The sequence below is a fragment of the Streptomyces sp. NPDC031121 genome (assembly GCF_055570615.1).
The window spans coordinates 57,040-169,920 of the sequence record NZ_JBVIGV010000009.1 but is presented as its reverse complement, the minus strand read 5'-3'; the positions used below and the strand labels follow the sequence as shown (position 1 = coordinate 169,920).

Here is a 112,881-nt window from a genome sequence, read left to right as displayed (position 1 = left end):
CTCCATGCGCCCAGCGTGCCCTACCTGCCCCGGCCCGATCCATGCGCCATCACGCGTAAGGGTGGCCCCGCTGCCGGCGCCCCGGCGCATCCGGGCGCGCGCCCGCGCCCGCCCGCGCCCTGCGGGCCGGTCCGGAACCTGGTGCCGCAACCGCAGTCGGCAGCAGGAGGCCGCACCCCGGTCGGTCCGCCGGTCCCGGCTACCCCGCGCGCCCCTGGCTGGCCAGTCGCAGGACGTGTTCCAGGGGCCCGCGGCGCAACGGGCTGTCGGCCCATGCGTGCTGCCAGCCCCAGGCCGCGGCCGTCGACACGGCGGCGAACACGCCGAGCGCGGTCCAGGACGCGGCGCCGTGCGCGGGTCCGGCCAGGACCAGGGCGTGGCCGACGTACGCGCTGAGCGCCATCGCCCCGAGCGCGGCGAGCGGCGCCAGCAGCCGCACGCCCGCCCGGTGCTGCGCGGCGAGTACGAACAGGCCGATGAGGGCGCAGCCCACGCCCGCGTTGCCGAGGGTCTCCAGCGGGGTCTGGCTGTACGGGTCGGCGACGAGCAGCCAGTCCCAGGAGGTGCTCGGTATGGCCCCGAACTGCGCGTCCAGCACGGCGCGTACGGGGTCCGCGGCGTCCGCGGCCTCCGGGTGGCGGGCGGCTATCACCGCGAGGAGCCGGTCGCGGCCGCCGAGCAGGTGCGCGTTGAGCCAGGCGCCGCCGTACCCGGCGGCGGCCGCGGCCGCGCCCCATCCGGCCAGACGGACCGCGCTGCGGCGTTCCCGCAGGTCGCACAGGCGGCCCGCGGCGAGTCCGACCAGCACGTACGGGAAGTAGGTGGCCACCGGGTAGGCGCCGGTCAGCAGCAGCTCGCACAGGGTGCGGCCCAGGCCCTCCCAGCTGGTCAGCCCGGCCGGCTCGGGGACCGCGCCGCGTCCGGACTGCCCGTACCCGAACAGGGGGCCGAGGGTGAACGACAGGACGGGCCCGGCGACCATGGACGCACCCGCGACGGCGGTGAGCACCGGGGTGGACAGCCGGGTGAACGGCTCCGCGGCGAGGAAGTACACGGCGAAGAAGGTCAGGATGACCAGGAACCCGGGCCACAGCGCGGCCAGGAACAGCCCGAGGGCGGCCAGGACGGCGCAGCGGATCAGCAGCGGCCGGTGGCGCCGGAGCGGTCCGCCTGCCGGTGCGGGCGACGGCCGGCTGCCGCGCCGGGCGAGGGCCAGCGAGAACCCGGCGAGGAGCGTGAACAGGGCGGGGGCCCGCCCGTCCGCGGCGACGACCAGGTAGCCGGCTCCCTCGGGCTGCGCGCCGGGGCCGACGTGTACGGCGAACATGCCGAGTACGGCGAGTCCGCGCACGGCGTCGACCCCGGTGAGGCGGCCCGCGCCTGCGCCGCCCGCGCCCGTGCGGGGACGGGTAGCGCCTCGCATGCCTGTGCCTCTCCTCGGTCCGGCCGGTCCGGTCGGGGCCGGTTCCACGTGGTCGGACCGGCGGTTTCGATGCCGCCAGTCCGCGCGGCAGAACGTAGCAGGGGGGATGTAACCAAGTCATAAGGAGGCATGTCCCCGCTGTGCGGTCCGGCCGGCGTCCGTCGCGGGGCACCGGTCGGCGGGCCAATCCGGCCGCCGCGGACGGCCGTCCGCCAGCATGGGGGCATGACCGACAGCGCGATCACGTACACCGTCTACATCCGGACCGACCCCGCCGTCGTCTGGCAGGCCCTCACCGATCCGGGGTACACCCGCCGGTACTGGGGCCTGGTCTTCGAGACGGACTGGGCCGTGGGCTCGCCGATGGCGTGGGTGGAGCGCGGGGTGCGGACGAAGGACGCCGAGCAGGTCGTCCTGGAGTGCGTCCCGGACCGCAGGCTCGCGTACACCTGGCACACCTTCACCCCGGAGTGGGCGGCCTCGGCCGGGGTCGGCGAGGAGCTGCGGGCCGAGCTGGCCGCCCAGCCGCGGACGCGGGTGGCGTACGAGATCGAGCCCGTGGGGGACGCCCTGGCGCGGCTGACGATCCGCCACGACGGCTTCGTCCCCGAAGGCTCCCTGATCGGGATGTGCCGCGAGGCCTGGCCGATGCTGGCGTCGAGCCTGAAGACGCTGCTGGAGACGGGCGCCCCGCTGCCCGAGCCGGGCGGTCAGGCGCCGACCGCCGCCTGACCGGGCCGCCCCGCCCCCTCCGCGGCCACCCTGGGCGCCGCCCGTCCGCGGCCGTCGTGTGGAATGGGGCCCATGGGGAGCACCGATGAGCCGATACCCGCGCAGGCGCCGGAAGGGACGGAACCGCCCGAGCACTGGCGTTACGCCCGCCACCTCGACGCCCTGGCCGGGGCGGCCGCGGCGGGCACCCCCGCGGCAGGGGGCGGGGGCCGCGCGGAGGCGGAGGCCGGCGCCGTCGCGGCGGTGCTGCGCGACCCCGACCCCGTGATGGCCGAGAGCGCGGTGGTGACGCACCTGGACCGGCGGGCCGTCCGCCTGCTGCACTCCGACGGCTTCGCCGACTGGGCGGCGGCCATGTCCGCCGCCGTCGCCGGGTGCGCGTTCGCGGCGGGCCGGCTGCGGGAGTGGGTCCTGCTGAGGGCCGTCGTACGCGGCGAGCCGGGGTCGGCCGAGGAGCTGGCGGGGGCGTCGGACTGGTGCCAGCGCACCGCCGTCCGCTCGCCCGTCCCCGAGGAGGCCCTCGTCCTGCTCGCAGGGTCCGCGCGTACGCGCCTGGTCCGCAACGGCGCCGCGCAGCGCCTGCGCCGCGGGAGGGCGACCGCCTGAGCAGGGCCGCCCGGCGCGGCCCGCCGAGGCGTCCCTGGTGCGGACCGGGCGAAGAGGGCATTACGGGAGCGCCCGCGGACCGGGATTCCACCAGTGTGCACAAGGACTCGTCTTCCGGCCGTCCGCAGGCTTATGGTCTGCCTACCCCCGGCCGGGTATCAGCGTCGATCCAAGCCGTTCCACTGGAGGCTGCACTCCGTGTCGCACGTTTCGCATGCTCCCGTCACCACCCCCGACGGAGAGCCGGCCATCCCCGCTCCGACCGCGTACGAGCAGGTCGAGGGGTGGTTCTCGGACTACGACCAGGCCATCTTCGACTGGTTCCTGTCCCACCAGGAGGAGAGCGGGGCCGAGCCGGGAGACCTGCTCGAACTGGGTGCCTTCATGGGCAAGAGCGCGATCTTCCTCGGGAGGTACCTGCGGGACGGCGAGGAGTTCACCGTCTGCGACCTCTTCGACTCGCCCGCCCCCGACGAGTCGAACCTGGCGGAGACGAGGGGCTCCTATCCCACCCTGACGCGCCGCGGCTTCGAGGTGAACTACCTGGCGTTCCACGAGCGGCTGCCGACCGTCATCCAGGCGCCGACGTTCGTGGTGGCCGACCGGGTCCGGCCTGCGAGCTGCCGGTTCATCCACATCGACGCCTCCCACCTGTACGAGCACGTGGTCCAGGACATCGCGTCCTCCAAGGCCGTCGCCGCGCCGGGCGCGGTGATCGCCTTCGACGACTACCGCTCCGAGCACTGCCCCGGCGTCGCCGCCGCCGTGTGGGCGGCGGTCGCCACCGAGGGGCTGCGGCTGATCTGCGTGTCGGGGGCGAAGCTGTACGCCACCTGGGACGACCCCGAGCCCTACCGGAAGGGCCTCCTCGCATGGCTGCGCGGCCGCGAGGACCTGTGGCACGGCATCGACGACGTGGCCGGGCAGCAGCTGGTGCGGATCGGCGACCACGGCGCCGTCCCGCCCGAGCCGCCGAAGCCGCTGCACCCGGCTCCGGAGCCCGCCCCGGAGCCTGTCGCGCCCCCGGCGCCGGCGCCCAAGCCGCGGCCGGGAGCCGCCTGGCGGAAGCTGGCCAAGGACCTGCTGCCGCCGGTCGTCACCCGCGCGATCGTCACCGCGCGCCGCCGTCGCCGCGAACGCCGCTGACCGCGGACCGCCGAGGGCCCGGTAGGCCGGGGCCGGTACGCAGGCCTCCCGCCGGGCCCCGTACGCAGGCCCCGGCCGCCCGGCACGCCCGCCGCGGCGCGGCTCCGGGCCCCGCGCCCCGGCTCAGTGCCCGCGGCGGACGCGGGCCGCGCGGCGGGCCTCGGCGAGCGCCTTGGCCTCGGCCGTCTTGCGGGACTCCTTGCCGCGCCCGGCCCGGCCCGGCCGGGTGCCCATTCCGCGGAAGCCGAGTTCCGAGCCGGCCGGCCGGCCCTTGGCGTCGGTCGGCGAGGCGCCCGACAGCGGCACGCCCGAGGGGGCCTTGGCCCCGGTGATCCGGCTGAGCGCTGCCTCGCCGGAGCGGACCTGGGTGGTCGTGGCCCGGATCCGGGCCTCGGCCATGAGCCGGACCATGTCGCGGCGCTGGTTCGGGGTGACGAGGGTGACAACCTTGCCGGAGCCGCCCGCGCGGGCGGTGCGGCCGCCGCGGTGCAGGTAGTCCTTGTGGTCGGCCGGCGGGTCCACGTTGACGACGAGGTCGAGGTCGTCGATGTGGATGCCGCGCGCGGCGACGTTCGTGGCGACGAGGACCGTCACCGTGCCCTCCTTGAACTGCGCGAGCGTCCGGGTCCGCTGCGGCTGCGACTTGCCGCTGTGCAGGCCCTCCGCGCGCACGCCCATGGCCCGGAGGTGCTTCACGAACTGGTCCACGCCGTGCTTGGTGTCCAGGAACATCAGCACGCGGCCCTCGCGGGCGGCGATCTCGGTCGCCGCGGAGTACTTGTCGGCGGCCTGGATGTGCAGGACGTGGTGGTCCATGGTCGTCACGGTCGCCGCGGACGGGTCGACGGAGAGCGGGACCGGGTCGTTCAGGTAGGCGCGGACCAGCTGGTCGACGTTGCGGTCGAGGGTCGCCGAGAAGAGCATGCGCTGCCCGTCCGGGCGGACCTGGTCGAGGAGTTCCGTGACCTGCGGCAGGAAGCCCATGTCGCACATCTGGTCGGCCTCGTCGAGGACCGTGGTCCGCACCCGCTCCAGGGAGGCGTCGCGCCGGCCCACCAGGTCGCTCAGGCGGCCGGGGGTGGCGACGACGACCTCGGCGCCGCGGCGCAGCTCGCTGACCTGCCGACCGATCGACAGGCCGCCGACGACGGCGGTCATGCGCAGGCCGAGTGCCGCGGCGTGCGGAGCGAGCGCCTCGGTGACCTGCTGCGCCAGCTCGCGCGTCGGGACGAGGACCAGCGCGAGCGGCCGCTTCGGCTCGGCCTTGCGGCCCGCGGTCCGGGCCAGCACGGCCAGGCCGAAGGCGAGCGTCTTGCCGGAGCCGGTGCGGGCGCGGCCGAGCACGTCGCGGCCGGCGAGCGCGTTGGGGAGCGCGGCGGCCTGGATGGGGAACGGCTCGGCCACGCCGGCCTCGGCCAGCGTCGTGAGCAGTTCGCGCGGCAGGTCCAGCTCCTCGAACGACGCCACCGGCGGCAGTGCGGGCACGGCCGGCTCGGGCATGGCGAACTCGCCCGCGGGCGCGACGCTCCGGGGTGCCTTGCCGCCCTTGCCGGCGGCGCTCCTCGGGGCCGCGTCGGCGGCGGGCCTGACGCCGAAACGCCCGTAGGGTGACGGGTTCTTCATGCAGAGCCTTCCTCGGGGCGCCAAAAGGGAGATTTTACCATCGGGGCCTGCGCGCCCCCGGGGGGGCGTCCGCCGCTGAGGGCGCCCCGAGGGCCGCAGAGCCGCCGGACCGCAGGTGGTCCGGGGTCCGCGACCGTGGCCGGGAGCCTACTCGGCAGGACACAGAAGCGCGCACGGGCACGTGGGCCCGGGGCACGGCGCGGCCGGCTGGACCGGAGCCTGACCGCCGGTGCCGCACCTTCCGGCGGGGCGCTCTGGTGTTCGAGCCGTCCCCGGTTGGCCGCACCCCGCGTGTGACGGGCGGGACACAAGGGCAGGATCGTGACGACTGCACCGTTTGTGCGGTCCGCGTGGCACGTTGAGAAGGATCAGCTCCCATGGCAACAGGCATCGTGAAGTGGTTCAACGCGGAGAAGGGGTTCGGCTTCATCACACAGGACGCGGGCGGCCCCGACGTATTCGTGCACTTCTCCGCGATCCAGTCCTCCGGGTACCGGTCGCTGGAGGAGAACCAGAAGGTCGAATACGACGTCGTCCAGGGCCCCAAGGGCCCCCAGGCGGAGAACGTCGTCCCCCAGCCCTGACACCACTCCACGCATGAGCGGGACGTACGGCAGCGGGCCCCGCGAGCTTGGCGGGGCCCGCGGCCGTCCGGCCCCCGGGACGGGCCGCCCGGCCGGCTCAGCCGCCCGTCCGCACGGAGATCGCCGAGACGGGGCAGGCGCGGACTGCCTCCAGCAGCAGGGCGCTGCCGCGGCCGTGCTCCCGCCCCGGCAGCACCTGCCCGAGGCCGTCGTCGTCCTGCGTGAACACCTCCGGCGCGGTCAGGGCGCACTGGCCGGCACCGATGCAGGCGCCGCGGTCGACGACGACGCCGGTGCGCTGCTCGCGCGGCGCGCCGCTCACCACGCCACCGGCAGTTCGACCATGCCCTGGATGGTGTCGCCCGGCTTGAACGGGATGCGGTCCGGCTCGGCCGCCAGCCGGAGGCCGGGCAGCCGCGAGAACAGGGTGCCCAGCGCGATCTCCATCTCCGCGCGTGCCAGGTTCTGCCCCAGGCACTGGTGCACGCCGAAGCCGAAGCCGAGGTGGTGGCGGGCCGGGCGGTGCCAGTCGAGGACGTCCGGCCGCTCGAAGACGGCCTCGTCCCGGTTGATGACGGAGGTGGAGAAGACGACCCCGTCGTCCGCGCGGACCGTCACCCCGCCCACCTCGATGTCCTCGGTGGCCACCCGCAGCATGCCGTCCGCGATCGACAGGAACCGCATCAGCTCCTCCACGGCGGCCGGGAGCAGCGAGGCGTCCTCCCGCAGCTCCGCCAGCTGCTCCGGGTGCCGCAGCAGGGTGAACGTCCCCAGCGAGATCATGTTCGCGGTGGTCTCGTGGCCCGCGATCAGCAGGATCGCCGCCAGCGACACCAGCTCGTCGACGTCGGTCTCACCCTCCTTCAGGTGCCGGCCGACCAGCTCGCCCAGGAGGCCCTCGCCCGGATCGGAGCGCTTCCGCACGATCAGCTCCGCCAGGTAGGCGTTGATGCGGGCGCGGGCCTCCGCGACGTCGGCCGTCTCCGGGCCGCGCAGCAGCCGGCGCGACTGCTCCTCGAAGAACTCGTGGTCCTGGTACGGGACCCCGAGCACGTCGCAGATCACCATCGACGGCACCGGCAGGGCGAACGCGCCGACCAGCTCCGCCCGCGGGCCGCGCGCCACCATGGTGTCGATCAGCCGGTCCACCGTCTCCTGGATCCGGGGGCGCAGGGCGGCCGTCCGCTTCAGGGTGAAGCTGGGGATCAGCATCCGGCGCTGCGCGTTGTGCTCCGGGTCGTCCACGCCGAGCAGGGCGGTGCGCCGGTCGCGCAGGCCCGCGAAACGGGGGGTGGGCGCGGGGAAGGCCGCGTTCTGCCGGTCGGCGGACAGCCGGCCGTCGGCGAGCAGGGCGCGCGCCTCGGCGTGCCCGGTGACGATCCACACGGAGCGGCCGTCGAAGAGGCTCACCCGGGAGAGGGGACGTCCCGCGCGCAGCGGTTCGTAGGCGGTCGGCGGGTGGTAGGGGCAGGTCCGGTTCTGCGGGAAGACAACGGTCTCTGGCATGCAGCACCTCATCGGCGTGGTCCGTGGCTCCGTCGTGCCTGGACCCATTACATGCCTCGGGCATCTATCCCACCCATACCCGTTTCGGCCAGATGGCCGCCGCGGCGGAGCGACGCCGGCCCGCCGTGCCGGGGGCCGCGGCCTCAGGGCGTGCCGAGGTGCTCCCGCAGGAACGCCCGGAACTCCTCCGGCGCCGCCGGACCCTCGTACCGCGCCTCCTCCCGCCCGTCGCGCAGGATGAGCGCGGTCGGCGCGGACGTGATGCCGAACCGCCTGGTGGGGCCGGGGCAGCGCGCCATGTCGGCGCGCACCGCCGTCAGGCGCGGCCCGTACGCGGCGGCCGCCGCGGCCGCGAGCTCGTCCATCTCCCGGCTCGCCGCAAGGGCCTTGGGCCAGCTCCCGACGAAACAGGCCAGAACCGGCCCCTCGGCCATCCGCAGGACGAAGGCGAACTCCTCGTCCTCGAGCGGCCGGTGTACGCGATGTGCCATGGCGGTGCTCCTGCTCCGATGTCAGTGGCGTCTGTGAAGCTGGCGGGTATGGACGACAGGATGCTCCGGCGCCGGGTCTACGGCGCCGACCACGAAGACCCCGACCCCGGCCCGCGGCCCGGCCGCCAGTACGGCGAGCTGGTCGGCGGGCCCCTCGACGGGCTCCTGCTCGACGTCACGGGATGGAGCGCGCGCCGCCTCGCCGAAGAGGCGGCGCTCCCCACGGAGATAGGCCGCTACGGCCCTGGCGGCCGCGCCCACTACCGCCGGCGCGCCGGCGACGACGCCCGCTGGGACTGGTCGGGCGACAGCCGCTGAACATCCCGGGCACCGGGTCCGGCGGCCGCCGGACCGGGGGCGCCTCAGCGGGAGGCCGCCCCGCGGCTGACGCTGCGCGCCCACACCACGAGCGGCACCTGGAGCGGCAGCCGGCCGAACGCCACGGCCCGGTGGGCGGGCGAGCGGCGGCGCGCGTCCGCGGCCATCTGCACGTTCGCGGGGAAGACCCCGACGAAGAGCGCCGCCGCGGCGAGCCCGGCGACCCGGCGGGTCCGCGGATGGGCGATCCCCGCGGCCACCGCCAGCTCCGCCGCGCCGCTCGCGTACGTCCACAGCCGCGGACTGCCGGGCAGGGCGCGCGGGACGATCGCGTCGAACGGCTTCGGGACGACGGCGTGCGCCACCCCCATCGCGGCCAGGAAGCCGGCGAGGAGCGCGGGGGAGGAGGGGGTGCGCGGCACGGGGCGGTCCTTTCGGCGGGATCAGGGGCCCCCGCATCCTACTGGCGGGTAGGGCTGCGTGGTGGCGTGGCGGACGGCGGCGAAGCCGGCGCCGAGCCCCCGGGGGTGTGCGGGAGCTCCTCGGCCGCCGCGCGCGAAGCCGCCCGTCACGGTCTCCCGCGGGCCGCTTCCCGGAACGGCCGCGCCGCGGTCGCGTCCCCGGCGGCCCGTGCGCCCCTGCCTGCGCGCCTCAGCCGCGGGCGGCGTACCCGCTGACCCCGAGTGCCGCCCCGACCGGCCCCCGCGGTGCCGCCAGCCGGATCGGGCGGCCGAAGGAGCCGTGGCGTGCGATCTCCGCGACCGTCCGCCGCAGCGCCTCCTGGAACGCGGCCATGGTGTGGCGCGCGGCCGGGGTGTCCACGTAGATCGAGTTCATGTGGAGGCCGTCCGCGTCGCGCTGGAACCAGGAGCACGCGCCGTTCGCGCGCGCCGACCAGACGTGCGACGCGGGCCGCCAGTCGGCGTGCCGCTCGGCGCCGGGGCACTTGCGCATGTCGATGTACGAGAAGAAGTTCACCGGGTACGGCCACGACCGGGCCGCGAACTCCGCCGGCGCCAGCAGCTCCCAGGCCCGGACGAACGGCACGTCGATGTGGTCCACCATCGCGCCGAACCCCGCCCGCACCCCCGCCATCACCTCCGCGAAGCCCCGCCCCGGCGAGGCGTCGAACTCGATCGGCATGGTGTTCACGAACCAGCCCACCGACTGCGACCAGCCCGACCTCCCGCGCTCGCTCACCGGCATGAACCCGCGGTAGACGCCCGGCCCTCCGGCCTCCCGCAGGCACACGGCCACCGCCGCCAGCACCCCCATGAAGGCCTTCCCGCCGGCCTCCCGGCACGCCTTGTCGAAGACCTCCGTCTCGGCGGCGTCCAGCAGCGGCGACGCCTCGTTCACGATGGGGTACATCCGGCCGGGCTCCACGCCCAGTTCGAGCGGGAAGCGGGGGAAGAACTCGCCCCCGCCGCGGGCGATGAACTCCTTCCAGTAGCCGAGCCGCCCGTCGCCGGCCTCGAAGGACATGTAGCGGCGGCGCTGCTCCTCGGCGAAGTCCAGGTAGCTGGGGGCGGGCTGCTCGTCGGGTTCCCCGCCGCGGCGCAGCGCCTCGTACGCCTCCTGCACCTCCCGCACCACGATCGGCATCGACAGGCCGTCGCACACGATGTGGTCGAAGGCGAGGTAGACGGTCGCCGAACCGGGGCGCAGGACCGCGCCCATCGTGAACAGCGGCCAGACCAGCGTGTCGATGCTCCGCTTGAACCGCTCGGACAGGAAGCCGACCAGCTCCGGGGTCGAGTCGAAGGACGCGACGGGGTGGAGGGCGAGGGCGAGGTCGGCCGGCGGGATCGGCTCGCACGCCACCTCGCCGGCGAGCCGCCGGAACTCGCACCGCAGCACCTCGTGCCGCCGGACGAACGCCAGGAGGGCCCGTGTCATCGCCTCCTCGTCGAGGTCCTCGGCGACCTCGAAGGTGACCGCCAGCCAGGAGGCGACGGGGTCGTCGGCGCCGCGGCTCTCCTCCGCGACGGTGAAGTGCTTGTCCTGGTTGAAGGACGCCCTCCTGTCCTCTGACTCCGCGGCCGGCTCCGGCCCTGCCGTGGACCGCAACCGCCATTCGACGACCCGGCCCGGTGCCATGCCGTGCCTCTCCAGAGGAAACTGCCGCATTCCGTCATCCCTTCGCCCCCCAGAGTCAACCCCCTGGCGCTAACGAAACCCCGGCCGCGGAAGTGACGGGGCGGCGGCTGCAGTGCTCGCGGCACCCGCTCCGGCCGGCTCTCAGCCCGGCGCCCGCCGGTCCGACCCGGCCCGCTCGGCCTCCGCGACCAGGCGCTCCACCAGCGCCACCGGAAGCGCCGGATGGGCGGCCGCCGCCGACGCCACCTCCGCGTCCGGATGCTCCAGCAGCCCCGCCACCACGGCCGCGGGCAGCGCGGGATGGGCGGCGGCGTCCGTCCGGGCCCGGGCGTCCTCCAGGCACACCAGCAGCGCCGGGACCGTCGCGCTCGGGTGGACGGCGATCGCGCGGAGCGCCCGCCGCACCGGCGGAACGTGCCGGGCCAGCTCCTCCAGCAGGTCCGCGGGGGCGCCGGGGTTCGCGGCGACCCGCGCGCACACCTGCACCCCGTGCCGCGCCACCATCGCGCGCAACTGCTCCCCGGACAGGCCCGGGTGCGGGGCCGCCGCCCTGGCGACCGCGGCGGGGCGGGCAGGTCGTGCCGCTCGGCGATCAGCATGCGCACCGCCGCCGGCGCCGACGCGGCCGCACGGGCGAGGCCGTCCGGCGCCGCGGCGGCGACCGACGGCAGCAGGACCGGGCCGATGCGCACCGCCGAGGCCACCTCGGCCAGCACGTCCAGCGGCAGCCGGGGGTGGCGCGCCAGGGCGCGCAGCATGTCGGGGTCGTCGCGGCGCGCGGCCAGGGCGCGGATCAGGGGCTCCCGGATCGCCGGGTTCCCGGCGACCGCGCGGCGGACCGCGGGGGCCGGGTCCGCGCCCAGGCGCGCGTACACCTCCTGCGGCAGGTCGGCCCGTTCGGCGAGCGACCACCGGACCAGGACAGAAGGGTGGCCGACCAGCCCCGCCGCGACCGCCGCCGGTGTCGCCGGATTGCGCGCGGCGCGCTCCAGGGTGGCGTGTACGGCGGACTCGTGCGCGCCGGAGCAGTGGGCGCGGGAGGGCAGATCGTACGGGGCGGGTGCCTCCCGGCGGCCGCACGCCCGGCAGGACCGGGCCGGCGGGAGCCCCTCGCCGGTGACGAGCGCGGTGAGCACCCCGGGCGGGACGGTCTGGTTCAGCGCGGCGGCCGACCGGACCTCCGCGTCCGGGTGTGCGGCGAGCCGGGCGGCTACCGCCGGGTCCGCCGTCCACAGCGCGAGTCCGGCGGTGACGCCGGGGTCCGGGTCGGCGGCCAGTGCCTCCACCACGTCCGGCGGCAGCCCGGGGCAGGACGCCAGCCGCCACCGGACCTCCCGGTCGGGGGAAGCCGCCAGGAGCCGGGCCCACTCGGGCCGGCCGGAGCCCTCTTCCAGCAGGCCCAGCGCCGCGTGCGGCCGCGCGGCCGGATCCACGTCGGCGGGGGAGAGCTGCCCGGAACGGGCGAGGACCACCGCGGTGTCCGCGTCCGCCGCGGCAAGGGCGCGCACCCGTTCCGGGCCGAGGTCGCGGCGGTCGCAGAGCGCCCGGGCCAGCTCCCGCACGGCATCGCGGTCGCCGCCCGGACCCGCCCCGGCGACGGCGATCGCCACCAGCCGGTCGACGAGGCCGGAGGGGAGGTCCGTACGGGTCGCGACGCCGGGGAGCAGGCGGCGGCTCACTCCGGGGCCCCCACGGCCGGGGTGGCGCCCGTGCGGCCCGTGGCACCCGCCGCCCCGGCGGGCCCCCCGGCCCCGGCGGCCGGGTTGCCCGCGGCCGGCCCCGCCGCCGCGCGCAGGGCGTGCGCGAGCGCCTGCGCGTACGGCTGCGCCCGGCGGCGGACCGGCCCGAGGAGGCCGATGTGCCGGGGCGGGCAGGGTGGTTCGATCCGTACGGCGGTGCATCCGGCGGGCGGTGCCAGGCACACCTGCGGCACCAGGGCGACGCCGACCCCGGCGCCGACCAGCGTCTGGGCGAAGAAGTAGTCCGTGGTGGAGGCGGCCACGCGCAGCTCGAAGCCGGCCTGTTCCGCGTACCGGCGCAGGAAGGCCTCCGTCCGCATGCAGCCCAGCACCCAGCGGGCGCCGCCCAGTTCGGCGGGGCCGAGGGCCTCCCGCCCGGCCAGCGGATGGCCGGGCGGCAGCACCAGCCACAGCGGGTCCTCCAGCAGCGGCGTCCAGGCGACGCCCGGCGGCAGGGCCAGCGGGCCGTCGAAGGCGTACGCCACCGCAAGGTCGGCCCCGCCGCCGCGGACCATCGCGAGCGCGGCCTCCGGTTCGGCCTCCAGCACCGTCAGCTCGACCTCCGGGTGCGCGGCCACGAACCGGGGGAGCGCCTCCGGCAGGAGGTGCCGGCCGCCGCTGGTGAACGTGGCGAGCGTCAGCCGCTGCCGTGCCGCGGCCAGCCGGTCGATGGCGTGCCGGACCTGGTCGAGTTCGGCGGAGATCGCCTCGGCCGCCTCCACGAGCAGCCGCCCCGCCTCGGTCAGCGTCACACCGCGGGGGCTGCGCACCGCCACGGGGTGGCCGACGCTCCGCTCCAGGGCGGCGACGTGCTGGGAGACGGCCGACGGGGTCAGCAGCAGGGCCGCGGCGGCCCGGTTGAAGCTGCCGTGCTCGGCCACCGCCCGCAGGACGCGCAGCCGGTGCACATCGAGCATGCAGTTTTCCTTACGGGATGATCAGCGGATCGTCGGTTCTCCGGCGGACCCTATCCCGGCAGAGTCGGGGCCATGAAGCGCATTCTCGTCATCGGCGGCAGCCGGTACTTCGGAAAGCACCTGGTCGGCGATCTGCTGGAGGCCGGCCACCGGGTCTCCGTCCTCAACCGCGGCTCCACCGCCCCGCCGCCCGGGGCCCTCCACCTCGTCGCCGACCGCGACGACGCGCACGCCCTGGCCGCGGCACTCGGCACGCGCACGTTCGACGCCGTCATCGACCAGGTCTGCTACACGCCCCGCCAGGCGGCCGTCGCCCGCCGCGTGTTCGCCGGCCGGACCGCCCGCTACGTGATGACCTCCACGATGGAGGTGTACGACCCCGCGCCCCCCACCCCGGAGGCCCGCGCCTACGCCGACGGCAAGCGGCGGGCCGAGGCCGTCCTCGCCCGCCCCGAGACCGGGGGGAGGCCGGCCCCCTTCGCCTTCGCCGCGGTCCGCACGGCGCACGTCCTCGGCGGCGGCCGCGAGGAGTTCACCGGGCGGCTCGCCCACTACGTCGCGCGGATCGGCGCGGGCGAACCCGTCGCCGTGCACGGTGCGCCGTACGCCACCTCGTTCGTCCACCACCGCGAGATCGCCCGCTTCCTGCACTGGGCGGCGGAGGGGGAGTTCACCGGAACGGTGGACGCCGCCTCCCACGGCTCCCTCGATGTCCTCGCCCTGTGCGAGGCGGTCGCCGCACAGCTGGGGCGCGCGCCCCGCCTGCGGGTGGTGGCGCCCGGGGAGCCGGCCTCGCCGTTCTCCTACGACCGCGCCTACGCCCTCGACAACAGCCGCGCGGCCGGCCTCGGCTTCGCGTTCGAGCGGGTCGCGGACTGGCTCCCGCAGGCCGTCGCCGAGGCTCAGGCGGCCATGCCGAGCAGCTCCAGCACGCCGTCCGCGTAGGCCGCCGACACCGAGCCGGGCCGGTCCGCCGCCTCCCTCCGCAGCGTGTCCGCGGCCCGCCGCACGAACGCGGCGCACTGCCCGTACAGGCCCGCCTCGTACGCGGACCCGTCGTCCTCCGCGCCCAGCAGCGCCAGCAGCGTCCACAGCAGCGCCTCGCGGGTCGCCTGCCGGGGCGGGCCCGCCGACCACACCGCCATCAGCACCCCGCACACCGCGGGGGCGGGCGGCCGCAGCACCCCCGCCAGGAAGGCGTGCCCTTCGAGCGCGCGGAACGCGGAGGGGTGCCCCTCGGCGGCGTTCCACAGGGTGTCCACCAGGTGCCCGGCGCCGCGCCCGCACCCGCAGTCGACGGAATCCCAGTCATGCCGGGAGATTTCGGCCGCGACGGCGTCGGGTACCAGCGGGCTGCTGCGCGGGTTGTCCGTCCCTCTCATGGCAGCAGTATGGGGATGCCGTCGGACAGCCGGACAGGGGACCCCCCGCAGACCGGAACCCGCGCCACCGGCGCCGACGCCCGCCGGGGCGCGGCCGGTGGCCGGAACCGGAGCACCGGGCCCGTCGTCTGAGGCATCGTGTGGATGAAACGACGAATACCGGCCCTGCTCCTGGCCCTGCTCGCGACCCAGGCGGCCTCGCTGGTCAGCCCGGCGTACGCGTGCGGCTGCGGGGCGATGATCCCGGGCGGCGGCTCCCGCCTCGGCGTCGAGCGCGAGACGTCCGTGGTCCGCTGGGACGGCCGCACCGAGCAGATCGTGATGCGGTTCACCGTCGGCGGTGACGCGCGCCGCGCCGCCTGGATCATGCCGGTGCCGACGCGGGCGACGGTCGACCTCGCGGACGCCGCGGTCTTCACGGAGCTCTCCCGGCTGACCGCGCCCGAGCGCCGGACCCGGCACTACTTCCTGCCGCGCAGCGGGGACTGGCCGTTCGACGCCGTGGACGGCGCCACCGCCGGCGCCCTGCCGGGCGCCGGCGCGCCGGCGGTGGGCGTCGTCGGCCGCGAACGGCTCGGCGCCTTCGACGTCGCCCGGCTGACCGCCACCGACCCCGCCGCCCTGCGCGGCTGGCTGGAGGCCAACGGCTTCTCGCTGCCCGAGACGCTGACCGCCGAGGTGAAGCCGTACGTCGACCAGGGCTGGGAGTACGTCGCCGTACGGCTCGCCCCGCAGGACGAGGGCAAGCCGCTGCGCGGAAACCTCGACCCGCTGCGGATCCGCTTCGACAGCGACCGCCTCGTCTACCCGATGCGGCTGTCGCGGATGGCGAGGACGCCGCAGTCGCTCGGCCTGTACGTCCTGGCGGACCACCGGATGGAACCGGCGTCGCCGATCGGCGGCGCCGAACCGGAGGTCACCTTCGCCGGGCGGATCACCCCGAAGGAGCCGCTCGCATCCCTCACGGACGGCAGGGAGGCCTTCCTCACGGCGATCGAGCAGCGGTTCCCCGAGCCCGCCCGCATCGACGGCGACCACGAACTGCGCGCCACCGCCGCCGACACCCCGTACCGCCGGGTCGTGTACCGCAACAGGCTGCTGGAGATCGGCGGCGTACCGGCCTGGCTGCTGACCGCCGGAGCAGCCTTGGCGGGCGCCGCGGCAGCCGTGTCCGCCCGGCTCCGGCGCCGGAACGCACGGACCGCGCCGCCCGCCTGATGCTCAGCGGGGCTGCGGCGGGACCGAGTACGTGCCGCCCGGCTCGAAGGGCGGCGGGCTCGGGGACGGGGTGGGCGGCGGGGACGGCCGGTCCGGTTGCGGCGGGGTGGCCGGCTCGGCCGGTGCGGGCGGTGCCGACGGGCTCGCGGGCGGGGTGGGCGGCTCCGTGGACGGGGGTGTCGGGACCGGCTCCGCGGCAGGCGCCGCCGGCGGCGTCGCGGGTTCGGCCGGTTCCCCGGTGCCGGCAGAGCAGGCGGCGGTCAGGAGGACGGCCGCCAGGACGCCGGCCGCGGCTCTTGCCGCCGCCGTGATGCGGGAGTTCGGCTCCACCAGCCACCCCTGAGGTCTGTTCGAATGGATCGCGTCGCGATCGTAGCCCACTCGACGCCGCGGGCATCAGGCCGCCGGCGGAGCGCCTTCCGCCGTTCCGGCGCGGGCCAGGGCGACGACGCCCGCGCAGACCAGGGCGACGCCAGCCAGCTGCGGCAGGACCCACCAGCCCGTCCGCAGGTGCTCGTCGTACAGGACGACGCCCAGCGCGATGCTGACCGTCGCGTCGCCCAGCGTCAGCGCCGGCTGCGAGGCCACCAGCGGGCCGCCCTGCATGGCGTGTTCGAGCAGCAGCAGGGCGCAGACGCCGCTGAGGGCGAAGCCGTACGTCTGCCAGGCCGTCAGGAAGGCCGCCGCCCCGCCCTCGGCGAGCAGCGGCACCGAGTCCTTCATCAGGGCGGCCGTCAGGGCGTAGCAGACGGCGGTGGCGGCTCCCAGGCAGCCGGCCCGGGCCCGCCCCGGCGGCCTGCGCAGCCCGGCGAGCGCCAGCAGCAGCGCGGCCGCGGCGCAGCCGGCGAAGGCGGGCAGCCACCGGTCGAGCGGGACATGCGTACGGTTCCCCGACGGCGCGGCCGAGGCCAGCGCGAGGCCCAGCCCCGCGACGACCGCGGCGACGGCACCCCACAGCGCCGCGGGCAGCCGCTGCCGCACCACCAGCGAGGCGATCAGCAGCGCGAGCGGCAGCTCCAGCACGAACAGCGGCTGTACGAGCACCAGCGCGCCCGTGGCCAGCGCCGCGGCCTGGCCGGCCCCGGCCAGGACCACCGCGAGGATCCCCGCGACCCACACGGGCCGCCGCAGCAGGTCCAGGACCAGCCCCGGCCGGAACCCCCGGCTCTGCGGCACGGTCAGGGCGGCCCGCCGCTGGAGCACGGTGGCCAGCGCGTTGCTGAGCGCCGCGAACAGCGCGAAGAGGACCGGCAGCAGGACGCCCATCCGCCGATCCTCACGCCGCCCCCGGCGGGGCCCGCCCGCCGACACGCGCCCGGCCGCGCAATCCCCCCGTCGGGTCTCAGGCGAGGCGCCGTCCGGCGCGGGCCCGGGCGAGGGCGAGGTCCGCCAGGGCCTGCGGCGCGCCGTCCTGGCCGCGGATGCCGGGGAAGGCGTTGACGTCCACGATGAGCGGGGTGCCGCCGCCGGTGTCGACGACGTCGACCCCGTACACGTCCAGCGAGAACACCTCGCCGACCCGCAGCACGAGGTCCGCCCAGCCGCCGGGCAGGCCGGCCGGGTCCAGCGGCCGGGCCGGGCCGCGGCCCCCCGGGGCCAGTTCGGAGCGGCGCAGCGCGGCGAAGACCCGGCCGCCGACCGCCCACAGCTTGTGGTCCCAGCCGTTGTTGGGTGCGAAGTCCTGGACGACGACCGGTTCCTGCGGCCACTGGGCGGCGAGCTCCCGCAGCCGCGGGCGGTCGTCGACGCGGGCGACGAGGTCGTGGCGGCGGCTGCGGCGGCTCTTGACCACCACCGGCTGGCCCGGCAGCCGGCCGTCGTGCGGCGCCGCGTCCTGCGCCGCCCAGGCCGCCAGCGAGGGGTGCGTGCGGGTCTCGGCGAACGGCAGCCCCGCCGCGAGGGCCAGTGCGGCCATCTCCGTCCGGTCCTGGCAGAGTCCGGTGGCCGCGGCGGAGTTCACGACGACGGCGCCGCGCCCCTCCAACTCCCCGGCCAGTGCCAGGGCCCGCGGGGTCCGCGCCTTCAGCAGGTACACGTCCGCCGGAGCACCCCCGGGGTGCTCCGCGGCCGGGTCGAGGGACTCGACGCGGTGTCCGGCGGCGCGCAGCAGGCCGGTCGCGGCGGCGAGCAGCGGGTGTCCGGGCTCGGGGGTGATCAGGCAGACCCTCACAGCGCGGCCTCGCCCGTCCGGGGGGCCGGCAGGGCCGGCGCCGGCGCGCCGGCGCCGGCCACCGCGCCTGCGGCCGCCCGTGCCGGAGCCCCCGCGAGCGCCGGCAGCGGCGGCCCGGCGGGGCCCGTGCCGCCGCGGCGGGCGAGACCGAGGACGGCGCGGGCGACGCGCGCGGCCGCGTCGGGGACCTGTCGGAAGCTGGGGAAGTCGTTGACGTCGACCACCGCCGGGCCGTCCGGCCCGAGCAGCACGTCCACCCCGTACAGGTCGAGTCCGTACACCGCCCCCACCCGCGCGGCGATCGCCGCGACCTCCGCGGAGAGCGGCACGGGGCGCTCCCGCACCGACGGGTCCGGGTGGAGCGGCGAGCAGCGCTCCGTGGCGAACAGCTCGCCGCCGACGGCGTACACCTTGATGTCGCTGCCCGAGTTCGGCACGTACGGCTGGGCGATCAGCATGCCGCCCTCGGCGGCGAGTACGGGGAGCAGCGACTCCAGCCGCTCGGGGGACGACACGAGGCGTACGCCGCGGCCGGAGCTGCCGTCGGCCGGCTTGACGACGAGGGGGTACTCGGCTGCGGGCACCTCCCGCAGCAGTTCCGGCCGGGCGGCCGCGTACGTGGCCGGCACGGGGAGCCCGCCGGCCCGCCCGAGGGCGGCGGCGAGGGCCTTGTCCCGGACGCCGCGGATGGAGCGGGCGTCGTTGACGGTGGGCATCCCGGCGGCGGCGGCCGCCTCCAGCAGGACGAGCCCGGGGCCGCCCGACACCGTCTTGAGGACCCATGCGTCGTGCGCGCCGGAGCCGATGCCGCCGGTCATGTCCAGCAGCGAGCCGCCGGGGCGCAGCACGTCGACGCGGTGTCCCCACGCGGTGAGCTGCCCGATCACCTCGTTGGGCATCCCGTCGTGGCGGTAGTGCTCCTCCACCAGGAAGCACAGCCTCATGGACCTGGACATTCCCCACCCCATCATCGCCGGATGTCCGCCGACTACGCCCGGCGAATTGTGATGTCACAGGATGTCATGAACCGCAATGTGATGATCAGTCCGGTCCGCGGGACGTGTACGCATCGGTCGCCGCCCGGGCCTCCGCCGCGGGTGCGCACGGCGGCCGGGGCGCCACGGGCTCAGACGACGGATCCCGCCCGCCCGGTTCCCCGGCCCCTGGAACGCCGTGCGGGGGCCTGGCCGCCGGGGAGCCGGCGGCCAGGCCCCCGGGGGCCGGCGGGCGCGGTCAGACGGCCGCGGGGACCGGCACCGAGACGAACGTCCTCCCGGACTCGTTCTCCACGAGGACCTCGCCGACGTCCGCCGGGTCCACCCAGGCCGAGCCGTCCAGGGCGGCGCCCTTCGCCTCGCCGCCGCCCTGGCCGCCGACGACCCAGCTGCCCGCGGTGCTGCGCCTGCCGTCGCGCGAGACCACGACCAGCCGGCACCGCTCGCCCGCGGGGACGCCCGTCACGGCCGCGTGCACCCGCACCCACTTGGCGGCCGGGGTGACCTTCACGGTCATCCGCGCGCCGGTGCCCGGGTCGGTCGCGGACGCCACCCTGGTCCCGGCCGGCGGCGGCGACGGAGCCGCCGTCACCGCCGGGGACGGGTCCGGCGGCGCCGCGACGGGCGCGCCCTCGCCGCCCACCCGGGCGCCGGCCCAGAACACCGCCGCCAGCGAGGCCGCGGCCGCCAGGCCCGCCAGCCCCCACCGCCTGCGCCGGGCCGCGGCGGCCTCGCCGCGCACCCGCCGCAGTGTGCGCTGGAGCAGCAGGTCGCCGCCGGCCGGCGGCCCGTCGAGGAACGCCTCCGCGGGCACCTCGCCCAGCGCCGCTTCCATCTCGCGCAACGCCGCCACCTCCTCGCGGCACCGCAGGCAGCCGCCGACGTGTTCCTCGACCCGGCGGACGTCCTCCGCGTCCAGGACACCCAGAACGTACGGGCCGAGGAGTTCCTCCTCGTGCTCCTGCCGCTGCCGGTTCATGCCACCACCTCCCGCAGTCCGGCGGGCTGCTGGGGCGGCCTGCCCGTTCGATGTCGACGGCCCTCCCCGGCGCCGTTCTGCCGGAACACCTCGCGCAGGGCCTTGAGCGCGTAGTGCGAGCGCGACTTGACCGTACCGGCCGGGATGCCGAGGCTGTCGGCCGCCTCCGCCACGCTCAGCTGCCGGTAGTACAACTCCTTCAGCACGTCCCGGTGTTCCGGCGACAGCTGGTCGAGCGCCCCCATGACGGTCATCGTGTCGACGACCGAGTCGGCGTGGTCGGCCTCCACCGGGGGAGCGGCCGCCGCCCCGGAGACCTCCTGCGGCCGGGCGGCCTTGGCCCGGTACCGGTCGGTGATGATGTTCCGGGCCACGGTGAGCAGCCAGCCGCGCACCGAGCCCTTCCCGTTCACCAGCACCTCGGCGTGCCGCCAGGCGCGGATCAGCGTCTCCTGGACGACGTCCTCGGCGGTGGCCCGGTCCCCGGTGAGCCGGGTGGCGTACGCGAGCAGGGCGTGTCCGTGCTCCTCGTAGACCGACCTGATCAGCGCCTCGTCGGTCGCGCCCCGCCGGGTACGGGGCCACAGTGGTCCGGCCATATCGCCCTCTCGTCCTCACTCGCCCTGCCGTGCGGTCAGAACACGCGGTGGGCGGAGCCACCGGTTCATGTGACCTGCGTCACGCCGGGTGGGGCGGGCTGCGGACGGCGGGTCAGAAGCGGCAGTGCGCGCCCCTGTTGAGGCAGTCGACGACCGCCGCCATCTGCTCCTCCGTCATGGCGTTGACGAACATGGCGTGGTCGGTCCGCGGATCGTGCCGCTGCTCAGGGAAGGAGTCGACGGCGATCGGCACCCCCGGACCCACCTCGTACTCGAGCCCGATCCGCAGCTGCGGCACGGGGAAGGAGTCCGCCGGGCAGACGCCGTTCGCGGCGGGGAACGACAGGTGGGCGCGGTGGTCGGGGCTGTCGGTGTCCAGGCCGTTCCAGCAGCTGGGGAAGACGAGCGTGCGGGTGACGCGCTCCCCGGCCGGGCAGCGCGGATACCGGGTGGTGGACCGGTCCGGCGTACCGGAGCAGCCCCAGCGGGCCCGTACGGCGCCGCCGTCGCGGGCGGTGCCCGCCACGGCGTCGCCGGTGACGGCCCGCAGGAAGCGCGGCATCGGCACGACCCGGCTCACCGGACTGCCGCGGTACTCCACCGTGACGGCGGCCTCGGGCAGGATCCGGCCCGTGTTGCCGTGTCCGGCGGCGCGCTCGAACGGGCGGGTCCCCGGCCGGTCGGTGCGGCGCAGGACGGGCCAGTAGTACGCGGAGCGGTCGCCGCCGGGGCACGTGGTCGCGGCGGCGGCCAGCGAGGCGTCCGTCGAGGCCGCGTCCGTCGACAGGTTCCCCGCGTACGCGTGGGTGTGGTGGGCGCCGGCGCGCAGCCCGGGGGAGACCACCACGTTGTCCTCGTTGTAGTGGCCCTCCCCGCCGCGCCCGCAGTCCACGGCCGCCGAGCCGGACGAGGCCTGCGGCCCGGCAGGCGGCGGATCCGCCGGTACGGGCGCCTCCGCCCGGGGCTCCGCCGTGGCCGGGCCGGGCGCCGGCACTCCGGCGGCCGGCGGACCGCCGCGCCCTGCGCCGCCGTGTGCCGCGCGGTCCGGCCGGGCACCGTCCGGCAGGGCCGCGGCGAGCCCCGCCCCCAGCGCCAGGCACAGCACCGGCGCGAGCAGCGCGAGCGGTCGGCGTCCGCGGCGCCTGCGGCGCCCGCTTCCCCTCACCATGCGGATCACCGTCGCCGCTGCCCGGCCCGGCGTCAACCCGCAGTCCGCATACCGGCCACCGGCCCGCCGCGTCCGGCTCGCGGGCGCCTTGCCCGGCCGCGCAGGGCCGAGGAAAGTACCCGGCATGACAACCGCACCCGGCACCGACCCCGCCGAACTCCTGCGGGCCTTCGCCCGCGCCCGCGCCTCCCTCGACGGGGCCGAAACGGTCTTCTGGTGGTCCGGCGACGTCCACTCCTGGGCGCCGGACGAGCCCTACCGCCGCCTGTTCGGCTTCGAAGGCGTCAACACCGCCCGCCTCGTGGCTGACGAGGAGAGCGGCGGCTACCGGCTCCTGGCCCGCGAGGCCGCCTTCTACCTGGACCCGCGGACCCGCGACATCCTCGACACCTGGGAGGGCAGGCGGGTCGTCCACGTCTGGAACGACCCCGCGAACCTGGCCCTGCGCCCCTTCCCCGTGCCGCTGACCCGCCTGGGCGACCAGGTCTGCTTCAGCCTGGAGATCCCGCTCTCCTACCCCTCGCCGCTGCCCGTCGCCGACCACCCCCTGCACTCCGCCGGGGACACCTACCGGGCCCTGGAGCTCTTCCAGTTCTTCGCCCCCGCATCGGTGCTCGACACCGGGGAGCCCGGGGTGCCGTGCACCATGTCCTGGACGCGCATGTCGCCCTGGCTGCCGTGGATGGAGCAGGGGCAGCGGCCCGGCGGGCTCACCTTCCACTGCCGCGGCCGCAAGCTGGGCTCGTACGCGGAGGTCCCGGAGCGGACCCGGAGGTACATCGCCGACCGGCACCCGGAGTTCGCCCACGCCCCGGAGAAGTGGTCCGAGCCCAACGAGACGAGCTGGACCTACTTCCGCCGCCTGGGCACCGCGGGCTGAGGCCCGCCGGGCGAAACCGCAGCTCAGCCCAGGCTCGGGCAGGCGGCAGGGGGACCCGGGAGGGCCCCCCGGGGGTCGGCAGGGGGCGGACAAGGGTTTTCCCCGTATCCAGTTCACCCGCCCGTTGCCTACTGTCTGGCCACCGGCGATCTTCCCCCCCGCCCGCGGCCCCCGTCCCAACCCCACATGGTGCGAAGCCGCGAGCCGGGTCGATCGCCCAGCACCGACGTCGTCCCAGCCCCGCCGAAGCGGCCGGGACGGCGCGGCGATCCCGCGGTGGCCGGGCCGGAAACTGACCAGTCCGCCCGGCCCCGTAAGATCGTCAACCACCTCCCACACCGCCCCAACCGGGGTCGCTCCGGCCTGCCCGGGACCGGCCCGCGAAAGGGAAGACCGTGCACGCAACGCGACGCAGGCTGATATCCGTGGCGGCGATGTCCGCCACCCTGCTGGCCGGCTCCGCCACCGCCTCCGTGGCCCTGTCCGGGGCCGAGCCCGCTCCGGCCGCCCGGGCCGCCGCCTCGACCATCCCGGCCCCCGGCGCCCCCGCCGCCCCGGCCGCCGCCCCGGTCGAGAACCTGATCGTCGGCTACAAGTCGAACGCCGCCGAGGCCGGTTCCGACAGCGCCGCCGCGAACGACGCCGCCGCGAAGGGCAAGAAGGCCGGCAAGAAGGCCGCCTTCGACCGCCGCCTCGGCACCGGCGCCGCCCTCGTCAGCCTCGGCGGAGCGACCGCCCCCAAGGACGCGGCCGACCTGATGGCCCAGTTCCGCTCCGACCCGGACGTCGCCTACGTCGAGCCGGACACCCGCGCCTACGCGATGGCCGCCCCGAACGACACCGAGTACGCCAAGCAGTGGGACCTCTTCGAGCCCACCGCCGGCATGAACGTTCCGGCAGCCTGGGACAAGGCCACCGGCACCGGCGTCACCGTCGCCGTCCTCGACACCGGCTACGTCGCCCACTCCGACCTCGCCGCGAACATCGTCCCCGGCTACGACTTCATCAGCAGCTCCACCGCCGCCCGCGACGGCAACGGCCGCGACAGCAACCCGGCCGACCAGGGCGACTGGAGCGCGGCCGGCGAGTGCGGCACCGGCTCCAAGGCGAGCGACTCCTCCTGGCACGGCACCCACGTCGCCGGCACCATCGGCGCGGCTGCCAACAACGCCAAGGGCATCGCGGGCATCGCGTACAACGCGAAGATCCAGCCCGTCCGCGTCCTCGGCAAGTGCGGCGGCGCCACCTCCGACATCGTCGACGCCATCACCTGGGCCTCCGGCGGCACCGTCGCCGGCATCCCCGCCAACGCCACCCCCGCCAAGGTCATCAACATGAGCCTCGGCGGCTCCGGCACCTGCTCCACCACCTACCAGAACGCCATCAACGCGGCCGTCGCCCGCGGCACCACCGTCGTCGTGGCCGCCGGCAACAGCAACGCCGACGCCTCCGGCTTCTCCCCGGCCAGCTGCAGCAACGTCATCACCGTCGCCGCCAGCAACCGCGCCGGCGACCGCTCGTACTACTCCAACTACGGCGCCAGCATCGACGTCGCCGCCCCGGGCGGTGAGACCCGCCGCGCCACCGACACGCCCGGCACCGTCACCACCCCCGAGAACGCCATCCTCTCCACGCTGAACACCGGCCTCACCACCCCCGGCTCGGAGAACTACAAGCCGTACCAGGGCACCAGCATGGCCGCCCCGCACGTCGCCGGCCTCGCCGCGCTCATGGTCGCCGCCAAGCCCGGGCTGACCCCGGCCCAGATCGAGGCGGCCATCAAGACCAACACCCGCCCGCTCGCCGGCACCTGCACCGGCGGCTGCGGCACCGGCCTCGCCGACGCGGCCGCCACGCTCAACGCGGTGACCTCGACCACCCCCGCCCCGGGCTTCGAGAACACCATGAACGTGAACATCTTCGACAACTCGACCGCCGAGAGCCCGATCACCGTCACCGGTGTCGCGGGCAACGCCCCGGCCACCCTCAAGGTGGGCGTCGACATCAAGCACACCTACATCGGCGACCTCAAGGTCGACCTGGTGGCCCCGGACGGCTCGGTCTACACCCTGCACAACCGCGCCGGCGGCAGCGCCGACAACATCAACCAGACGTACACCGTGAACGCCTCCTCCGAGGTCGCCAACGGCACCTGGAAGCTCCGGATCAACGACAACGCCGGCGGCGACACCGGCTACCTCGACACCTGGAACCTCGCCTTCTGAGGCACCCCCGCCCGGCCGCCCCGGCAGCCGGCGCACGCACCACCCGATGACACCCGCGGGCCTGCCGACACCCTCGTACCGGCAGGCCCGCGAGGCTTTCCCGGCCGTGACTGAATTGTGCGTCACACTTCGCCTCCACCCGGCCCGCGACCTCGTATTCTCGCTCCTCACAGGAAAGGCACAGAGTGGGGACCGAAAGGCTGGTGGCTGTGCGTGGCAGCGGGGCGCGCCAACGCGACCGTAGGACACGGTGAACTGATCAAGGCGGTCGAGCAGGCGCTCGCCGAGCACGGGCGCGCCCTGCTCACCGCACCCGCCGGCGCGGGCAAGACCGAGCTCGCCGGCGCCATCGCGGCAGCGGCCGAGGCCAGGCAGGACACCGTGCTCCGCCTCGCCCCCGAAGCCGCCGACCGGTGGATCCCCGAGGCGTCGGCCGCCGCGCTGCTCGCCTCGGTCCCCTGCGCCGCGCTCGAAACCCTCTCCGGGCCGCAGCGCACCGCCATCGCCCACCTGCGCCGTGAGACCGACACCCCGCGCGCCGGCCGCGACCACGTCGCCCTGCGCCTCGCCGTCGTCGAGGTGCTGCGCTCCCTGGCCGCTCGCAGCCCCGTCCTGCTCGTCGTCGACAACGCCCAATGGCTGGATCCGGAAAGCACCGATCTGCTCCGATTCGCCCTGCGGCTGACCCCGCCCCGGGTGCGCGTCCTGGTGGCCGAATGCGTCCAGGGCGGCGTGCCCGTGGCCGGACCCCTGTGCGGCCCCGGCACCCCTGCGATACGCATCCCGCCGCTCGGCGCCGACGAGGTGGCCGAACTCCTCGTCCGGCACGGCCTGCCCGCCCGCCTCGCCGGCCGGGTCCACCAGGCCAGCGGCGGCAACCCGCGCCTCGCGCTCGCCCTCGGCCACTCCCTCGCCGAAGCCGCCGGCTCCCGCGACGGCGTCGCCCACCACGCCGACACCCTGCCCCTGTCCGGCCAGGCCCGCGAGGTCGCCCGGCGCCTCCTCGCCGAGGCCCCGGCCCGCACCCGGCGCACCCTGCTCCTCGCCGCCCTCGCGGCCCGGCCCACCACCGCGCTGCTGCGCCGCGCCGGCCGCCCCGACGCCGAAGCCGAACTCGCCGAAGCCGAACGGGCCGCACTCGTCACCGTCGGCGAGGACGGCACCGTCTCCTTCACCGCCGGCGCCCTCCCCATGGCCCTCGCCGCCGACGCCGGCTGGCCGGAGCGCGCCGCCGGGCACGCCGCGCTCGCCGCCGCCGTCGACGACCCCGTCCAGGCCGTACGCCACCGGGCCCTCGCCGTGGACACCCCCGACGAATGGCTCGCCGCCGAGATCACCCGGGCCGCCGCCGACTGCCGCCGCCGCGGACAGCGCGCGCTGGCCGCCGAACTCGGACTGCTCGCCGCCGAACGGACCCCGGGCGACCGGCCCGGCGAGGAACTGGCCCGGCTCGTCGCCGCCGCCGAGGACGCGGGCTGGGCCGGCCGGGCCGACCTCGCCCGCCGCGCCACCCGGGCCGTCCTCGCCCGCGACGCCTCGCGCTCCGACCGGGTCCGGGCCCGCCTCGCCGTCATCGACGCCGCCGGACAGGCCCTCGGCACCCTCGACGAGACCTTCGCGTACGCCATGGACGACGCCGAGGGCGACCCCGCCCTCCAGGCCGCCGTCCGCCTGCGCGTCGCCTGGAAGCACAACCTGAGCGACGGCGACCCCGTACGCGCCCGGGACGAGGCCGCCGCGGCCGGACGGCTCGCCGCCCGCGGCGGGGACCAGGTCGCCGAGGCCATGGCGCTCACCGTCCGGGCCCGCATGGGCCGCATCCTCGGCGACCCGGACGCCGAGGACATCCTCGCCGAGGCGCTCGCCCTGCCCGCCCCCGAGGTCCCCCTCGGCATGCGCAACGCCCCCCGGTATCTGGCGGTCCGGCACGCCCTGTTCGACGACCGGCTCGCCGACGCACGCCGCGACCTGCTCGCGCTGCTGCCCGCGGTCCGCCGCACCGGCTCCGCCGAGGACGTCTTCGAGGTGCTGCGCAGCCTGACCGAGGTGGAGCTGCGGCGCGGCCGCTGCGCGACCGCCTCCGACCACGCCCGGCGGGCCCTGGAGCTGACCATCGAGGCGGGCCTCTCACCCGGGCCCGCCTGGTACGTGGCCGCGATGGCGGAGGTGGCGGGCGGAAGCTTCGCGCGCGCCGCCGGGTACGCGCGCCGCGGCATCCAGGCCTCGGAGGAGGAGCGGGACCAGGTCTTCCTGTCGCGGAGCCTGTACGCGCTCGGCCTCGTCGAACTGGCCACGGGCGAGGCGGCGAAGGCGGTGGCGACGCTGCGCCGGGTCGCCGGCCTGGAGGCTGCCCAGCAGGTGGTGGACCCCTCGATCCTGCGCTGGCACGGGGAGCTGGCGGAGGCGCTCGTCGCCGCTGACGCGCCCGAGGAGGCGGTGGAGCTGATCGACGAGGTCGGCGAGGTCGCGCGGTCGCTGGGGCGGTCGACGGTCGTCGCGGCGCTGGACCGGGCGCGCGGTTCGGCCCTGTCCGTGCTGGGCGAGGGCGATGCGGCCGTGGAGCTGCTGACGCGGACGGCCGCCGGCTTCCAGGCGTTCCACCTCCCGGTGGAGCGAGGCCGGACGCTGCTCGCGCTGGCCCGGGCGGAGCGGCGGCGGCGCCGGCGGGCCCCGGCCCGGGCCGCGCTGCAGGCGGCCGCGGCGGTGTTCGAGCAGGCGGGGGCGCGGCCGTGGGCGCAGCTGGCGGCCGAGGGGCCGGAGCCGGTGCCGGCCGAGGCGGGTCCGGCCGTGGCGCTGGCCGCGCTGACGGAGGCGGAGGCCCGGCTTGCGCTGCTGGTGGCGCAGGGGGCGAGCAACCAGGAGGCGGCGGCCCGGCTGTTCGTCAGCGTCAAGACGGTCGAGGCGCGGCTGACCAGGATCTACCAGAAGCTGGAGGTGCGTTCGCGGGCGCAGCTGGCGATGGCGCTGAGGGCCCCCTGAGCGCGGGTAGCGCCGCGGGGGCCCCTGACGGGCGGGGCGGGCCGGCCGGGCGCGGGCCCGTCAGCAGGTGAGGTTGGGACCCGGGGTGGTGCCCAGCATCGCGGTGAAGTTCCGGTAGGCGTCTATGCGGCTCTGGACCTGGGCGGGGTTGCCGCCGTTGCACTCCAGGGCGCCGTTGATGGAGCGGATCGTCTCGCCGAAGCCGGAGCCGTTGGTCATCGCGGCGTGCGCGGTCATGGTGCCGGGGCCGTTCTGGGTGTTCCAGTACCACAGGGCGGTCTTCATGGCGACGGCCGGGTCCCGCTCGACCAGGTACGGGTCGCCCAGCAGGTTGAGGCCGAGGGCGTCGCCGGCGGCCTTGTAGTTGAAGTTCCAGCTGAGCTGGATGGGCCCGCGGCCGTAGTAGGCGGCCTGGCCGGCGGGGCAGCCGTAGGGCCGGGTGGCGTCGCAGTAGTGCGGGTAGTTGGCGGTGTTCTGCTCGACGATGTGGACGAGCCCGCCGGTCTCGTGCGAGACGTTGGCGAGGAAGGCGGCGGCCTCCCGGCGCTTGGTGGTGTCGTCCCCCGTGTTGGCGAACCCGGGGTAGGCCGCCAGGGCTGCCACGAGGCCGCGGTAGGTGTAGAAGGGGTTCCGGTTCGGGAACATGCGGTGGAACTGGTCCTCGGTGACGACGAACCCGGACGGGTCGGTGCCCGGGTCCGGGTCGGGGTCCGTTCCGCCGCCGGTGCCGCAGGACCCCTGGTCGGACCAGACGCCCCACTGGCCGGTGGTGCCGGGCGTCTCGCCCTGGGTCCACCACTTGGCCTGCCAGTTGCGGCCGTTGTGCGAGGCGGTCGTGTCTCCGGTGTAGACGGCGGAGGAGGTCCAGGCAGCGGCGCAGGGGGGCGCGGCGGCGGCCGGGGCGGCGGGCAGGGCCGCGGCGAGTCCGAGGGCGGCGGCCGCGGCGGCGGCGAGGGCGAGGGCGCGGCGGCGCAGCGGACGTATCACGCAACTTCTCCTTGGATGGGGGGAATTGCCGGTGGGGCGGCACTGCCCCCAGCCAAGCGAACTGGTATGGACCTGTCAAGGTCTAGACCAAGCGGGCGGGGTGGTGGGGCCGCGTCGGAGCCCCCTCGTACGGCAACGGGCAGGGCCCGTACGCGGGATGCGCGTACGGGCCCTGGCTGCCGCGCCGGCGGCTCAGCTGCCGACGGAGGCGTTGCCGGACAGGACCGGGATGTCGTCCAGGATGTGGGAGAGGGACTCGTCGCCCTTGGCCTGGGTGGAGTTCTCGGCGCACTGCTGGTTCATCGGGTTGGACAGGAGGTTGACGTCCTGGAGGCCGATGACGGAGGCGCCGGCCAGCGTCTGGGTGTTGACCTTGGCGGGCAGGCCGACGCACAGCTTGTTCAGCGAGCCCTGGACCACGCCCATCTGCGGGCTCATCTCGCCCTTGGTCTCCTGGTTGCCGTAGATCTGCGCCGAGTCGTTGCCGTTGACGGTGTTGACGCCGTTGTCGTTGCCGATCGCCATCGCCGGGGAGGCGACCGCGGCGCCGGCGCCCAGCACGGCTGCGGTGGCGGCGGTCGTGGCCATGAGCTTCTTGAGCATGTGGAGGATCCTTCTGTCGCGCTGTCGCATGGATGGTGGTCCCCGGCGGGACGAACTGGTCAACTGCCTTTCCCGCCGGGGGTTATCGCCTGTCACCCATGTGGCCCAGCGCGCGACCGGGCGGGGCGGTCAGCCCGCCTTGCGGCGGGTCCGCTTCTGCCCGCCGCCGGCCCCGGAGCTGGTGCCCTGGATCTTCGTCCGACTCTGGTGGGCCTGCTGGGCCCGCGCGGTGCGCGCGTTGCGCTCCAGGGCCTCGCGGAACCTGCGCTTGGCCTCCTCGGCGGGCGACTCGTCCTGCGGCGCGTCCGACTCCTGTGCCATGTGTCCTCCTCCGGTGTACGAAGCCGCCAGTCTGTCAGCCCCGCCCGGCCCGGACCAGCGACTTCCTACCGCGGCGGGTGGTCCGGCGCGCCGGCGCCGGGCGGCCAACGCAAAGTCCCGGACCCCTTCGGGGCCCGGGACGTCACGGGTGCACTTCGCTTGACCGCCGTGTCCAACGACGGGCGGCCCCGGAAGTCACTGCCGCACGGGCGGATCAGACGGTGAACGGCTTCTGGCCGAGGAAATCCGGAGACGGGCTGCCCGTGGTGTGCAGGTTGGGCACCTGGGTGCGCGGCAGCCGCTCCCGGATGGCCCGGTGGAAGTCCTGGTAGCCGCCGGAGAAGGCGCCCGCGTCCCACACGCGCAGCAGCGCCTCGGTGAACGCGCCGTTCACCCGGCCGTCAAGGGCGAACTGGTCGTCCTGGCAGGCCGAGATCAGCAGCGTGCCGGGCCCGCCGCCCGCCCCGTTCTTGCGCAGTTCGCGCTGGAGTTCCTGGTAGAAGTCCCGGTCCCGCTCGAAGAGCTGCTGCTGGCGCACGACCGGCATGACGCGGACCGCCGCGTCCCCGTCCGCCCCGGGCTGCGACGCGGCCTCGGTGGCCGTCCCGCTGTGGCAGCAGTCCAGCAGGCAGAAGATGCGCACGCCGGGGGAGAAGCGGCGGAACTCCCGGCGCAGCTCGTCGTCGAGGAACTGGCGGTCGAAGAACACGAGGGTCTCGTCGAGGGCGTCCGGCTCGTCCCCCTCCTCGTCCGGGACCTGGCCGCCGTGGCCGGAGTAGGTGAACAGCAGGATGTCGCCGTCCTCCAGCCGCCCTGCGGCCTCGCGCAGCTCGGCCGTGACGCGGTCCACGGTGCCCTCGGGGGTGAGCAGCACCGTCGGCTCGAAGCCGGCGGCGCGAGCCACCGCCGCCATGTCGCGGGCGTCGTTCTCGCACGCCAGCAGCCGGCCGTCCCACCCGCCGTACGCGGCGGGGTCGACGCTGTTGAGTCCTACGTGGACGGAGAGTCCTACGGGCACGGGGTCCTCCTCGGGGAGCGGGGCGGTTCGGTACACCTCGGGGATGGCTTCCTCGGCCCGGCGCCTCGCGAACCCGGCGGCGGCCGGTGCCGCCCGATAGGGCACGGCGGCCGCCCGGGGAGGGGCGGGCGGCCGAACGAAGGACCGGCCGAGGCCGCCACCGCAGCCGATGTCCCGACCGGACGCGGCCGTGTGAGTCCGGCCGGCGGGCGTGCGGAAGGAGCAACGGCTGCGACCAACCGGCCCCCTGCCGCCCCTCGGGCCGCTTCAGGGCGACTTCTCCGGTCCGGAACCGGCCCGGTTGCGGGCCGCTTCCGCTCCCCGGCCTTGCACCCGGTTGAAGCGGGTGAAAACATGACAGATATCACCAGTGATTCGTCGGCCGCCCCCGCGGGCGGACGGGCAGGTGCGCAATGCCGCTCACCGACACGGAATGGGGCGTGGTCACCGCCTGGGTGCGGGACTACCTCCTGGACACCCCCGACCCCCACGACCGCCTCCGGCAGGCCGGCTACCCGAACGCGTTCATCGGATCGCTCAGCCTCACCGCCAAGGCCGGGGAGAACGCCGCCGGCCTCGTCCGGGCCGTACGGCACAGCATCACCGCCCAGCTCTACCTCCTCGACGTCCTGCTCGGCCTCGACGAACTCACCAGCCGGTTCGAGCCCCAGGTCCGCGACCTCCGCACCCGGCTCGCGGACGACGAACGCGTGCACGTCTCCGACCAGGACCACTTCCACGCGTGCGTGCTGCGCAACGGCGCCGAGGTGTTCATCGACCGCGCGCAGCTGCGCGAGCGGCTGCGGGAATTCCTCGCCGACCCCGAGAAGACCGTCCTCGTCGTCGACGGCGAGCCCGACAGCGGCCGCTCCTACAGCTACAGCCTCATCCGCTACCTCGGCCAGCACTGCGGCTTCCGCCCCGTCCGCGTGACGCTCACCCGCACGACCACCGCCGCCCAGATGATCCGGCAGATCGCCGCCAGGGTCGACCCGGAGGCCGACCCGCCGCAGTTGAACCCCGCACCGTTGAACGATCCACTGTCCGCGCACGAATGGGCCGTCCAGCGGATCGCCGCCCGCGCCACCGCCGCCCCCGAGGCCTTCTGGATCGTCCTCGACGAGTGCGACCGGCTCGACCCGACCTCCGACGCCTTCGACGCCATCGGCCAGCTCGCCCAGGCCCTGTACGATCACGGGCCCGCCCCCGAGGGGGCCGCGCCCCGGCTGGTCCTGCTCGGCTACACGCCGACCATGCCGCAGCTGCCGTACGACACCCGCAAGAACGTGTGCCGGGACACGGCCCGCGTCCTCGGCCGCGACGACGTGGACGACTTCTTCCGCACGTTCTTCACCCAGGCCCCCGTACCCCCGGCGGAAGCCGTCCGCCTGGCCGCGGCCTCCGCGGCGGCGGTGTGGGAGGCGGCGCAGGCGCCCGCCTCGGGCGACAGCCCCATGCGCCGGCTGTGCACGGCCGCCGAGACCGCCGTCGGCACCTGGCGGTCCCTGGCACCCGGCGCCGACTACGCCGGCCTCCTGCACCGCGAGCTCGGCGCCCCGGCCGCCCTGGAGCCGGCGGCCCCCTCCGAAGACCGCCGCGCCTACCGGCGGGCCGCCTGCCTGCTCGTCCGCTTCGAGCCGGACACCCTGCGCCTGCCCGGCGAACGCGAACCCTCCGGCCGCGCCCAGCGGGAACTCGTCGACGACTGCGCGACGCTCGCCACGAGCCCGCCCGTGTGGACCCTGCGCGACGAGGTCCGGGAGGCGGCCCTCGCCGACCTTTCCGGGCCGGCCGCCGCCCGGCGCTGCCTGGAGGCCAACCTCGCCCAGGTGCAGGCCGGCCCGACACCCGAGCGCATCGCCCTCGCCTACCTCAGCGGGCGGCCCCCGGACGCCCGGCGGCTCGACGCGGACGCCCTCGCCGCCGCCCACCAGGCCGTGCTGTGGCTGTCCCGCGTCCCGGGCGCCGCCGGAATCCCCGACCCGGCGCAGCTCCAGAGCCTGCTGGAGCGGGTGCGCCTCCTCCAGCCGCTGCGCCGCCTGTTGGAGGAGTGATGGAGCAGCAGGCCTTCTGCGGCCGCACCGCCGAGCTGTCCCGGCTGCACGCGTACGTCCTCGACGACGGCGCGGGCCCGGTCGAACGGCCCCCGCTGCTGATCCACGGGCTCGGCGGCATGGGCAAGAGCACCCTCCTGGCGAAGTTCCTCCTCGACTGCCTGCCCGACGACATCACCGCCCCCTTCCCCTTCCCCTTCGCCTACGTGGACTTCGCGCGGCCCACCCTGTCCGTCCACGAACCGGCCACGCTCATCGGCGAGATGGCCCGACAGCTCGGCGTCCAGTACCCCGGCCACCGCTCCGCCTTCGACGCCCTCGCAGGGGCTTGCGAGGAGACCGCCCGCACCCAGCGCGAGGAGCAGGGCGCCATCGACGAGCTGTACGGGCTCTCCTCGACCCGGTCGAGCCTGGGGCGCACCGCAGCGGGGCGGTTCCACACCACCGCCCGCACCCGCGAGACGGAGCTCGTCCGGCAGGTCGCCGAACTCGTCGCCCTGGCCGTCGGCGCCGCGCCCCCCGGCGCGCAGGACCCGGCGGCCGCCGCGGCCCCGCCGCTGGTCGTCGCCGTCGACTCCTTCGAAGCGGCCCAGTACCGGGCCAACCCCGCGCTCGGCCGGCTGTGGGCCATGTGGTCGGTGCTGCAGGAGGTCTACCCGCGGCTGCGGATGATCGTCGCCGGCCGCGCCCCCGTGGGCCACCCCGCCCGCGTGGTCGACCCCCTCGCCATCGAACTCGGCGAACTCGCCCCGGACGCGGCCGTCGCCCTCCTGCGCAGCCGCGGCATCGAGGACGAGGCCGTTGCCCGCGCCCTCGCCGAGCGCGTCGGCGGCCACCCGCTCAGCCTGAAGCTCGCCGCCCGTGCGGCGATGATCGTCGGGGACGGGGCGGGCGCGCTGGGCGAGCTGGTGGAGAGCCTGCCCCGGCGCCGCCAGGTCCTGCGCAAGGTGGACCAGATGCTCGTCCAGGGCGTCCTCTACGACCGGATCCTGCGCCATATCGCCAACCCCTCCGTACGGGCCCTTGCCCAGGGCGGACTGGCCCTGCGCAAGATCACCCCGGAGCTGGTCGGGGACGTCCTCGCCGAGCCGTGCGGACTGCGCGTCGACACGGCCGAGGAGGCCCGGACCCTGTTCGGCCTGCTGGCCCGGCTCGACCTCATGGAGCCCGCCGGGCCCGGCCGGATCCGCCACCGGTCCGACCTGCGCGCCATCATGCTGCGCCTGTCCGACACCGCCGGCACCGCCCTCATGCGCGGCGTCGCCCGGCGGGCCGTGGACTTCTACGCCGCCCTGCCGGGCGTGGAGGACCGCGCCGAGGAGATCTACCACCGGCTGCGCCTGAACGAGAGCCCCCGCACGGTGGAGGAGCGCTGGGAGCCCGGTGTCGAACGCCACCTCGGCGGCGCCGCCGAGGACATGGCGCCCCGGTCGGCGGCCTTCCTCGACGGCCGCCTCGGCGGGCACACCGCCGGGCTGCCGCTGCACGACGCCGACCAGGAGGACTGGGAGCGGATCACCGCCCGCGAGGTCGAGGACCTGCTCGCGCAGGGCTACCTCCGCGAGGCCGAGGCACGGCTCGCGGAACGCCGGCCGTGGACGCCCGGAAGCGCGCTCGACCCGCTGCTCGTCGAGACGCTGGCCCGGCTCGGCCGGCGTGCGGAGGCCAGGGCCGAGGCGGACAGGGCGGTCGACCGGGCCGAGGAGGCGGGCGACGCCGACGCGGAGCTGGACCTGCTGCTGCTCGAGGCCCGGCTCGCGGAGGAGGACGGCGACCCGGCGGCCGCCGAGCGGGCGCTCGCGGAGGCCGAGGACATCGCGACCGGCCTGGGCCGCGACTTCGACGCCATGGGAGCGCTGCTGGCCCGCTCCCGGCTCGCCGCCGCGACCGACGCCGGGCCGGAGGCCGGGATCAGGCTCGCCGAGCGGCTGCGGCGGCTGCCCGACGAGGCGATGGCGCAGCAGCCCTCCCTCGTACGGGCCGTCGCCGCGGAAGTCTCCGGGCGGGACCCGGCCGCGCTGGACCACACCCTCAAGGTGCTGGGCCTGCCCGAGGCCGACGACGCGGCCCTGGAGCAGCTCGCGGAGTCGATCCGCCAGGCCGTCGCCAAGCAGCCCCGGCTCGGGGAGGCCCTGGCCCGGGTCCTCGCCGACGCCGCCGGCACGGCACCGGAGCCGCCGCCGGATAACGGGGCGCCCGGTGGGCCCGTGGAACCCGGCGGGCCGGCCGGGGCCGTGCGGGCCGAGCCGCAGGAGCAGGAGCCCCCAGGGCCCGGGGTCCCTCCGCCGGAAGCGGCCACCCCCGCCCCCGCCCGCACCGGTACGGCCGGGATGCTGCGGGAGGCCCGCCGCCGCGGCACCCTCGACGAACTCGCCCGCCGCCTGCTCGTCCTGCGGGACGACCACGGCGACCTCGTCTCCGGTGTGGCGGCCGCCATGGGCGCGGCCGCCCCCGGACCCGCCCGGCCGGAGGCCCCCGCGGACCCGGCCGAGACCGGAAAGGAACGGCCCCGACCGGGCCTGGAGCGTATGAACGACACCTACCTGGCGCGTGAGGACGTCCTCCGCCTCAAGGACACCGCACTGGAGACCGGGCTGGCCGACCCGTCGATGCGGCCCCTCCTGCTCGCCGGCATCATGCCCCGGTACCGGGGCGTCCTGCCCGTCCTGGCCGCCCCCGGCGCGCAGGTCCAGTCCGACCTGGAGGCGATGAACCGGGTGGAGCGCCTCGTGGACGGCTCGGTCCCGCTGGAGATCTGGCTGCGCAACGCCGTCGCCCAGACGGCGGAGGCCGGACCGCTCGCGGTGTTCCAGAGCGCCCTGGACCGGGTGGCGCGCGACGCCGCGGGCGAGCCAGACGTGCCCGCCCCGCCCGCCGGCGAGACCAAGGAGGAGATCGTCTTCCGCGACGACACGGTCCCCTTCGAGTTCCTCCTCGCCGGCGAGGCCGCCGGCCGCGCGGTGGCCAGGCTCAAGGTGACCCCGTACCAGGCGGGCGCCCCGCTCGGGCAGGGCGGCTACCCGCACGCCGGCACCGGCTGGCTCATCGCGCCGGGGCTGCTCGTCACCAACCACCACGTCGTCAACGCGCGCACCCGGACCGCCGCCGACCGGGCGCCCGTCGACCCCGCCGACCTCCGCCTCCAGGCGCGGAACACCCGCTGCCGCTTCGACTACGGCGCCGACGCCGCCGCGGGCGCGACGCCGGCCGGCGAGGCGGCCGTGGAGGAGCTGCTCGCCTGGGACGAGGACCTCGACTACGCGGTCCTCCGCCTGGCGGACGGGCCGCCGCGCGACCCCCTGCGGATCGCGGCCGCCCCGCTGGCGGTGACCCCGCAGGAGCCCGTCCCCGTCAACATCATCCAGCACCCCGGCGGCGAGCCGAAGCGCGTCGCCCTGCGCAACAACCTGGTCTACGAGGCGGACGCGAAGGACGTCCGCTACTTCACCGACACCCGCGGCGGGTCCTCGGGATCGCCCGTCCTGACCGACGACTGGACGGTCGTCGCCCTGCACCGCGGCACCCGGCGCGTCGAGGACGTCGTCTACCAGGGCAAGACGACCGCGTTCGTGAACGTCGGCACCCAGATGAGCACGATCATGCAGCACCTCGCCGAGCACAGCCCCGCCGTCCACCGGGAGATCGCGGACGCCCAGGCGCTGCTCGGCGGACGGCACCCCGCGGAGGTGGTCTGAGATGACGGCCCGATCACCGGTGGCCACCGGGCCCGAGCAGGTCTTCGGGGACCTGCGGGAAGTCGCCGCGCGCGTACGCCGGGGCCTGGAGGCGGAGGTACCCGAGTCCGCGCCGCTCCCTGCCGGGGCGGAGGGGCTCGCGCAGGCCGGGGCCGCCGCCCGGGAGATCGCCGCCTGCGCCGTGCAGGAGCGGGCGCGTGTGCTGGCGGCGGGCGCCCGCGGGCTGGAGAAGCTCGCCGAGGGGCGCGCGGACGAGGTCGACGAGGACGAGTACTTCGGCGTGGAGGCCATCGTCCTGCTGGAGGGCCGGCCCGCGATCCTGGTGCAGGGCCGGGACTTCCCCTCCCAGCAGGGGGACTGGGCGGTCCTTGACGGGCACCGGGCCGCGATCCGCGAGTCGATCGCCCGGGTGGGCCGCGTCGACGTCGAGGGCCATCCTCGGCTGGCCTGGGTCGGCACGGCGTTCCTCGTCGCTCCCGGCGTGGTGATGACCAACCGCCACGTGGCCGTCGAGTTCAGCGCCGGCCGTGACGGCGACGGCGACGGCGGCGTCTGGACGTTCCGGCCGGGGATGTCAGCCCGGCTGGACCTGGCCGAGGAACTGGACACCGCGCCCGGGGACCCGTCGCTGGAGTTCGCCGTCACGGAGGTGGTCGGCGTCCACCCGGAGGTCGACCTGGCCCTGCTGCGCGTGGACACCGCCGCGGACGGCCGGGCCCCGGCGACGCCGCTCGCGGTGGCCGCCGACCCGCCCGGCGACGTTCCCGGCCGGCCCGTGTACGTGGTCGGCTACCCGGCGGAGGACGGCCGCCGCAACGAGCCCGAGGCGATGCGCCGCATCTTCATGGACGTCTACAACGTCAAACGGCTCCAGCCGGGGACGACGACGGGCCTGGCACCGGACCGGCTCACCGTCCGGCACGACTGCTCCACCCTCGGCGGCAACAGCGGCTCCCCGGTCTTCGACCTCGCCGACCACCGCGTCCTCGGCCTGCACTACGGAGGCCGCTACGGCTTCGGGAACTACGCGGTCCCGCTGTGGGAGCTGGTCGACGACCCGCTGCTCGCCCGGGCCGGGATCAACTGGGTGTGACGCGCAGGGCGTCGCCGACGAGTCGGACGGCCCGCGACAGCCGGCCGAGCTGCTGGAGTTCGACGGCGTACATGCGGATCGAGTTCTCGATGACGGCCTCGCCGACGCCGAGCGCCGGCAGCTCGGCCCGGCTGGTCTCCAGGGCGACGCGGACGGTCCGCATCTCGTGCTGGAGCTGGAGCTGGGCGTGCCGGGCGAGGAGGACGGCGCTGCGGGTCAGCGTGGAGTAGCTGCCGTAGCGGGCCGGGAGCAGGTCCCGGAGCCAGCGCATGGCCGTGCGTTCCCAGTCCTGGGTGCCCGGAGCCTTGACCTGGCAGGGCCAGTCGGGGCTGAGGGCGGGGGAGAGCGTCTGGCGCATTCTCGTCGCTTCCGAAGGGTGTCGAACTGTGATCGAGACGTCGGTGGGCGGCGGCCCCGGCCCAGGGGTTGACCGGGGGCCGCCACAAGCGCTCTGGATGGACCCGCTGCCGGGACCGGCACCCGGGCAGGACGTGAGGAGGAGTCGTCCGGCCCGGGTATCCGTTCCGGGAGGGCGTTAGGGGTCGCCCTCCTTGGCGCGTCTGACGGATCCGGCGCGCTGCTCAGTAAACATATATACCGTCGAGTAAACAAGAGAATGAAAAATTACATGCGCCTCGACGGCATGAAAATCCGCAGGCCACTCCAGGTCAAACCGGTCTCTAGAGGAAGAATCCGTGCTGGTCGGCGACCTGCTCGTACCCTTCGAGCCGCGCCTGCGTCCGCTCCGGATCCGCATCGGCCATCGCCTGGAGCAGCGCCGCCGACAGCATGCCCGGCGCCGCGTACGAGTCGAACACCAGCCGCGCCCCGGTCCCCGCGGTCAGCGCCACGTCCGCCTCGTCCACCAGCGGGCCCAGCGTGTGGTCGGTGATCAGCGCGATCTTCAGCCCCGCGTGCCGGGCCGCCCGCAGCGCCGACAGCGTCTCCTTGGCGTGCCGCGGCATGGCGAACGCCAGCGCCCACGTCCCGCCCGCCTCCCGCGACTGGAGCAGCGCGTCGTACGCGACGCTGCCGCCCCGGGTCACCAGCCGCACGTCGGGGTGGATGCGCCGCGCCGCGTACGCGAAGTACTCGGCCAGCGACACCGAGATCCGCAGGCCCAGTACCGTCAGCGGCACCGAGCGGGCCAGCTCCCGCCCGATGTCCAGCACCTGGTTGGTGTCCGCGAGCAGCCGCCGCACGTTCTCCAGGTTCTCGATCTCCGCGTCCACAGCCGCCTGGAGCTCGTTGCGCCGGTACTGCTCCCGCGCCTCCGGGGAGCCCGCCACCGCGCTCAGCGCCATCGGCTGCAGGACGTCCCGCAGCGCCGGATAGCCGCTGAACCCGAGCGCCGTCGCGAAGCGCGTCACCGACGGCTGGCTGACCCCCACCCGCTCCGCGAGCTCGGTGATCGACAGGAACGCCGCCTCGGTGAGGTGGTCGATGAGGTACTGCGCGATACGCCGCTGGCCGGGCGAGAGGCGGCGGCCGTCGAACAGGGCGCGGACCCGGTCACCCGGGGCCCTCTCCTGGTCGGGCGCCTGCCCGCTCGGCGTGATCGCAGCCGCCTGGGCGCGTGCCTGCTGCCCGGATGACACCGGTGTGCCTCCCTCTCATGTCACTCGTCTTCCAACATAGCTCACGCCCTGTGGTCGCCCCCGGGCGCTCCGCCCCCGCTCCGGCCTGCGAGACGGCCGTCGGGGAACCGTACGGCACCGGACCTGTCGCGGCCCGCGCAGACCTGCAAATATGATGGGCACGGTCTGGGGCGCAGCACGCCGCGAGAACCGAGAGCAGGGACGAGCGACGTATGGATGCAGCCGGGAGCAGTCCGTGATCCCGCGCCGCGGCCCCCGGTCGCAGAGCGCGGACGACCTGCTGAGCACCCTCGGACGGCTCACCGCCCGCGCCCGCGCCGGCGCAGAGAACCAGCAGGCCCGCGTCGAGCTCGCCGAGGCCCTCCAGCGCGAGATGCTCCCGGGCTCCCTGCCGTCCGTCCCCGGCCTGCGCACCGCCGCCCGCTACTCGCCCGCCCGGCACGGCCTCGACATCGGAGGCGACTGGTACGACGGATTCCGGCTGCCCGACGGCGCCCTCGCGTTCTCCATCGGCGACGTCCAGGGCCACGACGTGGAGGCCGCCGCCTTCATGGGGCAGGTCCGCATAGGCCTGCGCGCCGTCGCCTCCGTCGTCGACGACCCGGGCGAGGTCCTCGGCAGGACCAACGACGTGCTGCTCTCGACGGGGCCCGAGCTCTTCGCCACCTGCACCCTGCTCCGCTTCGACCCGCAGACCTGGGAGCTGGAGACGGCCCGCGCCGGCCACGTACCCGCGATATGGGCCACCGTCGACGGCCGCCACGGCATGGCCGAGGACGAGGGCGGCGTCCCCCTCGGCATGCTGCCCGGCGCCGGATACGCCGTCACCCGCCGCCGGCTGGACCGGGCCGGCTCCATCGTCCTGCTGACCGACGGCGTCGTCGAAGGACCCGCCTTCCCCATCGACGTCGGCCTCGAACGCGTCCTCCGCGTCGTCCGCGAGGCGGCGGGCGCCGACCCCGCCGAACTGGCCGCCGAGGTCATGCAGGTCGCCGACTCCACCGGCCACGCCGACGACGCCGCCGTCCTCGTCATCAGCCACGACGGAGGCGGACGGGGCGCCGAGTAGCGCGTGTCACGCCCGGCCCCGGGGCGCCGCCTGTTGTCTGATGCTGTGGTGCGTACCGTGGAATGGCGAGCCCTCGCCGCCGACGTCCTCCGGATCCTCGCGGTCGCGGTCGCCTACTACGCAACCGGACAGGCCGGGCTCCTGCTGAGCATCGTCGTCGACGGCGCCATGGTCACCCCGCTGTGGCCGCCCACCGGCATCGCCCTCGCCGCCCTGCTGTGGTTCGGCCTGCGCGCCTGGCCGGGGATCACGCTCGGCGCATACCTGAACATCGAGCACCTCGCCTCCTTCGAACCCGGGGACGCGGGGCTCCTCCTCGGCAACACCCTCGCGCCCGTGTGCGCGTACCTTCTGCTGCGCCGGGCCGGGTTCCGCACACAGATGGACCGCCTGCGGGACGCCCTGGCCCTCGTTTTCCTGGCGGGCCTGCCGGCCATGCTGATCAGCGCGACCATCGGCTGCGCGATGCTCGTCGCCACCGGCGACCTGCCGCCGTCGGAGTTCTGGCCGGTGTGGGCCGCCTGGTGGGCCGGCGACGCGATGGGCGTCCTCCTGGTCGCACCGGTGCTGCTGGTCCTCCCGCACGTCACCCTGCCGGCGGACGCCTACCGCGCGGCCGAGGCGCTGGCCCTGGTCGTCACCTGCGGCCTCGTCACCACCGTGGCCTGCCGCAGCTCCCTGTCGGTGCTCTTCCTCGTCTTCCCGCTGCTGATCTGGGCCGGCGTCCGCTTCCAGCACGTCGGCGGCGCGCCGTGCGCCCTGCTGGTCTCCGTCATCGCGATCTCCGCGGCGATCGACCAGGCGGGCCCCTTCGCCGACCACACCCTGTTCGAGATCATGGTCAACCTCCAGGCGCTCAACGGCTCCGCGGCCCTGACCGTGCTGCTGCTGTCCGCCCTGGTGACCGAGCAGAACAACATCCGCCTGCGGATCGAGCAGGTGTGCGAGGATCTCTCCGAGGTCGTGGAACGCCTGGCCCCGCGGCGGAACGGGACCGACGACTGACGGCGGCCGACGGCGACCGGCTGGGCCCGTCCCGCGGCCCCGGGACGCGGACCGGGGGCCCGCCGGCATTCGGCAGGCCCCCGTCGCCCTGCGGCTGCTAGCCGCGGCCCTGCGTGTCCTGGGCGACGATGAAGTACTGGCCGCAGTCGCCGCCGAACCTCCACTTCCCACGGCCCACCCACTTGCCGTAGACGGTCTTGCCGTTGCTGCACTCGGTGACGGACCGGGCCTGTCCGCTCCTGACGGTGCAGACGGCGCTCCAGGTGTTGACCTTCTGCTTCCAGCCGGTGCAGCCGTAGTTGCCGGCGGCGGAGGCCGGGGCGGCCGTGGCCACCGCGCCGAGCAGGAGGCCGGCCGTCGCGGTTGCCAACGCCGCGCGGCGCAGCGCGTCGTGCTTCACAGTGCTTCTCCCCGTAAGTGCCCGATCGGGCAGTCGACATGGATCGCGAACCGCTCCGGATGGAGCGTTCTTGATCAGCATACGGCGCTGGACCGGCCGGTGCGGAATCGGCCGCCGCGGGGCATACCGCATCAACGAACCAGTGTGCGGCGCTGGTTGCCCACCGTGAACCAGGGATCCGGAACTGCGGTCGCAGGAGCCCGCGGCGCGTGGCGGTGCCCCGGCAGGCGCCGCCACCCGCCGAGGGGGCGCACCACAGGGCCCGCACCCCGCGGCCTGCCGTCGACCGCTGCGCGGGTGCCCGGGCTGCACCCTCGTGTGCGATCGCGACGACCGCCCGCCGGGACTCCGCCGCCCCGCGGCCGGGCACGGCACCTGTCCGCTCCGGCAGGTGACGGCCCGTCGGGCTGTCAGTGCGCGCACCTACGTTGACGCCCATGAGCCGATCCATGCAGGCACTCGCCTACGCACGCCCGTCGTCCCTGGCCTCCGACCCGCAGGGGCACCTCCTGGGCCTGGAGACCGCCGGCGGCCTCACACCCGCGGGCCCCGAGGAGCACCCCCGGTTCTTCGCCGGGTTCCTGCGCTCCCCGCAGGCCGCGGCCCGGGGGCTGCTCGCCGTCGCCGACGTCGCCGCGGCGCGCTACCACCAGCGCACGCTGCGCGCGTCCCTCGACCCGGTCGTCACCGCCAACGGGGACCGGCTCCGGTTCGAGTCGTTCTCCGGGTGCTGCGGCGTCTACGCCCGGCTCGACGTGCTCCCCGAAGGACTGGACGGCGCCGACACCGGCCACGGCACCACCAACGTCGACGTCAACAACCCGCTCCGGGAGGCGCTGTCGCGGCTCGCCGGCGACGACCCGATGCACCTGCGCGTCGGTCCCGAGGAACTCGCCGTCACCACCCTGGAGGGGCCCCTCGTCGAGAAGAAGGTGCCGCTGCCCGACCGCTGGCTGCGCGGCTTCGCCGAATTCCAGGTGGTCTCCGCCGGGTTCGACCTGCGCGCCGAGCTCTCCGCCGCCGAAGCCGTACGCTTCCTGCGCACCCTCCCGCGCACCGCGCCCGGCGGCAGCGGCGCCACAGGGCGGGCGGCGCCGCTGTGGGTCGTCCCCGCCGGGGCCTCCCTGCGCCCCACCACCCGGCCCGTGCCCGGCGCCGTCTGCCTCCCCGGGCCCGAGCGGCTCGCCGCGCTCCAGCGGGTCCTGCGGCACGCCACCGGTCTGCGCGTCTACGGCCCCGCGGCACACGGCGGCGCGCCCACCGCCTCCGCCTGGGAGGTCGCCGCCCCCGGCATGCGGCTCACCCTCACCCTCTCCCCGGAGCCTTACCGCGGCTTCTCCGGTGAGGGCGGCGTCCTCGAAGCGCTCGCCACCGACGACGCTGCCGCCGACGCCGACCTCGTCTCCGTCCTCCTCGCCTGGGAGCCGCGGATCGACACCGCCGACCTCGCCGAGCAGTCCGGGCTGACGGTTCAGCGGGTCCGCGCCGCCCTCGTCCGCCTCGGCACCGCCGGCCGCGTCGGCTACGACGCCGCCGAAGCCGCCTACTTCCACCGCGAACTCCCCTACGACGCCGCCCGCACCGAACGCCACAACCCCCGGCTCGGCGCCGCCCGCGCCCTCCTCGCCGACGGCAGCGTGGCCCTGCGCGCCGACGCCACCGCGACCGTCGCCTCCGGCGAGCGCCGCTACCAGGTCCGCGAGTCCGCCGGCGGGGTGCTGAGCTGCACCTGCCAGTGGTGGGCCGACCACCGCGGCCGCCGCGGCCCCTGCAAGCACGCCCTCGCCGTACGCATGGCCCGGCGCGCCGAGGCCACCGCCGCCGCAGCCCGCACCACCGCCACCCGCACTCCCGGAGGAACCCGATGAGCAGCGCCGCCGTCCTCGAAGCCGTACGCCGGAGCGCCGGCGACACCCTCCCCGCCCTGCTCCAGGCCCTCACCCGGGCCGAGCGCCGCGCCCTGGTGCCCGAACTGACCGCCCTGCGCCGCGAGGTCCGCGGCTGGGACTGGTCCCGCTGGCAGGAGCGGGAGCGCATACGCCGCGGCCTGCTGCTCGCCGGGGCCGCCTGCCACACCGGAGCCGCGGCCGCCGCCTCCTGGATCGCCGCCCGGGACCTCCGTACGGACAACCCCGCACGGCGCAGCGCACTCCTCCTCCGCGTCCTCGCCGACCGCGACCCGGCCTGGCTCGGCGATGTCGCGCACCGCCTCGCCGCCCGCGCCGCCACCGCCGAGGAGGACTACCCGCTCATCCGCGAACTCGTCCGCCGGGCCGGCTGCACCCTGCCCACCGGCGACGCCTTCGTCCACGGCTGGGTCCGCGAGATGAGCACCGGCGGCCCCGGACGCTCCGCCGGCCGCGGCCGGCCGCTGCGCGAGGTGCTCCGGGAGGAGCCGCACCTGCGGGCGTTCGTCCCCCTGCTGTTCGAGACGGCCGAGCCCGCCGAACCGCTCTCCTGGCACGTCCGCTCCACCGACGGCTGCGGCTGGCCCGCCGAACTGGCCGGGCTCGCCGCTGAGGGCGTCCTCGACCGGAGCGCCCTCGCCGACGGCTGCACCGCCCGCCTGCTGCGCGGCGGCCGCCCCGCCCACCTGTCCTTCTTCCTGGAGCTGCTCCGCACCCTCGACCTCACGCAGGACGAGCAGCAGGCACGCGCCGGCGACTGGATCGCCATCGCCGGCGAGGCGCCCTCGCCGCTCGCCGGGCACGCCCAGGGGATCCTCGCCGGCCTGGCCGAGGCGGGCCGGCTGACCGCCGAACAGCTGGCCGAGATGTCCGCCGCCGTCCTCTTCCGACCCGAGAAGAAGCTCGTACGCGCCCAGCTCGTCCTCCTCGGCAAGGCCCTGCGGCGCCGCCCCGGCGACCGGGCCGTCCTGCTGCCCGCGGCCGCGGCGGCGTTCGGCCACGCGGACACCGCGCTCCAGGAGCGCGCCCTGCGGCTCGCCGCCGCACACCTGCGGCCCGGGGACGACGACCTGCGCGCCGAACTCGCCGCCCACGCCGAACTCCTGGGTCCGGTGCACCGGCGCGCCGCGGCCGACCTCCTCGGCGCCGTCGCCGCAGGCGCCGAGGCAGGGCCCTGCGAGGACCTGCTGCCGCCGGCGCCGGAGCGCCGCCGGCCGGCGCCGGCCGCCGACCTGTCGCTCGCCGCGACGGTGGAACTGGTCGCGGCCCTCGCCCACGCCCGGCAGCCGGCCCCCGCGGAGTTCGAGACCGCCCTCGACGCGCTCGTCCGCCACGCCCACCGCGACCGCGCCGCCCTCGCCGCGGCCCTGCACCCGGCCCTCGCCGACCGCCGCTGGCTCCAGACCGAGGGCTGGACGGACCCCGAGTGGTTCGACGGCGTGGAACTCGTCGCCGCGGCGGTGCTCGGCTGCGTCCGGGCGGTCGACCTGCGGATCGCGGGGAGCCGCCGGGGCGTGGGCTACCCGCACGACTGCCTCCACGCCGCGCTCGGCGCGGTCACCACGGCCCGCACCAGGGAGGCTGCGGCCCGCATCCTGACCGACCCGCTGCCGTTCCTGCTGGCCATCCCCTCCTGGGACACGGGCACGCTGGAGCCCCTCGAACTCGTCGCGCGCCTCGCGGAGTACCGGCGCCTCGGCGCCGAACCCGCCCCGGCCGACTTCGCCCAGGCCCTGCTGCGCGTCCGGCGCGACCCGGAGGCCGCCGCGGCGGCCACCGCGCTGGGCACCGCCGAGGGCGGGCGCCTCGCCGCCTGGCTCGCCTCCGCCGGGGAGCCGCCGCGGACGGTGCGCCGGGTGCGGGAAGCCGCCCCCGCGGTGAGCGGCCTCGGGTGGGACAGGACCCGCGAGCGGATGCCGCGCATCGTCGTCGAACTGTCCGAGCGCCCCGAACTGCAGAGCGAGTCCTTCCCCGCGGAGTTCCGGCGGCTCGGCCGCCCGTACGCCGACACCGGCCGTCGCTGCTACCACTGGAACGGGTACGAGCTCGCCCAGCACCCCGTCATGCCCGAGGACCGCGAAACGCAGGCCGTCTGGCTGCTGCCCGCGCTGACCGCCTGCGCGACGGGCGGCGAGCGCGGGGCCGGGGAGCTGCTCTCCCGGCTGGCCGAACTGGGCGGCCCGGCCGGCCCCGTCCTGCACCTGGCCGTCGCCACCGGCCTCGGCGCCCGGCACGCCGAGGACCGGCTGGCCGCGGTGGACGCCCTGCTGGTCCTCGCCGCGCGCGGGGAGCTGGACGCCGCGCTGCTCGGGCGGGACGTCGCCGAACTGCTCGCCCTCGGCACGGTCAAGCCCAACCGGCTCGCCGACGCGGCCCGCACGGCCGCCGCCACCGGCGCGTACGCCCTCACCTGGACGCTGCTCGCACGGGCCCTGCCGGCGCTGCTGGCCGGCGGCTCCGGGGCGCGGGGTGCGGGGGAGGTGCTGGCCGCGGCCGCGGACTGCGCCGAGCGGTGCGGGGCCGCCGGGCCGGTGCCCGAGGGGCTGGCGGCGGCGGCGGAGCGGGCGGGCTCTTCCCAGCTGGCCGTGCAGGCGCGGCGGTTGCGGGCGGCGCTCGCCGAAGCGGCCGCGCGGGCGGGAGGTGCGGCGCGGCCGGTGCCGGGCGCGGAGGCCGCGGCCTGAGGCGGGGCGGCCGGGCGGTTCCGCCGGGGCGGGCCCGGGAACGCGTACGCCCGGCAGCGCGGGGGAGCGCTGCCGGGCGGGGGAGGTCCGAGGAGCGGTCAGACCTTGGGGACGCGGACGACGACGGTGCTGCACACCTTGTCGGCGAACGTCTGCTTCTTGTCGTCCCACAGCGGCCACAGCCAGCCGATGTAGCAGGGCAGGCCATCGAGGATGTGGGCCAGCTTGCGGACGAACGCCATGCCGAAGCCGAGGGTGTTGCCGTCGGCCTCGCGGCGCAGGCTGATGCCGACGATCTTCTTGCCGATCGACTGGCCGGTGGCGCCTTCCTTGTACAGCTGGAAGATGCCCATGCCGAACGCGTAGAGCGCGCCGATGGCGAAGAAGATGCCGGGCTCGGCGGTGGCCGAGTTCGAGGCGGTGGCCAGGTCGATGAAGCCGAGGGCGTACATCGGGCCGACGATGATCAGCAGGTCGAGCAGGTAGCCGCCGAAGCGGAGGCCCCAGTGGGCGAGTTCGGGCATGCCGGCGCCGGGCATGCCGGGGGCCGGGTAGCCGCCGTACGGAGCGCCGGCCGGCTGCTGCGGGTAGCCGTACTGCGGGGCCGCGCCCGGCGCGGGCTGCTGCGGGTAGCCGTACTGCGGCGGCACGCCCTGCGGGGCCTGCTGCGGGTGGCCGGGCTGGCCCTGCGGGGGCTGGCCGTACGGATTGTTCGGGTCGCCGAAGCTCATGGCGAAATCTCTCCGGTGTCGGAATTGGGGACGATGCGGACCGAGCGGAGGAACGACACCATATGACCGGTTTGCTCCCCTGAGCTGCCGCGATGTTGCGCGCATCATCGTGGTCGTTCACGCGTGCGGTTGTCCAATCCGAATCGCTCCGGAGGGGCTGCGGAGCGGGCGTTCGGGCCCTCTCGGACGAGCCCTCCGGGGCGGCGGGGCGGCGATCGGGCGGGCGGATCGGGCAGGTGGGGCACCGAGTGGACGGGGTGGCCGAAACGGACTCATCGGATTCCCCGGCCATCTGACCGAGTGGTAACTTCCGCGAGTTGATCTTGCCGGGCCCCCTCTGCGGCGACGGCGATCCCTCCTGCAAGGAAGTCACATTGCACCGCAATACCCTTTTCCGCCCTTCGGCCTTCGCCACCCGCGCCGCGGTCGGGGCGGTCCTGCTGGCCCTGAGTGCCGCCGGCCCCGCGACTGCCGCCCCGGGCAGCGGCCCCGCCCCGGCCCCCGGCGCGGCCCCGCACCTCGACTCCGTCGAGCAGATGCTCCGCCAGGTCTCGCCCGGCCTCGAGGGCACGGTGTGGGAGCGGACCTCCGGCAACGTCCTCGACGCCTCCGCCGCGGGCGGCGGCGACTGGCTGCTCCAGACGCCCGGCTGCTGGGGCGACGACAGCTGCGCCTCCCGCCCCGGCGCCGAGCGGCTCCTCGCGAAGACGACGGAGAACATCGCCCAGGCCACGCGGACGGTGGACATATCGACCCTCGCCCCGTTCCCGAACGGCGGCTTCCAGGACGCGATCGTCGCCGGCCTCAAGACCGCCGCGGCGCGCGGGAACAAGCTCAAGGTGCGCATCCTGGTCGGCGCCGCGCCCGTCTACCACGCGAACGTGGTGCCGTCGAAGTACCGCGACGAGCTCGTCGCCAAGCTCGGCCCCGACGCCGCCTCCCGGATCGACCTGAACGTCGCCTCGATGACGACGTCGAAGACGGCGTTCTCCTGGAACCACTCCAAGCTCCTCGTGGTCGACGGCGGCTCCGTCATCACCGGCGGCATCAACAGCTGGAAGGACGACTACCTGGAGACCGCGCACCCCGTCGCGGACGTCTCCCTGGCGCTGCGCGGACCGGCGGCCGGCACGGCGGGCCGCTACCTCGACGAGCTGTGGTCCTGGACGTGCCGGAACAAGAGCAACTTCGCGAGCGTCTGGTTCGCCTCCTCGAACGGCGCCGCCTGCATGCCCGCCCTGGCCGGCGAGAACCCCGCCGCCGCGCCCGGTGCGGGCGCCGGCGGCGGCCAGGCCGGCGCCGGCGGTGTCCCGGCGATCGCCGTCGGAGGCCTTGGCGTCGGCATCAAGCGCAACGACCCCGCGTCCGCCTTCCGGCCGACCCTGCCCACCGCCCCCGACACCAAGTGCGTCGTCGGCGTCCACGACAACACCAATGCCGACCGCGACTACGACACCGTCAACCCGGAGGAGAGCGCCCTGCGCACGCTCATCTCCAGCGCCGAGCGGCACATCGAGATCTCCCAGCAGGACATGAACGCGACCTGCCCGCCCCTGCCGCGCTACGACATCCGCGTCTACGATGCGCTCGCCGCGAAGATGGCCGCCGGCGTCAAGGTCCGCATCGTGGTCAGCGACCCGGAGAACCGGGGTGCCGTGGGCAGCGGCGGCTACTCCCAGATCAGGTCGCTCTCCGAGATCAGCGACGTCCTGCGCGCCCGGCTGACACTGCTGACGGGCGACCAGGCCAAGGCCAGGGCCGCGATGTGCTCCACCCTCCAGCTGGCCCCGTTCCGCAGCTCGAAGAGCCCGAAGTGGGCAGACGGCCGCCCGTACGCCCAGCACCACAAGCTGGTGGCGGTGGACGGATCGGCGTTCTACATCGGCTCGAAGAACCTCTACCCGGCGTGGCTCCAGGACTTCGGCTACATCGTGGAGAGCCCCGCGGCGGCCGGGCAGCTGAACGACGGGCTGCTCGCCCCGCAGTGGCGGTTCTCCCGTGACGCCGCCACCTTCGACCACGAGCGCGGCGTCTGCCAGGCCTGACCCGGCAGGTGCGCCGGGGCCGCCCGCCCGAGCCCGCGGGACCGGGGCGGGGCGGGCGGTCCCGCCGCTCAGCGGAAGAGCATGGAGGCGCCGCCGGCGGCCGTGGTCACCGAGCCCGGGCACAGGAAGCTGCCCGAGACCTTCGTCGCCGTAAACGCCTGGTTGACGTACTTCCGGGTGTCGCCCTCCCTGTTCCAGGTGATGCCGGCGGCCTTGTAGCGGCAGGAGATGAAGCTCTGCTTGCCGGTGATGTCGATGACGTCCGTCCGGGCCGTGCCGGCGGCGTCGTCGAAGGTGAACTGCGGGTCGTTGTTGAGGGTCGCCGTGATCCCGCCGGCGCAGCTCAGGTTGCCGCCGGGGGCGTTGATGCTGGTGCGGTCGACGGCGAGGGTGCTCGGGGGGTTGGCACTGGTGCGCGCGCCGGTCCACGTACAGGTGTTGCCGGCCACCGCGATGGACCCGTCGAGCCGCTGCTCGGCCGAGGGGCCGAGGGCGGCGGCGGGTACCGCGGTGCCGACGAGCAGTCCGGCGGCCAGGACGGTCAGGCCGGGCCAAGTCGCCATCTTCATCTGTCGCTCCTCTTCGCCACGTCCTCGTGGGGTGTGACGCGCGGCCGCGGGAGGGCCGCGCGGGCGTGCGCCCGGACGGGCGGAGGCGGTGTCCGCCGGCCGGGGGAGAGAGCCGTGCGACGTGCGAGGGGAAGGTCCCACGAAGACCTTGAAATGTCAGGTGCACGTCACGCGTGGCCCTTCTTTTGTCCGAATCCCGCCCCTCACCGCCCACCCCGGCCGCCCGCCCTCCGGATGCGGTCCGGCCTGTCCCGGCGGAGGCTGGCCCCATGCACCACGCCCCGATCCTCGTGCACCGGATCGCACCCGCCGGCGGCCGCCGCGTCTCCCTGCGCGCCGAGGGCCGGGACACCGTCCTCGGCCTCGCCCGCAGCGACGCCGACGTCATCGAGTTCCTGCGCCGGGCCGGCGTGCCCGACCCCGACGAGATGGTCCTCGGCGACTCGCCGCTCGTCGAATGGATGGTCGACGACCCGCACGCCTACGAGGCGGAACCCTCGGACACCGACATCCCCTGAGCAGCGCCCCTCCGGCCCCGCGGCCCGGCACCATGGGGAACGGCCGGCCGCCCGGGGCCCTCCCGCCGCGGCCGCGATCCGCCGACCGCGACCGCCCGCGGCGGTCCGCACTCCGAAAGGCAACGGGGCCCATGCTGAAGGACTTCGCCGACCTGTCCACCCCCCTCCTCGCCGACGCGTGCGTTCGCACCGGCGCGCCCCTGCGCGTCGCACCGCCCGGCGTCACCGCCGTCGTGCCCGGCCACCGCATCGCCGGCCCCGCCCTGCCGGTCCGCCACTACGGCAGCGTCGACGCGTTCCTGGAGGCGTACGGCAGGGCCCGCCCCGGCGACGTCCTGGTCATCGACAACGGCGGCCGCGACGACGAGGCCTGCATCGGCGACCTCGCCGTCCTGGAGGCCGGGCATGCGGGTGTCGCCGGCATCGCCGTGTGGGGGCTGCACCGCGACACCCCCGAGCTGGCCGAGATCGGCCTGCCCGTCTTCAGCTACGGCACCCACCCCGCCGGCCCGGTCCGGCTCGACGACCCCGACCCGGACGCCGCCGCAGGCGCCCGCTTCGGGCCGCACCTGGTGACCGACCGGGACGTCGTCTTCGGCGACGCCGACGGCGTCCTCTTCGCCGAGGCGCCCCGCGTCGAGGAGCTCCTGGACACCGCCCGGCGCATCATGCACACCGAACGCGAGCAGGCCCGCCTCATCCGGGCGGGCCGCAGCCTGCGCAGCCAGACCGCCTTCGAGGACTACCTGGTCCTCCGCGAGGCCGACCCCTCGTACACCTTCCGCCGCCACCTCCGAAGCCTCGGCGGTGCCATCGAGGAGTGACCTCACGGCCGCAGCGCTGGGATGCACCGCCACCGATCGAGGAGGAACGTGTGTCCGCTGCGTCGAGCTATGCGTCCGGTGCCTGCGAAGTGCCCCTGCTGGGCGACACCATCGGGGAGAAGCTGGACCGGACCGTACGCCGCTTCCCCGACCGCGACGCCCTCGTCGAGACGGCCACCGGGCGGCGCTGGACGTACGCACGCCTCGCGGCCGACGCCGACGCCCTGGCCCTCGGCCTCCTCGGCCTCGGCATCGCCAAGGGCGACCGCGTCGGCATCTGGTCCCCCAACCGCGCCGAGTGGACGCTGATCCAGTACGCCACCGCCAAGATCGGCGCGATCCTCGTCACCGTCAACCGGGCCTACCGCGCCCATGAGTTGGAGTACGTGGTCCGGCAGTCCGGGATGCGGCTGCTCGTCGCCGCCGAGCGCCTCAAAGACCTCCGACTACGCGGCGATGATCGCCGAAGTCCGGCCGAACTGCCCCGCGCTGGAGTTCACCGTCCTCCTCGACGGCCCCGACTGCGACGCCCTGCTCGCCCGCGGCCGTACCGCCGACCCCGCCGAACTGGCCCGCGCAGCAGCCGAGTTGAGCCCCGACGACCCGATCAGCATCCAGTACACCTCGGGCACGACGGGCTTCCCCAAGGGCGCGACGCTGTCACACCACAACACCCTCAACAACGGCTTCTTCACCGGCGAGCTGTGCCACTACACCGAACAGGACCGGGTCTGCATTCCCGTCCCCTTCTACCACTGTTTTGATCGGTACAGCGTGAGGGTGACCTCCTGGAGGGTGCCTCAGCGGCTCTGATCAGGTATTTCGTCCGCTTCCTCGGTCAGAAAGTTCACTTCGGGGCGACGCCGCCCGCAAAGCGGGCAGTGTACGAGCGCGTCGCTGCTTTCGCCTCCGCAGAACGCGCACCACCAGACGTCCATGAGTCCCCCCGCAGCCGATCTCGATCCCCGACGGTCGACTGTACTCTCGAACCATGGCTGAGCACCTGGAGGATCGACTCGCACAGCGCGAATACTCTGGGCTGGAGGTGATGTGATGTCGTCGCTCCAAGAGAACGTCCGCAAGCACCGACGCCGGGCAGGCATGAGCCAGGAGCAGCTTGCCGAGGCGGCAGGCTTGTCCCTGGGTGTGGTTCGCAAGGTGGAGCAGGGCGGCAACGTATCGGTCGAGACGATTCATTTACTCGCTCGCGCCCTCGGAACCACCACTTCGGAGCTGTTCGCCACCGAGGCGCCTGAACCCCTACAGCTGAGCGCGGGCGATGGCCCGCGGCTGTCGGAACTTCGCCGGGCTTTGATGCCGCCAGTCGGATTACGTGAAGCGCTTGTCGAAGTGACGACCGCGCCTGAGCTCGCCGCGATCCAGCGGAAGATCGACGACTCTCACGCCCTGTATCACGCTGACAAGTACGACAGCGTGGCCAAGAACCTCCCGGGCATTCTGAGAGACGCTGAGGCCGCGGTGAATCTGGCCGAAGACGACAACACTCGCCGGGATGCCGTCGTCGTGCGTGCGAGTGCCTCCCTACTGGCCGGCAAGTACCTGACGCAGGTGAGACGGTACGACATGGCCTACCACGCACTCTCGCAGGGCATCCGGGACGCCCGCGAGTCCGACGAGAAGCACATCGCCGCGACCGGCGTCGTTGGGATGGCCTGGCTCCTCTTGAGGCAGGACCGCTTCGACGAAGCCGAGCACCTGGCTGCCGTCACGGCGGACGAGATCGAACCGAGGATGTCCTCGGCCCAGCCGGGCGAGCTCGCACTCTGGGGTGAGTTGCTTCAGCGAGTCGCCTCCGCCGCGATCCGCAACAACCGCGGAGACGTCGCGAAGCAGGCTCGACGCATGACCAAGACAGCCGCCGGCGCCCTTGACCGCGAGCATGTGAACTTCCGGCAGCACTGGACGACTTTCGGGCCCGTCACGGCGGAAGCGAAGGCGATCGAAGACCTCTCGCTGATCGGAGACTTCCGCGGCGTGATCAGCAGGGCGGATGAGGGGCCCGTGGGGGCAAAGGCGCTGGCAAAGCTCGGCCGGCCGAGCGCAAACAACTGGGACAGGCACCGTCTCGACGTCGCGCGAGCCCATGCGAGGCTCGGATCCCACCAGGACGCCATGGAGGAGCTGTGCACGATCAAGCGGTCGTCGCCCGAGTGGCTCCGGCATCAGGCGATGGCGCGCTACATCATGACGGACATCCTGGAGAGCCGTAAGCGGACGCTGACTCAAGAGATGCGCGACATGGCCTCTCACCTGGACCTTACGGGGTAACTACCACTGACCGTGTTGCTTCCTGGCGATCAGTCAGTGAAGTACCACGGTCCGTGTGTGGATCACCATCGTCACTGCTCGTAGCTTCGTCGTCATGGCGAGCAACCCTCCAGCCGAGACCGGCTCGGGATGCCGCCAGGCGGACGATACGAGGGGTTGGCGACCATGTCGGAAGAGAGAGAACTCCTGGCTCTGGCCATGCGGATGTACGGCCGGGACGGGAGGCTGTTGGTCTCCAAGGCGGAAGACATGTTCGGCCTCGACCAGGACGCCGTCATGGTCGCGCACGACGAGGCCAGCGAGGAATCGAAAGAGAGCCTCAGGCGCAAAGTCGCGGCCGCCAACGCACGGAGTCGCGGCGAGATTCCGTAGTGGCTCGCACTGACCCCCGGAAGCCGGTCAGCGAGCTCGACGCCTTCCTGTACTGGGGAGACATCTGCGGAACGTGCGCCGGCCACGCCCGGATCTGGTGTCCCGACTGTTACGGCTTCGAAGGCTGCGCTACCTGCATGAGGCTGTTCAGGGTCCCATGTCCGGACTGCGCTGGCGGCTCGCGCTTCCCCCTCACCTCGTACCGATGAATCCGCCCTCAGGCAAGCCCGCGGGGTCGCCTCACCCGGAGGCGGCCCCTCAGACCCGAAAGAGCATTGATGACCGCAGCAAGTCTGACCACCGTCCGTCCGTGGGGCGTCAGCCGACTGGCGCCGTACCCGACCACCATCCCCCGCCCGCACGTCTCCGTCTCCGTTGACCCCGAGACGCAGCTCGCCATCTTCCTGGACCGTGGCCGGCCACATCGTCGAGATGGGCAAGCACGGCACCAACGCGGGCACCGAGACCTCCACTTCCACCAGCGCCGACGGTCAGCACGGCAACGACCAGGGCAGCGACCAGGACAGCAACCAGGACTGACGATCGTGACCGAGAAGAGGCCGGTGCTCGTGGTCACGGAGGCGGACGACATCACCGCCGACATGGTGATCACGGAACTCAACCGGCTCGACGTGCCGGTGGTCAGATTCAACCCTGCTGACTTCGGGGCAGACCTGACGGTCTCGGCTCGGTTCGGCACGTGCCCGGTCCCTGTGGCCGGGCACGTGCGCACGCCGTCCAGGACCGCCGATCTCGCTGACGTCCGCGCGGTGTACTGGCGGCGCCCCGTCTGGCCGACGTTCCCCGAGCTGGCTCCCGACGACGCCCAGTTCGCCGCAGCGCAGGTTCGCTACGGGCTCGGAGGGGCTCTGTACGCCATGGAGGGGCCCCTCTGGGTCCCAACCACCCCCTCCGGGCCGCGGCAGCCGACTACAAGCCCGCACAGCTCGCCCTGGCCCCAACGCCTTGGCCTCCAGGTACCTCCGACGCTGATCACCAACGACCCCGACGAAGCGCGCGAGTTCGTCGCGACGCACGAACGGGTGATCTACAAGACGTTGCGCTGGACGCCGTACCAGCGCGACGGCGTCCCCGTCACGGGGTGGGCCGACCTGGTCACGCCTGAGGAGATCGACGACAGTCTGCGCGCCGCACCCCACCTCTTCCAGGCCGTCGTGGACAAGGCGGCCGACCTTCGCGTCCTGGTTGTCGGCCGACAGGTCTTCGCCGTACGGATCACCTCCGACCTGCTGGACTGGCGCAAGGACTACGCGGCCCTGTCCTACGACGTGGCAGACCTTCCGGCGGAAGTCGAAGGGGCGCTCCTCGCCTGCCTGGACCATCACAGGCTGGTCTCGGGCAGCTTCGACCTCGCCGTGGATCGACGGGGTGACCTGTGGTGGCTGGAGCTGAACCCGAACGGTCAGTGGGGCTGGCTGGAGCCGCACACCGCATTACCGATGTCCGCCACGTTCGCGGCCCTGCTGGCAGGAGAGACCACGTGACCGATACAACTGCCCATCGGCAAGCCCTTGCTGAGCGACTGGTGCGAGAGGGCGCCGTCGTGACGCCCGCATGGCGGGCGGCCGTGGAGGCCGTGCCGCGCGAGCTGTTCCTGCACCCCGGGGTCTTCCTGCCGGAAGGCGGGCGATGGCGGCCCGTGTCTGCCGTCGGGACTGACCCTGCGGAGTGGGCCCGGATCGCCTACACCTACGACACCCTGACCACGCAGCTCGACGGCCGCCTCACAGCGGACCAGGTGAGCGGGCCCGTGGCCGGCCTCCCCACCTCGTCCTCGACCACCCCGGCCCTCGTGCTCAGCATGATCGAAAGCCTGGACGTCGAGGACGGGCACCAGGTCCTGGAGATCGGCACCGGTACCGGCTACTCCGCGGCCCTGATGTGTCACCGCCTCGGAGAGGACAACGTCACCACCGTCGAAGTGGACCCCGAGGTGGCGGCACGCGCCGACGCCGCCATGGAGGGTGCAGGCTTCTCCACCTGGACGGCAACCGGGGACGGCCTCCTCGGGCACCCCCGACGGGCCCGCTACGACCGCGTCATCGCCACGTGCGCAGTCCGCCGCATCCCCTACGCCTGGATCCGGCAGACCCAGCCCGGAGGGATCATCCTCGCGACGGTCGGCTCATGGGCGAACGGAGCCGGCCTGGCGAAGGTGACCGTCAACGACGACGGAACGGCCGAGGGCTCGATCGTCGGGCGCGCGTCGTTCATGCAGGCACGCTCGCAGGCCGCGGCGCCGGTGGCCGGCGACCTCTCGGCGCGCACCGCCTACGCCGACAGCGAGCGGCAGGCGAAGCTGTCACCGCTCATGCTGGAGGAGTGGATGCCCGCCTTCCTGGCTCAGGTCGCGGCGCCCGGCGCGCAGCTCGTCCGGGCCACGACGAGCGACGGGGCGCAGCTCCGCTACCTCTTCGACCCTGAGCGCGAGTCGTTCGCCGAGTTCGTCCCCGACGGAACCGGCTGGCGGGTCCGCCAGGGCGGCCCCGTCACCCTGTGGGATGACATCGAAGAGGCCCTCCTGGCATGGCAGGGCGCAGGTAGCCCGGACGTCACCGGCGTTCGGCTCCGCATCACCGACCGGTGTCACTCGTACCGGATCGGCGACTGCGCGGCGCTGCGCTGGGAGCACCGACTGGCCGCCCCCCGGTAGAAGTCGGTAGAACGAACGAAAGGCCCCCCCAGCCGTGACGGTCGAGGAGTTCCTGCACACCCACCCCGACGTGCTCGACGTCCAGGTCATCGGGGTGCCCGACGCCAAGTACGGCGAGGAGCTCATGGCCTGGGTGCGGATGCGGGACGGCGCCGAGCCGCTCACTGCGGCAGCCGTCCGCGCGTACTGCGGCGGACGGCTGGCGCACTTCAAGGTGCCGCGGTACGTCCACGTCGTGGACGAGTTCCCCATGACGGTGACGGGGAAGGTCCGCAAGGTGGAGATGCGCGAGGCGGCGGCCCGCCTCCTCGGCACCTCCATCTGGTCGCCGGCCGCTCAGGCCTCGCGCGGCGAAAGCTCGGCCATGGCGCTCCAGCCCTGGCCGGGCACCTCGACGTTGATGATCTCCGGGGTGCTCGCGATGGCCCCGGCCATCGCCTCCATGCCGGCCTTGAAGTGGTCGGAGGCCACGTGCGCGGCGCCCGCCTCGGCGTCGGCGAAGGCCTCCAGCAGCGTGTACCTGTTCGGGTCGTCGACGCTGCGCGACCAGTCGTAGAAGAGGTTGCCCGGCTCGCTGCGGGTGGCCTGGGTGAAGTCGTCGACGAGCGTGAGCCACTGGTCGCTGAACTCGGGGCGGACGTCGAACCTGACGGCGATGAAGATCATGCGGCCCAGCCTGGCAGGCGGCCGCGCCCGCCGCACGCGCGGCGGGCCGGGATTCCGGCATCGTCGGAAAACGAGGCCCGGCCGGACGCCCTGACGGGGCGCCGGGCGCCGGGCGCCGAAGGGCACGGCGGTCAGGCCGTCCCACCGCCCCCGCCACCGCCACCGCCCCTGCCACCGCCACCGCCACCGCCACCGAGCCCGGGCCCGGGCCCCGCGGCGGCCGCGGCACGTGCCGCCGTGCGGACGAGCGCGGCGCGCAGCTCCGCGGGCCGGCGGCGGTACTCCGCACTCGGCAGCGACACCGACAGCGCGTGCACCGCGCCCCCGTCCGCGGCCTCCGCCCCCACCCCGCGCGGCAGGGCCACCGCCAGGCAGGTGAACGCCGGATCCGCCTCACCCTCCGACACCGCGAACCCCTGCCCCCGCACCCGCCCCAACTCGGCCTCCAGGACATCGGCACGCGTGATCGTCGCCCCGGTCAGCCGGGCCATCCCGTGCTCGGCCAGATACCGCCGCAGCACCGGCCGCGGCAGCTCCGCCAGCAGCGCCTTGCCGTGGGCGGTGGCATGGGCGCGGGTCTCCCGGCCGGGCGTGAACGGATTGCCGGTGTCCGTGACCGGCGCCGTCGTGTCCACCACCGTGATCAGCCCGCCGCGGTACGCCGTGTAGTACGCCTCCGCACCCGTCGCCCGCCGCAGCCCCGCCAGCAGCCCGGCCATCCCCGGAGCCGGCTCCAGATCCCGCCGCAGACTCCGGTGCAGGCCCGGAATCCGGGGGCCCAGGGCGTACCCGCGGGCGGTGCGCACCAGGTAGCCGCGGGCGGTGAGCGGCGCCAGCAGGTGGTATGCCGTCGACAGCGAGCAGCCCAGCCGCCGCGCCAGCACCTTGGCGGTGACCGGCCCGGCCGCGTCCGCCACGGCGTCGAGGATGGCCAGGGCACGGTCGACGGACTGCGGACCGGGACCGGAAGACGGCATCGTGCATTCCCAGGGTGGACGGCGGAACGGCGCAGGACCGCCCTGCGCGCGTACGTACGGGCCGTCGAGCCTACGGGTCGGCGCGGGCGTTCATCGAACGTTGACCGGACGGACAGCCCGGGCGCGCACAGTCGTACGCATGAACAGCGAACGTGTCACCACGGCACCCCCGCGCAGCCTGCGGGCGGTCCCCGACCTGACCGGCCTCCGGCTCGCCCACCGGGCGATCCTCGCCGACGCGGACCGGCTCGCCGGGCTGCTCGCGGACCTCGCCGCCGGGGCACGGCCGGTGTCGCCCGAGCGGGCCGCCGCCATCGCCGCGTACCTGCGCCGCTACCACGGCGCCGTGCGCGCCCACCACCGCGGCCAGGACGACATCCTGTGGCCGCTGGTCCTGGACGCCGCGGCCGACCCCGCGGGAGCCATCGCCGACATCGTCCGCTTCGTCGACGACCACCGCGCACTGGAGGCCCTGCAGACGGCGTGCGACGCGGCCGCCGACGGCTTCGCCGCGGACCCGGCCCACGGCGCGCCCGAACTCGCGGCGCTGCTCGCCCGCCAGCGCGACCTGCTGGCCGACCACATCAAGGCGGAGGAGGAACACCTCCTCCCCGTCATCACGGCCCAGATCCCGGGGCCGGCCTTCGCGGCCGCCGAAGCGGCCATCCGCACGGCCGGCAGGGCCGCGGACCCGGACTGGGTCCGCGCCTGGCTGCTGAACCACGCGACCCCGGAGGAACTCCACCGCCTGCTGCCGGACGGCCCCGCAGCGCGGGCGGCGGTGGAGCCGCTGCTGCGGGGGTACCGGGGGGAGGCGGGGGCGGTGTTCGGGGGGTAGGGGAAGGGCGGGAGCTGGTGACTCGGGGCGGAGGCGGCGGGGGAGGGGTAAGGGCGGGAGCCGGTGACTCGGGGGTCGGGGGGCGACGGGGGGATGGGGGTGGGCGGGAGCCGGGGACTGGGGGTCGGAGGGCGTCGGCGGGATGTGGTGGCGGGAGTCGGTGACTGGGGGGCGTAGGGCGTCGGCGGGATGTGGGTGGGCGGGAGCCGGGGGGTCGGGGTCGGGTGGTGCTGGGGGTGTCCCGGCAGCCGATTGTCCTTCCGGGGCGGGTCGTCCTGTAAAGGGCGCGCCCGGTGGGCGCGTCGCTGCGCGATGGCCCTTGCGGGCCACCCTTGACAGGCCGTCCCGCCCCGGAATGCCAACAAGCTGCCGGGAAGCCCCCAGGGGAATGGCCTGGAGGGACCATGAGGCATCAGGGGCCATCAGAGAGCTTGCCCTCCCGCCCCAGAGGCCCCCTTCGGCCTTACCGGCATCAGCCGACCCGTCGGCCGGGGCCCGGCTGGCTTGACCGCAGGAAACGACGCCCAGAGCATCATCCGCAGACAGGACCGCCCCAGATCGCTACACGCCTCCGTCTTTTCGGCGTCTGGCGGCCGTCCGGGGCGGGGAGACGCGTCGGATCGCTACGTGGGCGCTGTCTGTCGGCGGCTGACCGTCGGACGCGAGGAGAGTGGAGCGGGCTGGGCCGCTTCGCGACCCACGGCGACCGGCGGTCGCCGAGAAGACAGGGACGCGCAGTGGGCTGGGGCGCTTCGCAGCCTTCGGCGGCCGTCAGCCGCCGATCTGACCGGACCGTGGAGCGATCTGGGGCGCTCCGCTGCCCAGGGCGGCGGACGGGCGCCGATCCGACCGGACCGTGGAGCGATCTGGGGCGCTCCGCTGCCCAGGGCGGCGGACGGGCGCCGAACAGGCGGGACCGTGTAGCGATCTGGGGCGGTCCTGTTTGCGGATGATGCTCTGGGCGTCGTTTCGTACGGTCAGAGCCTGCCGGGCCCCGGCCGACGGGTCGGCTGATGCCGGTGGGGTGGAAGGGGTAGCCGGGGCGGGGGAGCAAGGGCTCTGACACGCCCCTATGGCCAAGCTCCCCCAGGCCGTTCCTCCCTCTGGGGGCTTCCCGGCAGCTTGTTGTCTTTCCGGTGTGGGACGTCCTGTAAAGGGTGGCCCGCAAGGGCCATCGCGCAGCGACGCGCCCAACGGGCGCGCCCTTTACAGGGCGGCCCGCGCCGGAACGACAATGGGCTGACGGGACGCCCCCAGCACGACCCCGACCCCGAGTCGTCGGCTCCCGTCGTTCCCCCCCGCTCCGCCGTCGCCTTCCTGGCGCCGATCCTGCGGCTTCCGCGTCTGCCCGCGCCTTCCCTCCCCCGAGTCCGCGGCCACGCCACCTGCTTCCGCCGTCGCCTCTCCTTCCCGCATCAGCGGCTCCCGCCGTTCCCCGCCTCGCCCCGATTTGACGAAAGTCGATCACCCAATGCACCATTCCACTAACACATTAGTGGAATGGTGCAGGAGCAGGGATGATCGAGTTTCAGGTGGACCGGCACAGTGGTGTGGCCACGTATCTGCAGCTCGTCAACCAGGTCAAGCAGGCGCTCCGGCTCGGGGTGTTGGAGCCCGGGGACCGGCTGCCGACCGCGCGGGCCGTCGTCGAGGCGACCGCCATCAACCCGAACACCGTGCTGAAGGCCTATCGGGAACTGGAGCGCGAGGGGCTCGTCGAACCGCGCCCCGGACGGGGCACCTTCGTCACCCGCTCGCTCTCCCGACCCGAGGCCGCGGCCGACTCGCCGCTGCGCGCCGACCTCGTCGCCTGGACGGCCCGCGCCCAGGCCGCGGGGCTCGGGCGCGCCGACATCCTGGCGCTCGTCGAGGCGGCCCTCGCCGGCACGGCGCCGCCCGGTGCGGCGGTGGGCGGCACGGCCCCGGCCCATTCGGCACCGACCGACCCGGCGGACCCCGCGCCCGAGCCCTGACCAGGCACGACGCACCGCCACGAGAGGAAACACGTGAACGACCCGACCGCCCCGCCGGCGATACGGGCCCAGGGGATCCACCACTCCTTCCGGGGGAAGGAGGCCCTCGCCGACTGCGGCTTCGACGTCCCGGCCGGCCGCATCGCCGCCCTGGTCGGCCCCAACGGCGCCGGCAAGAGCACCCTGTTCCACCTGATGGCCGGCCTGCTGCGGCCCGACCGCGGGGAGATACGCGTCTTCGGCGCCGCCCCCGGCACCCGTACGGCACGCGAGCGCACGGCCTTCGTCGGCCAGGACAAGCCCCTCCACCGGGACTTCACCGTCGCCGACACCCTCGCCATGGGGCGCAGGCTGAACCGCCACTGGGACGCAGCCAAGGCCGAGCGCATCGTCCGCGACGGCGACATCCCCCCGAAGGCGCGCATAGGCAGCCTCTCCGGCGGCAAGCGCACCCGTGTCGCCCTCGCCCTCGCCTTCGGCAAGCAGGCGGACCTCCTCCTGCTCGACGAACCGCTCGCCGACCTCGACCCGCTGGTGCGGCACGAGATGACCGGCCTGCTGATGGCCGAGGCCGCGGACCGCGGCATCACCGTCGTGATCTCCTCGCACGTGCTGCCCGAGCTGGAGAACGTCTGCGACCACGTCCTGCTCCTCCGGAGCGGCCGGATCCGGCTCGCCGGCGACACCCAGGACCTGCGCGAGGCGTACACCCGTGTCACGGGCCGCGCCGACCCGGACACCCCCGACGGACTGCCCGCGGATGCCGACCGCTCGGCCGTCGTGCACGCCGCGACGACGGGGCGGCAGCTGACGGCCGTCATCCGCAACGCCCCCGGCTCGGCCCTCCCGGCCGGCGCCGACGAACGCTGGATCACCGCGACGCCCTCGCTTGAGGAACTCCTCCTCGCCCACCTGCGCCCCGCACCCGCCACCACCCCGCCCGGCCCGCAGGCGGCGCAGACGGGAGCCGCCGCATGAACGGCACCATGTGGCTCGCCTGGCGCCAGCAGCGCCTGCCGGCCCTCGCCGGCCTCGTCCTCGTCGCCGCCTGCACCGTCTGGGTCGCCGTACGGCACGCGGAACTCGCCGCCGTCGTCGGCGGCCACGACCTGACCGCCTGCAAGGGCTGGAACGGCGTCTGCCCCGTCGACGTCGAGGTCGCCGTGTTCGACCACGCTCCCGGCATCCGGGCCCTCGGCACCCTCGCCGTCCTGCTGCCCGCCGCGATCGGCATGTTCTGGGGCGCCCCGCTCATCGGCCGGGAGATCGAACGCGGCACCGTCAAGCTCGCCCTCACCCAGGGCGCCGGCGCCCGCAGCTGGTTCGCGGCCCGCTTCGGGCTCGCCGCGCTCTGCGTCACCGTCCTGTCCGCCGCGGTCGCCGCCCTCCTCGCCTGGTGGTGGGAGCCGATCGCGAACATGAAGGACGGCGTCTACTGGTTCGACCCGTACATCCTCAGCGGCACCGGCCCGGCGGCCGTCGCCGGCGCCCTGTTCGCGCTCGCCGCGGGCACCGCCATCGGCCTCCTGGTGCGCCGGACCCTGCCCGCGATGGGCCTGACCGCCGTCGCGGTCCTGGCCACCACAGCCCTCCTGACCTTCTTCCGCCGCGACTGGGTCGCCCCCGTCGACCGGATCACGCCCGGCATGACACCCAAGCGGCTCATCGGCAGCGGCTGGTCGGCCGGCTACCGCTACCTCACCCCCGACGGCGCCCAGCACCCCCTGGAGAACTGCCTGTTCTCCGGCGAGGAACTGCGGGTCTGCATGGACGAGCACGGCTACACCGGCCGCGTCCACAAGGTGTACCCCAGCTCCGACTTCTGGACCTTCCAGGCCGTCGACACAGCCGTCTACCTCGGACTCGCCGCGGCCCTCGTCGCCCTGACGGCGGTCCTGCTGCACCGCCGCCGCGGCCTAGTCTGAAACCCGCGGGGGAGGCCCCGTACGCCGGGGTCCTCCACCCATCCCCCACCTGGAGGAACACCTCGTGGCCACCAAGAAGAACCTCACCGCCGACCGCTCCAGCGTCGTCCACAAGGTCCGCTACGCCCTGCGCCACCCGGAGCGCATCGGCGGCTACGTCCGCCGGGCCGCCCGCGACGGCTGGCTGCGCACCAAGCACCGCGACCACGTGTCGTACTACCGGGCCGTCATGGCCTCCGACACCGCCCGCAACCCCGAGGCCGCCGTCGGCAGCCAGAGCCACGACCGCTGGCTCGCCCTCGGCAAGATGCAGTTCGACTACCTCCTCGGACACGGCCTGGCCCCGCACCACCGCATGCTCGACATCGGCTGCGGCAACCTCCGCGCGGGCTGGCGCTTCATCGAGCACCTCCACCCCGGGCACTACTACGGCATCGACATCTCGCCCGACATCCTCATCTCCGCCAAGCAGACCCTCACCCGGCAGAAACTCCAGGACAAGCTGCCGCACCTGACCATCACCCAGGACCTCAAGCTTGAGTTCCTGCCGACGTCGCACTTCGACGTCGTGCACGCCCACAGCGTCTTCTCCCACTCGCCCATCGAGGTCATCGACGAGTGCCTCGCCCACGTCGGCCGCGTCCTGGCCCCCGGCGGCTTCTTCGACTTCACCTTCGACCGCACCGAGGGCGAGGAGCACCAGGTCCTCCGCGAGGACTTCTACTACCGCACCCAGACCCTCGTCGACCTCGCCGCCCGGCACGGCCTGACCGCCCGTTTCATGGACGACTGGGAGCAGCTCGGCCACGGCCAGTCCAAGATCCGCGTCACCGCCTGACCGGCGCCCCACCCCCGTGGGGGCGCCGGCCGTACGGGCCTCGGGGCTCCGGCGTCAGCCGTGCTCGGGCAGGTCGGCCCCCACCGGGACGGAGGAGCCGCGCCCGGACCGCGGGGCGGCGGCCTTCGCCCCGCAGAAGGCGGCTTCCAGGGTTCCGCCCAGGGCCGTGTTCGCCTGGCCGCGGTTCGAGGTGTTCGCCATGGCCGCCAGCGACCGCCGGCCGTCGCGCGTGGCGAACGCGTACGTGTAGTAGCCCTGCACGGTGCCGGTGTGCCCGTACACCGGCACCCCGCACGACAGGTCGTAGCGGCGCAGGCCCAGCCCGTAGAAGCGGGTGCCCGTCGCGTCCGTCGGCGTCGCGGCGAGCATGGCGTCCAGCATCGGCGCGGGCAGGAGCCGGCCGCCGAGCAGCGCGGAGACGAAGGTGTTCAGGTCGGCCGGAGCGGAGATCATCGCGCCGGCCGCCTGCGCCCAGGACGCCGTCTGCTCGGTGGAGTCCACCGGGGTGCCCGCCTCGTCCGGGTGCAGGTAGCCGCGCACGTGCCGGCCGCGGATCGCTGTGTCCGGGTGGACGTACGCGGTGTCCCTCAGCCGCAGCGGTCCGATGATGCGGCGCCGGTACTCCTCGCCCACGCTGCGGCCGGAGGCCTTCTCGATGAGCATGCCGACGACGGCGAAGTTGGTGTTCGAGTACGCGTACGCCGCGCCCGGCGCGTTCGTGCGGGGCTCGCGCAGCGACAGGCGGACCAGCTCCCGCGGGTCGAACACCTTGTTCCGCACGGCCTCGAAGCCGGGCACGGTCCGCGCGAACATGGCCTCCGTGTAGTCGGCGAGGCCGCTGCGGTGGGCCAGCAGATGCCGGACGGTGATCCGGTCGTCGGGCAGCAGCCCGGGCAGGTGGCGGCCCACCGGGTCGTCCAGGCCGAGGCGCCCCTCGTCCACCAGTTGGAGCAGGACGACGCTGGAGAACGTCTTGGTGACGCTGCCGATGCGGAACCGCGCCCCGAGGTCCATCGCCGCACCGCTGCCCCGGTCGCGCACCCCGGTCGTCCTGGCCAGGACCCGGCCCTCCGGACCGGTGAAGCGGGCCATCGCCCCGGGCGCCCCGGCAGCGGTGGCCGCGCGGAGTGCCCGCTCCAGGGCGGCGGCGTCAGGGGCGGGCGCCTGCTGCGGCAGCGCGGCGGCGGCGGTGGTGGTGGTGGAGTGCGGTGCCGCGTGGGCGGCCGCGGCGGGGGCCAGGCCGGCGGCGACGGCCAGCAGGGCGGCGCCGGCCGTCAGGCGGCGGGCGTGGGACGACAGGTGCACGGGGCTCCTCGGCGCTTCGGGAGGGGTGGGGGGGACGGCACGGTGCCGCCGGGCGGCCGCACCGTGTCGGGGAGAGGGGGATCGTACGGGCCGTCCGGCGGCTGGCCCGCACGGCGCGGCCGGTCAGGTCCGGCAGGCGGGGACGCCGTCCAGCCATGCGGGCCCCTGGATGTAGATGTTCGTCATCCAGGCGTTGTAGTCCGGCAGGTAGGACCAGACGTCGTTGGTGTAGCCGTCCGAGGTGACCTTCTCCGCGTGCTTCTGGCAGCCGACGCGGATCGTCGTGGGGCCGGGGAAGGCGTACACGCGGGCCGCGGACAGCCGCGGTTCGGCCTTCGTCCACACGCCGGTGCCCCACGTCCGGAAGAGGGGCCCCTCGACGGGGCCGGGGTTGACGCGGACCGCCCCGTGGTAGCCGGAGTCCAGGCGGGCGTCACTGACCATCAGCTTCGTCCCGGACTGCCGGGCCTCCGCCATCTTCCCCGCACCCAGGTAGATCGCGATGTGGTGCAGGTCCCGGGAGGTGCCCCACACGAGCAGGTCCCCGGGCACCAGCGGGGCGAGCCCCTGCGCCGCGGTGAAGCGCTCGGCCGCGCGGTGCGTGTAGTACTGGGCGGACGCCACCCCGTTCAGGATGTCCGAGCCGGTGGCGCGGGCGTACGCGTACCGGACGAGGCCGGAGCAGTCGAAGCCGAGCCGTTCGGGATCGTGCTCGCTCGCCGGGTCGCTGGGGTCCACCTGGCCGTACGTGGCCCCCGGCTCGGGGCCGTGGCCCCCGCCCCACGTGTACCAGACGTCGGCGGCGACCTGCTCGCAGGCGGCGGCGACGGCCCGCTCCGCGGCGGCGGAGGCGCCCGGCGCGAGGACGCGGCAGGAGTCGTCGGCGGCCGCCGCGGGGGCGGGCGCCCCCAGCAGGACGGCCAGGAGTGCGATGAGCGTGCCGATGGGGCCGGATCGGCGAAGCATGCGGATCCCTCGATTCGTGTGGCCGCGGGGCGCGGTGAGTCCGTGTCAGGAGGCGGGCGGGTCGCTCTCGGGGTGGGACGCCGCCCGCATCCCGAGACTGGCCGAGCGCGGCCCGCCGCGTCGACCCCGCCGCGCCGCCCCACCCGGACGGGCAACGGGAAACCCCCGGGAAACCCCCTCCCGTCAGGGCAGTTCTGGCGGCTGGGCGCCCTGCCTGGCGGGCTCGGGGTCCCACAGCCGGACCGTGCCGTCGTTGCCGCTGCTCGCGACGGTGCGCCCGTCCGGGCTGAACGCGACACCCCACACCGCGTTCGTGTGGCCCGACAGCGCCGCCCGAAGCCGCCGGCCGGCCACGTCCCACAGCCGGACCGTGCGGTCGTTGCCGCTGCTGGCCAGGGTGCGGCCGTCGGGGGAGAAGGCGATGCCGCGGGCGGAGCCGGTGTGCCCGGCCAGGACGGCGGCGACCGCGTGCCGCCACGGGTCCCACAGCCGGACCGTGCCGTCGTTGCCGCTGCTGGCCAGGGACCGGCCGTCGCGGCTGAACGCCACCGCCCGGACGGCGCCGGTGTGGCCGGTGAGCGTGGTCAGCGGCCGGCGGCCCGGCACGTCCCACAGGCGCACCGTCAGATCGTCGCCCGCGCTGGCGAGCGTCCTGCCGTCGGGGCCGAACGCGACGTCGTTCGCGAAGTCGGTGTGGCCCGTCAGCGTGGCCAGCGGCGCCCGCCCCGGCACGTCCCACAGCCGGACCGTGCGGTCCGAACCCGCCGACGCGAGCGTCCGCCCGTCCGGGGAGAACACCGCCGCGAACACGGTGCCCGTGTGCCCCCGCAGCACCGCCGGTCCGGTCCGGCCTGCGGTGTCCCACAGCCGGACGGTCCCGTCGGAGGCCGCCGAGGCCAGCGTCCGCCCGTCGGGGGAGAACGCCACCGCGTACACGGCCTCCGAGTGCCCCTCCAGCCGCCGGAGCAGCCGCCGGCCCCGTACGTCCCACAACTGCACCGTGTGGTCGCCGCAGGCCGTGGCCAGCAGGGCGCCGTCCGGGCTGAACGCCACCCGCCAGAACTCGGTGAACGGACGGGCCGTCAGAGTGCGCCCGCGCAGGTCCCACAGCACCACCGACTGGTCGAACGAGGAGGTCGCCAGCACCGCGCCCTGCGCGTCGACGGCCGCCGCGAGGACGTAGTCGGTGTGCCCCGACAGCGCCGACGTCTGCCGCCCGCTGCGGACGTCCCACAGCCGGGTCGTGCCGTCCCCGCCCGCGCTGACGACCGTCGAGCCGTCGGGCGTGAACGCGACGCCGTTGACGTCGTCGTTGTGGCCGGTCAGCGTCGCGGTCGCCGGGCGCTGCCCCGCCTCCCACAGCCGGACGGTGCGGTCGGCGCCGCCGCTGGCCAGGCTCCGCCCGTCCGGCGCGAACGCCACCCCGAGCACCTCCGCGGTGTGCCCTTCGAGGACGGCGGGGCTCCGGGCGCCGGCGGGGTCCCACAGCCGGACCGTCCGGTCCGAGCCGGCCGAGGCGAGGGTCCGCCCGTCCGGCGCGTACGACAGGGCGTTCACCTTCCCGGTGTGCCCGGCCAGGACGGTCGGCGGGCCGGCCCCGCCGGCAGGGTCCCGCAGCAGCACCCGGCCGTCCGCGGTCGCGACGGCGAGCGTGCGCCCGTCGGGGGAGAACGCCAGGGCCCGCGCATCCGCGGTGTCCGCCGGGAGCACGGCCGTCCCGCCGCCGTCCGAGGTGTCCCACAGCCGTACGGGGCCGTCGGTGGACGTCGCGGCGAGCCGGCTCCCGTCGGGGCTGAAGGCGATGTGCCGGACCCGGCCCGGCATGGTCAGCGCGGCCGTCGTCCTCCGGTCGGACACCCGGCGCAGCAGCACCCTCCCGTCGGACCCGGCGCTCGCCAGCAGCCCGCTGCCCGGCGCGAAGGCCACCGCGTTCACGGGCCCGCTGTGGCCGCCGAGCCGGGCGAGGAAGGGCTGGGCCTGCGTGCTCAGCAGCGCGCCGCGCGCCTCCGGGGTGGCCGCCGTGCGGTACGCCTCCCGCGCGAGCCGCAGCGACTCCTCGGGCCGCCCGGCCGCCAGCGCGGCGGACTGCGCGGCGAGCGCCTGCGACCGCGCCTGCCGCTCCTGGCCGAGGGCGGCCTCCCGCTGCCGGTACGCCAGCCCGCCCGCGGTCAGCGCCAGCACCAGCAGGACGACGAGGAGGGCGAGCATCCGCTGCCGGAGCCGGACCTGGCGCCGGTCGTGCTCCCGGCGTTCCTCCTCGGCCGCCGCCCCCGCCCGCAGGAACTCCGCCTCCAGCGGGGTGAGCCGGGCCCGTCCGCCCAGCTCGTCGGCCCAGGTCCGGGCGGTGTCCAGGCGCGTCCCGTGGTACAGGACGGAGGGGTCCCGGCCCTCGCGCTCCCACTCCTCGGCGGCGCGGGCCAGCCGCCGGTGCACCAGCAGCCCGTCGCGGTCAGCGCGGATCCAGCCGCGCAGCCGCGGCCAGGCGTGCAGCAGGGCCTCGTGCGCGATCTCGACGGTGTCGCTGTCCGCGGTGACCAGCCGCGCCCGGACGAACGAGTCGAGAGCCCGCCCGGCCGCGCCCGGGTCGGCGGACTGCTCCAGCAGCACGGCCCGCCGCATGCGGCGGCGGGTCGCCGCGGCGCCGTCGCCCACGTGGACCAGGCCGAGCAGCATCCGGCGCAGCACCCGCTGCTCGGCCGGGTACAGCCGGGCGAAGACGTTCTCGGCGGTCTGCGCGACCGCCCCCTGGATGCCTCCGCTGTGCTCGTACCCGGCGACGGTCAGGGTGGCGCCCTCGCGCCGCTGCCAGGTCGCCATCAGCGCGTGCGAGACCAGCGGCAGCGCACCGGCCGGCGCCGCGAGACCCGAGGCTGCCGCCGGCCCGGCCGCCGCCCCGCGCACCCCGGCGTCGCGCAGCAGCAGCGGCACCAGGCCCGGTTCGAGGGCGAGGCCGGCCCGGGCGGCCGGCCGTGTGACGGACTCCCGCAGCTCGGCCACGGTCATCGCCGGCAGGACGAACAGCCCGTCCGCCAGCGCGGCCGCCAGTTCCGGCAGGTCCAGGCAGCCGGCGGTGAAATCGGCGCGGATGCCGAGCACCACCACCGCCGGGTCCAGGCCTGCCCGGTCGGCGCGGCGCGACGCGGACACGGCGCACAGGACCCGGACGAACGCCCGCCGCTCCTCCTCGTCACCGCACAGGGTGAAAAGTTCCTCGAACTGGTCGACGAGCAGAACCGGCCGCAGCCCGGGCCGCCCGTCAGGGGCCCCGCCCTCCGCCGGCCCGGCCCCGGCACCGCGGGCTCCGCCGGAGAGCCGGTGCACCGCCTCCAGGAGCCGCTCGGGCCGCTGCCGCAACTCCCGTACACCCACGCCCGGGTCGTCGCCGAGGGCCTTCGCGGTGCAGTCCAGCAGCTCCTGCAGCGGATGCGCCGTCGGGGTCAGCCTGATCACGGGCCAGGAGTCGGCGCCCGCCATCGGGAAACCGCCGCCGCGCCGCAGCGCCGGCACGAGACCGGCGTTCAGCAGGGAGGACTTCCCCGCCCCGGACCGGCCGACGAGCAGTAGCGGGCCACTCCCGATGCGCTCGAAGACCCGCTCCACCAGGGCCGCCGTGGCCCGCTCCCGGCCGAAGAACCAGCCCGCGTCCTGGGGGGTGAAGGCCGCCAGCCCCCGGTACGGGCACTCGCCCTCCGCCTGCCACGGGGCCGCCGCCGCGGGCGCGGCCTCCGCCGCGGCCGCCCGGGCGGAGTCCGGGTCCGCCTCGTGGGCCAGCCGCACCAGCGCGCCGTCCGCCTCCAACACCCGGTCGCAGCGCACCGCGACGTCGAGGGTGACCCGCTTCGCCCCGGTCTCGATCTTGCTGAGATAGCCCTTGCTGTAATGGGTCTGGCGGGCGAGCCCCGCCAGCGACAGGCCGCGCTCGACGCGCAGCCTGCGCAACTGGGCGGGAAAGGACCGCACGGCCGCTTCCGCTGCGCCCGCAGCCGGGTCCGCCTCGGCGGCCGACGCGCCCTGCGCGGTGTCGGAGGCTTCGGACGGGCCGTACCGGTGTGTCGTGTTCCGCCCGCTCTCCGGGTCGCCCACGGCATCCCCCATGGCAGTGTGCGCCGAGGTCGTGAGATGGCAGCCCAAGGCTACAGCGGGCCTCGCACGGCCGTGTACGCGCTGTGACCGGCGTGGCGGGAAAACGCGCATGCGGAAGGCCTCCCGGGCCCGCCGCAGGGCGGCTCCGGGAGGCGTTCCGAACAACCGGGCCAGGACTACGGCCGGTACAGGGCGACGGAGTTGATGGGTGTGAGGTTGGCGTAGACGCCGGTCTGCGCGGCGATGCGGCCGCCGCAGCCCGTGCCGTTGCTGCCGGTGCACAGCGCGGCGGTGGCGCCGCCGGTCTGGTTGTTCAGCACCCAGTGGTTGCCGTACTGGTTGTAGATCTTGTGTGCCCCGTAGCTGTAGAAGACGTGGGTCGGCTTCACCGCCGGGTTCTGGTCCTGCGGGTAGATGCAGACCGCCCCGGACGGGCAGCCCGCCCAGTCGCCGGCGGGCTTGGCCTGGGCCGCCCCGCCGAGTGCGACGACGGCCGCGGCGGCGGTGGCGAGTGCGGCGGCGCCGCGGATCATCTTGCGCATCGGTTCCCCCTGGGGGTCGCGTTTCGTGCTGACGGCTCAAGCCTGTCCGCGGCGCCCCCCGAGGTCGACGCGTTTCCTGTCTCCCGTCCGCCGACGGCCCGGGAAACCCCTCCCGGCCTGCGGGGACGCCGCCCGGGAGGCAACCCCGCGCCACCCGTGAGGCGGCACCCGGGGCGGTGCCCGAAGGCACCCGTGATGTCCTCCGGCGGGACCGCGCGCAGAATTGAGGCAGCGGCCCGCCCCGGGCGCGGGCCCGACAGCCGTCTGCGTGGAAGGGGGGCGTCCCGATGCGACCGGAACGGCCGGGGGGCCGGAGCGGCCCCGGCCCGCTCCTGTCCGAGCCGGGACCCCTGCTGGAGCAGGTCGCCGTCGCCGTCTTCGCCCTCGACGACGCGGGCCGGATCGCCCACTGGGGGCCCGGAGCGCAGCACCTCTTCGGCCACGCCGCGGACGACGTGCTCTCCCGGCCCGCCGCCCTCCTCTTCCCGGACCCGCCCCCGGACGCCCCGGACGGCGCCGCCCGGCTCCTGGAGCGCGCCCGCACCCTCGGCTACTGGCGGGTCCGCATGCCCGCCCGGCACCGCGAGGGCGGCATCTTCGACTGCGGCTTCCGGGTCTTCCCCCTGGCAGGCGCCGGCGGCTCCGTCGTGCTCGGGCTGGCCGCCCGCGGCGAGGAACTCGACCGTGTCAAGACGAACCTCCTCTTCCTCGACGCCCTCTTCGAGACCTGCCCGATCGGCCTCGTCATGCTCGACGAGGAGCTGCGCTACGTCCACCTCAACCAGGCCCTCGCCGAGATGGACGGCATCCCCCTCGCCGACCACCTCGGGCGCCACGCCGCCGACATCATGATCACCTCGGACGGCGGGGAACTCCAACGCACCCTGCACGACGTGGCCCGCGGCCGCCGCTCCGTCGTGGGCGCCCTGGTCGGCCTGCGCACCCCCGGCCGGCCCGACCGCGACCAGGTGCGCTCCGTCAGCTTCTTCCCGCTGAGCGGAGCCGGCGACACCCGGCGCGGCGTCGGCGGGCTCCTCCTCGACGTCACCGACCGCGAGCAGGCGATCCTCGAGGCCACCGCCGCCCGGCAGCGGCTGGCCCTGCTCGACCGGGCCGCCGCCCGCATGGGCACCACCCTCGACCTGGACACCACCGCCCGCGAGCTCGTCGAGGCGGCCGTACCCGACTTCTGCGACGGCTGCGTCGTCGAACGCGTCGAATGGATGGACGAGGACGAGGACTTCGACCCCGAGCGGCCGCTGGCCACCCGCAGGATCGCCTCCGGGACGGTCCTGCCGGCGCCCGCCGAGGAACTCGTCAAGGGCGCGGACCGGGTGGTCTACCCGCCCGGCTCCAGCATCCACCACATGGTCGGCACCGGCCGCCCCCTCGCTGTCCCCGTGAACGAGGAGTTCGTCACCCGCACCGTCGCGCACCCCGGGCGCGCCCGGCTGCTGCTGGAGAGCGGCTTCGACTGCATCCTCGTGGCGCCGCTGATCGCCCGCGGCACCGTCCAGGGCATCGCCATGTTCGGCCGGTCCGCGGCCCGGCCAGCGTTCGCCGACGAGGACCTCAGCCTCGCCGCGGAGCTCGCCTCCCGGGCTGCCCTCTGCCTGGACAACGCCCGCCTCTACGGCAGGATCCACGACATTGCGCTCACCCTCCAACACGCCCTGCTGCCCAGCGCCCCGGCCGCCGGGCCGCACGTCGACATCGCCCACCGCTACCTGCCCGGCAGCCGGGTCACCCAGGTCGGCGGCGACTGGTACGACGCGGTGGCCCTGCCCGGCGACCGGGTCGCCCTCGTCGTCGGCGACGTCATGGGCCACGGGGTGCCCGCCGCCGCGAACATGGGCCGGCTGCGGATCACGGCGAAGACGCTGGCCCGGCACACCGCAGAGCCCGCCGACCTGCTCGCCGAGCTCGACGCCTGCGCCGAGGAGTCCGGCATCGACTGGGCGACCTGCGCCTACCTGGTCTACGACGCCCGGACCGGCGGCGCCCGCATCGCCAACGCCGGACACCCGCCGCCCCTCGTCCGCAGCCCCGACGGCACGGTGCGGACCGTCGGCGAAGGGCTCGGCGTGCCCCTCGGGGTCGGCGGCGTCCCGTACCGCTCGACGCGGGCGCACCTGCCGGAGGGAGCCGTCGTCGCCCTGTACACCGACGGCCTCGTCGAGGCGCGCGGCCAGGACATCGACACCGGCATCGACGCCCTGCGCGCGCTGCTCGCCGGGCCGGTCTGGTCCCTGGAGGAGGCGGCCGACCGGATCCTCGCCGAACTGCTGCCCGCGGCGCCGACCGACGACACCGTCCTCGTCCTCGCCCGCGTCCGCCGGGCCCCCGAGGTACGGGAGCCGCCGACGGTCTGACCTGCGACCCCGGTCGGGGCCGGGAACCGCGGGCGCATCCGCGCGCGTCTTGCCGCGCGGCCGGGCCGCCCGCCGGAGGCGTCCGCCGTACGAGGGGAGTGGGACCGGGATGGGGCGAGCGGGCCCGCGGCGGGGCGCGGGGGGACGCTGGGCGTGGCGCCGGGGCCGGGGCGCGGCGCTCCTCGCCGCGGCGGCGGCCGTCCTGCTGGTGCGGCCCCGCCTCCTGCCGGACCTGCCGGGGCGTCCGGGGAGCCTGGTCGAGGCGTTCCTGCCGTGGCTGGGCCTGGCCGTGCCGCTGCTCGCGGGCTGGGCGGTGCTGCGCCGGTCGCGGACCGCGCTGTGCGCGGCCGGGCTGCCGGCGCTCGCCTGGACGGCCGCGTTCGGCGCGTTCCTGCTGCCGCGCCCCGAGCAGCCCGCCGACCTGCGGGCCGTCCAGCACAACGTCGCCGACGACAACGCGGACCCGGCGGGCACGGCCCGGGCCCTGGCACGCACGGGCGCCGACCTGATCGCCGTGGAGGAGCTGACGCCCGCGGCGACACCGGCCTTCACCGCGGCCATGGCCGCCGACTACCCGCACCGCGCGGCCGCCGGCACCGTCGCCCTGTGGTCGCGGCACCCGCTGGACGACCCGCGCCCCGTGGACATCCGGCCGACCGGGGTGGGGGAGGACTGGAACCGCGGCCTGCGGGCGACCGCCCGGACCCCGCACGGCGACGTCGCCGTGTACGTGGCGCACCTGCCGTCGGTACGGCTCGGCCCGCTCCGCGGGTTCGACGCGGCGCGGCGCGACGAGAGCGCCGTCCTGCTGGGCCGGGCGCTGGCCGCCGAGCCCGTGGACCGGGTGGTGCTGCTCGGCGACCTCAATGCCACCGTCGACGACCGGGGGCTGGCCCCCGTCGTACGGCTGACGGGGCGTCCGGCCCGGGACTTCGCGTTCAGCTGGCCGGCGCCGCTGCCGGCGGCCCGCATCGACCACGTCCTGGCCCGCGGGGCCGACGTCACCCGGGTCCGGACCCTCCCCTCGACCGGCAGCGACCACCTGCCCGTCGCCGCCGACATCCGGTTCTGACGCCGGCCGGCGGGGCGGCTCCGGCTCACCGGATGGCCGTGATCCACCTCCGGACCGCCGTGTAGGTGGCGTCGTCGGCCGTCGAGAGCACGGTGATGGCGTGCAGGTCCTCGGCGGCCGGCGGGACGCCCGCCACGGTGAGGCAGGCATGCAGGTCCAGCCGCCGGCGGTCGGCGGAGGTGAGCGAGTCGGAGGCCCGGTCCGGGTGGGGGAGCGGGTCCTCGGGCTCCGTGCTGTCCGGTTCCGCGTCGGCGGTGAGGCCGCGCAGGCCGGGGAAGCGGTAGGGGTCGAGTGCGGCCCGCGATGCCTTGGGGCCGCGGAGGGACTTCCACGCGTCCATGCGAATGCTCCGAACGTAGGGGGCGGGGGGTGGGCGGGCCACGGCGCCGCGGCCGTGGTGAGGGGCTCCGGCCGCGGCGCGGGCGCGCCGGGACGGGGGAGGGAAGGGTCGCTGCGGTACTCAGGGCTGCGCGTCGCGTACGGCACGGGCCCGGGCGCCGGCGGCGATGACCTCGGCGAGCCTGTCGGCCACGGCCGTACTGCATCCGCCGAGCCGGACGATGCCCCGGCAGCCCACCGGCCCGTCGTTGCCGAGGGACGGGAGGACGAGGCCGGCGAGCGCCAGAGCGGCCCGGAGGTTCGCGGCGGCCGCCTCGCCGGCGCGGAACGCCTCGTCCTGGCGCCGCTGGTACTGGACGCGCTCGGCGCGGGTGAGTTCGTAGCCCATGGTGGTGTCCTTTCGTTTTGCGGGGTGGTGCGCGCGCAGCGCGCTGCGGCGCCCGGCGCACGGCCGGTCCGCCGGGGGGCGGACCGAGGTGGGGCGTTCGCGGGAGCGTCGGGGAACGACGCGCAGGCCGCCGGGGGCGGCGGGGGCCGGGGGCCCCGCCGCCCCTCGCGGCCGGTCGGTGGGGTGGTCCGTAGGACTGACGCCGCGGGCAACCCGTGACCTATCGCTTTCGATCTTCGTTTCCCGGACAAGTGCGTGATCACGGTCCTGGACCGTCCGGGAAGGAGTGACGTGCCGAGGAGTCGCCGCCGGTTACCGGCCCCGCAGGGCCCGGCCGTGCCGGTACGTGCGTCGGCGCGTGGAGCGCGCCGCGCGGGGGAGGACGGCGGGTGCGCGGGCCGCGCACCGGGGGCGGGGTGCCGCCGCCCGGTCAGGACCCGTAGCGGAATCCGCGTCCCGGGGAGGGCGGCAGGCCGCCGCCCCGGTCGGCCAGGGCGAAGTCCGGCAGGCCGGCGGCCGCCTGGCTCCGCACGGCCGCCGGCTGCGGCATCGGGGCCGGGGTGCGGGTGCTGCGGCTGTTGCGGTGCCGCGGGGAGGGCTGGCGGGGCGGACGGGTGAGCGTGATCTGGCGTACGAGCTGCTGGAAGCAGGCCAGTGCGGCGATCGGCGGGAGGGTCGCCGCCGCCTGCCCGGCGAGCGTTCTCGGCGCCTGGGCGAGGCACAGCAGGGTGGCGAGGGTCGAGAACAGCAGGACGATCGACCAGGAGTGGATGGCACGCCGCTGGTGCAGGGCGGCGCGCAGGATCGACAGGGAGGCGACCATCCAGGGCCCGTAGATCAGCAGGGGCCACCAGCTCACCACGTCGTGCGCGGTCCGCGGCCCGGCGCTGTGGCGCAGCGCGTCGCAGATGGCCATGCCGCTGAACAGGCTGACGACGGCGGCGATGACCGCGACCAGCACGGAGGTGAGCAGACTGCCCGTGCGGAGCAGCGTCATGACCGGCTTTCCGGAGCCGCTCCTGCGGTGGCTGGGGTGGGCCGCCGGGTGCGGCCATTCGCCGGTGGCGGGCTGGGCCATGCCCGGGCCGGCGCCTACACCGACGCCCACACCCAGGCCGGCGACGGCCGGCCCGACCGGGTCGGCCGGTTCGTCGAAGCCGATGCGGTCAAGGGGTTCGGCATGCATGGCGCCCGCGGCTTCCTGGAGCTGGTAGGCCAGCTCCTCCGCCGCGTCCCACGGCACGCCCGCCTCGACCGTCGGCGTGCCGAGGAGGGTGTGCCGTTCGTGCCGGTCGTGCCGCTCGTGCTGCTGCCCGGTCCAGTACAGCAGAGTGTCCGGGTGCGGGTGGGGGGCGGCGGTCATGTCGTGGAGACCGTAGGGTTCATACACGGTGGCTCTGCCCCAGGTATGCGCGGACGGATGCGTCGAACGGCGCCGTGGCCGGCACGGCCGGCCGCGCCATGGCCTGCCACCTCCGCGTGCACGCGACTTCGAAGCGTCGGAGTGTGTCCAGGAGGGTCTCCAGCGCGGGGGCCGCGTAGTGGAGGGCCACCTCGTCCGCGCCCCGCCGCAGGACCGCGCCCGCGTCGGGGTCCCCGTGCGCCGGGGAGGGGACGTAAGTCCACGAGCCCGCCCTCGTGGCGCCGGTTCGTACGTCGCGGCCATCGCTGTCGACGCTCCGTGGGTACATGGCCGGATGCCGTGCTGTTGTCATAGCCCAACCAACGTGCCAGCCGCCGGACTGGGTGTGCTCCATCCAGGTGAGGACGGCCGCTGTCAGCAGGCGTTGACCGGTGTCTTCTTATCGGTTCTGCACCGGGTGGGCAGGGGCCTGCCGGGCCTGCCGCACCCCCTCTGTGCTGCACGTTCGGCCGACGCCGCGCCAGGCACGGCCACACCCCTCGGGGAACACGAGTGACGTGTGTGACTTGTGGTGCGAGGAGGCGGGAACGACGAGGAAGCGCATGCGCCACACGGCGCGGCGCGCAGAGGTGAGCGTGCGCCCCTTGCCCGGGTGACGGCCGGTCGCGCCCTTCTGCCCAGGCCGCAGCGTCCGCCGGGGGTCGTGCGGCATGGAGCCGGGCTGGCAATCGGATGACAGGGCGCAACCCCGCATATGCCGTCGCGTTATGTCGAGGTGGTGCCGGGTCGCTCCGGTCGCCTGAAGTTCAGTCGAGGAAGGCAGCCGTCGTGGCAGACGTGTTCTTGTGGAGTGTGCTGGTGTGTGCCGTGCTGGGAACGGGCCTCACCACGTGGTCGTCGGGGGGAGTGGGCCGGCTGCACCCCGCGGACCGCCGTGAGCTGCAACGCCAACAGCACTTCGAGCATGTGCTGTCCCTGCACGTGGACGCCGTGCACACGCCGCGTGAAGGGGCCGACGGAACTGCCGTCGCGGCGGCCCGGGTTCCGTCGTGCGCGGTGTGCGGTTCCGTGCTCAACGCGTCCTGACGCGGCGGTCCCGCCCTCCGCTCCGGGCGGGGGCGTGCAGAAGTGCCCCGCAGGGTCGTCGCGCTGCGGTGGCTGGGCCGCGCCCTGTCGAGGCGCTCGGGAAGGGGTAAGTCGTGGTCCCCGGAATCCGTCACGGTCAACGAACTTACCCGCGACGCGGTGGAGGCCGAGACGGCCCGGGGCGAACGGGTGAATTTCGCAGGAAAATCCCTGTCGGTGCCGCTCGGGCTGCTATAAGGCCTGGGCCGGCGCCGCGTCGCCGGCCCGAGGGGTCACCACGGGACGTGCCGGTAGTCCTTCAGGAGCACCCCGTGGAGCGGGGCGCCCGCCTGGCCCTGCACGATGGGGTGGTAGACGCGGGCCGCGCCGTCGACGACGTCCAGCGGCGGGCGCCATCCGGTGGCGGCGTGCCGCTCCCGCGCGGGCAGCGGCTTTTCGTCGGTCACCCAGCCGGTGTCGACGCTGCAGGCGTGGATGCCGCGGGCGGCGAGGTCCGCGGCGCTGGTGCGGGTGAGCATGTTCAGCGCCGCCTTGGCCATGTTGGTGTGCGGGTGGTCGCCGGTCTTGTTGCGGACGGTGAACTGGCCTTCCACCGCCGAGACGTTGACCAGGTAGCGGTGCGGGTGCGGGGAGGCTTCCAGCAGCGGCAGCAGGCGGTCGGCGAGGAGGAACGGCGCGATGTTGTTGACCAGTTGCACCTCCAGCATCTCCACCGGGTCGACGTCCCCCAGGCGCAGGGTCCAGGAGTTGGCGGCGGCCGTCTCCGTCAGCAGGCCCGCTTCATCGACGTCGGCGGGCGGCTGCGGGGCGTTCGTCGGCCGGACGGGGGCATCGGCCATTCCGGCGCGGGGAGCCCCCGCGCCGGCCAGCAGTTCCTTCGTCCACGTCAGGGGCTCGGCGCGGTGGCCGGGCGCGAGGAAGCCCGGGGCGGTCCAGACCCGCGCCGCGGGGAGCGACGGGTCGGCGGCGGCGCCCTCGGCGGCGGCCAGGGCGCTGTAGGCCTGCGGGGAGCGGCGCAGCGTCTGGGCGGCGTTGTTGACCAGGATGTCCAGCGGCCGGCCCTGCGCCAGCAGGCGCCCCGTGAAGGCGAGGACCTGCCGGGGGTCGCGCAGGTCCAGCGCGGCGATCTCCAGCCGGTGCCACCAGTCGGCCGCGCCGGGCGCCGCGGCGAAGCGGCGTACGGCATCGCGGGGGAACCGGGTCGTCACCGTCAGCTCGGCGCCGTCGCGCAGGAGCATCAGCGCCGCCTGGAAGCCGATCTTCACGCGTCCGCCCGTCAGCAGGGCGCGCCGGCCCGCCAGGTCGGTGCGGGCCGTGCGCCGGGCGAGGTTGTCCTCGGCGCACCCGGGGCAGAGCCGGTGGTAGAAGTGGTGGACCTGGCGGTAGTGGTCCTTGCACACGTAGCAGCGCTGAGGGCGGTGCAGCAGCCGGGGCGGCTCCCCGCCGCCGGCCGTCTTCGGCGGCGCCGCCTCCGTGCCCGGCTGCGGCTGCCGGCCTATGTCCGCGCCGACGGTCAGGGCCTGGCCGGTGGCGGTGTCCGCCGACAGGGGGGCGTCCATCGTGCGGTCCGCGGCGCCCGTCGCGGTGGCGGCCAGCAGGTGCGCGTCGGCCGCCGCCCGGGCGGCGCGGTCCGCCGCGCGGCGCCGGTGCCGGCCGTCGCGGACGAACGCCGCCGCGGCCTTCTCCAGCAGGTGGCGCCCCGCGTCGTCCACCGGCAGCCGACGGGCCCGGTGCAGCAGTTCGAGACATGTTTCGACAAGATCACCGTCCGGCGGTGTACCGGGGGTGCGGGTGACCGGGACTGCTGACTGCACCGGGATGTCCTCACTCGAACGGGTGGGCGACGCAAGGGTTCGGCCGCCCATCATGCAGGACGGCCGTGAGTGCCGTCACCGCATTTCCGCCGCTCAGGTGCGGGGCCGGACCCCGGATGCGGCGCGCTCGTGGAGGAGGCCCGCCAGGCGGTCGGGGCCGTCGGCGGAGTGCCCCAGGAAGAGGTCCGGCTCGACGAGTTCCAGCTCCATGACGACCGGGCGGCCGTCGTCGGCCGTGGCGATGTCGACGCGCGCGTAGAGCAGCGGGCGGTCGGCGGGCACGGCCGCCAGGGCAGCGCGGGCGAGTTCCCGTTCGGCCGGTGAGGGCTGGTGCGGGGCCAGGCCGGGGTGGGGGGCGCGGGTGTTGTCGAGACCGGTCTCGGTGAGGACCGGCCCCTTGCGTATCGCGTGGCTGAACTCGCCGCCGAGGAAGACCAGCGCCCGCTCGCCCTCGTCGATCCGGGAGAGGTAGGGCTGCACCATGGCGGTGCGCCCGGATGCGTGCAGGGCGGCCGCGTGCGCGGCGGCCAGGTCGCGCTGGTGGGGGGCGTAGCGGGCGGTGTCCTGCGCGCCGGCCGAGACGGACGGCTTGACGACGAAGTGGCCGTCCCCGGGCAGCGGTACGTCCTCGCCGGGGGCGGCGAACCGGGTGGGGACGACGGGGATGCCCTGGTCGGCGAGGTCGTGCAGGTAGCGCTTGTCCGTGTTCCACCGGACCACGCCGGCGGGGTTGTCCAGCAGGGTGGCGGCCTCGACGGCGTCGGCCCAGGCGAGGAACCGGGGCCGCTGGAGGGCGTAGTCCCACGTCGACCTGATGGCCACGGCGGAGTAGCGCGACCAGTCGCGGTCGGGGTCGTTCCAGTCCGCCGCCTCGGCTTCCAGGCCGCGGGCGCGCAGCGCCTCCAGCAGCACGGGAAGGTCCGAGTCGTGGGCCAGTCCCAGGGCCGAGGTGGCGACGGCCACCCTGGTCGTGCCGGTCATGTGCGTGTCCTCCGCGGTGGGGTGTCGGTTCCGTTGCCGCGCCCGTGGCCGCGGCAACGACCGGCCACTGTGCCACACGGTGGATCTCCCGCCCATGCGGTTTTCCCGGCTATCGGGAGCGCTTGCCGCTTGCCGGGTCGCGTCTGCCGTTGGTGTGGCGGCCGCGTACCCACATCGGCAGGGCGAACCAGCACAGCAGGTACCAGGTCAGGACGCCGGCGACCAGCCAGGGGACGATGTCGTCGCCGGTGGTGACGCGCAGGATGAGGGAGAGCGCGGACACGAGGGTCGCGAGCAGGAGGACGATGCCCACCATCGTGAGCCGGGAGGCCCACATCACCGCCTCGGGCTTGATCCTGCGGCCCGTGACGATCCGGTGGAAGGCGACCGGGCCTATGAGCGCGCCGGTCGCGAGAGAGCCCAGGACGACGGTGATGACGTAGATCGTCCGGTCGGGCTCGTCCAGCTGCTGGAAGTGCGCGGTGAACGCGACGGTCAGCAGGAAGCCGAAGAGGATCTGGACGCCGGTCTGGACGACCCTGATCTCCTGGACCAGTTCCTGCCACTGGCGGTCCGCCCGTTCCTGGCGGGTCTCGTTGCGTCCGTTGCCGCGGTACTTGCCGTCGGCGGAGGCGGAGTCGGGGTCGCGGTCGTCGGCGTGGGCAGGGTCCCTGTCGTGGTTCTGGTCCTCGTCCTGTCGGCGGGTGGCGGTGTCGTCGTCCGGCATGCTGGCTCCCTCGGGCATCCCGTCCGGTCCGGACGGGTGGCTCCCGTCCGCCCGGAAGTGGAGGACGTGGATGCGTATGACCGGTCGCCGGCCGGTCAAACCCCTGTTCGGCCCGCGGGCCGGTCAGCCGCGGGGGGCCTCCCCGGTCATGACGGCGTGGAAGGCCGACATGCAGGGCAGGCAGTGGCGGTCCGTGTCGCTCCTGCCGGCCGGCAGGAGGGGGCTTCCGCAGAGGGTGGCGGACCGGTCGCGGGCGACGACGTGCCAGACCGGGCCGGGCCCGCTGGTCGCCTCGCCGAGGTGCATCTCGTACATGGGGCCTCCCCGTCGGGTGGACTGCTCTACGTCCACCACACCAGGGCATCGCCCACAAGGCCTCGACGAATGGGCCGTACGGGTGACCCGCGGCGGTCCGCGGGGGAAAATGGAAAAACCCCGGAGCGATTCTGCTTCCGAGGGAAGGGGAGCGGTATATTGGATTCTTCGCGTCTGCTTTTCGAGAGCGGGCGCGGAGCAGCCTCACGAGGACACTATATCGGGTCGGGAGTGGAATTGTCAACCGCGGAATTCCGTAATGAGCAGCAATTCGTCGACGGGCTCTACGCGCGCCTCGACGACCTGCGTGACCAGGCCGAACGTGCCGTGCGTGAGGCCCTCGCCAAAGGTGCGGGCAACGGTTTCCAGGCACGTCTGGAGCGCGACGTCCTCGTCGCGGAGCAGTCCGGGCTGCTTTCCGCCCTGAACTCCGGGGAGAACGGCCTCTGCTTCGGCCGGCTCGAGTTCTCCGACGGCCGCGACCACCACATCGGCCGTATCGGCATCCGGCAGGACGACGCCGACCGCACGCCCCTCGTCCTGGACTGGCGTGCCGACGTCGCCCGCCCCTTCTACCTCGCCACCGGCCACCACCCGATGGGCCTGCGCCGCCGCCGGCACATCACCACACACGACCGCGAGGTCACCGCCCTGCACGACGAGATCCTCGACCTCGCCGACCCCGAGCGCACCGGCCTCGAAGGCGCGGACGCCGACGCCGTGCTGCTCGCCGCGCTCGACGCGGCCCGCACCGGCCGCATGCACGACATCGTCGAGACCATCCAGGCCGAGCAGGACCGCATCATCCGCTCCCCCCACCAGGGCGTCCTGGTCGTCGAGGGCGGCCCCGGCACCGGCAAGACGGCCGTCGCCCTGCACCGCGCCGCCTACCTGCTGTACGCCCGCCGCGAGTTGCTCGCCAAGCGCGGCGTCCTGATCGTCGGCCCGAACCCCGCCTTCCTCGGCTACATCGGCGAGGTGCTCCCCGCCCTGGGCGAGACCGGCGTGCTCCTCGCCACCATCGGCGAACTCTTCCCCGGGGTGGAGGCGGCAGGCACCGACAGCCCGGCCGCCGCCGAGATCAAGGGCCGCGCCGGGATGGCCGACGTCCTCGCCCGCGCCGTCGCCGACCGGCAGACCCTCCCCGACGCGCTGCCCGCCGGGAGCGGCGAGGACAACGACCTCGTCCCCGAGCCGGCCCTGGAGATCGACCACGACGCATACGGCACCCTGCTGCTCGACCGGACCATGGCGCACGCGGCCCGGGACCGCGCGCGGGCCACCGGCCTGCCGCACAACCTGGCCCGCCCCTACTTCGCGTTCTCCGTCATCGACTCCCTGACCGCGCAGCTCGCCGACCGGCTCGGCGCCGACCCCTTCGGCGGCCCCAACCTGCTCGGCGCCGACGACATCGCCCAGCTCGGCAAGGAGATCGCCACCAGTGCCGACGTGCACGCCGCGATCGACCTGCTGTGGCCGCCGCTCACCCCGGACCGCCTCGTCGCCGACTTCCTCGCCGATCCGGCCCACCTGCCGGAGGAGGAGGCCGCGCTGATCCGCCGGCCCGACTCCGGTCCCGGCGACTGGACGCCCGCCGACATCCCGCTCCTCGACGAGGCCGCCGAACTCCTCGGCGTCGACGACAGCGCCCGGCGCGCCGCGCAGGAGCGCGCCCGGCAGGAGCGGATCGAGTACGCGCAGGGTGTCCTGGACCTGTCGGCCGGCTCGGAGTCGTACGAGTTCGAGGACATGGAGAACGAGTACCTCGCCGCCCACGACATCATCGACGCCGAGCGGATGGCCGAGCGGCACGAGGAGGCCGACCACCGCAGCACCGCCGAACGGGCCGCGGCCGACCGTACGTGGGCCTTCGGGCACGTCATCGTGGACGAGGCGCAGGAGCTGTCCGCGATGGCGTGGCGGCTGCTGATGCGCCGCTGTCCGACCCGCTCCATGACCCTCGTCGGCGACCCCGCGCAGACCGCCGAGGAGGCCGGGTGCGGCTCGTGGGCGGAGGTCCTGAAGCCGTACGTGGGCGACCGCTGGGAGCTGGTCCGGCTCGGCGTCAACTACCGCACGCCGGCCGAGATCATGGACGTCGCCGCTGCCGTGCTGCGGGCCCGCCACCCCGGATTCGAGCCGCCGCGGTCGGTGCGGTCCACCGGGCGCCGCCCCTGGCTGCGCCTCGCGGGCGGCGGGGGGCCTGCCGGCCTCGCCGCGGAGGTCGCGGACGCCGTGCGGCGGGGTACGCCGGTCGAGGGCCGGCTCGCGGTGATCGCCCCGCGGGCCCTGCACGCGGCCATCGCGGACCGGGTGCCCGGGGTGCGGGCCGGGGCGGAGCCCGACCTCACCCGCAGGGTGGTGCTGCTGGAGCCGCGGCAGGCCAAGGGCTTGGAGTTCGACTCGGTCGTGGTCGTGGAGCCCGCCGACTTCGCACCGAGCGACCTGTACGTCGCCCTCACGCGCGCCACGCAGAGCCTCGGCGTGATCCACGGAGGGCGGCTGCCCGAGGGGCTGGCGGAGGCCCTGGAGGGCGTGGCGGAGTAGGCGCAGAAGGGGATGGGCGGGGGCCGCGGCCGCCGCCCATCCGGCGCGGTGTAACGGCGGACGGGTGTCGGTGCGCCCCTCTGGTGTGAAGCAGTGAATCGGTGCTTCAATCCTTCACGTGCCGTACCGCCGCCCCCCTGCCGTGCAGGCCCGCCTCGACGCCCGTCGCGACCGCGTCCTGGAAGCCGCCGTCCTCCTGCTGTCCCGCGAGGGGTACGCCGGCTGCTCCGTCGCCGCCATCGCAGCCGAGGCGGGCATCTCCACCGGCAGCGTCTACCAGGCGTTCTCCGGCAAGTCCGAACTCGCCGCCGCCCTCTTCCGCACCCTGGTCGCCCGCGAGGTCGAGGCCGTGGCCGCGGCGGCGGACCGCCCCGGCACCGCCGCCCAGCGGGTCGCCGCCGCCGCCGAGACATTCGCCGGCCGCGCGCTCCAGGCACCGCGACGGGCCTTCGCCCTGCTCGCCGAACCCGCCGACCAGGCCGTCGAGACGGAGCGCCTGGTCTTCCGCCGGGCGTTCCGGGACGTGTTCGCCGACCGCATCGCCGACGGGGTCGCGGCCGGCGAACTCCCCCCGCAGAACCCCGACCTGACGGCCGCCGCCCTCGTCGGCGCGATAGCCGAGGCGCTCGTCGGGCCGCTCGCCGACGGGGACGCGGCCCCCGGCGACGTCGTGCCCGCCCTCGTCACCTTCACCCAGCGTGCCCTTGGAGGACACGATGCCCCGGACGCATGAGGTCACCAACCAGGTCCCGCCCCACCACGGCTACGACGCGGCCGCCGACCCGGCCCTGCTGGAGGCCGTCGCCCGGGAGGGTGCGGACTGGGCAGTGCCCGAGCTCCACCGCCTCGGCGTGCTCGCCGGATCCGAACAGGCCGGCGAGTGGGGGCGCCTGGCCAACGAGAACCCGCCCGTGCTGCGCACCCACGACCGCTGCGGCCACCGCATCGACGAGGTCGAGTTCCACCCGTACTGGCACGAGCTGATGCGCACCGCCGTCTCCCACGGGCTGCACGCGGCACCCTGGACCGAGGACCGCCCCGGCGCGCACGTCGCGCGCGCCGCCAAGTTCATCGTGTGGGGGCAGGTCGAGGCCGGGCACACCTGCCCCGTCTCGATGACGTACGCCGCCGTCCCGGCGCTCCGCACCACGCCCGGTCTCGCCTCCTGGCTGGAGCCGCTGCTCGGCTCGCGCACGTACGACTTCGGGCTGCGCCGGCCCGACACCAAGGCCGGGCTGATCGCCGGGATGTCGATGACGGAGAAGCAGGGCGGCTCCGACGTGCGTGCCAACACCACGACGGCCGTCCCGGCCGGGGACGGCACGTACCGGCTCACCGGGCACAAGTGGTTCACGTCCGCCCCCATGTCCGACGTGTTCCTGACGCTGGCGCAGGCCCCGGGCGGGCTGTCCTGCTTCCTGCTGCCGCGCGTACTGCCCGACGGCAGCCGCAACCGGCTTCTGCTCCAGCGGCTCAAGGACAAGCTGGGCAACCGGTCCAACGCGTCGGCGGAGATCGAGTACGAGGACGCCTTCGGGTGGCTGGTCGGGGAGGAGGGGCGCGGGGTCGCCACCATCATCGAGATGGTCAACACCACCCGGCTCGACTGCGTCCTCGGCGGCGCTGCCGGCCTGCGCCTCGGCACCGTCCGGGCCGTCCACCACGCCACCCACCGGCGGGCCTTCGGCAAGGCGCTGATCGACCAGCCGCTCATGCGGAACGTCCTCGCCGACCTGGCGCTCGAATCGGAAGCCGCCACCGCGGCCGCGCTGCGGCTGGCCGGCGCCACGGACCGGGTCGCCCGCGGGGACTCGGACGAGGCGGTACTGCGCCGGATCGCCCTGGCCGTCACCAAGTACTGGGTGTGCAAGCGGGCCCCCGGCCACGCGGCCGAAGCGCTGGAATGCCTGGGCGGCAACGGCTACATCGAGGACTCCGGCATGCCGCGCCTCTACCGCGAGGCGCCGCTGTCCTCCATCTGGGAGGGCTCGGGGAACGTCGCGGCGCTGGACTCGCTGCGGGCGATGGCCCGGCAGCCGGAGACCGTCGAGGCCTTCTTCGCCGAGGTCGGGCGGGCGGCCGGCGCGGACCGGCACCTGGACGCTGCCGTCGCCGGACTGCACAAGCAGCTCGCCGACCCCGCCGAAGCCGAGTACCGGGCCCGGCAGCTCACCGAGACCATGGCGCTCGTGTTCCAGGCCGCGCTCCTCCAGCGCCACGCCCCGGGCGCCGTGGCCGACGCGTTCTGCGCCTCCCGGCTGGGCGGCGAGCACGGAGGGGCCTACGGGACCCTGCCGACCGGCGTGGACGTCGAGGCGGTGCTGGCGCGGGCGCGGACGGAGAGCGCCGTCTGATCCCGAGCGGTCCGGGTGCCGAAGGCCGCGGCGGCCGTCCGCCGGAACCGCAACCGGAGGAGGGCACCCGTACGTCTCCACCGCCGACGGCGGCAAGGCGGCAGCGGCGGCGACAGGGGACCGGCATGGGACGCAGGCGCGGCGGGGCGGCACTGAGGGTGGCCGCGGCGGTGGCGGCGGGAGTGATGGGTCTCGCGGCCTGCTCGCCGGAGGAGGAGCCGACCGTGTCGCCCTCCGTCTCCTCCTCCGCTGCTCCGCCGGGGTCGCCGGTGCCGCCGTCGCCGACATCGGTACCGCTGCCGGCGGGGACGCCGGCCGTCCGTACCGGGGTGCCCTGGCACCTCGACCGGCTCGACCAGCGCACCGGCCCCCTCGACGGCCGGTTCGCGGCGGGCACCGACGGCAGCGGGGTCCGCGTCTACGTGCTGGACACGGGGCTCGATCTGAAGCACCCCGAATTCGGCGGGCGGGCCGTCCTCGGCGCCGACTTCGTCGGCGACCCCGATGCCGGGGACTGCTTCGACGGCGGCGGCCTCGGCCACGGCACGTTCGTCGCCGGCATCATCGCGGGCCGGACGCACGGTGTCGCCCCCGGCGCGGAGGTCGTCCGCGTGCAGGCCATCGCCTGCGAGGAGGGCAGCGGCCCCGGGGCCCGCAAGGACGCGGGCCCGTCTGCCGGCCCGTCTGCCGACGCGGCCGTCATCAGGGCCGTGGAGTGGGTCGCGGCCCACGCGCGCCGCCCCGCCGTGGCCAACATGTCGCTCAACCTCAAGGAGAGGTCTCCGGCCCTGGACGCCGCGGTCGAGCGCCTGATCGCCTCGGGGATTCCGGTGGTCGTGTCGGCCGGCAACTTCGCCGACGACGCCTGCGCCCACTCCCCGGCCGGGGCGCGCGGCGCGATCGTCGTCGCCGCGTCCACGCGCGGCGACCGGCACTGGACCGACGGGTCCGCACACGGCTCCGGCCACGGGTCCTGCGTGGACCTGTACGCGCCGGGCGCCGAGATCACCTCCGCGCTCGCCGGCGCGGGAACCACCACCGCCGACGCCCCGGCGACCTCGTGGGCCGCCCCCCACGCCACCGGCGCGGTCGCCCTCCACCTCGCCACCCACCCGTCCGCCACCCCCGCCCAGGTCCGCGCGGCGATCCTCGGCCGGACGGTGCCCGCCGCACTCGGCGACGTGCCCGCCGGAACCCCGAACCGGCTGCTGCACACAGGGGGCCTCTGACCCGGGCTCGTGGGTCCCGCGGCGTCAGGCGGGGGTGAGGGTGCCCAGGCGGTCCTCGATCGTCTGGGCGGCGTCCAGGCACAGGTCCTCGCGGAAGGGCCGGCCGATGATCTGCACGCCCTGGGGGAGGCCGTCGGCCAGGCCCGTGGGAACGGCGACCGCGGGGACGCCCGCGAAGCTCGTCGCCGTGCAGAGGCGCATCGCCGAGGCGACGCGGTCCCGGCCGGCGGGGTCCCGTGACTCCAGGCCCGGTTCGACGGGCGGTTCCGTGAACGACGGGCCCAGCAGGAGCGGCCAGGTGTCCAGGAACTGCGCCCAGGAGCGGCGGATGCCCAGCCAGGTGCCCATGAGCCCGATCAGGTCCTCGGCCGTGGCGGGCGGCGTGCGGTCCATCGCGAACCTGATGTAGCGGCTGCCCTCCTCGCCGAGGAGGGCGCTCACCGCCGGCCAGGCCGGGGCGAACTCGGCCAGGGTGATGCGGTTGTAGGCGTCGAGGGCCTCTTCGAGCCGGGGCACGTCCGGGACCTCGGTGACGGCGTGGCCGGCGTCGGCGAGGGCGCTGGCCGCGGCGTCCACGGCCGCGCGGACGTCGGGGTGGACGCCGTGCCCGCCCGGGTCCGCGACCACCGCGACGCGGAGGGGGCGGCGGAGGGGCTCGCCGCGCAGGGGCGCCGGGACGGCTCGCGGATCGCGCGGGTCGGTGCCCGCGAGGGCCTCGAAGGCGAGCCGCAGATCGCCCACCCGGCGGGCCAGCGGACCGTCGGTCACCAGCATCTGGGAGGCCGGGCCGGGGTCGGCGGGGCCGAGTACGCGGTGGTCCGCCGGGAAGCGGCCGGGCGTCGGCTTGAGCGCCGCGACCCCGCAGAACTGGGCGGGGATGCGGAGCGAGCCGCCCGAGTCGTTGCCCAGGCCGAGGGCGGCCATGCCGGTGGCGACCGCCACCGCGTCGCCGCCGCTGCTGCCGCCCGGGGTGCGGGCCGGATCCCACGGGTTGACCGTGTCCCCGTACAGCTCGCTGCGGGTGTGCATGCCGGCCAGGACCAGGGTGGGGAGGTTGGAGTGGCCGAGCGGGATGGCGCCGGCCGCGCGGAGGCGCGCCACCGGCGGTGCGTCGGTTTCGGCGATCATGCCGCGGAAGCGGGGCACCCCGAGTGTGGTCGCCGCGCCGGCCAGGGGGGTTGTCTCCTTGACCGTGAACGGTACGCCCGCGAGCGGCCCCAGGTCCTCGCCGGCCGCACGGCGGGCGTCGATGCGGGCCGCGTCCGCGCGGGCCCGCTCGGTGGTGAGCTGGGTGATCGCGTTGAAGCGCGGGTTGGTTGCGGAGATGCGGTCCAGGTGGATCTGCAGGAGTTCCGCGGCCGAGACCTCGCCCTTGCGTACGGCCTCCGCCTGGGCCGCGGCCGACCGTTGCCACAGGGCCTGCTGCATGGGTCTTCCTTCCGTCCGTCAAGTGATGCGGTTGTATCGGAACCTTAGGGCATGTAGCGATGCGGTCGTATCGAATAAGGTGGGCGGCTGGTGGAGGGAGGGCGTCGTGCCCCGACAGATCGATCACGAGAGCCGGCGCCGGCTCATCGCGGAAGCCGTGTGCCGCCTCGCCGACGAGAGCGGACTGGAAGGCGTGACGCTGCGCGATGTCGCCACTCGGGCAGGGGTCTCGATGGGGGCGGTGCAGCGGTGCTTCCGGACCAAGGACGAGATGCTGCTCTTCGCGCTCCGCCACGTCGGCGACCGCATCGGCGAGCGGGTACGGGCGAGCGTGGTGCGCAGCCCGGCCCAGTCGGCGGCCACGGCGCTCGGGCATGCCGCCGCCGAGGTCGCGTTGTTGCGGGAGGAGCACCGGGCCGAGGCCCGCGTGTGGCTCGCGTTCCTCGCGCAGGCCGTGGTGACGGAGCCGCTGGCCCGTGTGGTGCGGGCCGGCTATGCGGAGTGGTGCGGGTCCTTCGCCCGGCTCGTCGCCGAGGCGGCTCCCGGCGCCGACCCCGAGCGTGAGGCACGGGCGCTGCTGGCCCTGGCCGACGGGCTCACCGTGCACGTGCTGGTCGGGCACCTCACGCCCGGCGAAGCCCAGGACGTGCTGCACGGACACGTGGCGGGGCTGTGGGAGCGCCGTCCGGCGGTCGGTGGCGCGCGCTGAAGCGGCGCGGCGCCACCGCGGGGGGCCCCGGCTGGCCCTACTGTCTCCCGCATGGCTGAGACGTTCGATCACAACCCGCAGGTATGGACCGCCGGACGGCTGCGCGAGGCGCTTGCCGCTCTTCCCGACGAGACCCCGATCCACATCGGCGTCGCGGACAGCCCCGGTGATTTCGACAGCTACGGCGACCACGTCCTGGTGGCCGCCGAGCCCGTGGAACTGGAGATCGACGGGGAGGCGTGCGTGCAGTTCACCCTCTTCGCCGATGCCCTGGCCGGTGTCTACCACCTCGATCTGGACTGAGAACCCCGGAAGCGGGCCCCGCCGCGGGCCCGCGCGCCGCCTCCGACGGGAAGAGCCGGGCCCGGCGACGTAGCCTGGTCTGAACGCCCGCCCGCGCACCCGGGGAGGCGGCGCATGACCGACCCGCACGGATTCCTGCATACCCCCCGCAGCCCCGTTCCGCCACGGCCCGCCGGCGAGCGGCTGGGGGACTGGCGCGAGGTGTACGCGGGGCAGGCGCTGCTGCCCCTGGTGTCCGCCCAGGCCAACCGGTGCATGGACTGCGGGGTGCCGTTCTGCCACGGTGCCTGCCCGCTGGGGAACCTGATCCCCGAGTGGAACGCGTACGCCGCCCGCGGGGACTGGCGGGCGGCCTCGGAGCGGCTCCACGCCACGAACAACTTTCCCGAGTTCACCGGGCGCCTCTGCCCGGCTCCCTGCGAGGACGCGTGCGTGCTCGCCCTGGAGAACGCCCCGGTGACCATCAAGAACGTCGAGCAGGCCATCGCCGACCACGCCTGGGAGAGCGGGCATGTCGCCGCGGCCCCGCCCGGCCGGCACAGCGGGCGGACCGTCGCGGTGATCGGTTCCGGGCCCGCCGGGCTCGCCGCGGCGCAGCAGCTGACGCGGGTCGGCCACACCGTCGTCGTCTACGAGCGCGACGACCGGCTCGGCGGGCTCCTGCGGTACGGCATCCCCGCGTTCAAGATGGAGAAGTCGCACCTGGAGCGGCGGATCGCGCAGATGCGGGACGAGGGCACCGTCTTCCGCGCCGGGGCCGACGTGGGCGGCGCCGTGGACGCGGTGGAACTGCGCCGCCGCCACGACGCCGTCGTCGTCGCCGTCGGGGCCGGGCAGCCGCGCGAGCTGGACGTCGGCGGGAGGGCGCTGGCGGGCGTCCACCAGGCGATGGACTACCTGGTGAGCGCCAACCGGGTGGGCGAGGGCGATGCCGCGGAGCCGTGGATCACGGCCCGAGGGCGGCGCGTCGTCGTCGTGGGCGGCGGGGACACCGGATCCGACTGCGTCGGCACCGCCCTGCGCCAGGGAGCCGTGTCGGTCGTGCAGATCGACATCAACCCCGAGCCCGGAAGCGGGCGGGCCGGCCACGAGCCCTGGCCGGTGTACCCGAAGGTGTACCGGATCTCGCACGCGCACGAGGAGGCCCGGGGGCGGCAGGGGTCCGACCCCCGGCTCTTCGCCCTGGCCACCCTGCGGCTCGAGGGCGACGCCGCCGGACGCGTACGCGCCCTGCACCTGACCCGCGTGGAGCCGCAGGACCGCAGCCCCGTGCCCGGCACAGGGCAGGTCGTCGAGGCCGAGCTGGTCCTGCTGGCCCTCGGCTTCTCGGGGCCCGAGCGCGGATGCGGGCTGGAAGGGCAGCTGGGCCTGGTCCGGGACGGGCGCGGCAACTTCGCCCGCGACGCCGGGTTCGCGGCACCGGGCGCTGACGGGGTGTTCGTCGCCGGTGACGCCGGGCGCGGGCAGTCCCTCGTGGTGTGGGCGATCGCCGAGGGGCGTGCTGCGGCCGCCGCCGTGGACCGCGCGCTGGCCGGGCGGACCGAGTTGCCCTCGCCGGTGCGCGCCGACGACCGGCCCCTGACCGCCTGACCGGCACGGCACAATCATCGGGTGACTGGAGACCCCTTTCTGTGGCTGGAAGACGTGGAAGGCGAGGCCGCGCTGGCGTGGGTCGCCGAGCGGAACGCCGAGACCGCCGCCGCGCTCGCCGCCGACCCCCGGTTCGACGCCCTGCGAGCCGAACTGCGGGATGTGCTCGACGATGCGGAGCGCATCCCCTACACCCGCCGCCGCGGGGAGCACCTGTACAACTTCTGGCGTGACGCCGACCGGGCCAAAGGCGTGTGGCGGCGCACCACGTTGGAGCAGTACCGCAAGGACGAACCGGCCTGGGAGACCCTCCTCGACATCGACGCGCTCGCCGCGGCCGAAGGCGAGGAATGGGTCTGGGCCGGCGCGTCCGTGCGCCACCCCGAGTACCGGCGAGCCCTGGTGATGCTCTCCCGCGACGGTTCGGACGCCGTCGAGGTGCGCGAATTCGACCTGGAGCGGCGGGAGTTCGTCGAAGGAGGGTTCCGGGTCGCCGAGGCGAAGACCCGGATCGCCTGGATCGACGAGGACACCGTCTTCGTCGGCACCGACCTCGGCCCCGGCTCCCTGACCGCGTCCGGATACCCGCGCACCGTCCGGCGCTGGCGCCGCGGCACCCCGCTGGAGGACGCGCAGACCGTCTTCGAGGCCGAGGCCGGTGACGTGTCCGCCTCCGGCTGGCACGACCCGACGCCCGGCTTCGAGCGGTCCTTCGTCTCCCGCTACCACGACTTCTTCCGGTACGAGGTCCACCTGGTCGACGGAGAGCGGCTCGTACGGATCGACGTACCCGACGACGCCGGGAAGTACGTATGGCGGGAGTGGCTCGTCGTCACCCCCCGGAGCCCGTGGCTGGGGCAGCCTGCCGGGTCGCTGCTCGTCTTCGACTTCGACGACTTCCTGGCCGGCGACCGCACGCCCCAGGTGCTGTTCGCGCCCGACGGGCGGACCGCCCTCGCCGGGCACTCCTGGACCCGACGCCACCTCGTGCTGGACACCCTCGCGGACGTCGCCACCCGGCTGGAGGTCCTCACCCCGGGGCCCGGCGGGTGGAGCCGGCGGCCGCTCGCCGAGGTGCCGCCGCTGTCGTCGGCCTCGATCACCGACACCGACCCGTACACCTCCGACGAGTACTTCCTCGACGTGTCCGGCTTCCTCCAGCCGTCCACCCTCACCCGCGGGCACATCGGCGCCGACTCGGACGTGCTCAAGCAGGCCCCCGCCCGCTTCGAGACGGCCGGCCTGGCCGTACGGCAGTTCTTCGCCCGGTCCGCGGACGGCACCGCCGTGCCGTACTTCGTCGTCGGCCCCGCCGAGTACGACAGGCCCGGGCCAGCCCTGCTCTACGGGTACGGCGGCTTCCGCGACCAGCAGACGCCCGGCTACGACGCCCTCACCGGGCGTGCCTGGCTCGCCCGCGGCGGCACCTACGCCGTCGCCAACATCCGCGGCGGCTCCGAGTACGGGCCCGACTGGCACCGCGCCGCCCTCGGCGCCGACCGGGTACGGGCCTTCGAGGACTTCGCGGCCGTCGCCGCCGACCTCACCGCCCGCGGCATCACCACCCCGAGCCGGCTCGGCATCACCGGCGCCAGCAACGGCGGCCTCCTCATGGGCGCCATGCTCGTCCGCCACCCCGAGCTGTTCGGCGCCGTCGTCGCCCGCGTCCCGCTGCTGGACATGCTCCGCTACCACCGGCTGCTCGCCGGCGCGTCCTGGACCGCCGAGTACGGCGACCCGGACGACCCCGCCGACCGCCCCCACCTGGAGGCGATCTCCCCGTACCACCACCTCGCCGCGGACCGCCCCTACCCGCCGGTGCTGCTCATGACCTCGACCCGCGACGACCGCGTCCACCCCGGGCACGCCCGCAAGGCCGCCGCCCGGCTCCGCGAACTCGGCCACCGGGTCCTCTTCCACGAGAACACCGGCGGCGGCCACGGCGGCGCCTCCGACAACGAGCAGGCCGCCGCGAACGAGGCGCTCGCCTTCACCTTCCTGTGGCAGCACCTGGGGGACACCGCCGCACCCTGACCGAAAACCCTTCGCCGGGGCACCGGGGCGTCACCCACGACGAACGGCTGCGAGCAACGCCCTGCTGCCCGAGCCGCTGCTGTGGCCGCTGTACGCCGTCGCCGCCGGGGTCTCCGCCCTGGCGGGGCTCCAACGGCCCGCGCGGCCGGCTGGACCGGCACCCGGCCGGTTTTCTGGGGCGGCGGGCTGCTGTGCCTGGCCGCCGTCGCGGCCCTCGCCGCCCTGCTGCCCTCGCTGGTGACGTACGACTCGGAGACCGGCGAGGACGCGCGGCGGCGGCGGGGGCCGCCCTTCCCGCCGCAGTCGCGCCCGCCCAGGGGGGCGGAAGCACCACGGCGGGGCCAATCGAAGGGAATCCGCCCGGACATCCGGACCATTCGTTGCATCGGCCGCATTGCGTACCTATGGTCCACAGGCGTTCGACGTTGGCTTTCCACGCGACCACCGGAGGTCCGTATGCCCGTCCGCACATCCCCCATGATCCTGGCGGCAGCCGCGCTGCTCTCCCTCGGGCTCCCGGCGGTCGCCGCGGACGCGGCCGAGGAGGCGACCTGCTTCGGCCGCACCGCGACGATCACCGGGACCGGGAAGATCACCGGGACGGAGGGCGACGACGTCATCGTCGGGTCGGCCGCGGCGGACACCATCGACGGGCTCGGCGGCAACGACCTGATCTGCGGCCTCGCCGGCGACGACACCCTGGCCGGCGGCCTCGGCAACGACCAGCTGGACGGCGGGGAGGGCTCCGACCTCGTACGCGGCGACCTGATCGGCACCCGGGCGGACGTGGACGGCGGCGGCAACGACGTCATCTTCGGCGGCCCGGGCGACGACCGGCTCGGCGGCGACAGCATCGCGTTCGGCGGCAGCGCCTCGGGCGGCGGCAACGACATGGTGTTCGGCGGCGACGGCAACGACGCCATCATCGGCGACAGCCGCGGCGGCATCAACGCCTCCGGCGGCGGCAACGACGTCCTCGACGGCGGTCCCGGGGACGACGAGCTGACGGGCGACTCCTCGGCGGAGGCCACCGCCACCGGCGAGGGCAACGACGTCCTCAGCGGCGGCCCCGGCCAGGACACCCTCATCGGCGACGCCCTCTCGGGCCACGTCGCCCGCGGCCGCGGCGACGGCGCCGACTCCCGCCCCGGCGCCTCGCCGTCCCCGGCCGCGGGCCGCCCCGCCCCGGCGAAGCCCGCGGCCCCCGCCCCGGTGAAGCCCGCGGCCCCCGCCCCGGACCCGGCAGCCGACGCGGCGGCGGGCGGCAACGACGTCATGGACGGCGGCGACGGGGCGACCGACACCTGCGACGGCAAGGGCGGCTCCGACATCGCCCTCGCCTGCGAGACCACCACGAACGTCCCGTAGCGCCCGGCGGCCTGCGCTGCCGCCGCCAGGTGCCCCGGCCGGCGGTCAGGACGGTTGGCGGAGGCATTCGATCCGGTAGTCGCCTGTTTCCGGGTCGGTCGTCACGCCGTGGGCCTCGCTGTGGAAGCCGGGGAACGCGCGGTCGAAGGACTCCAGGGCGCGCAGGTAGCGGAGCAGGGGGCCGGTTTCGGGGCCGGTCGACTCGCCCGGCATCAGGACCGGGATGCCGGGCGGGGTCACCGTCACCATGGCCGCTGCCACCCGGTTCGCGGCGTCGGCCAGCCGGACGCGTTCGGTGCCGCCGCGGATGAGCTGCTGGTAGCACGCGCGGGGCGGGGCGACCGGCTCGGGCAGCTCCTGGAAGGCCGTGTCCAGGGCGGTGATCAGCTCGGCGTGCGTCAGGTGCTCGTGCATGCGGGTGCACAGGCCGCGCAGGGTGGTGCCGGCGTAGCGCCGCGGGAACCGCTCGACCAGGCCCGGCAGCACCCGGTCGAGCGGGGCGTCCGCGTCGTGGAGGGCCTTGAAGTCCATGAGGGCGTCCATGAGGGTGCCCCACTTGCCCTTGGTGATGCCCATGGAGAACAGCACCAGCGCGGTGTAGCTGTCGGTCTTCTCCACGACGATGCCGCGGGCGGCCAGGTACGCGGTGAGGATGCGCGCCGGGATGCCCCACTCGTGCGTCTTCCCGGTGGCGGTGACGCCCGGGCAGGTCAGGGTCACCTTGACCGGGTCGAGCAGGCAGTAGCCGTCGGTCAGGTCCCGGAAGCCGTGCCAGGCGGCGCCGGGCTCCAGGTGCCAGCAGCCCGGCTCGCGGCTCAGCAGCGCGGCCGGGGCCTCGGCGAACGGCATGCGCTCGCCGGTGGCCGGGTCGGTGACGGTGTCCGGCTGCCAGACGCCGAAGAACCAGTCGGGCCGGTCGCCGGCGGCCGCGATCCGCCGCCCGGTGCGCACCACGGCCTGCCGGAACCGGATCGCCTCGGTGACCGCCTCGTCGACCAGCCACCGCCCCTGCGGCCCGTCCATCATCGCCGCCGCCACGTCCAGCGAGGCGATCGCCGGGTACAGCGGGGACGTCGTCCCGTGCATCATGAACGCCTCGTTGAACCGCTCGTGTTCGACGGGCGCCCGCGGCGCCGACCGGACGTGCACCATGGCGCACTGCGACAGCGCCGCCAGCAGCTTGTGGGTCGACTGGGTGGCGAACACCGTGGGCCGCTGCGGCCCTTCGGCGGTGTCGGGGAAGGTGTCCGGGCCGACGGCCATGCCGTACCGGCCCGCGTACAGCGGGTGGAAGCGGGCGTACGCGAACCAGGCCTCGTCGAAGTGGAGGCGCGGCGTGCTCGGGGCGAGGGCGCGGGCGGCTGCGACCGTGTCGTAGCACAGCCCGTCGTACGTGGAGTTGGTGAGCACCGCGTACTGCGCGTCCCGGGAGAGCGCCCCGGCCGTGAGCGGGTTCGCGGCGATGCGGGCGGCGACCGCCGCCGGGTCGGTCTCGGCCGGCGGGAGGGGACCGGCCAGCCCGTAGCCGTTGCGGGTCGGCACCAGGTAGACGGGGCGGGCGCCGGAGATGACCAGACCGTGCAGCACGGACTTGTGGCAGTTGCGGTCGACGAGCGCGATCTCGTCGGAGGTGGCGCTGTAGTGGCCGACCATGCGGTCGGCCGTCGAGTCGCCGTGGAGGACGAAGTAGGTGCGGTCGGCGCCGAAGACGCGGGCGGCGTTCCGCTCGGCCTCGCCGATCGGCCCGTTGTGCTCGAAGAGCGACCCCAGCTCCCCGACCGAGATCGACAGGTCGCTGCGGAAGAGGCGCTCGCCGTAGTAGTCGAAGAACGCCCGGCCCGCAGGGGACTTGAGGAAGGCGACACCGCCGGAGTGGGCCGGGGTGTGCCACGAGTACTCGTGCGCGTCGTCGAAGCGGCGCAGGGCCTTGAAGAACGGGGGCAGCAGGTCCCGGTGGTAGTTCCGGGCGGCGGTGCCCACGCGGCCGGCGATGAACGACGGCGTGTCCTCCAGGGGCCAGATGTAGCCGACGACGGTCTCGGAGACCCACAGGGGCAGCCGCTCCAGGTCCTGGTCGGCCTCGTCGGCCATGACGAGGAAGACGGGCAGGTCCTTGAAGCGGCGGCCGATGTGGCGCAGTACGTCGCCGCCGCCCCCGGCATCCGCGGGGGCGCCGGCCCCGTCCGGCAGGTCCCAGGCGACGACGGCGGCGCTCAGTCCCGCCTCCGTGCGGAGTGCGGCCCGGGCGTCGGCGGCGTTGGCCGCCCACCGCAGCTCCAGGCCCTCGTTCTCCAACTCCTTGCCGATGCGGCGGATCTGCTCGGCGCTGACGCCGCCGCCCAGGGGGTTCTCACGCAGTGCCAGCAGGACCGTGCCGTTCGCCATGGGCGTCCGCTTTCCGTGGGGGGTGCCGATTGCCTCGGGTGCGACAGTCTTCCGGCTCGGCGGCGTCGGCCGCTGCCCGCCTGCGGGTGCTTCACCCGCAGGTGGGCGCGTGCGCGGCGGTCCTTGACGGGCGGCGTGCGGTGTCCGGGTTCAGCGCGGTACGGCTGCGTGTTCGAGGACGGCGCGGACCTCGTCGGCGATGGCGGTCTCGTTGCCCTCGAACTCGGGTCCGGTGAGCACCTGCGGGTCGGCGGGCAGGCCGGTGAGCACCGGGGTGTGCAGGTGCCCGCCGGGCATGAGCGGGCGCAGGGCGCTCCGCAACCGGTTGCTGCGGTAGGCCACTTCGTTGGACAGGTAGCCGCCTCCGCCGCCCGCGACGGCCCGGGAGCCCGGGGTGGGGCCGTCCGCGCGGTCCACGGGGGCGGTGGCACCCGCGGGTATCTCGGTGACCGACGGGTTGAGCCGGACCGGGTACGGGCTCTGCACGGCCGCCGTGACGGCGCCGGCGGGCAGGGGGGTGCGGATGAACTCGGGGCCGGGGCCGAGGCCGGGGGCGGTCACCGGGTGCGTGCGGGTTCCGCCGGACAGGGAGCGGGTGTTGTCGGGGTACGGGTCTGCGGAGCGGTTGCGGCCCGCCCAGTCCTCCAGGGTGAACTCGCCCGGGTAGCCCTGGCTGACCGTGGTGAGGGTGTCGGCGGAGCCGGGGCCGCCGGCCAGGCGCGGTGTGAAGGCGCGCTCGACGATGCCGGCGTCGAAGTCGGCGTAGCGGACCGGGAGTACGACGGCGCGGACCTCGGCGGTGCTGCCGTCGGCAAGGGTGATGCGGCGGCCGTTCAGGCGGAGCGCGGCGGATCCGGAGGGGTTGGCGCGGCGTATCTCCCCGTCGAGCCCGAAGGGGTCGAAGCCGCTGATGAACACGCGCCGTACGCCGGGGCCGGAGCGGAAGCCGTTGTCGGCGAGTCCGCGGGAGGCATCCTCGAAGCGGCTGCGCAGCGCGGCCCGGTTGACGGTGAACGTCGGTTCCCAGCGGGCGAGTTCCGCGGTCATGGCGACGCGGGCCCAGTACAGGGGGCGGTCGTCGCCGGCGGCGAGGTCGCCGCCGGGCCGTCGGCCCTGGGCGCGGTGGACTGCCGCCTCCCACAGGGCGGTTCCCCAGGCGTCGAGCAGCCGGCCGGCCTCGGCGGGGCCGCGGGCGGAGCACAGGGCCTCGGGGAAGCGGGTCACGAAGGCGCCGAGGCCGCCGCGTTCGACGAGGGCGGAGGTCCGGGGGTCGGCGAGCCGGGCCTGTTCGGCGTCCAGCGGTGCGGCGGGGGAGGTGCGGCAGGAGGGCGCGGCGGAGCCGTCCGCGTGGGCGGGGGAGGCAACTGCCGTGGAGGCGAGGGTGGCGAGGAGGGCCGCGGCGGACGCGGCACGCCGTAAGGACGTCATGCGGTGTGACATTACATAGCGCCCGCCACCGCCCACCAGGCACCCGTGTCCCACCCGCACATCCGTGCCCATGGATCCGGACACCGCCCACGGGCGGGTGAATCAGGTCAGTATGTGGTGGATTGGTATGGGATGGGCCGCGCATACCCGCTCACTCGATGGGAGACCCACATGAAGATCCGCACCATGGCCGCGGCAGCCTGTCTGGCCGTCTGCGCCACGCTCGGCGGGGTCGGATCCGCCGTCGCGGACAGCACGGCCAACGGCGCGGCCATCGGCTCGCCGGGCGTTCTCTCGGGCAACGTGGTCCAGATCCCGGTTCACATTCCGATCAACATCTGCGGCAACAGCACCAACCGGCTCGGTGCGCTGAACTCGACGATCGGGAACGTCTGCATCAACGGCTGACGCGGTGCGGTGGGGGGTGCCGCCGGGCTCCGGCGGCACCGCCCCGTACGGCGGCGCCCGCCGCGGGGTCCTGCGGGTGTGCCGCCGCATGACCGCCCCCTGGTCACCTGCCGCGCGTGATCACCCCGCGGTACCAGGCGTACGAGTCCTTCGGCGTCCGGCGCAGCGTCTCGTAGTCGACGTGGACGAGGCCGAACCGCTGCCGGTGGCCCTCCGCCCACTCGAAGTTGTCGAGGATCGACCACACGAAGTAGCCGCGGACGTCGACACCCTCCGCCATCGCCCGGTGCAGCGCCCGCAGATGGCCGTCGTGGTACGCGATCCGGCGCGCGTCCGCCACGCGCCCGGTCACCGGATCGGGCCCGTCGCCGTACGAGCAGCCGTTCTCCGTGACGTACAGCGGCGGCAGCCGGTCGCCGTAGCGGCGGTGCATGCCGGTGAGGAGCTCCCGCAGCCCGTCCGGGACGACCGGCCAGCCGAAGTCGGTCCGCTCGTACCCTTCGATCTCCCCGATGGCGAACGGCAGTTCGGGCGGCAGTTCGATGCCGGCGTAGGAATTTCCGCCCGCGAGACCGGCGTCCGGCGGCCGCGGGGCACCCACCCGCACCGGGTTGTAGTAGTTGACGCCGTACCAGTCGAGCGGCGCCGAGATCGTCCGCAGGTCCTCCGCGACCGGGCCCGGCATCATCGCGGCCAGCCCCTCGTCGGGGTAGCCGCCCGTCAGGACCGGGTCGGCGAACATCCGGTTCGCCAGCAGGTCGTACAGATCGGCGGCGGCGCGGTCCTCCTCGCCGTCCCCCGCCGCCCACACGGGGCTGTGCGAGGCCGCGATGCCGATCCGCTGCGCCCCGGCCGCGCGCAGCGCCTGCACGCCGAGGCCGTGGGCCAGCAACTGGTGGTGGGCCGCCGGGAGGGCGTCGAAGACGAGCCGCCTGCCCGGCGCGTGCTCCCCGATGCCGTAGCCGAGGAGGGTGACCTCTGCGGGCTCGTTGACGGTGATCCACATCGGGACCCGGTCGGCCAGCCGCCCGGCGACCACCGAGGCGTACGCGGCGAACCGCTCGGCGGTGTCCCGGTTGAGCCAGCCGCCGCGCTCCTCCAGCGCCAGCGGGGTGTCCCAGTGGAACAGCGTGGGGGCGGGCGCGATGCCGCGGGCGCACAACTCGTCGACGAGCCGGTCGTAGAAGTCCAGCCCCGCCCGGTTGACCGGGCCGTGCCCGTCGGGCAGGACCCGCGGCCAGGAGACCGAGAACCGGTAGGCGCCGACGCCCAGTCCGGCCATCAGGGCCACGTCCTCGCGGTAGCGCTCGTAGTGCCCGCAGGCCGTCTCCGCCAGCGTGCCGTCCTTGATGCTGCCGGGCCGCCGCGTGAAGGCGTCCCAGACGGACGGGCCCCGGCCGTCCGCCGCCGTCGCCCCCTCCACCTGGAAGGCGGAGGCCGAGACGCCCCACAGGAAGTCGGAGGGGAACTCCGGCAGCGGGGCGGGCCGGGTGTCGGCGGACGGGGCGGGACGGGGGCCGGGCGGGCGTGCGGTCATACGGGGGCTCATCTCCGTCGCGGGGGTGCGCTGGGTCCTTGAGGCGGTGGCACACGGGGTGGTGCTGCACCGACTGTTCGCCCCCGGGGGCGGCCCTGTCAACGGAAAGGTGAACAATTCTCAACTCCGGCGCACCGGCGGACCGGGACCGCGGCCGCGGCTACGGCGCGGGGTGACCGCCGCCGATCCCGGACAGCTCCAGCGCCCGCAGCATCGCCGGCAGGTCCCAGCCGTCCCCGTGCGGGCTCTCCGTCCGCTCCACCAGCCCCTCCAGGTCCTGCGGCCGGAGCCGGTAGCCCTCCGCCGCGGCCAGCAGCTCCTCCCCGACGGCGCGGGCCACCCCCAGCTCCCCGCGGATCTCCTCGCCGGTGAACCGCCCGACGCCGCAGTCCAGGCCGTCGTCCTCCAGCGTCTCCGGATAGGGGGCGCGGGCCCAGGCGCCGCCCTCGTACCAGTAGACACAGCCCAGCTGCGCCCCCTCCAGCAGGTCGTCCAGCGTGGCGCGGGGCAGCCAGTCGGGTGCCCCGGCGAGCATGTCCACCGGCGGCTCGTGCCACTTCACGCCGCTCGACTCGTCCTCGCCGTACAGCGCGTAGCGCCCGCCGCCCAGCGGGGCGAACGTCCACCAGGTGCAGCCGCCGTCGTCGAGGTGCAGGCCCCCGGCGTCGACCCACGTCCCGGAGCGGTGGACGCCGAGCCCCTCGTCCTCGGCCGACGCCTGCAGGACGGCGGCCAGCGCCCACCGCGCCCACAGCACCTCCGCTGCGGGCAGGTCCCCGGGGCGCCCCGGCCGGTGCATCGTCATGTGTGGTGTTCCTCCTGTCGGCGCCGGCTCCCCGCCGGCGTGATCGCAACCACCCCTGAGGACTGCTCCGGCGGCCCGCCGGTTCCCTCCGCCGCCGGGCCGGCGCCCGGGAACGGCTGTGCGGGGACGCCCCCTTCAGCGGGTCCGGTCCGCGCCCGGCCCGGGGCGCCGGGGCGTCCAGCCGAGCTGCGCCGCCGCCTTGGCGTACGAGACGCGCAGCGTCGTGTCGAGCATCAGATCGCCCAGATACGGGACCATGCGGCGCAGCAGCCCGCCCGGCAGCCTCAGCGACCGCCGCCCGCCGCGCGCGAGGGCGGCGGCCTCACCCCACGTGGCGGGCGCGCCGTCGACGATGTTGTACGCCTCCCCCGCGCCGCCGTGCCGGAGCGCCGCCACCGTCGCGGCGGCGGCGTCTTCGACGTGCACCCAGGACATCACGCCGCCCCCGCCGACGGGCACCGGGACGGTCCTGCTCGCCGGGTCCGGGTCGAACCAGGTGCCCGGCCCGTGGAAGACGCCGTACCGCAGGGCCGTGCCGGCCACGTGCCGGGCGGCGAAGACGCGGCTCTCGACGGCCGTGAGCCCGGTGACCACATGGTCGGAGACCGTGCCGCGGAGCACCCCGAACGGGTCGCGCTCGGTCAGCACCCGGTCGCCGTGGTCGCCGTAGCCGTATCCGGTGACCAGGGACTGCGCCACGAAGCGGGTGGCGCCGAGGACGCCGGCCGCCTCCAGCAGGTGGTCGGTGCCCGCGGCGCGCAGCACGTTCGACGGGTCGTCGGCGGTCAGGGTCCGCTTCGGCGCCTTCAGCGCGGTCAGCTGGTGGACCACCGCGTCGGCGGTGCGGCCCTCGACGGCGCGCAGCAGGCCCTCCCGGTCGAGCGCGTCGGCGGGCACCGGCTCGGCCCCGAGGCCGCGGACGCGCTGCGCCGAGGCCTCGGACCGGGCCAGCGCCAGCACCTCGTGCCCGTCCGCGAGCAGCATGCGGGTCAGGGGGCGGCCGATCGCCCCGGTCGCACCGGCCAGCAGCACCTTCATCGTTCTCTGCCTCCTCTGCGGCACGGGGCCTCCTGCCCCGGTCGTGCCGCGTTCGCGCGTTTGCCCGCGCCGCTCCGTGTGCCGCGTCGCGGCGCCTTCCACCCTCCGGACCGCGCAACCGGGCCGTTCGTGACAGTCGGGCGGCCGGCGCTCGTGTGACGTGCGCCACTCCGGCAGGTGGGGCGCCGGTACGGCGGACGGCGGCCGACCGGGGATGTCGCACCATCGGACGGAATTGCCGCTCGCTCGGGTGGGACACGCCGCGGCGGCACGGCGGCGCCGCCTCCGGCGTGCACAGCGGGGGCCCGCGACACCCCCTCCACAGAAGGGCAGCACCCTATGCCGTTCGCGACGGGCGTGCTCGCCGCGGCACCGTCCGCCGTGCACCAGGCCCTGCCCTCCGGGGGTCCGCCGGGCGCCCCCGTCGGCGCCCGGTGCCGCGGCGGTCCCGTACGACGGGCAGCCCCTGCACCCGACCGCCCTGTTCGGGGTGAAGTCCCCCGACCACGCGGCGGCCCAGGAGTTCACCGTCGACAGCGGCCGCGCCACCCGCGTGAGCGTCTACGTGGGCAGCGCGGCCGCCACCGGCACCATCACGGCGCAGATCCGCCGCGACAAGGCCGACCCCGCGTCCGCCCTCGCCTCCCGGACCGTCACCCTCGCCTCGCCGGGCGGCGCGGGCGCCGGCCGGCCGGAGTTCCCCCTCGTCGCGGACGTCACCCCCGGCGCCACCTACTACCTGCACGTGCAGGCGGCGACCGCCGAGAGCGGGAACATGCGCCCTGCTCTCGCTGCGCGCGCTGCTCCGGCCGAGCGGCGCCTTCGCCGCGGGATGGGCGCCCGCCTGGGAGTGCTCGTGGCCGCGCGACGGGGCGTTCGCCGCCGTCGCGTTCGCGGCCACCGGCCACGACGCGGAGGCGTACCGGATCCTGCGGTACGACGCCGCCACGCAGCGCCCCGACGGCACCTGGGAGGCCCGCACCAAGCTCGACGGCAGCGGCCCGCCCGACGCGAGGGCCCGGCAGCTCGACGGCAACGGCTGGGTGCCGTGGGCGACGTGGCACTGGTACCGGCAGGCCCCGGCCGCGGACCGCGGGGCGCGGCTGCGGGCCCCCGTACCCCATGGTGCGCAAGGCCGCCGACCACGCCGCCGGCTCGCTCGGCGCCGACGGGCTGCCGCCGGCCTCCCCCGACTACTGGGAACTGGGCACGGACAGCCCCAATATCGGCACCGCGGCCCCGCTGCTCTCGGGCCTCAACGCGGCCGCCGACCTCGCGGCCGGCCTCGGCGAGACCGGCGACCGGGACCGCTGGGCCGACGCCGCACGGAGGCTCTCGGCGGGCATCGCCGCCTCCTTCGCGCCGGGCGGCTACCCGCGCACCGCCGACGGGCGGCACGGCCGCGACAGCGCCGCCGCGTTCACGGCGCCGCCCGTGAACACCGCCCCGCCCGGCCTGGCCGCCGCGCTGGACTCCACGTACCAGGCCCTGCTGCTGCCCAACGGGGGCCTCTCCCCGGGCAACGACCCGGGCTTCGGCTGGGGTTCGTACGCCTGGACCGCCAGCACCTCGTTCTTCGCGGTGGCCTGGGCGCACACGGGTGAGGGCGGCAAGGCGGACCGGGTGCTGGACTGGGTGCTGTCCAAGCGCAACGGGCTGGGCGAACTCCCGGAAACCGTCAACGGATCCGGCTTCCCGTCGGCGGTCGTGCCGCTCGGCTGGACCGGAGCGCTGCTGCTGATCGCGACCCTGGCCCGGGACGGCGCCCCGCTGCCGGCGCCGCCCCTGCGCTCGTAGGCCCCGCCGCGGGACGGGGCGCCGGGCCGGGCGTCCCGGTCCGGCGCCCCGCGTCCGCCGGCGTACGGTCAGGACAGCTTGCCGCCGTAGTCCGGCAGCTTGAAGGTGCGCTCGGCGTGGCCGCCGACCAGGTCGCTCTGCTTGTTGCCGATGTTGGCGATGATCGTGTAGCCGCGCGACTCGATCTCGGCGCGCTGCCCGGTCTTGTACGCGCTGACCTCGTCGAAGAGGTCGGGCAGGTCCCGGACGTAGAGCCCCGAGACCGGGTAGCCCACCTGCTTGAGGTTCCAGTCGGTCAGCGAGCCGATGATGCCCGGGCGGGCGGTGACGAAGAAGATCGCGGCGCCGTGCTCGTGGGCGTACCGGGTCAGGTCGCGGACCTCGGCGATGGCGGGCGTCGGGAGCGTCCAGAACCAGTGGAAGTCGGTCTCCAGCGAGGAGTTGTCGATGTCGAGGACGATCGCGGGGCGCTCGCCGGCGGGCGAGCGGGCCAGGCGCTGCTCGACGTAGGGGCGGGCCTCGCCGACGACGGCGGCGACGTCGCGCTTCCACATGCCGTAGTCGATGCCGAGGAGGGCCGCGTTGCCGCCGGGGGCCCACGTCGTCGTGGCGGCCGGTGCGGCGGCGGGGGCGGGTGCCGCGGCGGGGGCCGCCGACGCGGTGGCGGCGGGGGCCAGCAGCAGGGCGGCGGTCGCGGCCGCCGTGCCGGCTGCGGTTCCGAGGGTGCGTATGCGGCTGCGGGTACGGGTGCTGCGCATGTGGGGGCGCTCCTCACGACATGGGGATTCGGCATGTACGCGGCCAGAATCGGCATGATCGCAAGGGATGTCTACCGGTCGGTAGGGAATTTCTTCGGGCTTTCCGGTGAACAGCCCTACCGCCCGGTCGAGTCGGGGGCGCCCGGCAGCGGGGTCCGCCGGGCCGGCCGCCTGCGCCGCGGCGGTGCGCACCGCCGCGGCGCCGCCGGGGCCCGCGGTGCGAACCGCCGCGACCCCCTAGCGGGTGACGCGCAGGTAGGCGACCTCGTAGGACATCTCCGAGACGTCCGGCTCGGGCGCCGGGTGGTAACGGCCCGCGCACACCGACAGGTTGACGATGATGTACGCCCGCCAGCGCCACCCGACCCCGGTGCGGTCGGCGTACACGCGGGTGCCGTTCACCCACCAGACGACCGACCAGGCGCCGAACTTCACCTTCAGGTCGACCCAGCCGCCGGGCTGCACGGCCGGGTTGCGGTAGTAGTGCGAGCCGCCGCGGCGGACGTGGTTGGAGAGTTCGAGGAGGTCCGGGTTGTCGGGGTGGTACTCGAAGACGTCGACCTCGTTGCCGCCGTCGCGCCAGGTCCAGATCGCAGGCCAGGCGCCGAGTTCCCGGGGGAGTCTGACGCGGGCCTCCAGGACGTCCTCCGCGCGCAGCTGGAAGCCTTCCCGGCTGCCCTCGGTGGTGAGCAGCCCCGCGTCCCAATTGCCGTCGGGGCGGCGGGTCGCGCGAAACGTTCCGCTGCGGCTGTACGCGGGGTCGGAGACGAGGTGGTCGAGCTTGTTGTCGCCGGGGTTGACCGGGCCGCCGTTGGGATAGGCCCAGGACCGGCCGGCGACCCATTGGGTGGTGGACGTGAAGTCGGCAGTGAACACCGTCGTTGCGGCAGGGCGGAACCATGCCAAGAGTTGCGAGATCACACGAAATGCCTGCCCGTACGGCAGGTCGCCCATTCTGCTGATCTCCACCGGAATCGCCCGTAACGGGCTCAGTGCTTCGGTGCGCCGGGTCTGCTCCGGCGCACCGGGCGCCCCTCGGCACACGCGCGGGTCACACGGTGTGCGAGGGGCGGACGAGGCTCAGGCGCCGGCCTGGCCGCGCGCCTCGCGCTCGGCGTTGCGCTCCTTGATCCGCACCGCTTCCTTGCGGACCTCGGCCTGCGTGGCGCGCTCCTTCTGCAGCCACTCGGGGTTGTCCTGCTTCAGGGCGTCGATCTGCTCGGTGGTGAGCGCCTCCGTGACGCCGCCGCGGGCGAGTCCCGCGATGGAGACGCCGAGCCTGGCCGCGACCACCGGGCGCGGGTGCGGGCCGAGCCGCCGCAGGTCCCGGAGCCACTGGGGCGGGTCGGCCTGCAGCGCGTTCAGCTCGCTGCGGGAGACGACACCCTCCCGGAACTCCGCGGGGGTGGCCTCGAGGTACACACCCAGCTTCTTCGCCGCCGTGGCGGGCTTCATGGTCTGGGCGGTCTTGTGCGACGTCATGCGACAAGAATATCGAGCGTGTGCGCTACTCCTGACCACGCCCGGTAACCTGGGCGGGTGACAGGCTCGGAAGCACCTCCCTCGTTCCGGCTCGCGTACGTCCCCGGAGTGACGCCCAGCAAGTGGGTGCGGATCTGGAACGAGCGCCTGCCCGACGTCCCGCTCACCCTCGTGCAGGTGTCCGCCGCCGAGGCGCCGGGCACGCTCCGTGACGGCGCGGCGGACGCGGGCCTCGTCCGGATCCCCGCGGACCGCGGCGGCCTCGCGGCGATCCCGCTGTACACCGAGACGACGGTCGTCGTGGTCCCGAAGGACCACCTGGTGGCCGCCGTGGACGAGGTGTCCACCGCCGACCTCGCCGACGAGATCGTCCTGCACCCCCTCGACGACACCCTGGACTGGGAGGCCCTGCCCGGCCGTCCCGCGTTCGAGCGGCCGGCGACCACCGCCGACGCGATCGAACTCGTCGCGGCCGGGATCGGCGTACTCGTCGTGCCCCAGTCCCTGGCCCGCCTCCACCACCGCAAGGACCTCACGTACCGGCCCGTCACCGACGCCCCCGCCTCCCGGGTGGCGCTCTCCTGGCCCGAGGCCGACCCCACGCCCGACCTGGTCGAGCACTTCATCGGCATCGTCCGCGGCCGCACCGTCAACAGCACCCGCGGCCCGCAGCGGGAGACGCAGGACGCCAAGGGCGGCGGCCGCGTCGCCGCCGGCAAGGCCGCGGCCGGCCGGAACCCGCGCGGCGGAGCCGCCGGCGGCAAGGGCGGCACGGCGAAGAGCGGCGGAGGCAAGGGCGGCACGGCCAAGGGCGGCAGAGGAGCGGGACCCGCCAAGGGAGCCCGGACCGCCAAGGGCACCAAGGGCGGCCGCCGCCGGCCCTGACCGGGAGCCGCTAGGAGCCGATCCGCACCAGCGCGAGCGTGATGTTGTCGGGACCGCCCGCCTCGACGGCCGCCCGCCACAGCTCGAACACGGCCCTGCCGTCGTCGTGGACGCGCAGCAGCCCGCCGACCTCCTCCTCCGGGACCGGATCGGTCAGCCCGTCCGAGCAGACCAGGTAGCGCGCCCCCGGCCCGATCGGCTGCACCGAGACGTGCGGGTGGATCCGGCCGGGCCCGCCCCCGCCGCCGATCGCCTGCGTCAGCACCGACGACGTCCGCACTCCCGGCGGCAGCGGGGGGTTGTCGTCCTCGCTGACCTGGCGCAGCTCCTCTCCGGTGGCGTCGAACACCCGGCTGTCGCCCACGTTGAACGAGATCAGCGACTCGCCGAGGACGACCGCGCCCGCGACGGTCGTGCCCATCGCCGTCAGCCCCGGATCGCCGTCCGCGGCCGCGTACACGGCCCGGTCGCACAGGGCGACGGCCTCGCGGACCGCCTCCTCGCCGTCCAGGGCCGGCCCGAGGGCCGACAGCTGCCGCACCACGAGCGCGCTGGCCACCTCCCCGGCCGGCTGGCCGCCGATGCCGTCGGCCACCGCCACGACGACGGGGTCGCCGAGCGGGAACACGAACGTCTGCGGGGTGCGGGTGGCAGTGGCGCACAGCGTCCACGGTCCGACGACGAGGCTGTCCTCGTTGTGGTCGCGGATCAGGCCGGGGTGGCTGAGGGCGCTCACGGCTACGTACGGCATCGCACACCCATTGTCGCCCGGTATGGCGCCGCCCGCGCGGCTCAGCCGCCCAGCGTGCGCCGGCGCTGCATCCGGGCGATGTCCGAGGCCGTCACGATCCCCACGAGCCGACCGCCGTCCACCACCAGCACGGGCAGCCCGGTGCCCGGCCGCAGCCGGTCGAGGGCTTCCGCCAGCGGCAGGTCCGGCGGGACGACCGCGTACCGCTCCACCGGGTTCGCCACGTCCCGCACCCGCAGTTCCTCGCGCCGCTCCCGGGGGACCGACGCCAGCCTGGCCACCTCCACCACCCCGCTGGGGCGGCCGTCGAAGTCGTGCAGCGGCAGCACGGAGTGCCGCGCTTCCAGAGCCACCTCGTCGATGAACCGCCGTACGCTCAGCCAGTCCGCCGCCGCGGCCACCGGGCTCGTCATCGCGTCGGCCACGCGCACCCCCTCCAGCGCGGAGCGCAGCTCCGCGGTACGCCGCTCGGCGGCGGCGACGAACGCCATGAACAGGCCGATCAGGATGAGCCACAGCCCGTCCGGCCGTCCCCGCAGGAACGCGATCCACCCGCCCGCCGCGAGCAGCATGCCGACGGCCTGCCCGCTGCGCGAGGCCGTACGCTCGGCCCGCTCCCGGTCGCCCGTGCGCCACCACAGCAGCGCCTGGAGCACGCGGCCCCCGTCGAGCGGCGCGGCCGGCAGCAGGTTGAACACGCCGAGGAAGAGGTTCGTCCAGCCCAGCCACACCAGCACCGCCGCCGGGACGTGCCACCCGGTCAGGGCGTGCAGTCCGGCCCCGGCGCCGAGCGCCGCGCTCCCGAGCAGCAGGCTGGCCAGCGGCCCGCTGACCGCGACCTGGAACGCCGCCCCGGCCGTCGGGGGCCGGCCCATGCGGGTCATGCCGCCGAGCGCCCACAGGGTCACGTCCTCGACGGCGATCTTCCTGTGCCGGGCGGTCGCGGCGTGCGCGGTCTCGTGCAGCAGCAGGCTCGCCACCAGGGCGAGCGCGCCGACGGCCGCGGCCGCGGTGTAGACGGCGTCCGACCGGCCGGGCGTCCAGGCGGGCAGCGTCCGGCGGCCGAGCCCGTACGCGAAGAGCAGCACGAGCAGCGGCACACTCCAGTGCATCCGCAGCGGAACGCCGACCACCCGGCCGACGGGGACCGAGCCGTTCATCTCCGCCTCCTGCCCCTCGGCGGCGGGCCCACACGCCCATTGTCGCGCCGCCCGCCCGGCGCGGGGAGGTCAGCCCGCGGCGGTGGCGGCGGCCGGCGCGGCGTCGAGCTCCCAGGCGTGGCGCTTGAACTCCCGCAGGAAGTCGGCGTGGTCCTCCCACTGCCGGGCGATGCCGCGCAGGACATCCCAGTGGTGCTCCACCGACTGGTCGATGACCCGGCGCAGCGCCGCGTCGGCCGTCTCCCGCTTCTCGATCAGGCCCCTGACCGCCGACGCCTCCAGCACCGCGTTGCGCAGCGCCCGCAGCGCACGGGAGGTGTCGTCCATCGCGAAACCGCGCTCGCTGCCCGTGGCCTCGTCGAACAGCGGGGTGAGGCGCGCCTCGATGAAGGCGGTGATCCGCTCGAAGTGCTGCACGTCCATCGGGGGCTCCCTCTCCGGCCGCACGCGGCGGCCCGGCACATCGCGTCGTCGTTCCTGGCGCGGGCGCGTGCCGCCGGCGCGGTTGCAGCATAACGACCGAAGATCGTCGGCCCCGCGCCCGCCGGAGCCCGGCCGTGCCGCCTCCGCAACAGGCGCTCCACAGCCGTGCAACGGTTGCGCAGATCCCCGTCGCTCCCCGTCCTCCCGGTGTTACCTTCCGTGGCGGCGGTGCGTTCCATTTCACAGCAGTCGGGGGGCGGTCAGTGGTGAGCGCTGCGGCGGAGTTCGGCCATGCCGAAGGGGCGGAGGCGTTCCTCCGCAACATGATCTGGCGCCATCCCGGCCGCCGGCAGCCCGTGGTCGCCCTGCTGGGGCCCCGCCGGTCCGGCAAGTCCAGCCTGCTGCGGGCCGTCTCCCAGGGATGCGGCTCGACGGTGGTGCACGCGCACCTCGACTTCCACGAGAACCCCGTCGACCCGGTGTCCGCGGCCGCCCTGACCGCCTTCCAGATGATGCGCGGCTGGGACACCCTGCGCCGCAGCCCGGTCTTCCACCGCTTCGCCCTCGGACTGCTCGCGCTGAACGAGGAGCTGGAGCCGGACCGGGCCCGCGCCACCGACCAGATCCGCGGACTGATCCAGCAGTACACCCGCAACACGCGCCGCGGCCGGTTCGCCTCCCGCCTGGAGGAGGCCGTCGACGCCACGATGGACGTCGTCGCCACCGGCGTCCTCAGCCCGCTGGTGTCCGGGCCCCGCGAGACGGCCTCCGCCGTACGGGAACGGGCCCGGCCCGTGATCGGCTCGCTGCTCCAGGGCCCCGCCCGGTGGGGCCTGCGCGATGCGCTGCGCTGGCACGTCGGCATCCCGGAGGCGGAGGCCGCGGGTTCCGTGGACGCCCTGATCCGGCTCAGTTCCGCCTCCCGGTCGGCGGTGGTCGCGCCGCTGATGGCGGCGTTCCTCGCCGACGCCAAGGACCAGGCCGAGCGCCACCCGGCGCTGCGGTCGGCCTGCTCGTGCGAGATACCCGAGTCCGAGGGGGCCCGCGGCCGGCACGACCACGCCTGGGTCCTGCTGGTGGACGGCGCTCAGACCCCGGCGGGCCGGCGCTTCCTGTCCGCCCTCGTCGCCGCCCGGCTGCGCAACGCCCAGAGCGAGCCGGGCGCGGCGGCCGCCGCGGACCCCGTCGTCGTCCTCGCCGCCTGCGACCAGTGGCAGCCCGAGTGGACGACCCGGTGGTGCGAGCCCTGGCGCACCACCCCTCTGCCCGACACCCCGCAGCGCCGCATCCCCCTGCTGTCGCAGGCCACCCGCACGGTGTGGACCCGTCAGGACGGGGCGGGCGCCGCACCGGACCCCGCCTCCGCGGCGCACTACTGGTATCCGGTCTGGCTCGACCCGATGCCCGAGGAGCGGGCCGCCGCCGTCGCCGACGACGGGGCCCTGCTCGCCGCGCCCGTCCCCGCCCCCGTCGTGCACGCCCTGACCGGCGGCCACTGGGGCGCTGTCCTCGCCGTGCAGGAGCAGCGGGCCGGCACCTCCCCGGACGCGGACGCCGCCGAACGCGAGAGACCCCTGCCCGCCGCCGTCGACGCCGACGGCAGACCGCTGTGGTCCCGGGCCCTGGAAACGTGCCTGCCCGAGGGCCTCGCCGTACCCGCCGGGCCGTGGACCGCCCCGCCGCCCGCGGTCCTGGCCGCCGCCTACCTCGCGGACATGCGCACCGCGGACGACCCCCGGGTCCCGCCGGAGATAGCCGACCTGCCGCGGAGCCTGGAGCTGCTCCGCCGCAACCTGTGGGTCAGCACCTTCTTCCACCGCCCCTCCCTCATCCGGGACGTGGGCTGGGGGGAGGCCGACCGGCCCGCGGTCCTCCACCCTTGGCTGAGCCGCTGCGCCCTCACCGCCCTGTCCGCCGCCGGACCCGCCGGGGACGGCCCGCCCGACCCCTGGCGGGAGGTGTTCGCCCGGCAGGCCCACGCCCTGGCCCCGCCGGCCGCCGCCCACGGCGGCCCGGCGCCCGCCCGGGAGGAGCAGCAGCTCTTCTACGACCTGTGCCTGGGCGACTTCGCGCCCGTCGCCGAGACCCTCGCGAACCGCTTCGACCGCGACCACCGCGCGTGGGTGCGGCTCCTCGACTACCTCGCGTCGGCGCCGTGCCGCCTGCTCCAGGAGCGGCCCGCGCACGAGGCGTACGCGGTGCTCCTCGCCGGCGTCGAACGCTCCGGCCGGGACGTCGTCGCCGTCGCCACCGCGAAGCTGCTCGCCCTGCTGTGGCTGTACAACGACCCGCTCACCGAGCGCAGCAGGCGCTGGGACGCCCAGATCGAGGAGGGCTTCGAACGCCTCGCGCACAACTCCCGCCTCCTCGACGTCAGCGCCCTCCAGCAGGCGGGCGCCCTCTTCGCCTGACCCCGCCCGCCCGCCCGCCCGCCCGTCCGCCCGCCCGCGCCGCGCACCGCAACGCCCGCACCGCTAGGAGTCCTCATGCCCGCAGGTGTACGCATTCCCCGCTTCGTCCGGTGGCGCCGCCACCCGGTGCTCGCCGGGGCCGCCGCCCTCGTCCTCGTGGCCGGCCTCGTCCTCGGCGGCATACGCGCGTACGAGTTCCTCGTCCGGCCGGAGCTGGCCTGCGGGAAGGGCATGACGGCCGCGGGCCGGGGCCCCACCCTCGCCTGCGTCGGGGTGAACCTGGAGAGCACCCCGTTCACCAAGGACGAGCCCGCCCGCATGCGGGAGCTGGAGAAGACGATCCGCGCGGCCAACGACGCGGTGCGGGGCGAGTCCGCCGGCGTCGTCCTGATGCTGAACCTGTCGCCGGTCGTGGACGTGGACACGCTGACCCGCGAATCGCTGTACCACAACATCGAAGGCGCCGTGACCGCGGTGTGGCGGGCCAACAACACCGCCGCGTACGGCAGCCGGCCCGGCATCAAGCTGTACCTGGCCAACATGGGCAGCCGGTACGGCTCCTGGCGGCAGGCCGTGGACAGCGTCAAGAAGCACGCCGCGTCGGAGCGGATCGCCGCGGTCGTCGGCCTCGGCCAGTCCACCGAGCAGACCCGGCGGGCCGCCGCGGCCCTCTCGAAGGAACTGCACATCCCGGTGATCGGCTCGACCGTCACCGGCAACTCGATGAACCTCGACCCGGACGACCCCACGAAGCCGATCCCCGACATGTTCCGCGTCGCACCGACGAACACGGACGCGGTCATCGCCGCCAACCAGTACGCGGGCACGCTCAGCCCGGCCGTCACCTCGCTCGCCGTCATCGCGGACAGCGTCGACGGCGACGACTACACGGCGACCCTGGCCGCCGAGGCCAGGACCCGCTTCCAGGCGCCGGGCCGCACCGTCACCACCCTGCCCTACACGTCGCCCCGCGAGCTGGCCGCCGACTCCGGCCGCCGGAACTATTTGATCGACCAGTTCAACCTGATGCACGCCAACCTCTGCCAGGCCTCCCCCTCGGCCGTGTACTTCGCCGGGCGGGGCCGCGACCTGGGCGCGTTCGTCCAGACCTGGGTCCAGGGCGCGCCGTGCGGGGTCGACAGGCTCCGGATCATCGCCGGGGACGACGCCTCCCAGGCCATCCGCGACGAGGCCGTGCTCGAGGGGATCAAGTCCGGGCGGGTCGAGGTGGCGTACACGGCGCTGGCC

98 protein-coding genes and 5 pseudogenes (2 of these 103 cut by a window edge) are annotated in these 112,881 nt (G+C 75.3%); 51 read left to right on the top strand and 52 right to left on the bottom strand.

Annotated elements, in window-relative coordinates; translation table 11 throughout:
• Both ACZ462_RS18585 and ACZ462_RS18580 read right to left on the bottom strand, forming a co-directional pair.
• On the bottom strand, positions 1–6 hold the beginning of the coding sequence (locus ACZ462_RS18585; RefSeq protein ID WP_467804372.1) for a hypothetical protein. The gene continues 438 nt to the left of window position 1, outside the view; 6 of the gene's 444 nt are visible here — the first part of the coding sequence; it begins with the start codon at positions 4–6; its stop codon lies beyond the left edge, outside the window.
• Positions 7–199: 193 nt separating this feature from the next.
• Positions 200–1,423: a DUF418 domain-containing protein gene (locus tag ACZ462_RS18580; protein WP_467804373.1), complete on the bottom strand. Its 1,224-nt coding sequence runs from the start codon at positions 1,421–1,423 to the stop codon at positions 200–202.
• Between the two features lie 225 nt (positions 1,424–1,648).
• On the opposite strand from ACZ462_RS18580, the gene ACZ462_RS18575 reads away from it, so the two are divergent.
• From ACZ462_RS18575 to ACZ462_RS18565, 3 genes are all read left to right on the top strand, one after another.
• Entirely contained in the window at positions 1,649–2,155 is a 507-nt protein-coding gene (locus ACZ462_RS18575) for an SRPBCC family protein (protein WP_467804374.1), read from the top strand.
• Between the two features lie 72 nt (positions 2,156–2,227).
• On the top strand, positions 2,228–2,761 hold the full coding sequence (locus ACZ462_RS18570; RefSeq protein WP_467804375.1) for a hypothetical protein: 534 nt from the start codon (positions 2,228–2,230) through the stop codon (positions 2,759–2,761).
• A 198-nt stretch (positions 2,762–2,959) separates the two neighbouring features.
• Positions 2,960–3,907 (top strand): class I SAM-dependent methyltransferase, encoded by a 948-nt coding sequence (locus ACZ462_RS18565; RefSeq protein WP_467804376.1) that lies wholly within the window; start codon positions 2,960–2,962, stop codon positions 3,905–3,907.
• A 123-nt stretch (positions 3,908–4,030) separates the two neighbouring features.
• Here the strand turns inward: ACZ462_RS18565 and ACZ462_RS18560 are convergent, their stop codons facing one another.
• Positions 4,031–5,530 (bottom strand): DEAD/DEAH box helicase, encoded by a 1,500-nt coding sequence (locus tag ACZ462_RS18560; protein ID WP_467804378.1) that lies wholly within the window; start codon positions 5,528–5,530, stop codon positions 4,031–4,033.
• 377 nt (positions 5,531–5,907) lie between these two features.
• Between ACZ462_RS18560 and ACZ462_RS18555 the strand changes: the two genes are divergently transcribed.
• Positions 5,908–6,114, top strand: a complete 207-nt coding sequence (locus ACZ462_RS18555; RefSeq protein ID WP_189810071.1) for a cold-shock protein — start codon at positions 5,908–5,910, stop codon at positions 6,112–6,114.
• A gap of 97 nt (positions 6,115–6,211) precedes the next feature.
• On the opposite strand, the gene ACZ462_RS18550 is transcribed toward ACZ462_RS18555, so the two are convergent.
• The 3 genes from ACZ462_RS18550 to ACZ462_RS18540 form a co-directional block, all read right to left on the bottom strand.
• Complete coding sequence (locus tag ACZ462_RS18550) at positions 6,212–6,436, bottom strand: ferredoxin (RefSeq protein ID WP_467804380.1); 225 nt, start codon at positions 6,434–6,436, stop codon at positions 6,212–6,214.
• The gene (locus ACZ462_RS18545; RefSeq protein WP_467804381.1) at positions 6,433–7,620 is read right to left on the bottom strand and encodes a cytochrome P450; all 1,188 of its coding nucleotides are present in this window, start codon (positions 7,618–7,620) and stop codon (positions 6,433–6,435) included. Before ACZ462_RS18545 ends, ACZ462_RS18550 begins: the two co-directional genes overlap by 4 nt.
• Positions 7,621–7,763: 143 nt before the next feature.
• On the bottom strand, positions 7,764–8,111 hold the full coding sequence (locus ACZ462_RS18540) for a thioredoxin family protein (protein WP_467804383.1): 348 nt from the start codon (positions 8,109–8,111) through the stop codon (positions 7,764–7,766).
• Between the two features lie 48 nt (positions 8,112–8,159).
• On the opposite strand from ACZ462_RS18540, the gene ACZ462_RS18535 reads away from it, so the two are divergent.
• Positions 8,160–8,429, top strand: a complete 270-nt coding sequence (locus ACZ462_RS18535) for a hypothetical protein (RefSeq protein ID WP_467804384.1) — start codon at positions 8,160–8,162, stop codon at positions 8,427–8,429.
• A gap of 44 nt (positions 8,430–8,473) precedes the next feature.
• On the opposite strand, the gene ACZ462_RS18530 is transcribed toward ACZ462_RS18535, so the two are convergent.
• The 4 genes from ACZ462_RS18530 to ACZ462_RS18515 form a co-directional block, all read right to left on the bottom strand.
• A complete protein-coding gene (locus tag ACZ462_RS18530; RefSeq protein WP_467804385.1) occupies positions 8,474–8,851 on the bottom strand; it encodes a DoxX family protein in 378 nt (125 codons plus the stop codon).
• A gap of 229 nt (positions 8,852–9,080) precedes the next feature.
• On the bottom strand, positions 9,081–10,559 hold the full coding sequence (locus ACZ462_RS18525) for a condensation domain-containing protein (RefSeq protein ID WP_467804387.1): 1,479 nt from the start codon (positions 10,557–10,559) through the stop codon (positions 9,081–9,083).
• Positions 10,560–10,670: 111 nt separating this feature from the next.
• Positions 10,671–11,042 carry a hypothetical protein gene (locus ACZ462_RS18520; protein WP_467804388.1) on the bottom strand — a complete coding sequence of 124 codons (372 nt, stop codon included), beginning with the start codon at positions 11,040–11,042 and terminating at the stop codon, positions 10,671–10,673.
• A 1,162-nt stretch (positions 11,043–12,204) separates the two neighbouring features.
• Positions 12,205–13,185, bottom strand: coding sequence for a LysR family transcriptional regulator (locus ACZ462_RS18515; protein ID WP_467804389.1), 981 nt, complete (start codon positions 13,183–13,185; stop codon positions 12,205–12,207).
• A gap of 72 nt (positions 13,186–13,257) precedes the next feature.
• On the opposite strand from ACZ462_RS18515, the gene ACZ462_RS18510 reads away from it, so the two are divergent.
• Positions 13,258–14,130 (top strand): NAD-dependent epimerase/dehydratase family protein, encoded by an 873-nt coding sequence (locus tag ACZ462_RS18510; RefSeq protein WP_467804391.1) that lies wholly within the window; start codon positions 13,258–13,260, stop codon positions 14,128–14,130.
• Here ACZ462_RS18510 and ACZ462_RS18505 read toward each other — a convergent pair.
• The gene (locus tag ACZ462_RS18505; RefSeq protein WP_467804392.1) at positions 14,088–14,567 is read right to left on the bottom strand and encodes a hypothetical protein; all 480 of its coding nucleotides are present in this window, start codon (positions 14,565–14,567) and stop codon (positions 14,088–14,090) included. The two genes, ACZ462_RS18510 and ACZ462_RS18505, sit on opposite strands and share 43 nt — an antisense overlap.
• A gap of 144 nt (positions 14,568–14,711) precedes the next feature.
• Here ACZ462_RS18505 and ACZ462_RS18500 point away from each other — a divergent pair, with 144 nt between their 5' ends.
• Entirely contained in the window at positions 14,712–15,785 is a 1,074-nt protein-coding gene (locus ACZ462_RS18500) for a DUF2330 domain-containing protein (RefSeq protein WP_467804393.1), read from the top strand.
• Positions 15,786–15,816: 31 nt separating this feature from the next.
• On the top strand, positions 15,817–16,128 hold the full coding sequence (locus ACZ462_RS18495; RefSeq protein WP_467804394.1) for a hypothetical protein: 312 nt from the start codon (positions 15,817–15,819) through the stop codon (positions 16,126–16,128).
• Between the two features lie 53 nt (positions 16,129–16,181).
• Here the strand turns inward: ACZ462_RS18495 and ACZ462_RS18490 are convergent, their stop codons facing one another.
• From ACZ462_RS18490 to ACZ462_RS18465, 6 genes are all read right to left on the bottom strand, one after another.
• A complete protein-coding gene (locus tag ACZ462_RS18490; protein ID WP_467804396.1) occupies positions 16,182–17,051 on the bottom strand; it encodes a DMT family transporter in 870 nt (289 codons plus the stop codon).
• A 76-nt stretch (positions 17,052–17,127) separates the two neighbouring features.
• The gene (locus tag ACZ462_RS18485; protein WP_467804397.1) at positions 17,128–17,955 is read right to left on the bottom strand and encodes an ATP-grasp domain-containing protein; all 828 of its coding nucleotides are present in this window, start codon (positions 17,953–17,955) and stop codon (positions 17,128–17,130) included.
• Complete coding sequence (locus tag ACZ462_RS18480; RefSeq protein WP_467882570.1) at positions 17,952–18,899, bottom strand: ATP-grasp domain-containing protein; 948 nt, start codon at positions 18,897–18,899, stop codon at positions 17,952–17,954. The genes ACZ462_RS18485 and ACZ462_RS18480 overlap by 4 nt, the downstream gene beginning before the upstream one ends.
• A gap of 289 nt (positions 18,900–19,188) precedes the next feature.
• Entirely contained in the window at positions 19,189–19,929 is a 741-nt protein-coding gene (locus ACZ462_RS18475; RefSeq protein ID WP_467809090.1) for an anti-sigma factor, read from the bottom strand.
• A complete protein-coding gene (locus ACZ462_RS18470; protein WP_467809091.1) occupies positions 19,926–20,528 on the bottom strand; it encodes a sigma-70 family RNA polymerase sigma factor in 603 nt (200 codons plus the stop codon). The genes ACZ462_RS18475 and ACZ462_RS18470 overlap by 4 nt, the downstream gene beginning before the upstream one ends.
• Positions 20,529–20,640: 112 nt before the next feature.
• Positions 20,641–21,696 carry a DUF1996 domain-containing protein gene (locus ACZ462_RS18465; RefSeq protein ID WP_467809092.1) on the bottom strand — a complete coding sequence of 352 codons (1,056 nt, stop codon included), beginning with the start codon at positions 21,694–21,696 and terminating at the stop codon, positions 20,641–20,643.
• Positions 21,697–21,820: 124 nt separating this feature from the next.
• On the opposite strand from ACZ462_RS18465, the gene ACZ462_RS18460 reads away from it, so the two are divergent.
• The 3 genes from ACZ462_RS18460 to ACZ462_RS18450 all read left to right on the top strand — a co-directional run bounded on the left by ACZ462_RS18460 (position 21,821) and on the right by ACZ462_RS18450 (position 27,780).
• Positions 21,821–22,576 carry a DUF1838 family protein gene (locus tag ACZ462_RS18460; RefSeq protein WP_467809093.1) on the top strand — a complete coding sequence of 252 codons (756 nt, stop codon included), beginning with the start codon at positions 21,821–21,823 and terminating at the stop codon, positions 22,574–22,576.
• Positions 22,577–23,010: 434 nt separating this feature from the next.
• Positions 23,011–24,801 (top strand): S8 family peptidase, encoded by a 1,791-nt coding sequence (locus tag ACZ462_RS18455; RefSeq protein ID WP_467809122.1) that lies wholly within the window; start codon positions 23,011–23,013, stop codon positions 24,799–24,801.
• Positions 24,802–25,014: 213 nt separating this feature from the next.
• Positions 25,015–27,780 carry a helix-turn-helix transcriptional regulator gene (locus ACZ462_RS18450; protein WP_467809094.1) on the top strand — a complete coding sequence of 922 codons (2,766 nt, stop codon included), beginning with the start codon at positions 25,015–25,017 and terminating at the stop codon, positions 27,778–27,780.
• Between the two features lie 60 nt (positions 27,781–27,840).
• Here the strand turns inward: ACZ462_RS18450 and ACZ462_RS18445 are convergent, their stop codons facing one another.
• The 4 genes from ACZ462_RS18445 to ACZ462_RS18430 form a co-directional block, all read right to left on the bottom strand.
• The gene (locus ACZ462_RS18445) at positions 27,841–28,755 is read right to left on the bottom strand and encodes a glycoside hydrolase family 19 protein (protein ID WP_467809123.1); all 915 of its coding nucleotides are present in this window, start codon (positions 28,753–28,755) and stop codon (positions 27,841–27,843) included.
• Between the two features lie 204 nt (positions 28,756–28,959).
• Positions 28,960–29,370, bottom strand: coding sequence for a rodlin (locus ACZ462_RS18440; RefSeq protein ID WP_467809095.1), 411 nt, complete (start codon positions 29,368–29,370; stop codon positions 28,960–28,962).
• Positions 29,371–29,499: 129 nt separating this feature from the next.
• The gene (locus ACZ462_RS18435) at positions 29,500–29,691 is read right to left on the bottom strand and encodes a DUF5302 domain-containing protein (protein WP_467809096.1); all 192 of its coding nucleotides are present in this window, start codon (positions 29,689–29,691) and stop codon (positions 29,500–29,502) included.
• Positions 29,692–29,905: 214 nt separating this feature from the next.
• Positions 29,906–30,709: a caspase family protein gene (locus ACZ462_RS18430; RefSeq protein WP_467809097.1), complete on the bottom strand. Its 804-nt coding sequence runs from the start codon at positions 30,707–30,709 to the stop codon at positions 29,906–29,908.
• A gap of 413 nt (positions 30,710–31,122) precedes the next feature.
• Between ACZ462_RS18430 and ACZ462_RS18425 the strand changes: the two genes are divergently transcribed.
• From ACZ462_RS18425 to ACZ462_RS18415, 3 genes are read left to right on the top strand one after another with little or no spacing between them, the layout of a single operon-like run.
• On the top strand, positions 31,123–32,763 hold the full coding sequence (locus ACZ462_RS18425) for a hypothetical protein (RefSeq protein WP_467809098.1): 1,641 nt from the start codon (positions 31,123–31,125) through the stop codon (positions 32,761–32,763).
• Positions 32,763–36,458, top strand: coding sequence for a trypsin-like peptidase domain-containing protein (locus ACZ462_RS18420; protein WP_467809100.1), 3,696 nt, complete (start codon positions 32,763–32,765; stop codon positions 36,456–36,458). The genes ACZ462_RS18425 and ACZ462_RS18420 overlap by 1 nt, the downstream gene beginning before the upstream one ends.
• A gap of 1 nt (position 36,459) precedes the next feature.
• Complete coding sequence (locus ACZ462_RS18415) at positions 36,460–37,551, top strand: trypsin-like serine peptidase (protein ID WP_467809101.1); 1,092 nt, start codon at positions 36,460–36,462, stop codon at positions 37,549–37,551.
• Here the strand turns inward: ACZ462_RS18415 and ACZ462_RS18410 are convergent.
• A complete protein-coding gene (locus ACZ462_RS18410; RefSeq protein WP_467809102.1) occupies positions 37,538–37,909 on the bottom strand; it encodes a hypothetical protein in 372 nt (123 codons plus the stop codon). The genes ACZ462_RS18415 and ACZ462_RS18410 overlap by 14 nt on opposite strands.
• A gap of 322 nt (positions 37,910–38,231) precedes the next feature.
• Positions 38,232–39,149 (bottom strand): MurR/RpiR family transcriptional regulator, encoded by a 918-nt coding sequence (locus ACZ462_RS18405; protein ID WP_467809104.1) that lies wholly within the window; start codon positions 39,147–39,149, stop codon positions 38,232–38,234.
• A gap of 235 nt (positions 39,150–39,384) precedes the next feature.
• Here ACZ462_RS18405 and ACZ462_RS18400 point away from each other — a divergent pair, with 235 nt between their 5' ends.
• Entirely contained in the window at positions 39,385–40,218 is an 834-nt protein-coding gene (locus ACZ462_RS18400; RefSeq protein ID WP_467809105.1) for a PP2C family protein-serine/threonine phosphatase, read from the top strand.
• A gap of 45 nt (positions 40,219–40,263) precedes the next feature.
• Entirely contained in the window at positions 40,264–41,223 is a 960-nt protein-coding gene (locus ACZ462_RS18395; RefSeq protein ID WP_467809107.1) for an MASE1 domain-containing protein, read from the top strand.
• A gap of 97 nt (positions 41,224–41,320) precedes the next feature.
• Here ACZ462_RS18395 and ACZ462_RS18390 read toward each other — a convergent pair whose 3' ends face one another.
• The gene (locus tag ACZ462_RS18390; protein WP_467809109.1) at positions 41,321–41,623 is read right to left on the bottom strand and encodes a hypothetical protein; all 303 of its coding nucleotides are present in this window, start codon (positions 41,621–41,623) and stop codon (positions 41,321–41,323) included.
• A 437-nt stretch (positions 41,624–42,060) separates the two neighbouring features.
• On the opposite strand from ACZ462_RS18390, the gene ACZ462_RS18385 reads away from it, so the two are divergent.
• Both ACZ462_RS18385 and ACZ462_RS18380 read left to right on the top strand, forming a co-directional pair.
• The gene (locus ACZ462_RS18385; protein ID WP_467809110.1) at positions 42,061–43,491 is read left to right on the top strand and encodes an SWIM zinc finger family protein; all 1,431 of its coding nucleotides are present in this window, start codon (positions 42,061–42,063) and stop codon (positions 43,489–43,491) included.
• The gene (locus ACZ462_RS18380; RefSeq protein ID WP_467809111.1) at positions 43,488–46,211 is read left to right on the top strand and encodes a DUF6493 family protein; all 2,724 of its coding nucleotides are present in this window, start codon (positions 43,488–43,490) and stop codon (positions 46,209–46,211) included. The genes ACZ462_RS18385 and ACZ462_RS18380 overlap by 4 nt, the downstream gene beginning before the upstream one ends.
• 98 nt (positions 46,212–46,309) lie before the next feature.
• Here ACZ462_RS18380 and ACZ462_RS18375 read toward each other — a convergent pair whose 3' ends face one another.
• On the bottom strand, positions 46,310–46,942 hold the full coding sequence (locus ACZ462_RS18375; RefSeq protein WP_467809112.1) for an RDD family protein: 633 nt from the start codon (positions 46,940–46,942) through the stop codon (positions 46,310–46,312).
• A 374-nt stretch (positions 46,943–47,316) separates the two neighbouring features.
• On the opposite strand from ACZ462_RS18375, the gene ACZ462_RS18370 reads away from it, so the two are divergent.
• A complete protein-coding gene (locus ACZ462_RS18370) occupies positions 47,317–48,987 on the top strand; it encodes a phospholipase D-like domain-containing protein (protein WP_467809113.1) in 1,671 nt (556 codons plus the stop codon).
• 68 nt (positions 48,988–49,055) lie between these two features.
• Here ACZ462_RS18370 and ACZ462_RS18365 read toward each other — a convergent pair whose 3' ends face one another.
• Entirely contained in the window at positions 49,056–49,556 is a 501-nt protein-coding gene (locus ACZ462_RS18365) for a hypothetical protein (RefSeq protein WP_467809114.1), read from the bottom strand.
• 269 nt (positions 49,557–49,825) lie between these two features.
• Between ACZ462_RS18365 and ACZ462_RS18360 the strand changes: the two genes are divergently transcribed.
• From ACZ462_RS18360 to ACZ462_RS18315, 10 genes and pseudogenes are all read left to right on the top strand, one after another.
• Entirely contained in the window at positions 49,826–50,074 is a 249-nt protein-coding gene (locus ACZ462_RS18360; RefSeq protein WP_114056300.1) for a hypothetical protein, read from the top strand.
• Between the two features lie 131 nt (positions 50,075–50,205).
• On the top strand, positions 50,206–50,898 hold the full coding sequence (locus tag ACZ462_RS18355) for an RraA family protein (RefSeq protein WP_467809115.1): 693 nt from the start codon (positions 50,206–50,208) through the stop codon (positions 50,896–50,898).
• A 50-nt stretch (positions 50,899–50,948) separates the two neighbouring features.
• Positions 50,949–51,660: pseudogene (locus ACZ462_RS18350) on the top strand (AMP-binding protein); the annotation flags it as partial.
• Between the two features lie 291 nt (positions 51,661–51,951).
• Positions 51,952–53,187 carry a helix-turn-helix domain-containing protein gene (locus ACZ462_RS18345; RefSeq protein ID WP_467809116.1) on the top strand — a complete coding sequence of 412 codons (1,236 nt, stop codon included), beginning with the start codon at positions 51,952–51,954 and terminating at the stop codon, positions 53,185–53,187.
• Positions 53,188–53,352: 165 nt separating this feature from the next.
• Positions 53,353–53,559, top strand: coding sequence for a hypothetical protein (locus tag ACZ462_RS18340; RefSeq protein ID WP_467809117.1), 207 nt, complete (start codon positions 53,353–53,355; stop codon positions 53,557–53,559).
• Between the two features lie 278 nt (positions 53,560–53,837).
• Positions 53,838–53,921, top strand: a pseudogene (locus ACZ462_RS18335) (putative ATP-grasp-modified RiPP); the annotation flags it as partial.
• Between the two features lie 49 nt (positions 53,922–53,970).
• Positions 53,971–54,099 carry a putative ATP-grasp-modified RiPP gene (locus tag ACZ462_RS18330; RefSeq protein WP_467809124.1) on the top strand — a complete coding sequence of 43 codons (129 nt, stop codon included), beginning with the start codon at positions 53,971–53,973 and terminating at the stop codon, positions 54,097–54,099.
• A 5-nt stretch (positions 54,100–54,104) separates the two neighbouring features.
• Positions 54,105–55,064, top strand: a pseudogene (gene tgmB / locus ACZ462_RS18325) (ATP-grasp ribosomal peptide maturase).
• Positions 55,061–56,233 carry an ATP-grasp peptide maturase system methyltransferase gene (gene tgmC, locus ACZ462_RS18320; protein WP_467809118.1) on the top strand — a complete coding sequence of 391 codons (1,173 nt, stop codon included), beginning with the start codon at positions 55,061–55,063 and terminating at the stop codon, positions 56,231–56,233. The pseudogene tgmB and the gene tgmC overlap by 4 nt, the downstream one beginning before the upstream one ends.
• A gap of 40 nt (positions 56,234–56,273) precedes the next feature.
• Positions 56,274–56,543: pseudogene (locus ACZ462_RS18315) on the top strand (AMP-binding enzyme); the annotation flags it as partial.
• A 26-nt stretch (positions 56,544–56,569) separates the two neighbouring features.
• Here the strand turns inward: ACZ462_RS18315 and ACZ462_RS18310 are convergent.
• Together ACZ462_RS18310 and ACZ462_RS18305 are read right to left on the bottom strand one after the other, a co-directional pair.
• The gene (locus ACZ462_RS18310) at positions 56,570–56,899 is read right to left on the bottom strand and encodes a putative quinol monooxygenase (protein ID WP_467809119.1); all 330 of its coding nucleotides are present in this window, start codon (positions 56,897–56,899) and stop codon (positions 56,570–56,572) included.
• Between the two features lie 131 nt (positions 56,900–57,030).
• Entirely contained in the window at positions 57,031–57,876 is an 846-nt protein-coding gene (locus ACZ462_RS18305; RefSeq protein ID WP_467809120.1) for an IclR family transcriptional regulator, read from the bottom strand.
• A gap of 139 nt (positions 57,877–58,015) precedes the next feature.
• On the opposite strand from ACZ462_RS18305, the gene ACZ462_RS18300 reads away from it, so the two are divergent.
• The 5 genes from ACZ462_RS18300 (at position 58,016) to ACZ462_RS18280 (ending at position 63,450) form a co-directional block, all read left to right on the top strand.
• Positions 58,016–58,714: a hemerythrin domain-containing protein gene (locus ACZ462_RS18300; protein WP_467809121.1), complete on the top strand. Its 699-nt coding sequence runs from the start codon at positions 58,016–58,018 to the stop codon at positions 58,712–58,714.
• 1,517 nt (positions 58,715–60,231) lie between these two features.
• Positions 60,232–60,687 (top strand): GntR family transcriptional regulator, encoded by a 456-nt coding sequence (locus ACZ462_RS18295; RefSeq protein WP_467806567.1) that lies wholly within the window; start codon positions 60,232–60,234, stop codon positions 60,685–60,687.
• Positions 60,688–60,720: 33 nt separating this feature from the next.
• The gene (locus ACZ462_RS18290) at positions 60,721–61,665 is read left to right on the top strand and encodes an ABC transporter ATP-binding protein (RefSeq protein WP_467806566.1); all 945 of its coding nucleotides are present in this window, start codon (positions 60,721–60,723) and stop codon (positions 61,663–61,665) included.
• Entirely contained in the window at positions 61,662–62,612 is a 951-nt protein-coding gene (locus tag ACZ462_RS18285; RefSeq protein ID WP_467806565.1) for a transporter, read from the top strand. Before ACZ462_RS18290 ends, ACZ462_RS18285 begins: the two co-directional genes overlap by 4 nt.
• Positions 62,613–62,676: 64 nt before the next feature.
• Positions 62,677–63,450: a class I SAM-dependent methyltransferase gene (locus ACZ462_RS18280; RefSeq protein ID WP_467806564.1), complete on the top strand. Its 774-nt coding sequence runs from the start codon at positions 62,677–62,679 to the stop codon at positions 63,448–63,450.
• Between the two features lie 54 nt (positions 63,451–63,504).
• On the opposite strand, the gene ACZ462_RS18275 is transcribed toward ACZ462_RS18280, so the two are convergent.
• From ACZ462_RS18275 to ACZ462_RS18260, 4 genes are all read right to left on the bottom strand, one after another.
• Complete coding sequence (locus ACZ462_RS18275) at positions 63,505–64,755, bottom strand: serine hydrolase domain-containing protein (RefSeq protein WP_467806563.1); 1,251 nt, start codon at positions 64,753–64,755, stop codon at positions 63,505–63,507.
• Between the two features lie 123 nt (positions 64,756–64,878).
• Positions 64,879–65,721, bottom strand: coding sequence for a C40 family peptidase (locus tag ACZ462_RS18270; protein ID WP_467806561.1), 843 nt, complete (start codon positions 65,719–65,721; stop codon positions 64,879–64,881).
• A gap of 183 nt (positions 65,722–65,904) precedes the next feature.
• A complete protein-coding gene (locus tag ACZ462_RS18265; protein ID WP_467806559.1) occupies positions 65,905–69,816 on the bottom strand; it encodes an nSTAND1 domain-containing NTPase in 3,912 nt (1,303 codons plus the stop codon).
• 164 nt (positions 69,817–69,980) lie between these two features.
• Positions 69,981–70,346, bottom strand: coding sequence for a hypothetical protein (locus ACZ462_RS18260; RefSeq protein WP_467806558.1), 366 nt, complete (start codon positions 70,344–70,346; stop codon positions 69,981–69,983).
• Positions 70,347–70,633: 287 nt separating this feature from the next.
• Between ACZ462_RS18260 and ACZ462_RS18255 the strand changes: the two genes are divergently transcribed.
• Positions 70,634–72,718, top strand: a complete 2,085-nt coding sequence (locus tag ACZ462_RS18255; RefSeq protein ID WP_467806556.1) for a SpoIIE family protein phosphatase — start codon at positions 70,634–70,636, stop codon at positions 72,716–72,718.
• Positions 72,719–72,827: 109 nt separating this feature from the next.
• Complete coding sequence (locus ACZ462_RS18250; protein WP_467806554.1) at positions 72,828–73,790, top strand: endonuclease/exonuclease/phosphatase family protein; 963 nt, start codon at positions 72,828–72,830, stop codon at positions 73,788–73,790.
• 25 nt (positions 73,791–73,815) lie between these two features.
• Here ACZ462_RS18250 and ACZ462_RS18245 read toward each other — a convergent pair whose 3' ends face one another.
• The 4 genes from ACZ462_RS18245 to ACZ462_RS18230 all read right to left on the bottom strand — a co-directional run bounded on the left by ACZ462_RS18245 (position 73,816) and on the right by ACZ462_RS18230 (position 76,208).
• A complete protein-coding gene (locus ACZ462_RS18245; protein ID WP_467806553.1) occupies positions 73,816–74,130 on the bottom strand; it encodes a hypothetical protein in 315 nt (104 codons plus the stop codon).
• 120 nt (positions 74,131–74,250) lie between these two features.
• Positions 74,251–74,517 carry a hypothetical protein gene (locus ACZ462_RS18240; RefSeq protein ID WP_467806552.1) on the bottom strand — a complete coding sequence of 89 codons (267 nt, stop codon included), beginning with the start codon at positions 74,515–74,517 and terminating at the stop codon, positions 74,251–74,253.
• Positions 74,518–74,947: 430 nt separating this feature from the next.
• Positions 74,948–75,880: a hypothetical protein gene (locus ACZ462_RS18235; protein ID WP_467806550.1), complete on the bottom strand. Its 933-nt coding sequence runs from the start codon at positions 75,878–75,880 to the stop codon at positions 74,948–74,950.
• Between the two features lie 19 nt (positions 75,881–75,899).
• Entirely contained in the window at positions 75,900–76,208 is a 309-nt protein-coding gene (locus ACZ462_RS18230; RefSeq protein WP_467806548.1) for a hypothetical protein, read from the bottom strand.
• Positions 76,209–76,708: 500 nt separating this feature from the next.
• Here ACZ462_RS18230 and ACZ462_RS18225 point away from each other — a divergent pair, with 500 nt between their 5' ends.
• Positions 76,709–76,966, top strand: coding sequence for a hypothetical protein (locus ACZ462_RS18225; protein WP_467806547.1), 258 nt, complete (start codon positions 76,709–76,711; stop codon positions 76,964–76,966).
• A 272-nt stretch (positions 76,967–77,238) separates the two neighbouring features.
• Here ACZ462_RS18225 and ACZ462_RS18220 read toward each other — a convergent pair whose 3' ends face one another.
• The 4 genes from ACZ462_RS18220 to ACZ462_RS18205 all read right to left on the bottom strand — a co-directional run bounded on the left by ACZ462_RS18220 (position 77,239) and on the right by ACZ462_RS18205 (position 80,803).
• Positions 77,239–78,780: an SDR family oxidoreductase gene (locus ACZ462_RS18220; protein WP_467806545.1), complete on the bottom strand. Its 1,542-nt coding sequence runs from the start codon at positions 78,778–78,780 to the stop codon at positions 77,239–77,241.
• A 93-nt stretch (positions 78,781–78,873) separates the two neighbouring features.
• A complete protein-coding gene (locus ACZ462_RS18215; protein WP_467806543.1) occupies positions 78,874–79,761 on the bottom strand; it encodes an ATP-grasp domain-containing protein in 888 nt (295 codons plus the stop codon).
• Positions 79,762–79,870: 109 nt separating this feature from the next.
• Complete coding sequence (locus ACZ462_RS18210; protein WP_467806542.1) at positions 79,871–80,488, bottom strand: DUF6328 family protein; 618 nt, start codon at positions 80,486–80,488, stop codon at positions 79,871–79,873.
• Between the two features lie 123 nt (positions 80,489–80,611).
• Positions 80,612–80,803, bottom strand: a complete 192-nt coding sequence (locus ACZ462_RS18205; RefSeq protein ID WP_467806540.1) for a hypothetical protein — start codon at positions 80,801–80,803, stop codon at positions 80,612–80,614.
• 237 nt (positions 80,804–81,040) lie between these two features.
• Between ACZ462_RS18205 and ACZ462_RS18200 the strand changes: the two genes are divergently transcribed.
• The 4 genes from ACZ462_RS18200 to ACZ462_RS18185 all read left to right on the top strand — a co-directional run bounded on the left by ACZ462_RS18200 (position 81,041) and on the right by ACZ462_RS18185 (position 86,933).
• On the top strand, positions 81,041–83,350 hold the full coding sequence (locus tag ACZ462_RS18200) for a HelD family protein (RefSeq protein WP_467806538.1): 2,310 nt from the start codon (positions 81,041–81,043) through the stop codon (positions 83,348–83,350).
• A gap of 118 nt (positions 83,351–83,468) precedes the next feature.
• Positions 83,469–84,083 carry a TetR/AcrR family transcriptional regulator gene (locus ACZ462_RS18195; RefSeq protein ID WP_467806537.1) on the top strand — a complete coding sequence of 205 codons (615 nt, stop codon included), beginning with the start codon at positions 83,469–83,471 and terminating at the stop codon, positions 84,081–84,083.
• Complete coding sequence (locus ACZ462_RS18190; RefSeq protein ID WP_467806536.1) at positions 84,067–85,704, top strand: isovaleryl-CoA dehydrogenase; 1,638 nt, start codon at positions 84,067–84,069, stop codon at positions 85,702–85,704. The genes ACZ462_RS18195 and ACZ462_RS18190 overlap by 17 nt, the downstream gene beginning before the upstream one ends.
• 125 nt (positions 85,705–85,829) lie before the next feature.
• A complete protein-coding gene (locus ACZ462_RS18185) occupies positions 85,830–86,933 on the top strand; it encodes a S8 family peptidase (RefSeq protein ID WP_467806535.1) in 1,104 nt (367 codons plus the stop codon).
• A 24-nt stretch (positions 86,934–86,957) separates the two neighbouring features.
• Here ACZ462_RS18185 and ACZ462_RS18180 read toward each other — a convergent pair whose 3' ends face one another.
• Positions 86,958–88,361: an amidase gene (locus tag ACZ462_RS18180; RefSeq protein ID WP_467806534.1), complete on the bottom strand. Its 1,404-nt coding sequence runs from the start codon at positions 88,359–88,361 to the stop codon at positions 86,958–86,960.
• A gap of 106 nt (positions 88,362–88,467) precedes the next feature.
• On the opposite strand from ACZ462_RS18180, the gene ACZ462_RS18175 reads away from it, so the two are divergent.
• The 5 genes from ACZ462_RS18175 (at position 88,468) to ACZ462_RS18155 (ending at position 94,365) form a co-directional block, all read left to right on the top strand.
• On the top strand, positions 88,468–89,070 hold the full coding sequence (locus ACZ462_RS18175) for a TetR/AcrR family transcriptional regulator (RefSeq protein WP_467806532.1): 603 nt from the start codon (positions 88,468–88,470) through the stop codon (positions 89,068–89,070).
• Between the two features lie 51 nt (positions 89,071–89,121).
• A complete protein-coding gene (locus ACZ462_RS18170; RefSeq protein ID WP_467806531.1) occupies positions 89,122–89,373 on the top strand; it encodes a DUF6225 family protein in 252 nt (83 codons plus the stop codon).
• 114 nt (positions 89,374–89,487) lie between these two features.
• Positions 89,488–90,963 carry a glutamate synthase subunit beta gene (locus tag ACZ462_RS18165; protein ID WP_467806529.1) on the top strand — a complete coding sequence of 492 codons (1,476 nt, stop codon included), beginning with the start codon at positions 89,488–89,490 and terminating at the stop codon, positions 90,961–90,963.
• 21 nt (positions 90,964–90,984) lie between these two features.
• The gene (locus ACZ462_RS18160; protein ID WP_467806527.1) at positions 90,985–92,997 is read left to right on the top strand and encodes a prolyl oligopeptidase family serine peptidase; all 2,013 of its coding nucleotides are present in this window, start codon (positions 90,985–90,987) and stop codon (positions 92,995–92,997) included.
• A 456-nt stretch (positions 92,998–93,453) separates the two neighbouring features.
• Positions 93,454–94,365 carry a calcium-binding protein gene (locus ACZ462_RS18155; protein WP_467806526.1) on the top strand — a complete coding sequence of 304 codons (912 nt, stop codon included), beginning with the start codon at positions 93,454–93,456 and terminating at the stop codon, positions 94,363–94,365.
• A gap of 45 nt (positions 94,366–94,410) precedes the next feature.
• Here ACZ462_RS18155 and ACZ462_RS18150 read toward each other — a convergent pair whose 3' ends face one another.
• Complete coding sequence (locus tag ACZ462_RS18150; protein ID WP_467806525.1) at positions 94,411–96,750, bottom strand: Orn/Lys/Arg family decarboxylase; 2,340 nt, start codon at positions 96,748–96,750, stop codon at positions 94,411–94,413.
• Between the two features lie 150 nt (positions 96,751–96,900).
• Positions 96,901–98,178, bottom strand: coding sequence for a pyroglutamyl peptidase (locus ACZ462_RS18145; protein WP_467806524.1), 1,278 nt, complete (start codon positions 98,176–98,178; stop codon positions 96,901–96,903).
• 171 nt (positions 98,179–98,349) lie between these two features.
• On the opposite strand from ACZ462_RS18145, the gene ACZ462_RS18140 reads away from it, so the two are divergent.
• Entirely contained in the window at positions 98,350–98,586 is a 237-nt protein-coding gene (locus tag ACZ462_RS18140; RefSeq protein ID WP_467806522.1) for a chaplin, read from the top strand.
• Between the two features lie 103 nt (positions 98,587–98,689).
• Here the strand turns inward: ACZ462_RS18140 and ACZ462_RS18135 are convergent, their stop codons facing one another.
• The 3 genes from ACZ462_RS18135 to ACZ462_RS18125 form a co-directional block, all read right to left on the bottom strand.
• On the bottom strand, positions 98,690–100,123 hold the full coding sequence (locus ACZ462_RS18135) for a GH1 family beta-glucosidase (protein ID WP_467806521.1): 1,434 nt from the start codon (positions 100,121–100,123) through the stop codon (positions 98,690–98,692).
• Between the two features lie 160 nt (positions 100,124–100,283).
• The gene (locus tag ACZ462_RS18130; RefSeq protein ID WP_467806519.1) at positions 100,284–100,928 is read right to left on the bottom strand and encodes a hypothetical protein; all 645 of its coding nucleotides are present in this window, start codon (positions 100,926–100,928) and stop codon (positions 100,284–100,286) included.
• A 135-nt stretch (positions 100,929–101,063) separates the two neighbouring features.
• The gene (locus tag ACZ462_RS18125; RefSeq protein WP_467806518.1) at positions 101,064–101,966 is read right to left on the bottom strand and encodes an NAD-dependent epimerase/dehydratase family protein; all 903 of its coding nucleotides are present in this window, start codon (positions 101,964–101,966) and stop codon (positions 101,064–101,066) included.
• A 1,122-nt stretch (positions 101,967–103,088) separates the two neighbouring features.
• On the opposite strand from ACZ462_RS18125, the gene ACZ462_RS18120 reads away from it, so the two are divergent.
• Positions 103,089–103,763, top strand: coding sequence for a hypothetical protein (locus ACZ462_RS18120; RefSeq protein ID WP_467806517.1), 675 nt, complete (start codon positions 103,089–103,091; stop codon positions 103,761–103,763).
• A gap of 68 nt (positions 103,764–103,831) precedes the next feature.
• Here the strand turns inward: ACZ462_RS18120 and ACZ462_RS18115 are convergent, their stop codons facing one another.
• From ACZ462_RS18115 to ACZ462_RS18105, 3 genes and pseudogenes are all read right to left on the bottom strand, one after another.
• Entirely contained in the window at positions 103,832–104,521 is a 690-nt protein-coding gene (locus ACZ462_RS18115) for an HAD family acid phosphatase (RefSeq protein WP_467806515.1), read from the bottom strand.
• 240 nt (positions 104,522–104,761) lie between these two features.
• Positions 104,762–105,475 (bottom strand): annotated as a pseudogene (locus ACZ462_RS18110) (LamG domain-containing protein); the annotation flags it as partial.
• A gap of 126 nt (positions 105,476–105,601) precedes the next feature.
• Positions 105,602–106,003 (bottom strand): DUF5997 family protein, encoded by a 402-nt coding sequence (locus ACZ462_RS18105; protein ID WP_467806512.1) that lies wholly within the window; start codon positions 106,001–106,003, stop codon positions 105,602–105,604.
• A 57-nt stretch (positions 106,004–106,060) separates the two neighbouring features.
• Between ACZ462_RS18105 and ACZ462_RS18100 the strand changes: the two genes are divergently transcribed.
• The gene (locus ACZ462_RS18100) at positions 106,061–106,888 is read left to right on the top strand and encodes a LysR family transcriptional regulator substrate-binding protein (RefSeq protein WP_467806511.1); all 828 of its coding nucleotides are present in this window, start codon (positions 106,061–106,063) and stop codon (positions 106,886–106,888) included.
• A gap of 10 nt (positions 106,889–106,898) precedes the next feature.
• On the opposite strand, the gene ACZ462_RS18095 is transcribed toward ACZ462_RS18100, so the two are convergent.
• The 3 genes from ACZ462_RS18095 to ACZ462_RS18085 all read right to left on the bottom strand — a co-directional run bounded on the left by ACZ462_RS18095 (position 106,899) and on the right by ACZ462_RS18085 (position 109,222).
• Positions 106,899–107,639 carry a PP2C family protein-serine/threonine phosphatase gene (locus ACZ462_RS18095; RefSeq protein ID WP_467806510.1) on the bottom strand — a complete coding sequence of 247 codons (741 nt, stop codon included), beginning with the start codon at positions 107,637–107,639 and terminating at the stop codon, positions 106,899–106,901.
• Between the two features lie 41 nt (positions 107,640–107,680).
• Positions 107,681–108,799, bottom strand: coding sequence for a site-2 protease family protein (locus ACZ462_RS18090; protein ID WP_467806509.1), 1,119 nt, complete (start codon positions 108,797–108,799; stop codon positions 107,681–107,683).
• 69 nt (positions 108,800–108,868) lie between these two features.
• On the bottom strand, positions 108,869–109,222 hold the full coding sequence (locus tag ACZ462_RS18085; RefSeq protein WP_467806508.1) for a hypothetical protein: 354 nt from the start codon (positions 109,220–109,222) through the stop codon (positions 108,869–108,871).
• Between the two features lie 266 nt (positions 109,223–109,488).
• Between ACZ462_RS18085 and ACZ462_RS18080 the strand changes: the two genes are divergently transcribed.
• Positions 109,489–111,633 carry a hypothetical protein gene (locus ACZ462_RS18080; RefSeq protein WP_467806506.1) on the top strand — a complete coding sequence of 715 codons (2,145 nt, stop codon included), beginning with the start codon at positions 109,489–109,491 and terminating at the stop codon, positions 111,631–111,633.
• 75 nt (positions 111,634–111,708) lie between these two features.
• Positions 111,709–112,881, top strand: the 5' portion of a protein-coding gene (locus ACZ462_RS18075; protein WP_467806505.1) for an ABC transporter substrate-binding protein. It continues 474 nt past the right edge of the window; only the first 1,173 of its 1,647 coding nucleotides appear in the window; its start codon is at positions 111,709–111,711; its stop codon lies beyond the right edge, outside the window.

Bases quoted from the DNA above. Each gene is read 5' to 3' on its own strand.
- ACZ462_RS18245 (WP_467806553.1), bottom strand. From the start codon at position 74,130: ATGGACGCGTGGAAGTCCCTCCGCGGCCCCAAGGCATCGCGGGCCGCA.
- ACZ462_RS18380 (WP_467809111.1), top strand. From the start codon at position 43,488: ATGAGCAGCGCCGCCGTCCTCGAAGCCGTACGCCGGAGCGCCGGCGAC.
- ACZ462_RS18090 (WP_467806509.1), bottom strand. From the start codon at position 108,799: ATGAACGGCTCGGTCCCCGTCGGCCGGGTGGTCGGCGTTCCGCTGCGG.
- ACZ462_RS18155 (WP_467806526.1), top strand. From the start codon at position 93,454: ATGCCCGTCCGCACATCCCCCATGATCCTGGCGGCAGCCGCGCTGCTC.
- ACZ462_RS18140 (WP_467806522.1), top strand. From the start codon at position 98,350: ATGAAGATCCGCACCATGGCCGCGGCAGCCTGTCTGGCCGTCTGCGCC.
- ACZ462_RS18410 (WP_467809102.1), bottom strand. From the start codon at position 37,909: ATGCGCCAGACGCTCTCCCCCGCCCTCAGCCCCGACTGGCCCTGCCAG.
- ACZ462_RS18420 (WP_467809100.1), top strand. From the start codon at position 32,763: ATGGAGCAGCAGGCCTTCTGCGGCCGCACCGCCGAGCTGTCCCGGCTG.
- ACZ462_RS18515 (WP_467804389.1), bottom strand. From the start codon at position 13,185: ATGCTCGATGTGCACCGGCTGCGCGTCCTGCGGGCGGTGGCCGAGCAC.
- ACZ462_RS18255 (WP_467806556.1), top strand. From the start codon at position 70,634: ATGCGACCGGAACGGCCGGGGGGCCGGAGCGGCCCCGGCCCGCTCCTG.
- ACZ462_RS18190 (WP_467806536.1), top strand. From the start codon at position 84,067: ATGCCCCGGACGCATGAGGTCACCAACCAGGTCCCGCCCCACCACGGC.
- ACZ462_RS18260 (WP_467806558.1), bottom strand. From the start codon at position 70,346: ATGCGCAAGATGATCCGCGGCGCCGCCGCACTCGCCACCGCCGCCGCG.
- ACZ462_RS18305 (WP_467809120.1), bottom strand. From the start codon at position 57,876: ATGCCGTCTTCCGGTCCCGGTCCGCAGTCCGTCGACCGTGCCCTGGCC.
- ACZ462_RS18545 (WP_467804381.1), bottom strand. From the start codon at position 7,620: ATGCCAGAGACCGTTGTCTTCCCGCAGAACCGGACCTGCCCCTACCAC.
- ACZ462_RS18580 (WP_467804373.1), bottom strand. From the start codon at position 1,423: ATGCGAGGCGCTACCCGTCCCCGCACGGGCGCGGGCGGCGCAGGCGCG.
- ACZ462_RS18345 (WP_467809116.1), top strand. From the start codon at position 51,952: ATGTCGTCGCTCCAAGAGAACGTCCGCAAGCACCGACGCCGGGCAGGC.
- ACZ462_RS18575 (WP_467804374.1), top strand. From the start codon at position 1,649: ATGACCGACAGCGCGATCACGTACACCGTCTACATCCGGACCGACCCC.
- ACZ462_RS18130 (WP_467806519.1), bottom strand. From the start codon at position 100,928: ATGACGATGCACCGGCCGGGGCGCCCCGGGGACCTGCCCGCAGCGGAG.
- ACZ462_RS18385 (WP_467809110.1), top strand. From the start codon at position 42,061: ATGAGCCGATCCATGCAGGCACTCGCCTACGCACGCCCGTCGTCCCTG.
- ACZ462_RS18265 (WP_467806559.1), bottom strand. From the start codon at position 69,816: ATGGGGGATGCCGTGGGCGACCCGGAGAGCGGGCGGAACACGACACAC.
- ACZ462_RS18285 (WP_467806565.1), top strand. From the start codon at position 61,662: ATGAACGGCACCATGTGGCTCGCCTGGCGCCAGCAGCGCCTGCCGGCC.
- ACZ462_RS18535 (WP_467804384.1), top strand. From the start codon at position 8,160: ATGGACGACAGGATGCTCCGGCGCCGGGTCTACGGCGCCGACCACGAA.
- ACZ462_RS18310 (WP_467809119.1), bottom strand. From the start codon at position 56,899: ATGATCTTCATCGCCGTCAGGTTCGACGTCCGCCCCGAGTTCAGCGAC.
- ACZ462_RS18135 (WP_467806521.1), bottom strand. From the start codon at position 100,123: ATGACCGCACGCCCGCCCGGCCCCCGTCCCGCCCCGTCCGCCGACACC.
- ACZ462_RS18210 (WP_467806542.1), bottom strand. From the start codon at position 80,488: ATGCCGGACGACGACACCGCCACCCGCCGACAGGACGAGGACCAGAAC.
- ACZ462_RS18180 (WP_467806534.1), bottom strand. From the start codon at position 88,361: ATGCAGCAGGCCCTGTGGCAACGGTCGGCCGCGGCCCAGGCGGAGGCC.
- ACZ462_RS18185 (WP_467806535.1), top strand. From the start codon at position 85,830: ATGGGACGCAGGCGCGGCGGGGCGGCACTGAGGGTGGCCGCGGCGGTG.
- ACZ462_RS18205 (WP_467806540.1), bottom strand. From the start codon at position 80,803: ATGTACGAGATGCACCTCGGCGAGGCGACCAGCGGGCCCGGCCCGGTC.
- ACZ462_RS18235 (WP_467806550.1), bottom strand. From the start codon at position 75,880: ATGACCGCCGCCCCCCACCCGCACCCGGACACTCTGCTGTACTGGACC.
- ACZ462_RS18560 (WP_467804378.1), bottom strand. From the start codon at position 5,530: ATGAAGAACCCGTCACCCTACGGGCGTTTCGGCGTCAGGCCCGCCGCC.
- ACZ462_RS18085 (WP_467806508.1), bottom strand. From the start codon at position 109,222: ATGGACGTGCAGCACTTCGAGCGGATCACCGCCTTCATCGAGGCGCGC.
- ACZ462_RS18125 (WP_467806518.1), bottom strand. From the start codon at position 101,966: ATGAAGGTGCTGCTGGCCGGTGCGACCGGGGCGATCGGCCGCCCCCTG.
- ACZ462_RS18425 (WP_467809098.1), top strand. From the start codon at position 31,123: ATGCCGCTCACCGACACGGAATGGGGCGTGGTCACCGCCTGGGTGCGG.
- ACZ462_RS18250 (WP_467806554.1), top strand. From the start codon at position 72,828: ATGGGGCGAGCGGGCCCGCGGCGGGGCGCGGGGGGACGCTGGGCGTGG.
- ACZ462_RS18505 (WP_467804392.1), bottom strand. From the start codon at position 14,567: ATGAGAGGGACGGACAACCCGCGCAGCAGCCCGCTGGTACCCGACGCC.
- ACZ462_RS18095 (WP_467806510.1), bottom strand. From the start codon at position 107,639: ATGCCGTACGTAGCCGTGAGCGCCCTCAGCCACCCCGGCCTGATCCGC.
- ACZ462_RS18120 (WP_467806517.1), top strand. From the start codon at position 103,089: ATGGTGCGCAAGGCCGCCGACCACGCCGCCGGCTCGCTCGGCGCCGAC.
- ACZ462_RS18165 (WP_467806529.1), top strand. From the start codon at position 89,488: ATGACCGACCCGCACGGATTCCTGCATACCCCCCGCAGCCCCGTTCCG.
- ACZ462_RS18490 (WP_467804396.1), bottom strand. From the start codon at position 17,051: ATGGGCGTCCTGCTGCCGGTCCTCTTCGCGCTGTTCGCGGCGCTCAGC.
- ACZ462_RS18170 (WP_467806531.1), top strand. From the start codon at position 89,122: ATGGCTGAGACGTTCGATCACAACCCGCAGGTATGGACCGCCGGACGG.
- ACZ462_RS18375 (WP_467809112.1), bottom strand. From the start codon at position 46,942: ATGAGCTTCGGCGACCCGAACAATCCGTACGGCCAGCCCCCGCAGGGC.
- ACZ462_RS18115 (WP_467806515.1), bottom strand. From the start codon at position 104,521: ATGCGCAGCACCCGTACCCGCAGCCGCATACGCACCCTCGGAACCGCA.
- ACZ462_RS18355 (WP_467809115.1), top strand. From the start codon at position 50,206: ATGCTGAAGGACTTCGCCGACCTGTCCACCCCCCTCCTCGCCGACGCG.
- ACZ462_RS18435 (WP_467809096.1), bottom strand. From the start codon at position 29,691: ATGGCACAGGAGTCGGACGCGCCGCAGGACGAGTCGCCCGCCGAGGAG.
- ACZ462_RS18470 (WP_467809091.1), bottom strand. From the start codon at position 20,528: ATGGCCGGACCACTGTGGCCCCGTACCCGGCGGGGCGCGACCGACGAG.
- ACZ462_RS18570 (WP_467804375.1), top strand. From the start codon at position 2,228: ATGGGGAGCACCGATGAGCCGATACCCGCGCAGGCGCCGGAAGGGACG.
- ACZ462_RS18455 (WP_467809122.1), top strand. From the start codon at position 23,011: ATGTCCGCCACCCTGCTGGCCGGCTCCGCCACCGCCTCCGTGGCCCTG.
- ACZ462_RS18240 (WP_467806552.1), bottom strand. From the start codon at position 74,517: ATGGGCTACGAACTCACCCGCGCCGAGCGCGTCCAGTACCAGCGGCGC.
- ACZ462_RS18295 (WP_467806567.1), top strand. From the start codon at position 60,232: ATGATCGAGTTTCAGGTGGACCGGCACAGTGGTGTGGCCACGTATCTG.
- ACZ462_RS18480 (WP_467882570.1), bottom strand. From the start codon at position 18,899: ATGAGGCTGTGCTTCCTGGTGGAGGAGCACTACCGCCACGACGGGATG.
- ACZ462_RS18365 (WP_467809114.1), bottom strand. From the start codon at position 49,556: ATGAAGATGGCGACTTGGCCCGGCCTGACCGTCCTGGCCGCCGGACTG.
- ACZ462_RS18215 (WP_467806543.1), bottom strand. From the start codon at position 79,761: ATGACCGGCACGACCAGGGTGGCCGTCGCCACCTCGGCCCTGGGACTG.
- ACZ462_RS18465 (WP_467809092.1), bottom strand. From the start codon at position 21,696: ATGGTGAGGGGAAGCGGGCGCCGCAGGCGCCGCGGACGCCGACCGCTC.
- ACZ462_RS18340 (WP_467809117.1), top strand. From the start codon at position 53,353: ATGTCGGAAGAGAGAGAACTCCTGGCTCTGGCCATGCGGATGTACGGC.
- ACZ462_RS18510 (WP_467804391.1), top strand. From the start codon at position 13,258: ATGAAGCGCATTCTCGTCATCGGCGGCAGCCGGTACTTCGGAAAGCAC.
- ACZ462_RS18360 (WP_114056300.1), top strand. From the start codon at position 49,826: ATGCACCACGCCCCGATCCTCGTGCACCGGATCGCACCCGCCGGCGGC.
- ACZ462_RS18440 (WP_467809095.1), bottom strand. From the start codon at position 29,370: ATGCTCAAGAAGCTCATGGCCACGACCGCCGCCACCGCAGCCGTGCTG.
- ACZ462_RS18300 (WP_467809121.1), top strand. From the start codon at position 58,016: ATGAACAGCGAACGTGTCACCACGGCACCCCCGCGCAGCCTGCGGGCG.
- ACZ462_RS18555 (WP_189810071.1), top strand. From the start codon at position 5,908: ATGGCAACAGGCATCGTGAAGTGGTTCAACGCGGAGAAGGGGTTCGGC.
- ACZ462_RS18150 (WP_467806525.1), bottom strand. From the start codon at position 96,750: ATGGCGAACGGCACGGTCCTGCTGGCACTGCGTGAGAACCCCCTGGGC.
- ACZ462_RS18525 (WP_467804387.1), bottom strand. From the start codon at position 10,559: ATGCGGCAGTTTCCTCTGGAGAGGCACGGCATGGCACCGGGCCGGGTC.
- ACZ462_RS18540 (WP_467804383.1), bottom strand. From the start codon at position 8,111: ATGGCACATCGCGTACACCGGCCGCTCGAGGACGAGGAGTTCGCCTTC.
- ACZ462_RS18500 (WP_467804393.1), top strand. From the start codon at position 14,712: ATGAAACGACGAATACCGGCCCTGCTCCTGGCCCTGCTCGCGACCCAG.
- ACZ462_RS18105 (WP_467806512.1), bottom strand. From the start codon at position 106,003: ATGACGTCGCACAAGACCGCCCAGACCATGAAGCCCGCCACGGCGGCG.
- ACZ462_RS18230 (WP_467806548.1), bottom strand. From the start codon at position 76,208: ATGTACCCACGGAGCGTCGACAGCGATGGCCGCGACGTACGAACCGGC.
- ACZ462_RS18145 (WP_467806524.1), bottom strand. From the start codon at position 98,178: ATGACGTCCTTACGGCGTGCCGCGTCCGCCGCGGCCCTCCTCGCCACC.
- ACZ462_RS18475 (WP_467809090.1), bottom strand. From the start codon at position 19,929: ATGAACCGGCAGCGGCAGGAGCACGAGGAGGAACTCCTCGGCCCGTAC.
- ACZ462_RS18270 (WP_467806561.1), bottom strand. From the start codon at position 65,721: ATGCTTCGCCGATCCGGCCCCATCGGCACGCTCATCGCACTCCTGGCC.
- ACZ462_RS18460 (WP_467809093.1), top strand. From the start codon at position 21,821: ATGACAACCGCACCCGGCACCGACCCCGCCGAACTCCTGCGGGCCTTC.
- ACZ462_RS18415 (WP_467809101.1), top strand. From the start codon at position 36,460: ATGACGGCCCGATCACCGGTGGCCACCGGGCCCGAGCAGGTCTTCGGG.